The sequence below is a fragment of the Terrabacter sp. 2TAF16 genome (genome assembly GCF_052115065.1).
In the GTDB taxonomy this organism is placed as follows: domain Bacteria; phylum Actinomycetota; class Actinomycetes; order Actinomycetales; family Dermatophilaceae; genus Terrabacter.
In genome coordinates, this window is the sequence record NZ_JBFRFZ010000005.1 from 1 (window position 1) to 111413 (window position 111413).

The window sequence follows — 111413 nt, forward strand, 5'->3', positions numbered from 1 at the left end:
CAGCGATGGATGCCACGGACGAGCGGTTCGACGCCAAGACGACGGTGCTCATCGAGAACGTCGAGCACCACATGGCCGAGGAGGAGCAGGACTGGTTCCCGAAGGTCCGCGAGGGCCTCGGGCGCAAGCAGCTGCAGGAGCTCGGCGAGGAGCTGCTCGCTGCCCGGAAGAAGGCACCGCGCCGTCCCGAGCAGCCCAGCGCGATGAAGAAGGCCATCGACGCGGTTGTCTCCTGACCCAACCTGAGCGAACGTCGGAGAAGTCCCCCTTTGAGGAGAGTCCATGAGCGGCCAGATTCCCCCGGTCCCCATCGAGACCGAACCCAGCAGTCCCTGCGATTGCGACAACTGCCCTGCGGACTGCACGTGTGACTCGTGCTCATGTGAGGACTGCACGTGCTCAACATGTAGCCACGCCGCGTGACGATCTGTCGGGCCGGCTGACAACGCGTCAGTTTCCCCCCGGCGCCTTGGTTTCCGGTTGGTCCGCACCCGCAGGCTGCTCGCGACGCCCCTCGCACTCCCCGGGGAGTCGCCCGGCGACGCGCAGGACCTCGGCGACGTCGTGCAACTTGATGTTGCCGTCCTGCGAGAGCCGTCGAAGGTAGGCAAATGCCGCTTCAGGAGTCATCTGGTAGCGCTCCATGAGGATCCCGATCGCTTGCCCGATCTCCTGGCGGGTCACCATGGCCGTTTCGAGTTGAGCCACCTTCTGCGCCATCGCAATGGTGGCTCCGATGTGCACGGCAACACCCCGCGCCATGTCAATCTGTCGGTCCGAGGGACCAGTAGCCTCCTCGAAGCTCAGCGTGAGGACTCCCACCGGTCGGCCGTCCCACACGAGCCGAGAAGCCAGCACTGATGCCAACCCACTTCCGGGAAGCTCCTCGGCGAGCCGAGCCCACGGATGGGGGCGCTCGTCTGCCGACCGCAAGAGGGCCGTCCCGCACTTCCCGCGCAATGCGGACACGCTAGGGCCTTCACCCACGCGTTCTTCGAGATGAGCGAGGCAGCGCGCCTGCTCGGTCGTCGCCAACAGCAGGCTGCTCACGCCACCGCGCTGGACGAGACGGATCGAGGCGTGCTGTGCAACAGGAGATGCCTGGAGCCCGTCAGTGAGCACGGCGCAGAGTGTCAGACGCTCGCTCGTCGGATTGGTGCGGGCCGTGTCCGGAGACATGTGCAGCGACTTAACGCCCCTCACAAGGTTGTCTTGCGGGGGCATCGCGCGGTCGCGAGCGGTGTTCAACTCGGGAAAAATGGACATACAGATCACCGGAGTCGTCTTTGACGGCCATGGCTTCCCTCGCGCCTTGAAGGTGCCGTCATCGACCCAGACCGTCAGGCGTGGCGGTTCAGACCAACGTGTCCGTCATTGCACTGGATTTTACTCGGCAGATACTCAGTGCGGGGCGAGGCCTCACGGGGAGTCGTATGACCGTGCCGCGGTATCCCCGTTTCGAGCGAGCTTTGGGCACGTGCCCGCGTACGGCGGGAGGTTCATGATCCTTCGCTTCCTCGCTCTGGTCGATGGGGAGGGCGGCGGCGCCGTCGCCCCCATCGATGTCGCGGCTCCAGACCTACTCCAGCAATGCAATACCAAGGGGGCCCTGCCGGTGCAGGCTCATCACCTGCGGAGCGCCGGTCGTGATGCGGACGGGCCGCCGTCGTGGCTCATGCCTCACCGGTGAACGCACTGACGATCGCCCGAGCCAGTGCCACCACGCTCGTACCCGCCTGCGCGGCAGCCCGGTACAGACGTTCCTCTGCGACGTGGGCCTCGATCCCGCGCGAACTGACGAGCAGGCCCACGGCCTGGTCGACGTACGCCTGGCCCTTCAGCCTCTCCGGACTCCGGACTGCTTCGAGTCGGGTCGAGAACGAAAGGTCGGCGTTGGACACGACGCCCGGAGCCCAACCGCCAAAAAGCCTCGCGAGCTCACTCTCCTGTCCTCGGAAGGATGAGGCGTGGCCGCCATAGAGATTGACACCTCCCGTCACTATCCCCTCCTCCCCGAAGGGGATTGACAGGGTGCTGCGGACACCTGCCGCCGCGGTCGCCTGAGCGAAAAGCTGCCAGCGCCCCTCGTCGAGGAGGTCTTCGACATCGGTCCCCACGATCTCGTCGTCGACGACCGCCTCGACGCATGGCCCCCCGTCGACGTACTGAACCGCGTCCATCACGGCGACCTCCAGACCCGTGGCGACATACGTCAGTACGAGCTGCTCGGCCACCAGTGTCAGACTCAGACCGACCAGCGTCGGGATCTTCTCCTTGGCCGTCGCGGCCACCTCCGCCAGGTCCCCACGAAGGTCACTGTCTCCGAACCGTTCCAGCTCCGACAGGGCTTCATCCGTTTCGGGTATCGGCTCCATCGCCGTCCGTCACCTCCTGCGTCCTCGACGTCATCACCCGCGGCGCGCCTCACGCGCACCTGTGCGTCACGTGCCCATCGGCCGCCCATCCAAACCCGCACCAGTCGCGATCGTGACCGCCTGGCGCCGCAACGGAAACCAGGCGGCTACCGGCCGCCGCAGCATTTCTGGAGGACGCTGGGTACGTTCGAGTGCGCTCGTAGCCCTCCGGCAGAAGAGCGATCGCAAGGCTCACCAGGTCCTGCCGGACCTCGGCGAGACGTGCGGCCTCGAGGTGATGTCGACGTGGGAGCACCGAGAACTACCCACGGTCCCGCGCGTGGGGCACTGGCTCGGCTGCGCTTCGCACGACCTCGGGCCAGAGTGTTTGACGATGGTGAGATCGGGTATCGAGCCCATGTGGTTTCTGACGAGTACCGCCCCGTGAATGAACTCAGCATTCGGGAGCTTGTAGCCGAGCTGGCCCGCGTTGAGGACCGGCTCCGGGATCAGGCGCATCACGCTGGGCCGCACCCCCTTCCGGGCCAAGTAAGCCGCGAGGCCGCTCTCAGGCGGCGTGAGCGTGCGTTGCTCGCGGAGCTGAGAGTCCGCCGCAGCGGTCCCTCCGCCCAGACGGCCGCACAGGGCCAGGGTGTGGCTCCAGTGGCCGCCGACGTCCACGGATCCGCGACACAGTAAGGGGGTGGCTCGGCCCCCAGCATGAGATCTACCGAATTGCGGTCCCCGCCCCTTGAAGGTCGACACGGGAAGGCCGCAGGCGACGAGCCTGCACGCCGGCCACAGTCGGCTCCCAACGTTCACATGTGGGTAGCCCGTCAGCAACCGGACCGGGCGCGCAATCGCCGGCAGACCAGTAGGCGTACACGCAGATCACACAGAAACGGAGAGGTCAGAGACGTTCTTGTCCGACGTTGATGACCACGGATGCGCATGACTGATCCAACAGAGCAAGCACATTCGCCTACGTGCTCCTTCTGTGGCGCGAGCCGTTCATCCACGGCAGTCCCGTACCACGACGCGGACAACGACTTCGCCGTCTACACGTGCGCTTCCTGCGGCCAGCAGTTCGAGAGCTGGTCGTCGCAGTCGGCGGCCGATCAACCCGCGCACACTCTCGGTCACGACACCGACTAGGTCGTCACACGAGCACACGGTCCTGACCCACCGAACCGACGTCGACTACGCCCCGTCGGTCCAAGGGGTCCGTGCGTGGGCGAGCCGGAGCCGCCGCTGGCCTTGCTGCACAGGTGCAGGGGGCGACCGATGGTCACGGCCGCCCCCTGCACGCTGACAGTTCTGGAGATCACCCCTGCGGTGGGTTCTTGACGGCGTCGGCGGACTCGGAGGCGCTCTCCCGCACGTCGGCGGCGGCGTGCGCGCCCTCGTCCTTGACGTCCTGGGCGGCCGATTGAGCCGTCTCCTTGACCGACTGCACGGCGTCCTGTGCCGGCTGCTTGAGGTGCTCTGCCGACTCGCTCGCCACGTCCTTGGCCACCGCCTGTGCCTGCTGCACCACGGGCTCGGCCTTCTCCTTGACCGTCTCAGAGAGGCGGCGCTCCTTCTCGGACGCCGGGAGCAGGGACCCCAGGAGCCATCCGGCGCCGAGCGCAATGACCCCGGCTGCGAGGGGGTTGCCCCGCGCCTTGCGCTGCACGGTATTGCCAGCATCGCTCGCTGCCTCACCGACACCGTGGGCCAGACCCGAAGTCCTGTCCCCGGCGTCGGTCGCGGTCCCCATGACCCGCTCTCGCAGGGCCGCGGCACTTCCCTTGACCTTCTCGGCCTGGCGGTGGGCGACCTGTCCCGGGCTGACGGACTCACCCAGAGCGTTGACGTCGCGGCTCAGGTTCTCCCGCGTGCGCTCGATGTCCGCCCGGATCGCGTCCGGGTCGTTGTTGGTCGGGTAGTTCGTGCTCATCGTTCCTCGTTTCCCTTCAGCGCGTCCGGCACCCGCTTGGCGGTCTCCGTCGTGCGCGGTAGTCCTTGGATCTCCTTGGTCGTGCGCCTGCCCATCGCCGCGAGAACCGCGCCGAGGACGGCCCACACGGCCATGACGATGACCGCAGCCCAGCCTCGGTCGTCGAGGGCCCTCGAGAGCCACTCCCACACGGCCAGCGACAGGAAGAGGAGCGCCATCCAGCCGGAGATGGCAGCGCCACCGAACATGCCGGCGGCCTTGCCTGCTCGCGAGGTGGACTCACGCACCTCGGCCTTGGCCAACTCCACCTCCTGGCGGAGGAGCGTGCTGAGCCCTTGGCTGATGTCAGCCACGAGCTCGCCGATGGAGGCGTGCTCGGCCTTCTCGTGCGAGCTCTCGTAGGCGGCGCCGGAGGTCGCGTATGCGGTGTCGCCGGGGGCACTGGTGAACGACGGGTCCGTCGTGGTCACCGATGGGTCCGCGCCGGCGTACGGGGCAGCTGCGGACGCGCCGGACGGGCCCGCATCCCTCCCCGAGCCGCCTTCCGGCCACGTGCTCATCAGCGCACCCCGCTCTGGCCTTCGGTGTAGCTCTCGTCGAGCGGGTCGGACGTCACGCCCCCCGTCGCCGAGGTCACCGCGTGCGTGTCGCTGTCGCGTACACCAACGGTGTAGGGCTCGCGCCGCACTGGCGATTCGGAAAGCGAGGCCGCCGCCGTCGAGGACACGCCAGACGAGAGCCGCGGAGTCCCGGGGCTCGCGCCAGTGGTCGACCGCGTCGGGGTCTCGGTGCCGGATCCGCCACCGCTCTCGGCGGTGAGTCCCCGCGTCAGACGTCCGCCAACGACTCCAAGGACAGCGGCACCGAGCAGGAAGGCGCCAGGTCGCCGACGCGCCAGGGAACGCAACTCCTCCAACATGTCACCCGGCTGGCGGTTCTCGAGCCAGTCGGCGGCCGACGCAGCACGGTCCGCGGCTTGCCCGGCCGCCTCCCCCGCCACGCCCTTCTGCGAGGAACTCGAGGCCATCTCCCGCAGCTCGTCCGCGAGGGAACGCAGCCCACTCGCCGCTCGCTCACCCTGCACGGAGGCCTGGTCGTCGAGCTCACCGCGAAGCTGGGTGAAGAGCTGGCGCAGCTGTGTGGCCGCCTCCGATGCGACGTCCTTGGCGCCCGATGCCGCTGTGTCGGCGACGTGACGGCTGCTGTCCGCAGCGTCTGCGGCCACGGACTTGGCCTCGGTCTTGACACTCGTGTCTCCGCCGGTGAAGCCCCCGGACGCTGACGTCGCGCCGGAGTGTTGGCCGCCATCAGCGGTGGAGGGCGACGTGGTGCCGACGGTCAGGTCGTCCGGCACGGTCGTCTCGTACGGTCGTTCAGTCATGGGTCTGGTTTCCTTCCATGGTCGCGCGACTGGGCAGGCCCCTTGCTCGAGCTGCCCGGTCGAGCCGGTGTTGCTAGTCACCGGATACCCAGCCCAAGGCCTCCCAAGCACGTTCGGACACGTGGGTGCGAACTGGTCTGGAACGGGTATGTCAGGCGGTTCACCGGCAGTACCGCCGGGCAGGGATTCGACGTCTGGCGCGTCATGCGAGCGACCTCGCGCTGTCGCGAGAACGACGGGGGCACAAAGGATCCCGAACGCTCCGGGGGCCGCTGGGCCATGAACATGCGTTGGAGGATGACGGCGTAGACGAGCCGTCCGGACTGTGCAAAGGCGATCCCGGGCCATGCCTGCTAGACCTAGAGCTGTTTGCGCACCCCAGCCATTTTCGGCGGTCGCTCACCCCGCGTTGGAGGCCTGAGTCGGCGACCCGCCTGATCAGAGGTCTTGGGCAGACTGGGACGGGAGGCGCTCGATCAGCCCATCCGCGACGGCCTGCGCCAGCTGCGCCGGACCCTCGAATACGTGGGCCGCTCCGGCATCGAGCAGCTCAGCCTCACTGAAGCCACCCGTGAGAAGGCCGACCGACGGCATGCCCGCGGATTGCGCAGCCTGAGCATCCCAGGTGGCGTCACCGACCATGAGTCCGGCCGAACCGCCGACCCTCGACAGTGCCACCTGCAGCAGGTCGGCGGCCGGCTTGCTCTCGTCGGCGTCGTCCGCGGTCGTCCATGCGTCCGCCAGGGACTGGCCGTCAAAAAGACGCAGGAGCGTCTCGACGTGCTGCCGCTGTCCAGAGCTGACCAAGACGAGATGGTGGCCGCGATTCTTCACCGCCTCGAGGAGCGCGCGCGTCCCATCGAAGGGCCGGACCTCCCCGATGAGCCTGTCGAACTCCTGTGTCCACCGATCACGCAACGCGTCACCGAGCCGCTGCTCTGCTTCGGCACCGGCAACGTGTGCGACGAGCTTGTCGCCCCCCATTCCCACCGCACGGTGGATCCGCCACACAGGCGGGAACAGCTCGACGTGCGCGAACGCCCGTGTCCATGCGAGCGCGTGGTGGTAGTTGCTGTCGACGAGTGTGCCGTCGACGTCGAGGATCACGTGTCCGTCAGGCAGTCGACGTACCCATGGCCGTCGCACTTCCCCGTGGCGCCCGCCAATGTGTCCGCCACCCGTGTCGTGCCCGCCGAAGGCATGGGTGGGCGTCATGCCTCGTCCCATCATCGCGGGCACGAACACGGCACGAGAGGGTCGGGACTGGCCGCCTCTCCGCCGCCCCGGCACCGAAGAGGTCGAGAAGTCCAGCCCCGACGTGAGAGGAATCGGTCAGACCCATAGAGGTTGTCGCCGGGCTTCACGGGTCAGGCCTGGAGGTCCCGGCGTAGTTCTCGCACGCTGATGGGTATAGACGTCTTGGTTCGGCAGCTGCCGTTCGATCCCGGTGGCCACTGTCGTCAGTGGCTCTCCGGCGATCCCGTCCCTACGTCTCTCGCTCGCGCTCAACGCGGTCGGGACCGGAGCTACTCATGAGTGACACCACCACCGACCAGAACCTCCCCCAGCACCTGCGCGCCGTGGCCGAGGACTTCGAACGCCTTGGACAACAGCTCGGCCGAACCGACGCCAAGAACGCCTTTGCCGCACTGACCCGACTCGCGGCCGAGCGGGTGTCCGGAGCGCGAGCCGTGAGCATCACCACGCTCAGCCATGACCGGTTCGTCACGGCTGCCGCATCCGACGATGTGGCGAGACAAGCGGACGCAATCCAGTACGAGCTCAACTCGGGACCGTGCGTGGACGCCATCGTCGAGCACACCATCTACCAGCCTCGAGACCTCGCGACGGACGAACGGTGGCCTGCCTACGGTCGGCGCGTGTCCTCCGAGCTGGGTCTCCGCAGCATGCTGTCCTTCCGGATGAACCTCGAAATGGCCGGGATTGTCGCGGGGCTCAACTTCTATGCCGATGAGCCAGATGCATTCGACGACCACGATCTCGCCGAGGGGCTCCTGCTCACCACCCACGGAGCACAAGCCGTCACGGCGGCGCACCTACGCGACAGAGTTGCGAACCTTGAGCGAGCCCTGAACTCGAACCGGGACATCGGGACTGCCGTGGGCGTCCTCGTCGCTCAGCACAGGCTGACCCGCGACCAAGCCTTCGACCTGCTGCGCATCGCCAGTCAGAACACGAACCGCAAGCTGCACGACGTGGCCCTCGACGTCATCGACACCGGCGCTGTCGACGTGACGCCCCACGGCCACCCGTAGGCCGCCCAGGGCGACCCGATTCCGTCACCTCACCGTGGGAAGGGAGCCATGCCCTTCGCCAACCGGCACTTCGTCATCCCTGCCGACGCTCGAAGCGGTCGAGCACGGCCGTCACGGCGCGGACCACGTCACGCCCGAGGAAGCCCGCCTGCTCGTCCTGGAGCGAGGCGCCCGACCGAGGCCGGTCAGAGGCTTGAAAGTGGATGAGTCGGCCGATGCCGCTCCGTCCGTCGCACCCATATGTGGCCCGGAGGACGTTCGCCCAGTGAGGCACCGGCGCAGATCAGGACAGGTCGCCGCCGACGATCAGCGCCGGGCCACCATTCTTTTCCACCTCGCGTTCGAGCGAGAGGCCGATCTTGAGTGCCACTCGTTAAGAGGCGAGATGGTCCGGACGAATGATTGCGATCAGATGCTCAACCCCGGAGTCCCGAGCAGCATCCCGCACTGCCGAGGCCGCTGCCGCGGCATACCCCTGATGGCGCAGTTCGGCCAATCCCTCCGATCGGCCGGGACCTCTATGGTCCAAAGATGGAAGAGATCACGATCCCTTGCCCGACCGACGGCTGCGACGGTGAGGTGACGGTCACGGCCGAGCCGATCATGTCCGGAACCGAGTGGGCCATCCAGCTCGTCGGTCTGGAGCCTGCCGTTCGGTGCTCCAGACGCTGCAAGCCACCGCGCGAGCTCGAGGATGCGGTGAGGGCAACGCTTCAAGCCGGCTGAGTGCCAGCCCCGGCGCCAGCCTTGCTGCCCTCGTGGGCCGGCAAGCGCAGTGTCCCGTGCTCGCCGCTGGGTGACGATCGCGTACAGCTGGCATCCATGACAGTGAGCCTCGCCCGTCGTTCGGGCGAGGCTCACTGTCCGCGCCTCACGACTCAGGGCTTCAGCTGCACCTTGATGTACCCGTCCCGCTTCTCCTGGAACGCCCTGTAGGCGTCTGGTGCTTCCTCGAGCGGTAGGCGATGGGTTGCAAAGTCGTCCACGCCGAGCGGGTCGTCGTCCGAGAGCAGCGGCATGATCTCGTCGACCCACCGCTTGACGTTGCACTGGCCCATACGGAGCTGGATCTGCTTGTCGAAGAGCGTCAGCATCGGCATGGGGTCCGCTGCTCCCCCATAGACGCCACTCAGTGAGATGGTGCCGCCACGGCGGACGATGTCGATCGCCGAATAGAGCGCTCCGAGCCGATCCACCCCCGCCACCTGCTGGATAGGGGCAGCGATGAAGCGTGGGAGGAGACCGGCGGCCTTCTGAACGGCCTTGGTCGCAGGTGAGCCGTGAGCTTCCATGCCCACGGCATCGATGACCGCGTCGGGGCCACGGCCCTGCGTGAGGTCCCGGATGACGTCGCCGAGATCGTCACCGTGGTGCTCCAGGTCGACCACCTCGACCCCGCGCGCCGCCACCCGGGCCAAGCGGTCCACCACCAGGTCGACGCCGATGACGCGGTATCCCTTGTGCACAGCGATGCGACAGGCGAAATCACCGACAGGGCCCAGGCCCAGGACCACCACCGTGCCACCGTCGGGAACCGCGGCATACTCCACCGCCTGCCAGGCGGTGGGCAAGATGTCGGAGAGGTAGGCGAAGCGGTCGTCCGGCGGTCCCTCGGGCAGCTTGATGTGGGTGAACTGAGCCTGCGGCACGCGCAGGTACTCAGCCTGCGCGCCGGGGACCTGACCGTAGAGCTTCGTGTAGCCGAACAGCGCGGCTCCGGTGCCCTGCTCACGGACCTGAGTGGTCTCGCACTGGGTGTAGAGCTGCGCGGAGCACATCCAACAGTGCCCACACGACATCTGGAACGGGATGGCGACGCGGTCGCCCACTTTCAAGTCCCCGGTCGCGCCGCCCACCTCCTCGACGATCCCCATGGGCTCGTGACCGATGATGTCGCCCGGCGTCATGAACGCTGCCAGCGGCTCGTAGAGGTGCAGATCAGATCCACAGATGTTGGTGGTGGTCATGCGCACGATCGCGTCAGTCGGCTCCTGGATCCGTGGATCCGGCACCTCTTCGACGCGGACGTCCTTCTTGCCTTGCCAGGTGACTGCTCGCATGTGTCTGCTCCAGTGGTGTCGGGGTCGTGCCAGTCCCCTTCCCATTGAGCACCCGACGTAACGCACCGGCCTGTTGCGGGCCCGGCCGACAGCGAGAGATCGATTGAGATCGTCCAGAGGCCCGATGGCGGTGCGGCCTGCCAAACTGCCGACTCGGCGGCTCTCGTTGGTGACAGCGACGCCTCTACCGTGATGTCCCAGAGCGGCTGAGCCGGGTACGGAGCCACATGCCCCTCGTCCCGACCATCTTGGAGGAGAAGTCGTGAGCTCTCCTACGCCTAGCACCTCCACGTTCGAGACCACATTGACCGCGAGCGGCCACAACACCGGCAGCCGGACTGGCCGGTGAGGACGCGATCCGAGTGACGCTCACCGTCGCCAGTTCTCCCCGTACTGTCGAGGTGCCCACCGACTTCGCGGCCGCCCTGGACGCTAACGAAGGATCACGTCAGTTCTTCGACGCCCTGTCCAACAGCCTCCAGCGCTACCACGTGGACACCTTCAACGCGGCGAAGTCGTCCGACACCCGGCAGCGGCGCATTGACAAGTCAGTCGCCCTGTTCCTCGAGGGCACGCGCCGATAGCAAGCCCGCCCGGTCGAAGGAGTGCGTGTCCGTCGGACCGGGCATGAGGGCCGTGACCGTGACGCCGGTGTCGCGCAGCTCATGGCGGACGGCTTAGGCGAAGGAGGGCAAAGGCCTTGGATAGGGCATACGTCGCGTACCAGGGGCCTGGCATGGTGGCCGCGACGGAGGTCGTCGTCCAGAGGGGTGTCCACGAACGGTCCTGCCACGCCGACACCGGCGATGAGCGCGAGGACGTCGACGGGACGACCGAGGGACCGCACCTGCGTCACGCGGGTCTCGACTCCCTCCGCGGTGGCCAGGTCGGCTCGCACGGGGACGATGCGGCGCCGGCCCGTGTCGTCGCCCGACACCAGATTCTCTGCGGCCGGCCAGGTGCAGGCCGATGCCGCTCGAGGTCCCGGTCACGACGGCGAGGGGTGCCGTCCCTCCCGGTGCGTCCCTGCCTCCGTCGTAGGGTCGGTGTCGGTCATGGCGGTTCCTCCTCGGTCTCGGACCCGGCCCGTACCCATCCCGTGAGGAGCCACGCCTCAGCGTCACGTTCTCGGGTCCCGGGTACGTGTGGTTCATGGAAGACACCGAGAACGTCATGGGCCCGCACACCACCACGGCGACGGCGCTCGTCGAGAGGATCGTCGAGGGACGGCCGTCGCTCGACGGCGTCGCTCGGCTCCTGCAACCGGTGGCCGCAGCAGCCCGAGGGCGTGACACGTGGAGGAGCCTGGTGACAGGTGAGGTCGTGGGGCATGCCGCCCACCCGTTCCTGACCGACCTGCCCATCGGCTTCTTCAGCTCGGCGACGTTGCTCGACCTCGTGGGAGGTCCCGGAGCCGAGACGCGGCCCGCCGACTCGTCGGGGCTGGCCTCATCTCCGCGCCGGCCGCTGCCCTGACCGGCCTCGCGGAGTACGCATCACTGACCGAGCGTCCCCGTCGCGTAGCGGCCGTCCACGCGGCCCTCAACGTCGCCTCGTTGGGGTTGTATGCCGTCTCGTGGGCGGTGCGGCCGCGGCGCCGGTCCGCGGGAGTGGCGTTGGGCCTGGCCGGCCTCTCGGTCTCCGGTGTGTCGGCCTACCTCGGCGGGCACCTCGCGATCGGCGAGAAGATCGGCACGACAACGGTATCCGGTGATTCGCCGGGGTCGGGCGAGCGTGCCTGACCGTCGTGGCCCCGCAGGCGTTCAGGGCTCTTGACGGCTTCCAGCTGGGACTGGAACGAGAGGTCCGCGTTGGCCACGGCACCGGGTGCCCAGGCGCCGAAGAAGTCGGTGTTCTCGTCGCCCAGCACACGCTGGCACGTGACCAGGCGTTCGACCTGCTGCGGATCACCAGCCAGAACACGAACCGGAAGCTGCACGACCTCGCCCTCGACGTGATCGACACGGGCGCCCTGGACGTCACCCCGCACGGCCGGCCGTAGGACGAGCCCTCCCGGCATACCCGCACCCCCGGCGGCCACCCGATCCCACCGTGCGCTCGCTAACCGGTCTCGAAGCGCTGCAGCACCGTCGGCACGGCGCCGACCACGTCTCGCGCCAGGAAGCCCGGCCGTTCGCCCTCCAGCGTCTCGCCGGCGCGCCCGTGCAGCCACGCCACCCAGACCGCCGCCTGCTCGGGTGTCGCCCCCCTGGCGAGCAGCCCGGCGGCCACGCCGGCCTTGACGTCGCCCGACCCTGCCGTCGCCAGTCCGGAGGGCCCCGAGTCGCAGGACCACGACTCGCCCCGCGGACGCGCGACGTACGAGATCTCTCCCCCGCCGAGGACGACTGCGTCGGTGCCGTCGGCCACCGCGCGGACCGCTCCGAGCAGGTCGTCCGACACGGCCTCCTCGGGTCGGTCCAGAAGGGCCGCCAGCTCCGTGACGTTCGGGGTGAGCAGCGCCCTGCCTGTCAGATGACGTATGCCGTCGAGCCGACCTGTGAGGTACGCCGTGCCCAGGGCGTCGAGGACGAGCTGGGTGTCGAGGTAGGGAATGATCTGCGCCGCAAAGAGATTCGCACTCTGCGGATGTCCCAGACCTGGGCCCAGAAGGACCACGTCGGCGTCGGACGCCAGCTCGAGCACCCGGTCGGCCCCGGCGACGGCCAGCTCGCCGTCATGCAGCACCGGCAGCCCCACGACGAAGGACTCGGGAAGCGCCACGGCCAGGGTCGTGGCGCTGTCGGCGGCGGTGGCCACCTGCACCTTGCCGGCGCCGACGCGCAGTGCGGCCTCGGCAGCGAGCAGCACAGCCCCCGGCGTCTGCCGAGCCCCGCCCACGACCAGCACCGTGCCGCGTTCGGACTTGTCACCTCCGGGATCCGGCAGCCGCCAGCCTCGCAGGAGCCCGTCATCCACCCGGACGGGATGTTCCTCAGCCACCGGCCCGCCTCCTCTCCGGGGCAGCCGTCGGTTCGGTGGCGGTCGGCTCGTGGGTCTCCTCGACGGCAGCGTCCTCGAGATGGCCGACGTCGGCGAAGGACTCCAGCTCCAGACCTCCGCCCGAGCGCCCCCGGTAGCGGGTCAGGGAGCAGTTGGCGAGAGGTTGCGACCGGTCCAGGTCGAGCAGCGTCGTCTCGTCGAGGCCCTCGAGGGCGAGGCGGAAGCTCATGATGACGGCCTGGTGGGTGAAGACCCAGACACTGCGGCCTGCCTGCGTCAGGGCAAGGTCAAGGAGGAGGTGACGCACCCGGAGGGCGACGTCGGTCCAGCTCTCGCCGCCGGGCGGACGGTAGTAGAACTTGCCGAGCCGGGACCGTCGCTCGGCCTCCTCGGGATGGCTCGACCGGATCCCCGCGCCGGTGAGCCCGTCGAAGACCCCGAGGTCACGCTCGCGCAGCCGTTCGTCCCAGGTCGGCTCCATCCCGATGGCCTGGGCGACGATGCGTGCCGTGCTGGCCGCCCGGAGGTACGGCGAGCTGAGCACGACGTCGGGGCGGCGCGTCTCGGTCGCGGCGACGTGCTGCGCCAGCACCGTGGCCTGTCGTTCGCCGCGCTCGGAGAGCGGCGTGTCGGGGTCTCGGGTATCGAGGTCGAGATGGCCCGCACCGGCCTCCCGGGCCCGGGCATCGGCGACGTTGCCGACGCTCTCACCGTGGCGGACCAGGACGAGCGCGTCCATCGTGCCGGCGAGCGGCCCGGCGGCTGCCCGGCCCAGACTCATGCCGTGCCCCCTTCGGCTCGGGGCAGGACTTCAGGCGCAACGTCGGGAGAGGGAGTCTGCATGCCAGACAGGTACCCGCGGTCACAGCCGCAAAACGTTCGCGTGCCCGACCCGACCGTGACGGTCGTGTGAACGTTCGACAGATGGCTTTCGGCTCCGGGTGCCCGGTGGCAGGTTCAGGATGGCGGAGCCGGTCTGAAAGCACAGGGCCGGCTCCGCCTGAGCGGCAAGGGACGCCACGCACCTCGGCCGGGCTCCGGCTTCACACCTACGTGCTCCGGCGCGGTGAGCTCGGGCGCGCCGACGTCCTGCCGGCTCAGAGGTCGTGCGGATGCCGATGTCGAGCCGACGCGCTCATTCGCAGCTCACCGCTGACCGCGTCGAGCCCTCGAACCTGATCGACCCCGACCGCGCGGTCGTGACGCTGCCACAGACGAACGAGACGTCGCACCAGGGCGGGTCCCTGGTCCTGGTGGACGGAGTAGCCGAGCGCGGAACCGGCCGGATGTGGCGTGTAGAGGACGAGGACGACACGCATCGGCTCCTGTCGCTCGTCATGAGGAGCGCCGAGGCACCGCAGCTCGCTGACGCGTCCCGCTCGCACGCCGTCAGCCGACAGCACATCGCGTCCGATGACGGTGCTGACCCCACCCATGTCGCAGGCCAGCGTCCGAGTCGTCCCGTTGCCGACGGTCGTCGCCAATGCCCTCCGGGCGCACCTCGAGGCCTACCCCTCGACCACCCTCGTCTTCACGAACAACGTCGGCGCCCCACTGCGCCGGTCAGCCTTCGGGACGGGATGGAACCGAGCCCTCAAGCAGGCCGGCGTCCCAGCCATCCGCCTCCACGAGCTGAGGAACTACTACGCCTCGCTGCTCATCCGTCACGGAGAGTCGGTCAAGACCGTTCAGGCCCGTCTGGGCCAGGCCAGCGCCAGCGAGACGCTCGACACCTACAGCCACCTCTGGCCCGACAAGGACGAGCGCACTGGGCCGCTGTCGACGGAGTCCTCCGAAATTCTGCGGACTTGTTGCGGACTTCCGGGGATGACCAAACACATCACCGCAGGTCAGAGGCCTGTAAGTGGATGAGTCGGCCGATACGCCGGGTTCTGTTCCGCGTCCCCGTTACCGGTGACGTGGCGACGGCCATCCATCTAGGCCGACCATTGCTGGCCGGCTCGAGCGTCCTACCCGCGCACTCGACCGGGCCGGTCTCCTCGGCGCCCGAGGGCGCCATGCATACGCTGTCTGGACTTGCTCCGGGTGGGGTTTACCGAGCCGCTCCAGTCACCTGGAGCGCTGGTGGTCTCTTACACCACCGTTTCACCCTTACCGGCCGCCGAAGCGGCCGGCGGTCTGTTCTCTGTGGCACTGTCCCGCGGGTCACCCCGGGTGGCTGTTGGCCACCACCCTGCCCTGTGGAGCCCGGACGTTCCTCGGCAGGGCCGAGGCCCTGACGCGACCGTCTGGCCGACTCATCCGCGCACCAGCATAGGGGCGTATGCCGTCCGCTGCGTCCGCGCCCACCGGCGAGCCACTCCCGGGGGCCGGCATCTCGAACCGGCCACTCCCCCGGCGCCGACGCGGACCGCCGGTCCGCTCAGATGACGCGGCGAAACGCCAGGACGGCAACGTCGTCGTGCCGGTCCGGGTCGGAGACCGCCTCCGTCAGCTCGTCGAGGACCTCGTCGAGGTCGGTGTCGTCGTCGGCGCCGGTGAGCAGCTCCTCGGCGGCAGCCTGCAGGCGCTTGAGCCCGATGTCGATGCTTTCTCCGCGGCGCTCGACGAGGCCGTCGGTGTAGAGCAGGAGCAGGTCCCCGACGGCGAAGGGCACCCGGGCCGAGGCTCGGGGGACCTCACCGAGGCCGTGGACCGGCGAGCCGTCCTCGCTGACGAACCGGGTGCGACCGCCCTGGACGAGCAGCGGCGGCGGGTGCCCGGCGACGACGACGGCGAGGTCGTCCCGCTCCGGCTCGAAGAGCAGGTAGACGGACGACGCCATCTGGGTCGGCGGCTCGGTCGCCATGAAGCGGTCCATCGCACCGGCGAGCGCCTCCGGCTCCGGATCCTGGGTCGCCAGCACCCTTGCAGCAGAACGCATCTTCGAGCCCGCGACAGCCGCGTCGACGCCACGGCCCATGACATCGCCGAGGACCACCGTGACCCGGCCGCCGTCGAGCCCGCTGACGTCGTAGTAGTCACCACCCACGTCGGTGCGCCCCGCCTGTCGGTAGACCGTCCCGATCTGCCAACCGGGGATCTCGGGCAGGTCCTGGGGCAGCAGCGTCGCCTGGAGCACGGACGCGACACGGCGCGTCTGGGAGTAGAGGTCGGCGTTGTCGATGGCCAGACCGGCCCGTCGGGCCAGGTCCTCGGCGAAGGCGACGTCGTCGCGCGTGTAGCGACGACCGGACTCGGCCGCCACGAAGGTCAGCACCCCGAGCACCCGGTCCTTGGCCATGAGCGGCACCGTCATGGCGCTTCGCAGTCCGAGCTCCCGCGCCACCCGGAGGTGCTCCTCGTCGCGGGCCGCGGCGACGAGCATCTCGTCGGTGACGTTGTCGATGAGCAGGCTCTTCCCGGTGCGCGCCACCTGGGCCGCCCCTCCCGGCCGCTCGGGGTCGGAGGGCCATCGGGTCTCGAGCTCCTTGGCGAGCTGCACCTTGTCGGGGTCGACGTGCGCGACGGCGAGGGTCCGCAGGACACCGTCGTCGACCATCTGGACCGAGCACCAGTCCGCGTGCGTCGGCACGGCGAGCGAGGCGACCTGGCGCAGCGTCTGCCGGTAGTCGAGGGTGGTGGCGAGCGCCTGCGAAGCATCGGCCAGGAACTCCAGCTGGGCCGCTCGGGTCGCGCTCTGCGCCTCGGCGCGAAGGCGAAGCATCGTCTGCGCGCACATGTCCGCCAGCACGCCCAGCACCCACACCAGATCCGGGTCGACCGGTCCGACGAGCCCGTCGAAGCGGAAACCCACGGCCCCGATGGGCGAGCCGTCGGCTCGGGAGATGAGCGGCAGCGTCACCGACGACCGCTCCGCGCCGTCATCGAGCTCCGGGTAGCGCTCGAGGAGCTCTGCCCGGCCCGTGACCGACACGATCTGGGTGGTCCGGACGGCGTCGGTGAGCGGCGATCGGGCGTCGAGCTCGAGGCTGGCCCACTGCCGGGCCTCGGACGCGGTGAGGCCGTGGGTGGCGATGGTGCGCAGACGCGTCGGGCCGTCCTGGACCGCCAGGACGGCGCGCGAGGCGCCCACGACGGACGACGCACGCTCGGTGATGGTCTCGGTGAGCTCCTCCAGCGTCGTGGCAGCCGCGACCTGGGCCGCGATGCCCGCCAACGCCGCCAGCCTCGGGGCGACCGACGCACGGCTCGCCGCCGGGCTCTGCCATGGCGCGTTCATGGGGTCATCCTGACAGCCGAAGGGCTTGGGCAACCACAGATGCCGCAGAAGTGGGAGCATGCAGAGGTGAGGGGTCAAGGGGTGGCCAGGGGACGCGAGCTCCGTCGTGTCGAGTTCGGCCCTGACGACCTGCGTCGCGTGCGTGAGATCGTGCGGGCGATCGCGGGCGAACGCATCCCGGACCGGGCCGACAACGCCGTGCTGGCCGTGCACGAGATCGCGGTCAACAGCATCGTCCACGGCGGCGGTCACGGCGTCCTCCTCATCGACGAGACGGCTGACTCGCTCGTCTTCACGGTCGAGGACGACGACGGCACTGGGTCGGTGCCGGAGGTCCTCGCGCTCGACGACGAGTCGACGAGCGGCCGCGGGCTGTGGATCGCGCAGCGGCTGAGCGATCGGTTGACCATCGAGGCCCGCCCCACGCGTACACGCATCGGCGTGCACCTGAGACTGGCGTCCTGAGCCGACCGGGTCCCGGGAGGGCGGACCGTCAGGTCAGGATCGGTCCGCGTCGACCCGGTCCGGATCCACGCCGTCCGCTGTCTCGGCGGGAGCAACCTCGACGGGCGCGACGTCGACGTCGGGTGCCTCGACGACGTCGAGGACCTGGTCGAGGTGCATCAGCCTGACGAGCCGCAGGGTGATGTCGCCGCAGACGAGCTGGAGGCGGGCGTCCGCCGCCACGACGCGGTGGTAGAGCCCGATGATCGCCCCGAGACCCGAGGAGTCGAGGAAGGTGACGGCGCGCAGGTCGACGACCACCGCGGCGCCCTGTGTCACGGCGATCTCCTCGAACGCTGCCCGCACGTCCGGCACGGTGTACGTGTCGATCTCGCCCGCGAGCCGGGCAGTCGTGACGGCGCCGTTGACCGAGACCGTGACGCTCATCGAACCTCCTGGGACGTCGGTGTCCTAGCCCATACGTTAGGACGACTTCGGCTGGTGTGGGAGCAGATGTGGCTCAACCGGTGGTCTGGCGCTCGACCGCACTGGTCGCCACGTAGACGCTGTTGGACGAGGTGCCTCCCGTGAGGGGGTTCGCGAAGGACACCTCGTGCGCGGCGACGTCGGCGAAGACCTCTGCCAGCAGGGCCGTGAAGGCGTCGTCGGGCGGGTCGTCGGACCACAGCGCGAAGACCCCACCGGGGTGCAGCGTCGCCGCCAGACGCGAGAGGCCGTCCCGGGTGTAGAGGTCCGCGTGGCTGGGGTGGAGCACGTGGTGGGGCGTGTGGTCCACGTCGAGCAGCACGGCATGCAGCAGGGTCGGCGCGTCCCCGAAGCCCTGGCCCTGACGCGCCAGGGCGAAGAAGTCGCCCTCGAGCAGCGAGGTCCTCGGGTCGTCGATGAGGGACGCGGTGTCGGGGAGCAGCTGCCGCTCGTGCCACGAGATGACGGGTCCGAGCGCCTCGACGACGGTCAGGGAACGCACCCGGGCGTCCTCGAGCGCCGCCAGGGCCGTGTAGCCGAGACCGAGCCCGCCGACGACGACGTCGAGGCTCTCGTCGTCGCCACCCCCCTCCCCCACGGCGGCGAGCCCGAGGCGGGCCAGCTCGACCTCCGCGACCGTGAAGAGGCTCGACATGAGGAACTCCTCGCCGAGCTTCACCTCGTAGACGTCGACGAGCAGCGACGGCTCGAGCCGGCGACGGAGGCTGATCTCGCCCATCGGCGTCTGCTGCCAGTCGATCTCCTCGAAGCGCCGGCTCACGACGTCAGCCGAAGATCGGGGTGAGTGAGCCGGCCGGCAGGTCCTTCTCGACGGACGCGAGGCGCCACTTGTCGGCGAAGACGGCGACGTGCAACCCGTCCTCGCGCGTCAGCGACTCGGCCCCGGGCCGGCTGTCGACGATCGGCATCGCGGCCGCCGTGACGGCACGCGCCACGGAGTAGCCGAGGGGCTCGAGGCGGATCGGCGAGCCGAACTCGTGCTCCATCCGGTGCTTGGCGACGTCGAACTGCATCGGACCGACGGCCGCGAGCACCGGCGCCTGCGCACCGCGCCGGTCGGAGTGCAGCACCTGGACGACGCCCTCCTCGCCCAGCTGCTCGATGCCCTTGCGGAACTGCTTCTGCTTGCCGGTGACCGCCGCGCGGGCGACGGCGAAGTGCTCCGGAGCGAAGAGCGGGATGCGGGGGAAGGCGACCTTCTCGTCGGCGAACAGGGTGTCGCCGACCCGGAGGGCGTTGGCGTTGACGAGGCCGATGACGTCGCCCGGGAAGGCCTCGTCGAGCGTCGACCGGTCGCGGCCGAAGACGCTCTGCGCGTACTTCGTCGCGAAGGGACGGCCCGTGTCGGCATGCGTCACGACCATCCCGCGCGTGAAGCGGCCCGAGCACACCCGGACGAACGCGAGCCGGTCGCGGTGCGCCTTGTCCATGCCCGCCTGGATCTTGAAGACGAAGCCCGAGAAGGGAGCCGACACCGCCCGGGGGTCGCCGGAGCGGTCGGGTCGGGCCCCCGGGGCGGGGGCGAGCGTCACGAGGGTGTCGAGCAGCTGGCGTACGCCGAAGTTGAGGACGGCCGAGCCGAAGAGCACGGGCGAGGCCGCGCCCGAGAGGAACAGCTCGAGGTCGAGGTCGTGGCCCGAGGAGCGGAGCAGGTCGTACTCCTCGACCGCGTCGGTCCAGACCGAGCCCAGCAGCTGCTCGGCCTCCTCGGCGGGCATCCGCGTCGTGATGGCCTCGGTGGCGCCGCCGGGCGTACGCGTGAACTGGACGAAGTCGCCCGTCGCGCAGTCGAGCACGCCGTGGAAGTCGCCCGCGACGCCGACCGGCCAGGTGAGCGGCATCGGGTGCAGGTCGATCCGGTTCGTCAGCTCGTCCATGATCGCGAGCGCGTCCAGACCGGGCCGGTCCCACTTGTTGACGACCGTGATGACGGGCACGCCACGCGCCCGGCAGACCTCGAAGAGCTTGAACGTCTGGGGCTCGATGCCCTTGGCGGCGTCGACGAGCATGACGGCGGCGTCGACGGCTGCGAGCACCCGGTAGGTGTCCTCGGAGAAGTCCGCGTGACCGGGGGTGTCGAGCAGGTTGATGACCGTGCCGTCGTAGGCGAACTGGAGCACGGCGGAGGTGATCGAGATGCCTCGGTCCTTCTCCATCTCCATCCAGTCGGAGACGACGCCGCGCCGGTTGCCCTTGCCGTGCACCGCGCCAGCCTCGCCGATGGCGCGCGCGTGCAGCGCGAGCGCCTCGGTCAGGGTCGACTTGCCGGCGTCGGGGTGCGAGATGACGGCGAAGGTGCGGCGTCGGGCCGCCTCCTCGGCGACGGCTCCCCCGTGGTGTTCCGCACCGTCGGGGTCTCGGCGGTCCGCGAGCTCGCGGTCGTGCAGGGCGGTGGCGTCCATGGTCCTCCAGTGATCGCCCCGAGTCTGTCACCGTCGGGCCCGATCGCCCGAATCGGCACCGGCCGCCAGACCGCCGGCGCGAGGTGACCCGAGTCACACCTCGCCGATCCCGTCAACGATCCGGGGCCGTCGTTCGTCGTGCATGGGAGATGACGATCGCAACCGACCCCAGGACCATGACGCAACCGCTGACCGACGACCAGCCCGACACCCGACCCGGCTCCGTGCCAGACGCGGAGCCCGACGCACGGCCCGGAGCGAAGCTGCTCGACCTCTCCCTGACCCAGCTGCTCGGCGGCTCGATGGCCGCTGCCACGGCTGCCGCCCTCGGTTCGCGCCTCGGCGTCGTCGGCACCATCGCCGGCGCCGCGGTGCTGAGCATCATCTCGGCGATCGCAGCCAGCCTCTACACGAACTCGATGGCCCGCGCCAGGGAGGCCGTCGTGCTCGTCCGCTCGCGCCGCGGACCGGACGGCGTGGACGTCGAGGTCGTGCGGGAGACGTGGTGGCGCCGTCCCGATCGGGTGACCACGCGACGGGTCCTCGTCACGACCGGTGCCGTCTTCGCCATCGCCGCGGCCTTCCTCACCGGCCTCCAGCTCGCCACCGGCGCCCAGGTCACCGGCACGGACCTCGGAGGCCGCACCAGCGCGGGCGCCGTGGTCGACAGCCCGGCCGGCACCTCGGGTGACACCGCGCGCGACGGCACCTCCACCGACGGCGGCGCGCTCGACACGACGCCCACCGCACCCGCGACGCCCACCGCACCCGCGACTCCGACCGGCACGGCGACTGCGCCCGCCGGGTCCACGGCTGGTCAAGCGACCTCCACCGGGACACCGTCCGCGACGACCCCCGCGACGCCGGCCACCCCGGCCGCTCCCGGCGGGGCGACAGGGTCGACCGACCCGGCCGCGCCCACGACCCCGGCCACGCCCGACTCGGGCGCGAGCACCCCGAGCGCCCCCGTCACCGCTCCCTGAGCATCCGAGCCACCTGCTGACGTATGCCGTCCGCCCCTCCGGGCGTGACGGCATACGTCGTCTCTGGCCGGTCGGCGTGTGCAGGCAGAGGGGTCCTGACGCCGCTGGCTGCACACGAGGCTGCCCGGCCGTTCAGCGTCGCTCGGGCCAGGGCCAGTCGACGTCGACGGACCCGCCGACGGCGAGCCCGCACCACTGCTCCGAGAGCCGGTCGAGGTCGGCGAACACCGAGGCGAGCTCGCGGGCGCCGAGGTCGGTGGCTGCTCCCCCGGCCCGCTCGTGGTGGAGGTCGGGCGTCATCCCGCGCTGCCGGAGCCACGCCGGGTAGACGGCGGCCGCGAGCTGCTCCGACCGGCCGATCTGCGTGCCGCGCGCCTTGTTCCGTCGCTCGACCCGGCGCGCCCACGCCTTGGTGCGCGTCTCCTGTGTGGGCACGAAGGTGCCCGCGTTTCCGCCTGCGGCGAGCTGGCCGAAGATGCCGTCGCGCAGGCCGAACCGGTGCTCGACGACGAGGTGGACGAGGTCGTGCGGCGCGAGGTCGCTCCACCCCGGCGCCGGGCTCATGACGAGGTCGGTCGCGAGGTCACGCTCCACGCGCACCTCGTAGCGCCGTTCACCGGTCCTCACGAAGCGCACCCGCATGCCGACGAGGCTAGGAGCGCTGAGCATCCCCGGCCAGTGGATTTCCGCCGACGGGGTGTCCTCAGGCGACCGAGAGCGTGATCGTGCCGGTCCCGACGTCGGCGGCGTCGACCCGCAGGGTCACCGTCTCGCCGGCCTTCGCCGACCCGCTCGCCTTGGCCACGACGGCGAGGTCGATGAGCTGGACGATGACGCCCTTGTCGTTCTCGTCGACGACGACGCCCTGCACGGTGCTCCCGACGAGCGGGTGCAGCTCGGCGGCCTCGACGGCGTCGGTGCAGGCACGCTCGACCCCGTTGGTGCGCCGGTCGGACATCGACATGATCTCGGGGAGGGTGGGCAGCGCCTCACGGACCCAGCCCGGCACCTCCTCCCCCGCCGAGAGCGCCTCGCACACCACGAGCCCGAAGCGGTCGACGAGGCGCCGCAGCGGAGCCGTCACGTGCGCGTACGGGTTGGCGACGGCCGCGTGCGTCGGCTGCGCGGGCACCTCGCCGTCGAAGGGGGTGTAACCGGCGCCGCGGAAGAGTGACGTCGCCTCGTGGATGAGCGCGAGGTGCCGCGGGTTGCTGCGGTCCAGCGTGCGCAGCAGCTCGCCGTAGGACAGGTCCTTCGGCCAGTCGACACCGGCGGCCCTGACCTGCCGGTGGAAGCGCGCCAGGTCGCGCGGGTCCGGCGGCGGCATGGTGCGCAGGATGCCGATCTTGCCCCGGAGCATGAGGTCGGCCCCGCCCATGCCGGTGAGCAGCGAGATCTGAGCGTTCCAGTCCTCCGCGGCGAGCAGCGGCCGGAACGAGATCCGGAAGCCGCCGTGCTCGTCCTCCTCGACCTCCTGCTCGGGCATCGGCAGGGTCGCCCCGCCCCGCTGGCGCTCGAGCAGGACGCGCTTCTCGCCGACCTCCTTGAGCAGGACGAGGCACTCCTCGGCGGTGCCGGCGTCGACCTCCTTCTGCACCTGCTCGTAGTCGTAGCGCCGGACGCTGCGCACCATCGCGCGGAAGACCTCGACCGCCGTGCCCTCGCCGTCGGCGGCGAGCGTCATGTCCCAGACGAAGGCAGGACGCACCTGGTCGGGCAGCAGGCTCGCGGCGCCCTCGCTCAGCTCCGAGGGGTGCAGCTGGACCCGCTCGTCGGGGCAGTAGACCGTCTGGCCGCGGCGGCGCGACTCTGCGTCGACGGCGCCACCGGCGCGGACGAAGGCAGGCACGTCGGCGATGGCGTAGCGCACCCGGTAGCCGTCGCCGCTGCGCTCGATCGACATGGCCTGGTCGAGGTCCATCGACGTCGGCGGGTCGATGGTGATGAACGGGACGGCTGTCTCGTCCCGCTCCGGCAGGGTTGCGGCGCCGGCGGCTGCGGCGGCCTCGGCCAGCACCTCCGGCGGGAACCGGTCCGGCACCTCGAACTCGCGACGCACCGCCTCGAAGCGCGCCGTGAGCTGCCGTGCCACGTCGCCGGGCTTCGTCGCCGGGCGGAAGACGATGTGTCGCTGGGCCATGGCGTCACCCTACGCATCACGACGTGCTCCCCGGAGGTTGAGCACCCGCGGCACTCCGCGGCGACCCGGGCGATCGTTCGTCGCCCGCGACACGCGCGGGGATGAGACATCACTGTCCCGTTTGCCTAGGCTGACCCCCGTGCTCATCCTGCTTCCCCCGTCCGAGGGCAAGACCTCACCCCGGCGGGGGCGGTCGCTCGACCTCGGCAGCCTCTCGTTCCCCGAGCTGACGCCCCTGCGCGAGTCGGTCGTCGAGACGGTGGAGCGGCTGAGCGGCGAGCCCGACGCAGCGCGCGTCCTCGAGATCAACCCGAACCTCGTCGCCGACCTCGAGCGCAACACGGTCCTGCGCAGCGCTCCCACGGCGACCGCCTCGCACGTCTACACCGGCGTGCTCTACCAGGCGCTCGACGTCGACTCGCTCGACGCGGCCTCCAAGCGCCGCGCCAACCGCTGGGTCGTCGTCGTGTCGGCCCTCTTCGGTGCGCTGCGGCTCGGTGACCGCGTGCCGGCCTACCGCGTCAACATCTGCAGCACCCTCCCCGGCATCGGCTACCTGTCGCACGAGTGGCGCAAGGAGCTGCCGTCGGCGCTCGACGCCGCGGTGAAGCCGCGCGAGCTCGTCGTCGACTGCCGGTCGAGCACGTATGCCGCCGTCTGGCGTCCCACGGGCGAGCGCGCCGAGCGCTGGGTGCACGTCACCGTCCCCGGCGCCTCGCACATGGCCAAGCACACCCGCGGTCTCGTGACGCGCGAGCTCGTGCAGGCCGAGGCGCCGCGCACGCCGCAGGCCCTGGCCGAGCGGCTCTCGGAGCGCTTCGAGGTCGAGCTGACGCCCCCACCGCGTCCGGGCCGTCCGTGGCAGCTCGCCACGACCCCGAAGGCCTGACGTGCTCGACCTCAGCCTGCTCGTCGAGCGCGTGGCGCCGATCCTCGTCTTCCTCGTCGCGATCACCCTCGTCGCCGAGATCTGCGACCTGTCTGGTCTTTTCGACGTCATGGCGCACCACGCCGCGCGCGTCGCCAAGGGACGTGTGCTCGTGCTCTGGCTGCTCATCGTCGGGCTCGCGGTGGTGTGCACCGTCGTGCTCAGCCTCGACACGACCGCGGTGCTGCTGACCCCGGTGGCCATCACGGTGGCCCGTCAGGTCGGCGCCCCACCACTGCCGTTCGCCATGACGACGCTCTGGCTGGCCAACACGGCCTCCCTGCTCCTTCCCGTGTCCAACCTCACGAACCTGCTGGCCCTGCACCCGTTCGCGGCGCTCGGCGTCGGGACCCTGGGCTACATCAGGCTGATGGCCGTGCCGGCCGTCGTCGCGATCGTCGCGACCGTCGTGGTGCTGTGGCTGCTGCACCGGCGCGACCTCGGCAGCACCTACGACACTCCACCGGCCGCCGAGCCGCACGACCGGGTGCTCATGCAGGTCGCCGGCGGGGTCTGCGTGCTGCTCGCCCCGGCGTTCGTCCTCGGCGTCCAGCCGGCCCTGGCGTCCGTGCCGGCCGCCCTCGTCCTGCTCGCCGCGACCTACTGGCGCGCGCCCGAGCTGCTGCGCCGGATCAAGATGCCGTGGCTCACGGTCATGGGCATCTGCATCCTCTTCCTCGTCATCGACGCCGCGCTGCGCCTGGGGCTCGAGGCGTGGCTGCGCACCATCGTCGGGCACGGCACCGGCATCGGCGACCTCTTCAGGGTCAGCGGTCTCGGCGTGCTGACCTCCAACGGCATCAACAACCTGCCGGCCTACCTCGCGCTCGAGCCGACGGTGGCGGACGCACCCTCCCGCCTGGCCGCCCTGCTCATCGGGGTCAACGCCGGGCCCATCATCACGATGTGGGGCTCGGTCGCGACGCTGCTCTGGGCCTCACGCTGCCGGTCCGCCGAACTCTCCGTCGACGTCGGTCGCATCGCGCGCACGGGCGCCCTGTGCGCCGTCACGGTCGTGACCGCCGCGACCCTGGCCCTCGCCGCCACCACCTGACCGGCTGACCGGGCCGACGGCATACGCCATGTCGTCGACCACGCACCCTCGGGCCGGACGCACGCCGTACGCGGGGTGCGGCTGACCGCGGGGTGGGTCGATGCTGGACTCAGCCGAGAGCGCGCCGGAGGTCGTCGACGAGGTCCCGGACGTCCTCGAGACCGACAGAGACCCGCAGCACGCCGTCCGTGATGCCCACCGCGGCTCGCGCCTCGGGCGTCAGGCGGCGGTGCGTCGTCGTCGCGGGGTGCGTGATGAGCGACTTGGAGTCACCGAGGTTGTTGGAGATGTCGATGACCTGCAGGGCGTTCATGAGGGCGAACGCCTCGTCCTTGCCCCCGTCGAGCTCGAAGGTGACGACGGTGCCTCCGGCGAGCATCTGGCGCTTGGCCAGGTCGTGCTGGGGGTGCGACTCGAGGAACGGGTGCACGACGCGGCGGACACTCGGGTGCGCCTCGAGGAAACGCGCCACTTCGAGGGCGCTGTCGGCCATCCGCTCGACGCGCAGCGACATCGTCTCGAGCCCCTTGACGAGGACCCACGCGTTGAAGGGCGACATCGACGGCCCCGTGTGCCGCATGAGGTTCTGGACCGGCCCGTCGATGAACTCCTTGGGCCCGAGCACCGCGCCGCCCAGGGTGCGGCCCTGGCCGTCGATGTGCTTCGTCGCGGAGTAGACGATGATGTCGGCCCCGAGGTCGAGCGGCTTGGAGAAGACCGGCGTGCCGAAGACGTTGTCGACGACGACCTTCGCGCCGGCGGCATGGGCCAGCTCGGTCACGGCGGCGATGTCGACGAGCTCCTGCATCGGGTTGCTCGGCGTCTCGAAGAAGACGGCGGTCGTGGGCTCGGCGAGAGCCTCGCGCCACTGGTCGAGGTCGGCGCCGTCGACGAAGACCGTCTCGACGCCCCAGCGCGGCAGGATCTCGTCGAGGATGACGAAGCACGATCCGAAGAGGGCCCGCGACGAGACGACGCGGTCGCCCTGCCCGAGGAGCGCCGCGAGCGCGACGAAGACGGCGGACATGCCCGACCCGGTGGCAAAGCACGCCTCCGCGCCCTCGATCTGGCGCAGCCGCTCCTCGAACATCGCCACCGTCGGGTTGCCGTAGCGTGAGTAGACGAAGCGGTCGACGTCACCCTTGAAGGCCGCCTCGGCGTCCTCCGCGGTGTCGTAGACGAAGCCGGACGTCAGGTAGAGAGCCTCCGAGGTCTCCTCGAAACCACTGCGGGACAGGCCTCCCCGCACGGCGAGGGTGTCGGGGCGCCACTGCTGGCTCGCGTCGCTCATCCCTGCACCCACGGCAGGCCCGCAACCTTCCACCCGGAGACTGCGCGGTGGCGCTGCTCGTCGTGCGGTCCCTCGAAGCCCTCGAGGACGTTGTGCGACCGGGACCACCCGTTGCGGGTGGCCGCCTCGGCCGCGGCGACGGAGCGCACCCCGGAGCGGCAGAGGAAGTAGACGGGAGCGTCCTTGGGCACCCCGGCGGCCTCGAGGTCGGCGGTGAACCGCTCGTTGACCGTGCCCTCGGGATAGGTCTGCCACTCGACGAGGACGACGTCCTTGCCGATCCCGCCGAGGTCGGGCAGTCCGACGTAGGACCACTCCGCCCTCGTGCGCACGTCGACGAGCGCCGCACCGGGCTCGTCGCGCAGGACCGTCCAGGCCTGCTCGGGGGTCACGTCACCGGCATAGCTCATGTCCCGAATATCGCACAGCGTCCGTCAGGCGAGATGGTCGGTCCGATTGGTGAAAGCCACCGACGCGGACCCGTCCTCCCAGACCTCCACGGCGGTGAGGCTGCCGGCCGCCGTGGCCAGGGCCCAGAAGCGTCCGACGGGCGTGCCGAGCACGTCGCTGAGCACCGAGAGCACGCCTCGCCTGCTCGTCACCGCGACGACGGTGCCGCCGGCCGCGGCGAGCGAGTGGTATGCCGTCCGCACCCTCTCGTCGGCACCCTCGCCGGGCGCCTGGCCGGACCAGTCCCCCGACGTGTCCGCCTCGGCGTCGAGCGCCAGGGCGAGGTCGGCCACCACGCGCGTCGCGAGGTCGTCGTCGGCGCCGACGACCCGCGTGCCGGGGCCGACGAGGCGACGCACCGCCGCGACGATGCGAGGCGCGGCGCCTGCGTCGTGCGGCTCCTGGACGAGCAGGAGGCGCAGCGGGCGGACTCCTGGCTGAGGAGTGGACACGTCGGAGATGCCCTGAGCCGCAGGCGATTCCGCATCGGTCATCGAGTCAGTCTCGCCGTCACCCTCGGCGGTGAGGACCCGGTGGACGCTCTTGCCGTCCATCGCGTCGTTGCTCAGGGCGTCGGCGTCCTTGTTCTTCTCCCGCGGGATCCACTCGAAGTCGACGCTGCCGCCGGCGTCGACGATCTCGGCGCACAGGTCCCGGGCCTCGAGCGCGAGACGACGCATGTCCTCGTGCTTGATCTTCCACCGCCCCGACATCTGCTCGACGACGAGCTTGGAGTCCATCTTGACGCGGACCGACGCACCGGGTTCGAGGTCGAGCACGGCGCGCAGGCCGGCGAGCAGGCCGGAGTACTCGGCGACGTTGTTGCTCGCCTTGCCGAGCGGCTCGGCGAGCTCGACGAGGACCCGGCCGGTCGCGGGGTCACGGACGAGGGCGCCGTAGCCGGCGACCCCCGGGTTGCCCCGGGACCCGCCGTCGGCCTCGATGACGAGCCGGCGTCCCGACCCGCGAGACGCAGCGGTCACAGACCGGACTCGCCCGTGCGGATCATGATGCGGCGGCACTCCTCGCAGCGCACGACCTCGTCCTCGGGGGCGTTGCGGATGCGGGAGAGGTCGACGTTGCCGAGCTCGAGCCGGCACCCGCCGCACCGGCGGTGGCGCAGCTCGGCGGCGGCCATGCCACCGCTGCTGGCGCGGATCTTCTCGTAGAGGGCGATCAGCTCGTCACCGACACCCGCGACGATGTCGGCTCGTCCGGAGCCGACCTTCTCGGCCTCGGCGTCGAGCGTCGTCAGGGCAGCGGTGCGCTCGGACTCGAGGGTCTCGACGCGCGCGGCGAGCTCGACCCGGGCGGCCTCGAGCTCGGTGACCCGTGCGCTGAGCGACTCGGACCGCTCCATGACCTCGAGCTCGACGTCCTCGAGCTCGGCCTGACGGCGCGCCAGCGACGTCAGCTCGTGCTGGAGCGCCTGGAGATCCTTGGCGCTGCCCTGGCCGGCGTCGAGCCGCGCCTGGTTGCGCGCGGCGCGGTCACGCACGAGCTGGACGTCCTGGTCGGACTTCGTCAGCTCGCGCTGCACGTCGCCGGCAGCCGTGCGGGCGTTGACGATCTCCGTCTCCAGCGCAGCGAGCTCGCCCCGGGCCGCCTCGACCGCAGGGGTCTGCGGCAGCGTCGCCTTCGCGTGGGTGATCTGGTCGAGACGCGTGTCGATGGCCTGCAGGTCGAGCAGGCGCCACTGGCGGGACGGGTCGGCTTTCAGGACACACCTCCGGTTTCGGGAGCCGCCCGGTCGACCCGGGCGGCGTTCGCACCGACGACGAACGTCCACGGCTCGGTGCGGATGGCTGAGACTCTGGACTCGACCCTAGTCGTTCCGGCGACCTGTTCCAGCGCCGTCATCAGCCGCTCGCGGCCGCTGGCGAGCCACAGCGACTCCGTCGCCCAGTGACCCGCATCGATGAGGTAGGGCGTGCCGCCCCGCGCCTCCTCGCGCGCCTCGAGCACCGGGTGGTGGCGCAGGTCGGCCGTGACGTAGACGTCGGCGCCGCTCGCACGCACCTCGTCGAAGCGGTCGTCGCCCGAGCCGCCCATCACCGCAACGGTCCTCACGACCCCGTCGGGGTCGCCGCTGACGCGGATCCCCCCGGCCGTGTCGGGCAGGGCGGCAGCAACGACCTCGGCGAACTCGACCAGCGTCATGGGCGACGCGAGCACGCCCACCCGACCGATCGCGTTCGCGCCCTCGGTCGACAGGGGGCGCTGGTCGGCGAGGCCGACGGCGTCGGCGAGCACCGTCGAGATGCCGGGGTCGGCGACGTCGGCGTTCGTGTGACCCACCCACAGCGCGACACCGGCGCGGACCAGCGCCGTGACCGAGGCGCCCTTGGCCGACGACGTCGCGACGGAGTGCACTCCGCGCAGCAGCAGCGGGTGGTGGGTCACGAGCAGGTCGGCGCCCCACTCCAGTGCCTCGTCGATGACCGCGAGTGTCGGGTCGAGGGCGAAGAGGACGCGGCGTACCGGCTGGTCGAGGTCGCCGACCACGAGGCCGACGCGGTCCCAGTCGGCCGCGCTCTCGAGGGGGTAGAGCGACTCGAGCGCCGCGACGACGTCACGGAGGCTGAGGGTCGGGGCGAGGTCGTCCACGTGGGCCCGGCCGGGCTCGAACCGACGACACCCGCGGTGTAAACGCGGTGCTCTACCAACTGAGCTACAGGCCCTCACGCGCCGACAGGTGACACGCGGGGCTCACCGGCAGGCGGCGGTCAGCCTACGGCATCGCGCGCAGCCGCGCGGAGCGTCGCGAGCGCCTCGCGGTAGGCCACGAAGTCGCGTCCCTGACCGATGCCGCGGACCTCGGTCCAGACGATGTGTCCCGTGCGGTCGACGAGGAAGGTGCCGCGCAGCGCGAAGCCGTCCTCGTCGTTCAGGATCCCGTAGCGCCGCGCCACCTCGCCGTGTGGCCAGAAGTCGGACAGGAGCGGGAAGAAGTGCCCCTCGGCGTCGGCCCACGCGCGCAGTGTGTACATCGAGTCGCACGAGATGGCGAAGACCTGGATGTCGTCGTCCTGGAAGTCCTCGAGCCCGTCGCGGATCTCGCGCAGCTCGCCGCGGCAGATGCCCGAGAACGCAGCCGGGTAGAAGACGACGACGGCGTTCTTGACGTCGCGCACGGCCGACAGGCTGACGTCGACGCCGTACTGGTCGACGAGGGTGAAGTCGGGCGCCAGCGCGCCGACGCCCAGCGGGGCGGACGCCTGGACCGGGGACTCGGTCGGGTGCGCGTTCGTCATGGCGGCAAGTGTGACACCACTGCCCGGGAGTCGCCGCCACCCTCGACAGCGGGCCGGGCCCCGGCCCGTCGCGGCGGTCCCGGGCCGGAGGTCAGGCGTGGGTCAGCGGCGCGGACCCTTCGGGGGCATGAGCCGGGTGGCCGCCCAGTCGGCGGCGACGTTGACCTGCCCACCGGTCGTGAGGCCCGCCGTGGACGCGGCCTCCTCGACCTCGCTCGCGTCGACGTGGCCCGGCCGTCCGGCCTTCGGCGTCAGCAGCACGATGAAGCCCTGGTCGAAGAGCTTCGTCAGCCCGTCGACCATGAGGTCGACGAGGTCGTCGTCGCCGTCGCGGTACCAGAGCAGCACCCCGTCCGCGCCGTCGTTGAAGTCCTCGTCCTCGAGCTCGGTCCCGATGGCGTCCTCGAGCTCGAACCGCAGGTCGTCGTCGACGTCGTCGTCATAGCCGAACTCCTGGACGATCTGCCCCTTGGCAAATCCGAGCTTGCTCAAGGACGCCGCTCCCGCGGTCTCGCTCACTGTCACCGGTCCTCTCGATCGTTGGCGCGTCGTGTCATGGCGTGGGTGCCACGAGATCAGTGCACTGACTCCGACGCTATCGCGCAAGCCCGACCCGGTGGGTGCGCAACGCGCACGCCGCGCCAGAGGGAGCACACGGCATACCAGCGGGTGGGACGGCGGAGACGCCGCAGTGGCCGTCCCGGGGCTGGACCCGAGTGTGACGGCCACCACGGTTTGGTAGAGGATGGGTGGGTGCAGCGCCGTGGCCGACCGGCCGCGGGCGCCGCCTCGCGACGAGAAAGGACCCACGACGTGGCATCCGAGGCCGGACCGATCCTCAACGGCATCCCCAGTCAGCTCCCGGACATCGACCCGGACGAGACGCAGGAGTGGATCGACTCGCTCGACGCCGTCCTCGACGAGAAGGGCCGGACGCGGGCGCGCTACATCATGCTCAAGCTCATCGAGCGCGCGCGCCAGCAGCAGGTCGGCGTCCCCTCCCTGACGGCGACCGACTACATCAACACGATCCCGCCGGAGCGCGAGCCGTGGTTCCCCGGCGACGAGGACGTCGAGCGCGAGATGCGCCGCTACATCCGCTGGAACGCCGCGATCATGGTGCACCGCGCCCAGCGCCCCGGCATCGGCGTCGGCGGGCACATCTCGACGTACGCGTCCGCCGCGACGCTCTACGAGGTGGGCATGAACCACTTCTTCCGCGGCAAGGACCACCCCGGCGGCGGCGACCAGATCTACTTCCAGGGCCACGCCTCCCCCGGCATGTACGCCCGCAGCTTCCTCGAGGGCCACCTCACCGAGGCTCAGCTCGACGGCTTCCGCCAGGAGAAGAGCCACCGTGTCGACGGCACCGTCGAGGCCGTCCCGTCCTACCCGCACCCGCGGCTGCTCCCCAACTACTGGGAGTTCCCGACGGTGTCGATGGGCATCGGCCCGATGAACGCGATCTACCAGGCGCAGTTCAACAAGTACCTACACAACCGCGGCATCAAGGACACCAGCCAGCAGGACGTCTGGGCCTTCCTCGGTGACGGCGAGATGGACGAGCCCGAGTCGCGTGGCCTGCTCCAGCTCGCGGCCAACGAGGAGCTCGACAACCTCAACTTCGTCATCAACTGCAACCTGCAGCGCCTCGACGGACCGGTCCGCGGCAACGGCAAGATCATCCAGGAGCTCGAGGCGTTCTTCCGCGGCGCCGGCTGGAACGTCATCAAGGTCGTCTGGGGCCGCGGGTGGGACCCGCTGCTCGCCGCCGACCGCGACGGCGCGCTCGTGCACATCATGAACCAGACGAGCGACGGCGACTACCAGACCTTCCGCGCCAACGACGGCAAGTACGTCCGTGACCACTTCTTCGGTCGCGACCCGCGCACGGCCAAGATGGTCGAGGACTGGTCCGACGACCAGGTGTGGTGGGACCTCAAGCGCGGCGGCCACGACTACCGCAAGGTCTTCGCGGCCTACCAGGCGGCGCGCCAGCACACCGGCCAGCCGACGGTCATCCTCGCCAAGACGATCAAGGGCTACGGCCTCGGTTCGCACTTCGCCGGCCGCAACGCCACGCACCAGATGAAGAAGATGACGCTGGACGACCTCAAGGCCTTCCGCGACAGCCTCCGCATCCCGATCACCGACGAGCAGCTCGAGGCCAACCCCTACCAGCCGCCGTACTACCACCCGGGTGCCGACAGCGAGGTCATCAAGTACTCGATCGACCGTCGCCAGAAGCTCGGGGGCACGCTGCCGAGCCGGCGCGTCGACGTCGAGCCGGTCAAGCTGCCCGGCGACGAGGCGTACGCCCAGGTCAAGAAGGGCTCGGGCAAGCAGGAGGTCGCCACGACGATGGCGTTCGTCCGCCTGCTCAAGGACCTGTTGCGCGACAAGGAGTTCGGCCCGCGCATCGTGCCGATCATCCCCGACGAGGCGCGCACGTTCGGCATGGACGCGTTCTTCCCGACGATCAAGATCTACAACCCCAACGGGCAGAACTACACGCCGGTCGACGCCGAGCTGATGCTCGCCTACCGCGAGAATGTCAGCGGCCAGATCCTGCACCTCGGCATCAACGAGGCGGGCTCGCTCGCCGCGTTCACGGCGGCCGGCACGTCCTACGCGACGCACGGCAAGCCGATGATCCCGATCTACGTCTTCTACTCGATGTTCGGCTTCCAGCGCACGGGTGACTCGATCTGGGCAGCAGCCGACCAGATGACGCGCGGCTTCCTCATCGGCGCGACGGCCGGCCGCACCACCCTGACGGGTGAGGGCCTCCAGCACGCCGACGGCCACAGCCCGCTCCTGGCCGCGACCAACCCGGCCGTCGTGCACTACGACCCGGCCTACGCCTACGAGATCGCGCACATCATGCAGGCCGGCCTCAAGCGGATGTACGGCGAGGGCAACACGCCCGAGGAGTCGAACGTCATCTACTACCTCACGGTCTACAACGAGCCGATCCAGCAGCCGAAGGAGCCCGAGGCCGTCGACGTCGAGGGCATCCTGCGCGGCATGCACCGCATCTCGGTCGCCGACACCGAGGGCTGGACGCACGAGGCGCCGCGGGCGCAGCTGCTCGGGTCCGGCGTCGGTGTGCCGTGGGCGCTCGAGGCGCAGCAGCTGCTCGCCGACGACTGGGGTGTGGCCGCCGACGTCTGGTCGGTCACCTCGTGGAACGAGCTCCGTCGTGACGGCCTGGCGGCCGACGAGCAGGAGTTCCTCTCCCCGGACGGCCCGCCGATCAAGCCGTGGGTCACCCAGTGCCTCGAGGGCACCGAGGGCCCGGTCGTGGGCGTCTCCGACTACATGCGGGCCGTCCAGGACCAGATCCGCGAGTGGGTCCCGGGCACGTACGCCACGCTCGGCGCCGACGGCTTCGGCTTCTCCGACACCCGCGCCGCGGCCCGCCGCTTCTTCCACATCGACGGCCCGTCGGTCGCCGTGCGGACGCTGCAGCTGCTCGCCAAGGAGGGCAAGGTCGACGCCGACGTCCCCCGTCGCGCCGCCGAGAAGTACCAGCTCGACGACGTCACCGCCGGCACCTCCGGCAACGCGGGTGGCGAGAGCTGACGCTCCCCCGCTGACGTATGCCGTGTGGCCCGGTCCCTGCCCAGGGGCCGGGCCGCACGACATACCGGCCACCCGCCCCCACCCCAGCGACACCGGTCGCTCTCACCCGCGCGGGTCGCTCTCACTGGCACCGCAGGCCTCCGGCGTCGCTGAGCCCGAATGCGGCCGCTGAGCGCCGACCCGTCACGCGGCCAGGGCCAGGGCTGCCGCCAACCGCCGCGCGACCCGCCTCGGGTCGTCCAGGTCGCTCCAGACCACCCGGACCACGACCCAACCGGCCCGCCTCAGGGCATCCTCGCGCTGCTTCTCCTCGAACAGTGCGCGGCGGTCCTCGTACTTGACCGCACCGTCGAACTCGACGAGCACCCGTGTGCCGACGATCCGGAAGTCCGCGCGGTAACGCCGGCCCTCAGCCACGACCTCGACTTGCGGTTCCACCGAGTGACCCAGAGCCGCCAGCAGGAAGGCAGCGCGCGACTCACCCGGCGACTCGTGCCGCGCATCCGCGAGGGGCAGCGCAGCTCGGACCGGGCCGATGCCGGTGTGGGTCGCGAAGACCTCAACCGCGCGGGACAGCGCATCCGGGGTGGCCGCCCCCGCGTGCAGAGCGCCGTCAGCCGACACCATGAACGCCTCGGGCCCGGCTGTCATGCCGGCTTGGACGGCTGCCCACGCCGTCGGTACGAGCCGCGGCCGGTCCGGTGCGAGCAGGTCCGGTGCAGGTATACGGAGGTTGCCGACGCGCCGGTGCACGGTGACGCCGCGTCGGGTGACCGACACGCCACCTCGCGTCTCGACGAGCGAGGTGAGGTGCACGGTCGTGAGATCGGCCGCGAACGTCGGAAGCCCTGCCACGACGAGACATGAGTGGTGACTCAGGGCGGCGCGTCCGCGCAGCGCCCTCCCGACGGCAACGGCAGTGAGCCGGTGCAGTGCTTCACGGGCCGGCGGGTCTCCGTCGACGACGGCATACCAACCGGTCGTGAGGCGCAGGCAGCGCCCCTGACGGACGAGGCGGGCCAGCGCGTTGCGGTCCAGTCCGAGGCGGGCCGCGTCCGAGGTCGAGAAGACGCCGTCACGCGCGATGAGGTGGAGGTCCATGCGCTCGAGCGTCCATTGAGCGCGCACCCAGGGCGACGGTCCCCCGACGGGTTGTGGACGACGTGGGCCGGTCCCAGGAGGATGTGGACGGCTCACCAGCGCCGCAGTCCTCCACCCCCGCTGAGCGCGACCGGCGCTGCTGAGCGGGAGCCCGCCGCCCGGCCTACGCGAGGCCCGCGGCGACCCCGACGCGATTGGATAGGTATGCGCTGCTGTGCATATACTTACATCCATGTCCAAGGTCCTGACCTCGCTCCCCGTCGGTGAACGTGTCGGCATCGCCTTCTCCGGCGGCCTCGACACCTCTGTGGCTGTTGCCTGGATGCGTGAGAAGGGCGCGGTCCCGTGCACCTACACGGCCGACCTCGGGCAGTACGACGAGCCCGACATCGACTCCGTCCCCGGCCGCGCCGGCCAGTACGGCGCCGAGATCAGCCGTCTCGTCGACTGCAAGACCGCGCTCGTGGAGGAGGGGCTGTCCGCCATCGCGTGCGGCGCCTTCCACATCCGCAGCGGCGGCAAGACGTACTTCAACACGACTCCGCTCGGCCGCGTCGTCACCGGCACCCTGCTCGTCCGCGCCATGCAGGACGACGGCGTCTCGATCTGGGGCGACGGGTCGACCTTCAAGGGCAACGACATCGAGCGGTTCTACCGCTACGGCCTCATGGCCAACCCCAGCCTGCGCATCTACAAGCCGTGGCTCGACGCCGACTTCGTCACCGAGCTCGGCGGCCGGCACGAGATGTCCGAGTGGCTGACCGCACGCGAGCTGCCCTACCGGGCGTCCGCCGAGAAGGCGTACTCCACCGACGCGAACATCTGGGGCGCGACGCACGAGGCGAAGACCCTCGAGTTCCTCGACGAGTCGATCGAGGTCGTCGAGCCGATCATGGGCGTCAAGTTCTGGGACCCGTCGGTCGCCATCGAGACCGAGGACGTCACGGTGCGCTGGGAGCGCGGTCGCCCCGTCGCCGTCAACGGCACGGAGTATGCCGACCCCGTCGCCCTCGTCGACGCGGCCAACCGCATCGGCGGCCGCCACGGCCTCGGCATGAGCGACCAGATCGAGAACCGCATCATCGAGGCGAAGTCGCGCGGCATCTACGAGGCCCCCGCCATGGCGCTGATCCACATCACCTACGAGCGCCTCGTCGCGGCGATCCACAACGAGGACACGATCGCCAACTACCACGCAGAGGGCCGCAAGCTGGGCCGCCTTCTCTACGAAGGCCGCTGGCTCGACCCGCAGGCGCTCATGGTTCGTGAGTCCATCCAGCGCTGGATCGCCTCGGCCGTCACGGGTGAGGTCACGATCCGCCTCCGCCGAGGTGACGACTGGTCGATCGTGGGCACCGCCGGGCCGGCCTTCAGCTACCACCCCGAGAAGCTCTCGATGGAGCGCACCGAGGACGCCGCCTTCGGTCCCGTCGACCGCATCGGCCAGCTGACGATGCGCAACCTCGACATCGCCGACTCCCGCGCCAAGCTCGAGCTGTATGCCGCCCAGGGCCTTCTCGGCGCCGATGCCCGCGAGCTCGTGGGCGAGCTGACGCCGGGTGGCGCGGCCGCGATCTCGGCCAACCCGGCCGCCGTGGGCGTCGACAACGAGGACGACGCGCTCGACCGCGCCGCCATGGAGTTCGGCACCGACTGAGGGTCCCGTACACCGTCGTTCGAGGTGATCCCGGTGGCCGGCTGGCTGCCGGGATCACCTCGATCCGATGAGGAGGCGGTCCTGCGAGCACTCGGATCGGGTAGGGGCCCTGTATGAGCGACAACGGAAGAATCACCGTCCAGCGCACCATCGACGCCCCGGCTGCCGAGATCTTCGACGTGCTCAGCAACCCGAAGCGCCACCCCCAGCTCGACGGGTCCGGCTTCGTGCGGTCCGACGAGAAGGCCGAGCGCATCCAGCACGTCGGCGACGTGTTCCGGATGAACATGGCCGGTGACCACATGGGTGGCGAGTACCAAACCGACAACACGGTCTCGGGCTACTCGCACAACTCCCTGCTCGCGTGGAAGACGGCGCCGGCCGACACCCCGCCGCCCGGGTGGGAGTGGATGTGGGAGCTGTCGCCGGAGGGCCCGAACGCCACCCTCGTGACGCTGACCTACGACTGGAGCCACGTCACCGACAAGGAGATCCTGTCCAAGGTCAGCTTCCCGCTCGTCGCGAAGAGCCAGCTCGAGGACAGCCTCGGCAACCTCGCGTCAGCCGTCGCGAGCTGACCGACGCACCCGTCGGCGGTCATGGGGTCTCCCCGTGGCCGCCGCTAGGGTGGCCGGTCATGGACTCGACCACCCATCTCACCGCGAGCGACCACGTCGCCCGCCAGTACGCCTCCACGGACAACCTCCGCACGCGGCGTGACGTGTGGGGCCCGGGCCCCGAGGGCGTGTCCCCGGTGGACGTGCTGCGGACGCTCGTCGTCTCGTCCCAGCCAAGGCGTGTGATCGAGATCGGCTGCGGCACCGGAGCATTCGCTCGCTCCGTCCTCGCCGAGGCCCCTGACGTCGACTACGTCGCGACCGATCTCTCCCCCGCGATGGTCGAGGCGACCCGAGCCTTGGGCGTGACCGCGGAGGTGGCGTCCTCCGACGCCCTGCCCTTCGGTGACGGCTCGTGCGACGCCGCCGTCGCGGCCTGGATGCTCTACCACGTGCCCGACCTCGACGGCACCCTCCGCGAGGTGCGCCGCGTCCTGCGCGACGGGGGCACGCTCTACGTCGCGACCAACGGCCGCGAGCACCTCGCCGGGCTGCTTCTCGAGGCGGGCGGTGACGCGCTCGTCACCCAGTTCATGTCGGAGAACGCCGCCGAGGTGCTCGGTCGACACTTCGAACACGTCGTCCAGCGCGACCTCGAGACCCGCGCGACGTTCGCCGACCACGCGGCCGCGAGCGCCTACCTCGCTACCTTCTCCCCCGACCTCGCGGCCTCTCTCCCCCACTTCGAGGGTCCGCGGACGTATGCCGGCCACACCGCCGTCCTGTCGGCCCGCTGACCCGCGCCCGCCGGCGACGCACCACCGGCCGCGACCGTCAGGTGCGCAGGAGCGTTTGTGAGCGGCATACAAAGTCGGGGCAGCCGGACACCTAGGCTGGGCCCGTGAGCGGACCGCGGCAGCACCCGAGCGAGGCGACGTCGCGCGCCGTCGAGCGCAGCGCCGGCGAGCTCTCGACGCTCGCTGCCCAGCGCATGGAGGAGCACCTGCGGTGGTACCGCGACCTCTCGGCCGAGGAGCGCTCGCAGGTCGGGCTCGTCGCCCAGGCCGGCATCTCGCAGTTCATCGCGTGGTTCCACCAGGAGGAGAGCCACCCACCGTCCGCCATCTCGATCTTCGCGAACGCGCCGCAGGAGCTGACCCGATCGGTCAGCCTGCGCCAGACGCTCGACCTCGTGCGGACCGTCGTCGACGTCGTCGAGTCGCGGGTCGAGGGCTTGGCCGCCCCCGGCGACGAGCAGCTGCTGCGCGAGTCGGTGCTGCGCTTCTCCCGCGAGATCGCCTTCGCCGCCGCGGAGGTCTACGCCGGCGCGGCGGAGGCCCGTGGTGCGTGGGACGCCCGGCTCGAGGCGCTCGTCGTCGACGCCGTCCTGCGCGGCGAGGCCGACGACTCCATGCAGTCGCGGGCCAGCGCGCTCGGGTGGGGGGAGCTCGCAGACGTGACGTTCGTCGTCGGCAGCACCCCCACCGCGAGCGGCGGAGCGGTACCGGCCGTCGACGACCTGCGCCGGGCGGTCCGGCAGCACGGGGTCGAGGCGCTCGCCATCGTCCAGCGCTCGCGGCTCATCGCGATCCTCGGCGGCACCCGTGAGGCGCCTCGGATCGTCGAGGCCGTCGCGGACTGCTTCGGGCCCGGACCGATCGTGCTCGGGCCGACCGTCCCGCACCTCTTCGCGGCCGGACGCTCGGCACGCGCCGCCCTGAGCGGGCTCGCGGCCGCGCCCGCCTGGCCCGATGCGCCGCGCGTGCTCGAGTCGGACGCCGTGCTGCCCGAACGAGCCCTCGCCGGCGACCCCCCGGCCCGCCGCATCCTCGTCGACCGCATCCACCGACCGCTGTCCGCGGCCGGTCACGCACCACTCCTCCAGACGGCGACCGCCTACCTCGAGCACGGTGGGTCGCTCGAGGCGACGGCGCGGGTCCTCTTCGTGCACCCCAACACCGTGCGCTACCGACTGGGGCGCATCTCCGACGTCACGGGCTACGACCTCACGACTCCGCGCGAGGGCTGGGCGGTGCGCATCGCCCTCGCCCTCGGGCGCCTCACGACGACCCCGGCCACTGGCGCAGCCGGATCCGCCGGGTCGGCCGGGTCGGCCGTCGTCGGTGCTGCGGGCAGCGCGGGCGACGGAGTCGCGGCCACGGCCTCGCGGGTGCCCCGGCTCCGGCCGCGCACGACCGATCGTTCTCCCTTGGAGGAAACCTCCAAACTATCCCCGACGACTTCGTGACATTCGGTGGCGAGGTCCTCACCGGTAACCGGGAAAGGTTGAGCACGTGCTAGCGATCGTCTGCCCTGGACAGGGCTCCCAGACTCCCGGTTTCCTCGCCCCGTGGCTCGAGCTCGACGGCGTGCGCGAGCAGCTGTCCTCCCTCGGCCGCGCCGCCGGGCACGACCTCGTGGCCCACGGCACCGAGTCCGACGCCGAGACGATCAAGGACACCGCCGTCGCGCAGCCGCTCATCGTCGCGGCCGGCCTCGTGACGGCCTCCGCGCTCTTCCCCTCACGCGCCGAGCTCGCCGCCACGGGCGCCGTCCTGGCCGGACACTCCGTCGGCGAGCTCACCGCGACCGCCCTCGCGGGCGTCATCACCGACGACCAGGCGATCGCCCTCGTCGCGACCCGCGGCCGCGCCATGGCCGAGGCCAGCGCGGTCACCCCGACCGGCATGGCGGCCGTGCTCGGCGGCGACCCCGAGGAGGTCCTCGCGGCCCTCGAGACCCACGGACTGACGCCGGCCAACATCAACGGCGCCGGCCAGGTCGTCGCCGCGGGCACCCTCGAGCAGGTCGAGGCGCTCCGCGCGGCGGCGCCGGCCAAGGCTCGGGTCATCCCGCTCCAGGTCGCCGGGGCGTTCCACACCCACCACATGTCCCCTGCCGTCGACGCGCTGACCGCCGCCGCGGCTGACGTGACGCCGTCGGCGCCGACCGTCCGCCTGCTGTCGAACGCCGACGGCGCCACCGTGGCCGACGGACCCGACGCCCTCGACCGGCTCGTGCACCAGGTCAGCAACCCCGTGCGCTGGGACCGCTGCATGGAGACGATGCTCGCGCTCAGCGTCACGGGCCTGCTCGAGCTCGCTCCGGCTGGCACCCTCGTCGGTCTCGCCAAGAGGGCCATGCCCGGAGTGGAGACCTTGGCCGTCAAGACGCCCGACGACCTCGAGGCGGCGCGTACCCTCGTCGCCGCTCACGCGTCCACCTGACGACACCGACGTCCCATGACTGGCGCACCGACCCCGACAGGGGCACGCTCGTGGAGAGGTCCCCGTCCGGCGGCGACCCCGCCTCACCAGGACCTCCCCCGCGCCGCACCACGACCCACCTGAACCCTCACCCTCGAGAAGGCCTCACGTGACATCCACCAGCGCCACCGCGCCGACGCCCAAGGGCACCGGCACCCTCGTCGACACCGGCGCCGCGCGCCACTCGCGGATCCTGGGTGTGGGCGCCTACCGCCCCGCCCGCGTCGTCATGAACTCCGAGATCGTCGACAAGATCGACTCGAGCGACGAGTGGATCCGGGAGCGGTCCGGCATCATCAGCCGCCACTACGCCGCCGCCGACGAGAGCGTCATCGACATGGCCGAGGCCGCCTCCCGCCAGGCCCTCGAGCACGCCGGCGTCACGCCGGAGCAGATCGGCTTCGTCCTCGTGGCCACCGTCACGCACCCCTACCAGACGCCGGCCGCGGCGCCCGAGCTCGCCTCTCGGCTCGGCTCGACGGCCCCGGCCCTCGACATCTCGGCCGCGTGCGCCGGCTACTGCTACGGGGTCGCGCTGGCGAGCGACATGGTCAAGGGCGGCTCGGCCGACTACGTCCTCGTCGTCGGCGTCGAGAAGCTCAGCGACTTCACCGACCCCTACGACCGCGGGAGCGCGTTCATCTTCGGCGACGGCGCCGGCGCGTGCGTCATCGGCCCGAGCGACACCCCTGGCATCGGCCCGACGGTCTGGGGCTCCGACGGCACCCAGCGTGACGCCATCACCCAGAGGCAGGCCTGGACCGACGTCCGCGAGTCGTGGCAGTCCGCGCAGGCCGACAAGAACGTCTGGCCCGCGATCGGCATGGCCGGTCAGACCGTCTTCCGCTGGGCCGTCTGGGGCATGGCCCCGGTGGCGCAGCAGGCCATCGACAAGGCGGGCATCAAGGCCGACGACCTCGACGCCTTCATCCCGCACCAGGCGAACATCCGCATCATCGACGCCATGGTCAAGCAGCTCAAGCTGCCGGCCGACATCCCCGTGGCCCGCGACATCGTCACCACGGCCAACACGTCCGCCGCCTCGGTGCCGCTCGCGATGACCCGCATGCTCGCCGAGAAGGAGATCCCCAGCGGCGGCCTCGCGCTCCAGATCGGCTTCGGTGCCGGTCTGGTGTATGCCGCGCAGGTCGTCGTGCTGCCCTGAGCACTCCCAGCACGGGCAGTCACAGCACTCCCGCCGGTCCCGACGGGTCATTCGGGCCACGGATTGCCATCCACCACGGATGACAGCCCCGAGCACCACCGCAAGCACGAACCGCCAACACGAACAAGGAGCAGACAGATGGCTCAGTCCGAGCAGGAGATCCTCGAGGGTCTTGCCGAGATCGTCAACGAGGAGACCGGCCTCGACACCGCGTCCGTCGAGATGGACAAGTCCTTCACCGAGGACCTCGACATCGACTCCCTCTCGATGATGACGATCGTCGTCAACGCCGAGGAGAAGTTCGGCGTGCGCATCCCGGACAGCGAGGTCAAGAACCTCAAGACCGTCCGCGACGCCGTCACCTTCATCGCCGGCGCGCAGTCCTGATGCACCCGGTCGGCGCCCGGCACCACCGGGCGCCGGCCGAGCCGCACCGGCGGCTCTCGCCACCCACGCAGCACCACAGCAGCCTCGTCAGACCCAGCACCACTCGCACCACCCCACCCCACTCGACTCAGAGGAGCACGTCACCATGACGTCCAATCGCGACCGACGCGTCGTGGTCACCGGTCTCGGAGCCACCACGCCCCTGGGCGGTACCGCCACGGAGACGTGGGAGGCCCTGCTCGCCGGCCGGTCCGGCGCCCGTACGATGGACTTCGACTGGGTCGCCAAGTACGAGCTCCCCGTCACGTTCGCCGCGACGATAGCGACCCAGCCGATCGACGTGCTCGCCAAGGTCGAGACGCGCCGTCTCGACCCGTCGAGCCAGTACGCCCTCATCGCCGCACGTGAGGCGTGGGCCGACGCCGGCGCCCCTGAGGTCGACCCCGAGCGACTCGGAGCCGCGATCGGCTCCGGCATCGGCGGCGTGTGGACCCTCCTCGACCAGTGGGACGTGCTCAAGGAGAAGGGCCCGCGCCGCGTCTACCCGCTCGCGGTCCCGATGCTCATGCCCAACGGGCCTGCCGCAGCCGTGTCGCTCGACCTCGGCGCCCGCGCCGGGGCCCACACGACGGTCAGCGCGTGCGCGTCCGGCGCCGAGAGCATGGGCTACGCCATCGACATGATCCGCACCGGCCGCGCCGACGTCGTCGTCGCCGGCGGCACGGAAGCCGCCGTCCACCCGCTGCCCATCTCGGGGTTCGCCGCGATGCAGGCACTCTCGACGCGCAACGACGACCCGGCCGGAGCCTCGCGTCCCTACGACACCGGCCGTGACGGCTTCGTCCTCGGTGAGGGCGCCGCCGTCATCGTCCTCGAGTCGGAGGAGCACGCCCGCGCCCGCGGCGCCCGCATCTACGCCGAGCTCGCGAGCGTCGGCATGTCCGCCGACGCCCACCACATCACCGCCCCCGAGCCCAACGGCTCCGGTGCGGCACGGGCGATGCTGTTTGCGGTCGAGCGGGCCGACCTGTCACCGACCGACATCATCCACATCAACGCGCACGCCACCTCCACCCCCGTCGGTGACGTGGCCGAGTACAACGCCATCAAGCGGGCTTTCGGCGACCACACCGAGAACATGTCGGTGACGGCCACGAAGTCGATGACCGGGCACCTGCTCGGCGCGGCGGGTGCGCTCGAGGCGGTCATCACGATCCAGTCGATCTACCACCGCCTCGTGCCGGCGACGATCAACCTCGACGACCAGGACCCCGAGATCCCCCTCAACGTCGTCACGGGTGAGCACCAGAAGCTGCCCGACGGCGACATCGCCGCCCTGAACAACTCGTTCGGCTTCGGCGGCCACAACGTCGCCCTGGCGATCCGCAGCATCTGACGCACCTGCCTCACGGAGTGCCCACCCGACGTGCTCGTCGGGTGGGCACTCCGGGTTCCGGCGCCCGCGCGTCCGCGTGTCAGCCCTTGACGCAGAGCAGGGTGTTCAGCCTCGCGACGACCTCCACGAGAGGGCTCGGCCCGGTCGCCTGTGCCGCGATGACTGACTCGAGATCCTTGTAGGCAGAAGGGATCTCGTCGATGACCCCAGCGTCCTTACGGCACTCCACCCCAGCCGTCTCGGCCCGGAGGTCCTCGACGGTGAACTGCCGCTTCGCGGCGTTGCGCGACATCCGGCGGCCCGCCCCGTGGCTCGCCGAGTTGAAGGACGCCGTGTTGCCGAGCCCGCGCACGACGTATGACCCGGTGCCCATGGATCCCGGGATCAGCCCCAGGTCGCCCGCTCCGGCTCGGATCGCGCCCTTGCGGGTCACGACGACGTCCACCCCGTCATACGTCTCCTCCGAGACGTAGTTGTGGTGGCAGCGCACCGGCTCGTCGAACACGACGTGCGGGAAGTGCCTCGCCACGACCTCGCGCGTCGTCGCCATCATCACCTCACGGTTGAGCAGGGCGTACTCCTGGGCCCAGTAGAGGTCGTGGAGGTATGCCGTCATCTCGTCCGTGTCGGAGAGGAACACCGCAAGGTCACGGTCGGGCAGCCCGAGGTTGTGCTCGAGCGTCTTGGCCGTGGCGATGTGCCGCTCCGCGAGCTCCTTTCCGATGTTGCGCGACCCCGAGTGCAGCATGAGCCACAGGTGCCCGTCGTCGCCCTCGCACAGCTCCCAGAAGTGATTGCCCGATCCCAGCGAACCGCACTGCGCCGCAGCCCGACCAGCACGGTCAGCGACCCGCGGGGCCCGGAGCTGGACGAAGCGGCCCATCAGCCCGTCGAACCGCCTCGCGAGGCCCGCGTCGCGCGAGAGCACCGGGGCCGCGCCGTCGTGCGCGTGCCAGCCGACGGGGAGAACGGCCTCGATGGCCGACCGCAGCGGGCCGAGGTCGTCCGGAAGGTCTGCAGCGGTGAGGTTCGTGCGCACCCCGGTCATGCCGCAGCCGATGTCGACGCCGACCGCAGCCGGGGAGACGGCGTCGCGCATGGCGATGACCGAGCCGACCGTGGCGCCCTTGCCGAGGTGGACGTCGGGCATGACGCGCAGGCCGTGGACCCACGGCAGACGGCTGATGGTGCGCAGCTGCTCGAGGGCCGCGGGCTCGACCTGAGCGGGGTCGGCCCACATCAGGGTGGATGCCTGCGCGCCCGGGAGCGCGACAGGGAAGGTGGTCATGGTCGTCATCCTCTCGTGGTGCCGGGCGGTCGCCCGGTCTCGTGTAACCCGTGGGGTGGTCAGTCGGGTGAGGGCGTATGCCGGGTGGCGGCGTCCGTCGCGAGCGCGCCACCCGGCATACGTCCTCGGTGTCAGGCGCTGCGCGCCGTGTCGTGCGCCGACGGGCGCACGTTGCCGGGGAGCTCGGTCGTCGGGCGCCCCTTGGCGAGCAGCTGCCCGCCCCAGACGCCCCACTCGAGGCGCTGCTGCGCCACGGCCAGGCAGGCCTCGGCGAGCGGGCACGCCCGGCACACCGTCCTGGCCTGATCGGCCTCGGCCTCGGTGGCCGGCCAGAAGAGGTCCGGATCCTCCGCCGCGCAGAGCGGCAGGGCGCCGCCCAGCTCGAAGGGATGCTCCGACGCTGCGCGGAAGATCCACGCGTCGAGCGCCTGGCCGCCCCGGGTAGCCGGGCGGAGACCGACCTGTCCGAGGGACTGGGTGCGAAGGGTCGTACGGTTCCTCGTCATCTGGCGGGCTCCTTCCCGAGCTCGGTGACGTGCGTCGCGGTCGATGTGGTCGTCCGGGCGAAGTGCAGCTGCACCCGGGTCGGGACGTAGGGCTCCCAGCGCAACGGCATCCGCGCCTCGTCCGGGGTGCGGTCACCCTTGCGGAGGTTGCACGGCTCGCAGGCCGCCACCGCGTTGGTCCACGACGTCGCACCGCCGCGCGATCGCGGCAGGACGTGGTCCATGGTCGTGGCCGTGAAGCGGCCGCAGTAGGCGCACTGGTGCCGGTCGCGAAGCAGCACACCCTCACGCGAGTAGGCGGCCCGGGTGCGCGAGTAGAGCCACTTCTGCTCGACGTAGCGCAACAGCCGTACGACGACCGGCACCTGGTAGGGGCCGAAACGCTCTGTCGCGTGGACCTCGACGGGGGTCGCGACGCCACGCCAGATCATCCGCACGGCGTGCCGCACCGAGACGCGGTGCAGCAGCGTCTCGTCGGCGTTCCACACCTCGACCTGGGTCATGGTCGGTCCTCCTCTCCGTGGTGTCGTCGGGGTCGTCGTGGGTCGTCAGGTCGACGGGCGGCACGAGAAGAGCCGCCCGTCCGGGTCATCCCGGGGGCGGCTCGACGATGGGAGCGGGTGAGGCTCGTCGCGTCAGCGAGGTCGCAGGCAGGGACGTCGTGGCTGGGGGTGCCGGATGCCGCACTCCCCGACGAACGGGTAGGCCACATCGGCGAGGCACAGGCTGCGCTTCGCTTTCATGGTGAGTCCCGTTGCCATGACAGGCCTTTCGTCCGCGGACGGTGAGAAGTGTTGGGGCACAGCGGTCGTCGCGCCCCGGTCGATGATGACAGACCGCAGCACCCGTCGGCCAGCGGTTTTCCGAGGACCGTTCACTGCACCAGACATGACGAGGGCCCGGGAGCACGAACCGCCCGGGCCCTCGTCACCTCGTGCACCGCGCTGGAGGCCGCGGCGGGCGAGGCGTCTGGTGGTCAGCCCACCTGGTGCAGCCAGCGCACGGCGGCGCCGTCACCGGCGTAGCGGAAGACCTCCAGCTCCTCGTCCCAGGGGACTCCGAGCAACAGGTCGATCTCGTCCTGGAGCGCCTCGACGTCGCCGCGCGTGCGCAGGATCGCCTCCCTGAGTCGGTCCTCCTGGACGACGGCGTCTCCGGACGCCGACGTCATGGCGTGGTGGATGCCGAGCCGCGGCGTGTAGGACCATCGAGCCCCGTCGCAGCCGGGCGACGGCTCCTCCGTCACCTCGTAGCGCAGCCCGTCCCAGCCGCGCAGCGCGCTGGCCAGCTCGGCCCCGGTGCCGGGGGCGCCGGTCCAGGACAGCTCGGTCCGCACCATGCGAGGCGCGGCCGGCTGGGGGATCCAGTCGAACGTCAGCGGCTGGTCGAGCACGGCCTCGATCGCCCAGGTGATGTGCGGGCAGAGCGCGGCCGGGGCTCCGTGTACGAACAGAACCCCGCGTGTCGTGGTGCGCGGCATCGCGACAGCCATCCGAACCTCCTGAAGTTGCAGGGACGTCTTCCCCAACGCCTGCTGCTTCACGTGCCGGTGGACTGACTCGGTGGTGCCGGATGAACGTGCTCGACGGCGAGCACTTGCCCATTGTGCACCACGAGACACATCGGCACCAGCAGTCTCAGGAACCGATATGTGGCTTTCGCTCCGCTCAGGTACCGGCGGCCACGCCCGGGAAGAGGTGGACCTCGTCGCCCCGGACCTCCACCCTGTGGGTGCGCACCGGCTTCGTCGCCGGCAGGCACATCGGCTTGCCGTCGCTCAGGCAGAAGCGGGTGGCATGGAGCGGGCACTCGACCTCGCCGGCCTCGATCCACCCGTCGGCCAGGGAGGCGTCCTCGTGCGAGCACGTGTCGTCAAGGGCGTAGTACGTGCCGTCGTCGTCGCGGAAGAGCGAGATCGGCTCGTCCGTGCCGGTGACCGCCGTGTCGAGGACGAGCGCCTCACCGGGCTCGACGTCGTCGACCGCTGCCACGCGGATGCCGTCACTCATGCTCGTCGTTTCCTCACGTGCCCGGGGTCGGTGGTCAACGGCGAGCCTAGAGGTTGGGTGCCCGGCGACCGCGCCCGCCCCGTGCCCGCCCGTGCCCGCCCCGTGCCCGCCCAACGCGCGCCTCCACGACGGTCGCCGACCGGTCGCTAGACTCCGACCGATCTCAGCGGCCGAGCTGCTGACGGTCCCGGGGCAGTAGCTCAGCCGGTCAGAGCAGCGGACTCATAATCCGTCGGTCCAGGGTTCAAGCCCCTGCTGCCCCACCGGACACGGGTGGCGCCGGCGCGCCGCCACCGTGGGGGCTGGCCGGCGGGGTGCGACCACCGCCGGCCAGTCCTGCACCGAGTGGCCCGCTCGCAGACCGGTCGGCACCCGGACGGTGTTGAGGGGAGAGCACGGACCCGGGGGTGGGAGTCGCGCCCGGTGCTCGTCGACCACGAGGGCCGCGCCGTCCGCCGGGGCGCGCCGACCCTTCTCCCGAGAAGGGGCCTGCGGGCCCTGCCCCCAGTGTCCACCCGCGCCGGCACGTCCCGTGAGGAAACCGCACAGATCGGGGCAGTCAGGACACCGACCCGCCACGGGCCACGACGTCGCCGGACAGCGGTCGGGGCGGGTCCCGCCGACTCCCCCGGCAGAACCCGCCCCGTCCTCACCCCCCAGCCGGCTCCCCCGCCGGTCCTACCCCGACCCGTCCCCCCACGGTGCTGTCGGGCTTCCTCCCCCACGACGACCACTGTGCCGTGCGGACTGCAAGATCGAAACCCCCCAAAAGCCGTGGTTTCCGCAAGATTGCCGCAAGCCGGGCGACGGGATCCGTCGTGTCACAGGGCTCGGGCCGACCGTTCCGCCCGGTCAAACTTCGTGACCGGCCAAGGCCCCGTGGAGACCCCGGCGCGGAGTAGGTTCCGAGAACTGCACGCCGGGGCCACCACAGGGGAGATCACGTATGCCACGCAAGCCCGCCCTCCGCTGGATGGCCGTCACCGCCGCCGCGTTCAGCGTCGTCGCCGCCGGGTCGTCCGGCGCGACGGTCAGCGCCGCTCCGACCGGTGCCACCCACGCCCCCACGGAGGCCTCGCCCGGTGCGGCCGCGTGCGAGACGGCGCCCGACGTGGCGCGCGTCCGTGCCGGCAGCACCGCCAAGGAGCCGGAGCTCTACTCCACGAACGAGGCGAACGCATACGGCGTCGTCAAGGACGCGCCACGGATGTCCAACGGCAGCGTCCACGTCCCGACGGTCTTCCACGTCGTCTCCGACCACGCGCTCTCGGTCACCGAGAAGGCACGCTGGCAGCGACTCATCACCGCGCAGATGACGGTGCTCAACAACTCGTACAGCGGCAGGACCGCCCCGGGTGCGGCCGACTCACCGTTCCGCTTCTCGCTGGCGAAGATCGACTACACCGTCAACGCGCAGTGGTACACCGTCACGCCGGGCAAGACCGAGCGCGACATGAAGAAGGCGCTCTACACGGGCAACTCCGAGACGCTCAACGTCTACTCCGCGAACATCGGCGGGGGTCTGCTCGGCTGGGCCTACTTCCCCAAGGGCTACAACAACGGCCGCGACTTCATCGACGGCGTCGTCATGCTCGACGAGTCGATGCCCGGCGGCACGGCCGGCAAGTACGCCGAAGGTGACACGCTGACCCACGAGGTCGGCCACTGGCTCATGCTCGAGCACACCTTCAAGGGTGCCTGCTCCGCCAGCGGCGACTTCGTGGCCGACACCCCGCGGGAGGCCGTCCCGCAGTTCGACTGCCCCACGGGGGCCGACACGTGCAGCGCGCCCGGACTCGACCCGATCCACAACTTCATGGACTACACGCAGGACTCGTGCATGAACATGTTCACCCACGGCCAGGTCGAGCGGATGAACGACGCCTGGGTCGCCTTCCGCAAGGTCCGGACGACCTGACGGTCGCTGCGCCGCAGGGCAGATGGCGTATGCCATGTGCTGCGGACGTCGGAGCCCGCCGGCCCCGKGGCCGGCGGGCTCCGACGCGTTCGGGTCGGGTCAGAAGCCCGGGAAGACCGCCCGCAGCGCCGGCAGGTGCTCGGCGCCGGTGACGTCGTCGGGCGTGTGCTCGTCGTCGAGGCGGCCGTAGACGAGGCGAACGAGCGACTCCGCAGGCAGCACCACGTCGATGGTGTCGGCCGAGGGCCCTCCGCCGGACGTCGTCGCGGCGGCCTCGTCGACGGGCTCGAGGCGGATCGCGTCCGCGTCGACGTCGAGCCGGAAGCGCCGCTCGGTCCCCTGCGTGCCGACGACGACCGAGGTGGGGCCGACGTCCGCCGACGGCCGGCCGGCGAAGGCGACCGTGCCCGGCAGCCGGTCGACGAGCAGGTCCACGGCCTCGGGCCCCACGGTGGCGGCGGGGTCGAGGACCACCTCGACGTCCCACGTGTGCACGGCGTGCTCGGCCAGCCGGGCGGCGGCGACCCCCGAGAGGTCGGACGGGCCGCCGAAGAGCTCGACCTCGAACGGCGCTCCGGACGAGGCGACCTCCTCGAGCCGCGCGACGAAGCGGTCGTTGGCCACGACGCTCTCGCTGACCTGGTCGGCCGGCGCCATGGCGTCCCACCGCGCCCACACGGCCTTGAAGGCGTCGCCGTCCGGGGCGGCGCCGTCGGCGAGGCCCGCGTCGAGGAAGAGGCCGAAGATCTCGGCCTGGCTCCCGAGGTGGGACGCGACCTGGGCGATGCTCCAGTCGGCGGGGTAGGCCCTGCTCTCGTACTGCTGCGGCTCGACGCGGTCGAGGACGCCGCGGAGCCTTTCGTGAGACGTGCGGACGGCATCGATCCAGGCTGCCTGCGGGGTCATTGCTGGCTCCAACTGCTCTACGGGATACGGTCTCAAGCGCCAACCGCCCGACGGCGTCCCCGATTCCCGACCGGCCGAGAGACGGACATTGTCCCCATCAGTCACATACGTCACCGATTCCCGACGCATTTTCGCGGGAACCGCCCCCTGCACATCGGCCCGACCTATGGTGGTCGTGACCGGCCGGTCAGGACGTGGGGGCGTTCGTGGGGGCCTTCCGGTTGCGGCGGCGCGACCGCCGGGAGAGTGTCGATGGTGACAGTGGGTGTGCCTCGAGGGGGTGGCTTGACGGTGACAGATGCCAATGAGCGCAGCGGTCCGTTCGTCCTGAACATCAGGATGAGCGGTCGACTCGTGCCTTTCGCGACGATGCTGCTCCTCTTCGCCCTGCTGCCGTTCCTCGGGGGCAGCACCCCCCAGACCCCGACCGCCTCGGTCGTGCTCGCGGCCGGCTCACCGGCCGCGGTCCAGGACGCCATCGCCGTCGTCGGCCAGGCCCGCAAGGAGCTGACCGGATCGGTCACCGGCTCGCCGACGGTCGCCCTCGCCCCGGTCGACTCCGCGTTCAGCGCCGCCATCGGAGGCGGCCTCTTCATGTTCCCGGCCATCAGCCTGGCACCCGCCACGGCCCAGGCCATCGCGGCCCCGATCATCGGCCGCCCTCTGTTCATCCACCCGGTCCCCGGCGGCGAGACCTCGCCCTTCGGGCCGCGCATCCACCCGCTCCTCGGCCGCCCGATGTTCCACACGGGCATCGACCTCGCCGCGGCCTGCGGGACCCCGATCCACGCGGCCGCCGACGGCACGGTCATCTACGCCCGCGTCTCCGCGTCCTGGGGTGGACGCACGATCATCGAGCACACCCCGACGCTCAAGACGGCCTACGGCCACCAGTCGAAGTTCCTCGTCACCGAGGGTCAGCACGTCAAGCAGGGCCAGGTCATCGGCCTGAGCGGCACGACCGGATGGTCGACCGGGTGCCACCTGCACTTCGACGTCATCGTCAACGACCGCTACGTCGACCCTGCGCCGTACCTCGGCTTCGCGCCGTCAGCCACGGCCTCCGTGCCGTATGCCGTCGTCCCGCACCTCGTGCTCGACCCGGGCGGCCGCGTCATCCGGACCGTCGCCGACGGCGACGTGCCGATCCCCCAGGCGACGCAGGCCCCGAGCGACACGACGAGCACGGGCGGTCGGCCGCCGACCTCGACCCCGACCACGTCGCAGCCCGGGACCACGACGGTCATTCCGACGACGGTCATTCCGACGACGCGTCCCTCGACGACGACGAGCGCCCCGAGCCCGACGACCACGTCGAAGCCCACGACCACCAAGCCGTCGCCCACCACGACGACGAGCGCGCCGTCCACGACGGTCCCGCCGCCGACGACCCCCGCCCCGGCCACGAGCACGACGACGACCGCCCCGCCGAGCACGACCACGGCCGACCCGCCTCCCGTGACCACGAGCGACCCGCCGCCCCCGCCCCCGCCGCCGTCGTCGTCGGTGGCTCCGAGTGCTCCTGCGGCCGCCCCGGTCGCGGCAGACCCCACGCCGACGGCCACCGTGACGGAGACGGCGACCCAGGTCCTGAAGACCGCCACGGAGGTCGCGACCGCGATCGCCACGGCCATCGACACCTCGACGAGCCAGCCCACCGACTCGTCGACGACGGCCGCGGTCGGTCCCTGAGCGGGACGCCCAGTGGCCCCGGCCCTGCGGGCCGGGTGACGGCTGACCGGTCCGTTTTCGGTCTCGGACCGGGTGCGCGTGCTTCGACGGCACTCCTCACGATTCGAGCACGCTCGGCGCGGAGGGTGCTCGACGGTCCCCGGAGCCGATAGGTTTCCGGCATGGACGACGTGAACCCCGACACCGCGGCGCCGAGCGATCGCACCCCGGACACGCCTCGTGACCCCATGGTCGTCATCGACGGCGTCAACAAGCACTTCGGCGACCTGCATGTGCTGCGCGACATCAACCTCACGGTCGGCAAGGGCGAGGTGGTCGTCGTCCTCGGACCGTCCGGCTCCGGCAAGTCGACGCTGTGCCGCGCCATCAACCGGCTCGAGACCATCGAGTCGGGCACCATCTCGATCGACGGCAAGGCCCTGCCCGAGGAGGGCAAGCCGCTCGCGCAGCTGCGCGCCGACGTCGGCATGGTCTTCCAGTCCTTCAACCTCTTCGCGCACAAGACGATCCGCGACAACGTGACGCTCGGACCGATCAAGGTCCGCAAGAAGTCCAAGTCCGACGCGGACAAGCAGGCGACCGACCTGCTCAAGCGCGTCGGCGTCGAGGCCCAGGCCGACAAGTACCCCGCGCAGCTCTCTGGCGGACAGCAGCAGCGTGTCGCCATCGCGCGCTCCCTCGCCATGGGGCCCAAGGTCATGCTCTTCGACGAGCCCACCTCAGCCCTCGACCCGGAGATGGTCAACGAGGTCCTCGACGTCATGGTCGGCCTCGCCAAGGAGGGCATGACGATGATCGTCGTCACCCATGAGATGGGCTTCGCCCGCAAGGCGGCCGACCGGGTCGTCTTCATGGCCGACGGCCAGATCGTCGAGACCGGCACGCCGCAGGAGTTCTTCACCCACCCGAAGAGCGACCGTGCCAAGGACTTCCTCGGCAAGATCCTCACCCACTGACCCACCCACCGAACCCGCTCACCCCACGGGACCTAGCGACAGGGAGCGGCACGCAGCACCGCGTGCCGCGAGCAACCACTCAGGGAGGAACCCAGATGAAGGCACGACGAATCGGAGCAGTAGCTGCGGCTGCGACACTGGCTCTCACGCTCGCCGCGTGTGGCTCCGGCACCAGCGGGGGCGACGCCGGCAGCGGCGACGCGCTCAAGATCGGCATCAAGTTCGACCAGCCCGGCCTCGGCCTCAAGAAGGGCACCGAGTACACCGGCATGGACATCGACGTCGCCAAGTACGTCGCCAAGGAGCTCGGCACCTCCGAGGACAAGATCACCTGGGTGCAGGCGCCCAGCGCCCAGCGCGAGGACCTCATCTCCACCGGTCAGGTGAAGTTCATCGTGGCGACGTACTCCATCACCGACGCGCGCAAGGAGAAGGTCTCCTTCGCCGGCCCCTACTTCGTCGCAGGACAGGACCTCCTCGTCCGCGCCGACGACACGTCGATCACCGGTCCGGACAGCCTCAACGGCAAGAAGCTCTGCTCGGTCAAGGGCTCGACCTCCGCCCAGAAGGTCAAGGACAAGTTCGCCCAGACGGTGCAGCTGCAGGAGTTCGGGACGTACTCCGAGTGTCTGCCCGCTCTCGCCACCGGCGGCGTCGACGCTCTGACGACCGACGACGCCATTCTCGCCGGCTTCGCGGCCCAGCCCGAGAACAAGGGCAAGTTCAAGCTCGTCGGCAAGCCGTTCTCGACAGAGAACTACGGGATCGGCCTGAAGAAGGGCGACACGGCCCTCTGCCAGAAGATCACGGACGCGATCAAGAAGATGCAGAGCGACGGCTCCCTGCAGAAGGCCATCGACGCCAACCTCGGCCCGGCCAACTACAAGCCCGGCCCGGGCAACCCGCCCACGCCGGCTGCGTGCTCCTGACCGACTCCCACCTCGAGGGCGGGTCGCTCACCACACGGTGCGCGGCCCGTCCTCGGCGGGGGCCGGCACTCCGACCCGTGAACCCCTGACCCACTGACTCGACAGCGGAAAGGAGCGTCGTGCTCGACATCCTCGAGAAGTACGACATCCTCGGCGCGTTCTGGATGACCATCAGGCTCGCCTTCTTCTCGGCGATCGGCGCTCTCGTGATCGGCACCGTGCTCGCGGTGATGCGGGTGTCGCCGGTGGCGATCCTGCGCCGTCTGGGCGCGTTCTACGTCAACACGGTGCGCAACACCCCGCTGACGTTGCTCATCTTCTTCTCCATCGCCGGCCCGTACTACATCCTGCAGATCAGCCTCACCGATAAGAACTCACCGACAGCGCTCGTGGACAACGGCATCCGGTGGGCCATCGTCGCGCTCGCCGTCTACCACGCGGCCTTCGTCTGCGAGGCATTGCGCAGCGGCGTCAACACCGTTCCGCTCGGTCAGGCCGAGGCCGCCCGCTCGATCGGTCTCACCTTCGGCCAGAGCCTGCGCGAGGTCATCCTCCCGCAGGCCTTCCGCGGGGCAGTCGCCCCACTGGGTTCGGTGCTCATCGCGCTGACCAAGAACACGACCGTCGCCTCCGTCATCGGCGTCGCGGAGGCCTCGCTACTCATGAGCGAGATCATCGAGAACGAGACGGCGAGCGTCACGGTCTTCCTCGTCTTCGCGCTCGGCTTCGTCGTCCTCACGCTTCCCGTCGGCGTGTTCTTCACCTCGCTCTCGCGTCGTCTGGCGGTGAAGCGATGAGCGCCGAGTCCGTTCTGTTCGACGCCCCCGGGCCCCGGGCCCGGCGGCGGCACGCGATCCTCACCGTCTTCGGCGTGGTGCTCGCCGTCGCCACCATCGGCGCCGTGCTGTGGAAGTTCAAGGCCCAGGGCCAGCTGGAACCCGAGATGTGGACCGTGCTGTTCAGCGCCGACGTGTGGACGCAGTACATCGTCCCGGGACTGATCAAGACGCTCGAGGCCGCCGCGATCTCCATCGTCCTCGCCCTGGCCTTCGGGCTCATCTTCGGCATGGGCCGGCTGTCGCAGCACCGGGCGCTGCGCTGGGTGTGCGGCGTCATCGTGGAGTTCTTCCGGTCCGTGCCCGTGCTGCTGATGATGTACTTCACGTACTCGTACTTCTCGAGCAACGGCGTCTTCACGAGCGAGATCAACCCACTCGCTGCCGTCGTGACCGCCCTGACGCTCTACAACGGCTCGGTGATCGCCGAGCTGGTCCGGTCGGGTGTGTTCAGCCTGCCGAAGGGCCAGGCCGAAGCGGGCGTGTCGATCGGCCTCACGCCTCCTCAAGTGATGCGGTCGATCCAGCTGCCGCAAGCCCTCACCGCGATGCTGCCGGCACTCGTCGGGCAGCTCGTCGTGATCCTCAAGGACACCGCGCTGGGCACGGCGGTGCTCTACCCCGAGCTGCTCCAGGCGGCGCGCGACATCGGCACCGGCTACAGCAACACGATCCCGGCCTACATCTTCGTCGCGATCATCTTCATCCTGATCAACTACAGCCTGACGGTGGTTGCCGGCCGGGTGGAGCGCCGCCTCAGCCGCCGCGGACGCGGGCCCCGCAAGGGCGCACAGGCAACAGGCGTGGTCGGTGCCGACGCGGCGGGGACCCCGACCCGCTGACGCGACCCGACGACACGGCATACGAGAAGGGCCCCSACACCAGCGGTGTCGGGGCCCTTCTGCTCGGTGCTCCCCCGATTGGACTCGAACCAATAACCTGCCGGTTAACAGCCGGCTGCTCTGCCAATTGAGCTACAGGGGAATGCTGCTGCGCAACCATAGCAAAGCATCAGCGCCGTCGAGAAATCGGGTTCGGCGGGTCGCCGACGACGTCCGGACGAGCCTGCGGGACGCCGTGCGGGCACCCGTCAGAGCCCCACCTCGGAGCGCAGCCGGGCCATCCGCTCGGCGGCTTCACGAGCAACCTGCGGGTCGCTGAGGTCGGCGCCCTTGCCCGGGATCGTCTGCTCGAGCAGGGCGCCGCTGGCCAGGTCCTGGCGGATCACGACGCGCACCGTGCGGCGCCCGGCGGTGCGGAACTCGTCGGCGAGCACCACGCTCGCCTGCAGCCGCTCACGCAGGGTCTGCTGGAGGAGCGAGGGCTCCGTCAGGTGCCAGCCCGCCGGGACGCCCTGGTCGACCCACGTGACCGTGAGTCGGGACGACTCGCCCTGCCACGTGCCGGACTCGGCCTCGTGCCAGGCGCGGCGCCAGACGAGCCCGCCGTCGGCGTCGACGAGGACCAGGTGGTAGGTCGTCGCGACGACGTGCGCTCCGCTCGTCTCGTCACGGGACCAGGCGAGCACCAGCTCGCCCGGGTCGAGCGGGACCACCGCGCGGACGTCCGCGGGCAGCGCCGGTCGACGCCGCCGCTCGAAGAGGGCCATCAGCCCATCCCCGCCTTGATCGCCGCGAGCTCGCGCTGGAGCGTCTGCAGCTGGATGCCGAGCTCACGGGTGCGCTCGGGTGACGGTGTCTCGGCGTGGTCGAGCCGGCGCATCTCGCTCATCGAGTCGGCGATCTGGCGCGTCAGGGCGATGGTGCGCACCCGGTCGAAGAGCTCGTCGACGTAGCGCGACGTGGGCAGTCCGGTCGAGGCGTCCATCCGCGTCGGCAGGGTGTCGACGGCGAGCTCGCTGACGAGTCCGGCGACGGGCGACGGGGCGGCCTCGGTGACGGCCGAGGTCCAGGCGCGGGCGTTGCCCTTGTCGCCGCTGTGGTGGGCGATGCGGATGCCGTCGAAGACTGCTCGGTGTGCCGGCGCCGAGAAGGCGTCGGGGGTCAGCAGGTCGATGGCCCCCGGCTTGAAGACGGTCGGGAACTGGAGCAGCACCTGGAGCAGCTGCCGCTCGGCGTGGACGACGGGGTCGCGACGGTCGGGCACCGGCATGCCTCCACCGTCGGCCACGTGCGGTTCGGCGTCGTCGCGGCGCTCGCCTCGGTCGGTGCCGTTCCGCTCGCTCCGTTCGCTCCGCGCGTCCTCGTCGACCTTGATCTTTCCCGCGCGCGAGACCTCGGTGGCGACCTGCTCGACGTCGAGCCCGAGCATCCCGGACACCTCGCGGGTGTATTCGGGCCGCAGCGACTGGTCACGGATCGAGGCGATGATCGGCGCCACCGCGCGGACGGCCTGGATGCGGCCCTCCGCCGTCGCGACGTCGAAGCGCTTGATCGTCGTGCGCACCGCGAACTCGAACATCGGGACGGCGTCCTCGATGAGCGCCTGCACGGCGGGGTCTCCTCCGGCCTGGCGCAGCTCGCACGGGTCCTTGCCCGACTTCTCGACGGCGACGAACGACTGCGAGGTCCACTTCTCGTCGTCGGCGAAGGCGCGCATGGCCGCCTTCTGGCCGGCGGCGTCACCGTCGAAGGTGAAGATCACCTTGGCGGGCGCGAGGCCGGCCTCGTCACGCATGAGGCGACGCAGGGTCTTGATGTGGTCCGCGCCGAAGGCCGTGCCACACGTGGCGACGGCCGTCTCGACGCCGGCGAGGTGGCAGGCCATGACGTCGGTGTAGCCCTCGACGACGACGGCCTGACGGCCCTGCGAGATCTTCTTCTTGGCGAGGTCGAGGCCGTAGAGCACGGTCGACTTCTTGTAGATCGGCGTCTCGGACGTGTTGAGGTACTTCGCCTCGACGCGGTCGTCGTCGAAGATCCGGCGCGCGCCGAAGCCGACGGTGTCGCCCGTGATGTCCCGGATCGGCCAGACAAGACGCCCGCGAAAGCGGTCGTAGAGTCCGCGCGCACCGCGTCCGGCGATGCCGCCCGTGACGAGCTCGTCGTCGGTGAAGCCCTTGGCGCGCAGGTGGCGCACCAGGTCCTCTCCGCCGCGCGGCGCGAAGCCGATGCCGAACTGCTTGACGTGCTCGCTGTTGAAGTCACGGGCGCGGAGGAAGTCACGGGCCTGCCGAGCCTGGCCACCGGGCGCGAGGAGCAGCCCGGTGTAGTACTCCTCGGCGACGCGGTGGGCCTCGACGAGCCGGCTGCGGCGGCCGAGCCCCTCCTCGCGCGGCCGGTCGCCGTTCTCGTAGCGCAGCTCCATGCCGAGCTTCTGCGCGAGCCGCTCGACGGCCTCGGAGAAGCTGAGGTGGTCGACCTTCTGGATGAAGGAGATGACGTCGCCGCCCTCGCCGCAGCCGAAGCAGTGCCACGCACCGACGGCCGGGCGGATGTTGAACGACGGCGACTTCTCGTCGTGGAAGGGACACAGGCCCTTGAGCGACCCCGGACCGGCGGAGCGAAGCGTCACGTGCTCGCGCACGACGTCCTCGATGGACGACCGCGCCTTGACCGCCGCGATGTCCTCGCTGTTGATCAGCCCCGCCATCTGCCTCCTGTCGCCATCCGTGATTCTAGGTGCTCGCCCGGGTGCGGCCGGTCACCGGCACCACCGGCTGTGGAGGGAGAGCGCCCGGACGTCGGTGAGCGAGGCCACCTGGTCGACGACGACGCGCAGCCGCTCCCCGTCGTCGGCGGCCGCCTCGTGGTCGAGCCGGAAGGCCACGTCGAGGCGCTCCTCGGGCGCGGCGACATACGCCTCGACGACGGCGCGCACGACGTCGCGCTGGCCCGACATGATCGCCAGGCGCTCGTCGGTGGTCATGACGAAGTGGTTCGCGATCGCCTTGAGCACGGAGCACTCGGCGCGCGTGTCGTCGGGCACGACGAGGTCGGCCTCGAAGCGGCACAGCTCGCCCGGCCCGTGCCGCTCGCGCGTGGCCTGCTCGACGACGAGCACGAAGTGGCCGATGAGCCGGCTCGTCATGTCCTTGAGGCGCGCGAGGTCACCCCGCGAGCCGTCATATGCCGTCGGTACCGCTCCCGAGGCGAGGATGCGTTCCAGCGCGTCCCCGAGCGCGTCGGCGCCGAGGTCGGGCGCGTAGGTGCGGCCCGCGACGTCGATGACGTCGGCCATGTCGCGCGAGTGGAGCAGCCGGGGGTCGATCCAGCCCGAGGCGATCGCGTCCTCGACGTCGTGGACGGAGTAGGCGACGTCGTCGGACCAGTCCATGACCTCGGCCTCGAGGCATCGACGCTGCGGCTGCGCGCCGTCGCGGATCCACTCGAAGACGGGCAGGTCGGACGGGTAGACGCCGAACTTGTGGGTCTCGTAGGGGCCGTCACCGCGCACCCACGGGTACTTCGTCGTCGCGTCGAGGCTCGCCCGCGTCAGGTTCAGCCCGGCGGACGTGCCGTCGGGGTGCGCCCGTTTGGCCTCGAGCCTCGTCAGCAGGCGCAGCGTCTGCGCGTTGCCCTCGAAGCCGCCGATCCCCGAGGCGATCTCGTCGAGGACCGTCTCTCCGTTGTGCCCGAAGGGCGGGTGGCCGAGGTCGTGGGCCAGGCACGCGGTGTCGACGACATCGGCGTTGCAGCCGAGGGCGGCCCCGAACTCACGGCCGATCTGCGCGACCTCGAGCGAGTGGGTCAGCCGGTTGCGGACGAAGTCGTCGTGGCCGGGGGCGAGCACCTGGGTCTTGGCGGCGAGCCGCCGCAGCGACGACGAGTGCACGACCCGCGCCCGGTCGCGGGCGAAGTCGTCACGGTCGGCGCGCTTCTGGGCAGGGTCCTCCGCGACCCAACGCTCCCGGTCCCGACCCTCGTAGCCCACACCGGAACTCTATGCGGCGCGGCGCGGCCGACCACGGCGCCGCTCCCGGGGCGCATACTTCAGGGATGGAGCCGCTCAGGCTTCCAAACTCAGGAGCGCGCCATGGGCGACAAGTCACCGAAGTCCCACATGTCCACGAAGGCCAGATCGCTCAAGGAGAAGCGTGCCGACAAGCACGCGAAGTCCGCCGCCAAGGACCACACCGAGATCATCCCGCCCAAGGCCAAGCGCTGACCACGGTCTGACGCGGGCACGGACCCGGTCCCACCTCGGCGCGGCTCAACCGAGCTCGGCCTGCATGCGTCGCACCCAGGCCGGCTCGGTGCCGTAGCGCTGCGTCTTGATGAGGCGCAGGTGGGAGCAGTCGTCGACGAGCTCGGCCATGCGCTTGTCGCGGGTGGCCTCCTGCTTGGCCGTGAGCACCCAGTTCGTGGCGAGCTTGCGGTAGGACGGTGTCGCGCCGTCCCAGAAGGCCGAGGCGCGGGGATCGGCGCGCAGCATCGCCTCGTAGTCGTCGGACCAGGTGAGCTCGCGGTTCTCGTAGGCGTAGACGCCGGAGCGGTCCTCGCGTCGCTTCGCGAAGGCGGCGAGCCCGGCCGGACGCATGCGCCCGGCGGCGGTGAGCTCGGCGACGGCGTTGATGTTGATGGCGCTCCAGTTGCTGCCCGACTTGCGCGGGGTCCACCGCTGGCGCACCGCGTCCTCGTCGATGCGCTGGGCCATCGAGTCGATCCAGCCGAAGCAGAGGGCCTCGCGCACGGCGTCGGCCCACTGCAGCCCGCGGGGCTCGACGTGCTTCTTGTTGAGGCCCATCCACAGCTCGCTGGCGCTCTCGTGGTGCGCCTCGAGCCAGGCCCGGAAGTCCTCCGCGTCGTCGAAGAAGGTCGCGGGCCGCTCGCCCGATCCGCCCTGTCGCATGCCCCGATCCTGCCACCGGCCACCGACGCTGGGAGGATCGTCGGCGTGACCGACCGGATCCTGCTCGCCGCCCGCAACAACGCCCTCTGGTGCGACGCCGTCGCTCGCTCGCACGGTGTCGCGTGCACCGTCGACGACGTGGCGTGGACGGCGTCCACGCGCACGCCGCCCTACTACCCCGACGCCGTGACGCTGTCGCCGGACGCCGGGGAGTACGACGTGCTCGCGCGCGTCGACGACTCGGACGGCTGCTCGGTCAAGGACTCGTGGTCGCGTCTGGACCTGTCGATGGAGGACTTCGCCCGGCTCGTCGTGGGTGAGTGGGTCTGGCTCGACCTCTTCGGACCGGCGCGGCCCGCTCCCCCCGGCCGCTGGCAGCGCGTCACGACGCCCGACGCGATGGCGGCCTGGGTGCGCGCGTGGGCGAGCGACCCCGACGCCGAGGCGATCCTGCGCCCGTCACTCCTCGACGAGCCCGGCGTCACGTTCCTCGCGCAGCGCGCGTCCGACGACCGGCAGGCCCCTGTCGTCGCGGGTGCGATCGTCAACGTGACGGGTGACGTCGCCGGTCTGGGCAACGTCTTCGCGCTCGACGGCGACGTGGAGCGGGCCTGGGGCGCGGCCGCTGCTGCGGCACGTGACGTCGTGGGCGGCATACCCCTGGTCGGCTGGGAGGCCGGCGCAAGCGTCGACGCAGCGGTCGCGGCCGGCTGTGAGCGGATCGGCCCGCTCAGCGTCTGGCTGAAGTGAGGCTCAGCCGCCGCTGACCGACAGCTCGGCCTCGGCGATGGTGCGCCGGTGCTCCTCGGAGAGCTCGCGCGACTCGAGCCAGCGGTCGGGCAGCGCGACGGTGCGCGACGACCCCGCCCGCCCGCGCTGGCCTTCGGCGGCCTCGCCCGGCCACGACACGTCGGGGTCGAGCGTCGCGAGCAGGCGGTCGAGCGCCGCCATCGAGTCGACGAGCGCGAGCGAGTTGCGGATCGTCGAGCCGGCCGGGAATCCCTTGAGGTACCAAGCGATGTGCTTGCGGATGTCACGGCAGGCGCGCTCCTCCTCGCCGTAGAAGTCGCACAGGTAGGCCGTGTGCGTCCGGAGCGTCTCGGCGACCTCCCCGAGCGTCGGCGTCACCCGCGCAGAGGTGCCGGCGAAGGCGGCCGCGAGATCAGTGAAGAGCCACGGGCGCCCGAGGCAGCCGCGCCCGACGACGACGCCGTCGCAGCCGGTCTCGCGCACCATGCGCAGGGCGTCCTCGGCCGACCAGATGTCGCCGTTGCCGAGCACGGGGATGCTCGTCACGGTCTCCTTGAGCATCCGGATGGCGCTCCAGTCAGCAGTGCCCGAGTACGCCTGTGCGGCGGTGCGGCCGTGCAGGGCGACGGCCGCGACGCCCTCGGCCTCGGCGGTCAGGCCCGCGTCGAGGAAGGTGAGATGGACGTCGTCGATCCCCTTGCGCATCTTGACGGTGACCGGGATGTCGCGCTTGGCGCCCTCCTCGACGACGGCCCCGACGATGGCCTTGAAGAGGTCCTTCTTCCACGGCAGGGCGGAGCCGCCGCCCTTGCGGGTGACCTTCGGGACGGGGCAGCCGAAGTTGAGGTCGATGTGGTCGGCCCGGTCCTCGCTGACGAGCATCCGGGCGGCGGCGCGCGCGGTGGCGGGGTCGACGCTGTAGAGCTGGATGGAGCGGGGGTTCTCGTCGGGGTCGTGCTCGATGAGGCGCATCGACTCGGGGGTGCGCTCGACGAGGGCGCGGGAGGTGATCATCTCGCTGACGTAGAGGCTCGTCGCGCCGCTCGCACCTCCGATCGCGCGGCCCTCGTTGCCGTACTCCCGGCACAGTCGGCGGAAGGCACGGTTCGTGATGCCGGCCATCGGCGCGAGCACGACGGGTGACTCGATGACGTGGCGGCCGATGCGCAGCGGGGGCAGCACGGCACCCGTCGCGTCTGCGGGGGCGGCCTCACCGGCCTGCGTCACGGGGGTCATCACGTCGGTCACGGGCTCGATTGTCCCCGATCAGGCGCGCCCGGCCGAATCGGTGACCCTGCGGGCGAAGCGCAGCAGGGCATCGGCAAAGGCCACGGGCTGGTCGAGGCCGGACAGGTGCCCGGCCCGGCGGACGATCTCCTCGCGCGCGCTCGGGCACGCGCGCAGGTAGGCCCCGGCCCCGATCCGCAGCTGGTCGAACTGGCCGTTGAGGAGCAGCACCGGGCACTGCACGTGCTCGAGCATCGACGGTCGGCAGAGCGCCATGACCTCCCGCCAGGCTGTCGCTGTCGGGGCGAAGAAGTAGCCGCCGGCGATGACGGGGTCGATGCGCTCGGGCGGGTAGAGCCGGTGCAGGACGCGGTCGTTGACGCGTGTCATCCGCTCGGCGCCGAGTCGGTCCGTCAGCGCCGCGACACCCCGGTAGACGGCGGCCCCCGGACCGGTCGGGACCGCGCTGGACCCGGCGAGGACGAGCCCGTCGAGCGTGTCGGGGCGGGCCGCGGCATACGCCATCGCGGCGTAGCCGCCGAGCGAGTGACCGACGAGCACGACGGGGCTGCCGGCGGGGACGGCCGCCACCGCCTCGCCGATGACGTCCGCGCACCGCGCGAGCGTGAAGTCCTCGTCTGCGCGGGCGCCGTGCCCGGGCAGGTCGACGAGAGTCAGGTCGACGTGGTCGCGCAGGAGCGGCACCTGGGGCGCCCACTGGGTGCTCGACAGGCGCGACCCGTGCACGAGGACCAGGTGAGCACGCACACGGCGAGGATGCCACGATGGCCCGGTGACCCACCTCATCACCGCCACCGAGCTCGCCCACGAGATCGAGGACGTCGTCATGCTCGACGTCCGCTGGGCACTGACGACGGCCAACACGTCTGCGGGGCGGACCGACTACGACGCGGGCCACGTCCCCGGCGCCTACTTCGTCGACCTCGACGCCGAGCTCGCCGCACGCCCGGGTGACGGCGGGCGCCACCCCCTCCCGGACCCCGCCGTCGTCGAGGCGCTGCTCCGCCGCGCCGGCATCACCGCGCACACCCGTGTCGTCACGTACGACGGCAAGGAGTCGTATGCCGCCGCGCGGGCCTGGTGGGTGCTGCGCTGGGTGGGCATCGCCGACGTCCGGGTGCTCGACGGGGGGTATGCCGCGTGGCTGGCGGCCGGACTTCCCGTCTCGACCGAGGAGCCCGCCGACCGGCACGGCGACGTCGAGGTGCGGCCGGGTCACCTGCCGACGCTCGACGCCGCCGGTGCGGCCGCCCTGGCCCGCGACGGGCTCCTCCTCGACGCTCGGGCGGCTGAGCGCTACGCCGGCGAGACCGAGCCGATCGACCCCGTGGCCGGACACGTCCCGGGAGCGCTCAACAGCCCCACGGCCGCGTGGATCACCGCCGACGGCACCTTCCGCCGGGACCTGGCCGAGCACTGGGGGCGGGTGCGCGCCGGTCACGACGTCGGAGGCGGCGCCGTCGGCGTCTACTGCGGGTCGGGGGTGACCGCAGCCCACGAGATGCTCGCACTGGCCGAGCTCGCCGTCGACGCCGTGCTCTACCCCGGCTCGTGGAGCGAGTGGATCCGCGATCCTGCGCGGCCGGTCGCGACCGGCCACTCCCCCGGCTGAGCTCCCCGACTGTCGGAACCTGCTCCGCTTTCCGGAGCAGGATCCGAGTCCCCGCCGGATTGGTCCGGCAGCTCGCCTATCGGAACCTGCTCCGCTTTCCGGAGCAGGATGCGACGGGTGACTGGCATGGCACATCCCTCTGGTGGTTCAGAGATCGCGGTCGAGGCGTCGCTCGAGCCTGCTGAGTGCTCGCGCGGCCGCGGCGCGGACGGTCTCGTACGGGTCGTCCAACGCCTTGTGCAGGGCGGCGGCGTGCTCTCCCTCGCCGGTGACCGCGAGGACACGAGCGGCGGCAGCCCTGACCCTGGGTACGGCATCCGTCGTGACGAGGTCGGCGCAGGTCTCGGCCGCGGGACCCACCTCCCAGCGGGCCGCGACCTTCGCGCACATCTCGCGGACCCGCCAGGCCGGATCACCCAGTGCCGCAACGACATCCGGTCCAGAAGGCTCGGTCCAGACGTAGAGCAGGGTGCGGGCGGCCCACACCCGGGACCAGTAGCGGGTGGCATCGTCGAGGTGGTCCGGCGAGCCCCAACCGGACGCGACCTGACCGCCGACCCAGCCGATGTCGGGCAGGTCGGGGTCGCCCCACGCCGCGCGCCCGGCGAGCAGGTCGGCGCACCATGACGTCAGCACCTCGTCGCCAAGCGCGTCGGCGGCCGCTCGCGCCCGGTCGCCGGGCGTGGCGCGCAGCACCTCGGGATCGACCATGCCGGCAGTATGCCGTCGATCCCGGACGTCCTGCGCCCGGGACGGACCGGACCGCGGCGACCTGACCGACCGACCCGCGGCTGGCACGGCACCCCGGACGGACGTATGCCGCCCACCCGGATGGGCGGACGGCATACGTCAGCGGTGCGGTGTCGGTGCGTCAGCAGCCGATGAGTCGCTGCGCGAGGTAGCCCTCGACCTGGTCGAGGGCGACGCGCTCCTGGGCCATCGAGTCACGCTCGCGGATCGTCACGGCGTGGTCCTCGAGCGTGTCGAAGTCGACGGTGATGCAGAACGGCGTGCCGATCTCGTCGTGACGGCGGTAGCGCTTGCCGATGGCGCCGGCGTCGTCGAAGTCGATGTTCCAGTGCTTGCGCAGGGTGGCCGCGAGGTCACGGGCCTTGGGCGAGAGGTCGGCGTTGCGCGAGAGCGGCAGCACCGCGGCCTTGACCGGCGCCAGTCGCGGGTCGAGGCGCAGCACGACGCGCTTGTCGACGCCACCCTTGGTGTTGGGGGCCTCGTCCTCGTGGTACGCGTCGACGAGGAAGGTCATGAGCGAGCGCGACAGACCTGCTGCGGGCTCGATGACGTAGGGGGTGTACTTCTCGCCCGTCTGCTGGTCGAAGTAGACGAGGTCGGTGCCCGAGTGCAAACTGTGCGTCGACAGGTCGAAGTCCGTGCGGTTGGCGATGCCCTCGAGCTCGCCCCACTCCGAGCCGGCGAAGTTGAAGCGGTACTCGATGTCGACGGTGCGCTTCGAGTAGTGCGAGAGCTTCTCGGGTGCGTGCTCGTAGTGGCGCAGGTTGTCGGGGTTGATGCCGAGGTCGACGTACCAGCGGGTGCGCTCCTCGAGCCAGTACTGGAGCCACTCGTCGTCCTCGCCCGGCTTGACGAAGAACTCCATCTCCATCTGCTCGAACTCGCGGGTGCGGAAGATGAAGTTGCCCGGCGTGATCTCGTTGCGGAAGCTCTTGCCGGTCTGGGCGATGCCGAACGGCGGCTTCTTGCGCGAGGCCTGCATGACGTTGTTGAAGTTGACGAAGATGCCCTGGGCGGTCTCGGGGCGCAGGTAGTGCAGGCCCGACTCGTCCTCGATGACGCCGAGGTAGGTCTTCAGCATCATGTTGAACTCGCGCGGCGCGGTCCACTGGCCCTTGGTGCCACAGTCGGGGCACACGATGTCGGACATCGGGATCGAGTCGGGGTCCTCGATGCCCTTCTTCTCGGCGAGCGCCTCCTGAAGGTGGTCCTGGCGGCGGCGCTTGTGGCAGCTGAGGCACTCGACGAGGGGGTCGGTGAAGGTGCCGACGTGGCCCGAGGCGACCCACGTCTCGCGCGGGAGGATGATCGAGGAGTCGAGGCCGACGACGTCGTCGCGGCTCGTCACCATCGACTTCCACCACTGACGGCGGATGTTCTCCTTGAGCTCGACGCCGAGGGGGCCGTAGTCCCAGGCAGACCGGGTGCCTCCGTAGATGTCACCGCTCGGGAAGACGAAGCCCCTGCGCTTGCAGAGGCTGACGACGGTGTCCACGATGGAAGTCTGCTTGGCCATGCGGGACAGGTTATCGGGCCGCCGCCACTGCTTTGCCACGCGTCCGGGGTATGCCGTCGCGTCCCCTAGGCTCGTCGCGTGGCCCTGAGCTTCCGTTCCCGTCTCGAGCACGCCTCCTACCCGTGGGTGGAGCGCCTCAACGCCGTCCCGCGTCCCGTCGCGCTCGGGGGCCTCGTCGTCCTGCTGGCGGTCGGCATCCTCGCGCCACGCCCGTGGGGTGGCATCGCCTTCCTCGTCGTCGCGGCCTTCGTCGGCTGGCTGCTCTTCCTCACGTGGCATCGACTGACCCTGCCCGAGCGGCTGATGCGCACGGCGGTGCTCGTGCTCGCGGTGGCCGTCGCCGTGGTGAGGATCGTCCCGGCCGGCTGACTGCCGCACCGAACGCGAGAACGGTTTTGACAATCATTCTCACTTTGAGTGATGATTGGTGTCATGCCCCCCGCTCCCCCACGCCGCGCCCTGTCCGCGATCGTCGCCGCGACGGCACTGGCGCTCACGACGGCGGCCTGCCAGAGCGGTCCTGACACCGGATCCGGCGCCGGCCCCGCGGACGGCTCGATCGTCACGTCCTTCTACCCCATCCAGTTCGCGACGCAGCAGATCACCGGCGGCCGGCTCCCGGTGACCGTCCTTACGAAGCCCGGCGCCGAGCCGCACGACCTCGAGCTGGCGCCGCAGGACATCGGTGGCATGACGAAGGCACGCCTCGTCGTCTACGCCGACGGCTTCCAGCCGGCGGTCGACGAGGCCGTCGGGCTCGTCGACGCGGCGAAGGTGCTCGACGTCGCCGATGTCGCGAAGCTCGTACCCGCGTCGACCGACGACAGCGACCACGCCGACGAGTCCGGCACCGAGACCGAGCCGCACGACACGACCGGCGCCGGTGACGGGCACGACGGCCACGACCACGGGGCGGACGACCCCCACTTCTGGCTCGACCCGTCGCGCTACGCCGCCGTGGCCGAGGCCATCAGCGCGCGCCTGTCGCAGGACGACCCGGAGAACGCCGCGACCTACGCGAAGAACACCGCGGTCTTCGTCGAGAAGCTCTCCGAGCTCGACGACGAGATGCGGACAGGCCTGCGCCAGTGCACGGTCAAGGAGCTCGTCACGAGCCACGCCGCCTTCGGCTACCTCGCGGCGCGCTACGGCTTCCACCAGCGCGGCATCACCGGCGTCTCGCCCGAGGCCGATCCGAGCGCGGCAGCCCTCAAGGCCGTCGGTGACCTCGTGAGGTCTGCCGGGGTGACCACGATCTACCAGGAGACGCTCGTCGAGCCGCACTTCGCCCAGACGGTCGCGGAGTCGACGGGTGCGGAGGTCGCGACGCTCGACCCCATCGAGGGGATCACGAGCGCATCGGTCGGCACCGACTACTTCGAGGTCATGCGGAGCAACCTCGTGGCCCTGCGCGACGGTCAGGAGTGCTCATGAGGTCGGCACCGCTCGTCCCCCGGGATGCCGCGCCGTCGGACGCGGTCGTCACCCTGCGCGGCGCGAGCTTCGGCTACGGCGACGGCGACGGCACCGTCCTCAGCGACGTCGACCTGTCCATCCGCAAGGGTGAGATCGTGGCGATCGTCGGACCGAACGGGTCGGGCAAGTCGACGCTCATGAAGGGCGTCCTCGGCCTCAACGAAAAGGTCGCCGGCACGGTGACGCTCTTCGGCATCGACAGCACCGAGTTCCACGACCGCGCCCGCCTCGGCTACGTGCCCCAACGGCATACGCTCTCGGCGTCCGTCCGGGCCACCGCCGAGGAGATCGTCGCCACGGGGCGACTCCCCCGCATCGGCTGGCTCGGCCGGCTCCGCGCCACCGACCGGCAGATCGTGGCCCGTTCGCTCGACGTCGTCGGTCTCGCCGACCGCGCCGCGACCGAGGTGAGCACGCTTTCGGGGGGCCAGCAGCGCCGGGTCCTCATCGCCCGCGCCCTCGCCGGGCAGCCCGACGTCCTCATCATGGACGAGCCCACCGCCGGGGTCGACGCCGCGAACCAGCACGTGCTCGCCGACGTCCTCGACCGCCTCGTCGAGCGCGACGTCACCATGGTCATCGTCACGCACGAGCTCGGAGCGCTCGAGCGGCTGCTGACCCGCATCGTCGTCATCGACGGCGGACGCATCCGCTTCGACGGGACACCCCGTGCGTATGCCACTGCGCGCGACAGCGTCCACCACGACCACGACAGCCACCACCACGACCTCGAGCTCGAGGGCCACCACCCGTCGCTGGCCCACGGCCCGCTCGACGTCGACCGCACCGACAGGAGCCGACCGTGATCGACCTGCTCTCCGTCGACTTCATGCAGCGGGCGCTCATCGCCGCCCTGCTCGTGGGCACCGTTGCGCCGATGGTGGGGATCTTTCTCGTCCAGCGCCGGCTCTCGCTCATCGGCGACGGCATGGGCCACGTGGCCCTCGCCGGGGTCGCGATCGGCCTCGTGTCCGGGGCCGCGCCGGTGCTGACGGCGCTCCTGGCCGCGGTGATCGCCGCCGTCGTCATCGAGCTGCTCCGCGCCCGCGGCCGCACCAATGGTGACGTGGCCCTCGCGGTCATCTTCTACGGCGGCATCGCCGGCGGCGTCGTCATCATCAGCAAGTCTCCCAGCGGCACTCCCGCGAACCTCATGAAGTACCTCTTCGGGTCGATCCTCACGACCCAGCGCACCGACCTCTACGTCTTCGCCGGGCTCGCGCTGCTCATCTCCGTCACGACGTGGGCGCTGCGCCCGCGCCTCTTCGCGGTGGCCAACGACGAGGAGTACGCCCGCGCCGTCGGCCTGCCCGTGCTGCCGCTCAACATCGTGCTGGCCGTGCTCACCGCGACCACGGTGGTCGTCGCCATGCGCGTCGTCGGGCTCCTGCTCATCAGCGCGCTCATGATCGTGCCCAACGCCGCGAGCCAGCTCGTCGCACGGTCCTTCAGCGGCGGCGTCCGGTGGGCCATCGCCTTCGGTCTCGTCTCCTCGGTCGGCGGCGTGGCGCTCTCCTACCCGCTCGACACACCGTCCGGTGGCACCATCGTCCTGCTCGCCGTCGCGCTCTTCGTCGTCACCGCCGTCGTCACCAGCGTGCTGGCCAGGGTCGGCGGGAGGAGGCACGACGTCGCGGAGACCCACGCACACGAGCACGGCGCCGAGTGCGGTCACCCTGCGGTGACGCACGGCGACCACGTCGACTACGTCCACGACGGGCACCTGCACGCCGCCCACGAGGGCCACTACGACGAGCACGGCGTCCATCACGACCACCCCGCCCCGCCCGGCCCCGAGACGGCGGGCGCCGGCCCGGCCGGCACGACCTCCGACCCGACGACAGGATCGAGATCATGACGAGCAGCACCAACACCTCGGGCTCCGCGGCGACCTCACGCAAGCCGACCCGGCAGCAGGTGGCCGTCGCCGAGCTGCTCGAGCGCTCCGACGACTTCACCTCCGCCCAGACGGTGCACGCCCGGCTCCGCGACGCGGGAGCCGGCGTCGGGCTGGCGACGGTCTACCGGACGCTCCAGTCGATGGTCGAGGCCGGCACCGTCGACGTGCTGCGCACCGACGACGGGGAGGCCGTCTACCGGGCCTGCTCGACCCACCACCACCACCATCTCGTGTGCCGGGCCTGCGGTCGCACGGTCGAGGTGGAGGGCCCGGCCGTCGAGAAGTGGGCCGACAAGATCGCGAGCGACCACGGCTTCAGCGGCGTGACGCACACCCTGGAGATCTTCGGCACCTGCGCCGACTGCACCGCCACCGCCGACTGACCCCAGCAGCTCTCCGCACCGAACGCCGCGTTCGGTCTCGAAAGCCGTGTTCTACCGAGGTTTTCGACACCGAACGCGGCGTTCGATTCGAGAAGGCTGCGTGCCGCTGCCGTCAGGAGCTGGCTGTCGGGGTGTCGACGGCTCCGCCGTAGCGGCGGTCGCGGTCGACGTACTCCTCGATCGCGGCCCAGAGATCGCGACGGTCGTAGTCGGGCCACAGCCGGTTTTGGAAGACCATCTCGGCGTAGGCCGACTGCCACAGCAGGAAGTTGCTCGTGCGCTGCTCTCCGGAGCTGCGCACGAAGAGGTCGACGTCCGGCATCGTCGGCTCGTCGAGGTAGCGCTTGATCGTCTTCTCGTCGACCGAGCCCGGCCGGAGCCGACCGTCCTTGACGTCGTGGGCGATCCGCTGCACGGCGTCGGCGATCTCGGCACGGCCGCCGTAGTTGACGCAGAAGTAGAGGGTGAGCCCGGTGTTGTGCTGCGTCAGCTCCTGGGCGATCTCCAGCTCCTTGATGACCGAGCGCCACAGGCGCGGCGCCCGGCCCACCCAGCGCATCCGCACGCCCCACTCGTGGAGCTGGTCGCGTCGTCGACGGATGACGTCGCGGTTGAAGCCCATGAGGAAGCGCACCTCGTCGGGAGAGCGCCGCCAGTTCTCGGTCGAGAAGGCGTAGGCCGACAGGTGGGTGACGCCGATGTCGATGGCTCCGGCCACGACGTCGAGCAGCGACGCCTCCCCAGCCTCGTGGCCCTTGGTCCGCGGGAGCCCTCGCGCGTTGGCCCACCGGCCGTTGCCGTCCATGACGATCGCGACGTGCTTGGGCAGCAGGGCAGGCGCGATGACGGGCGGGGTGGCGCCGGACGGGTGCGGGAAGGGCTTGGCGTACATGGGGCTCCGGTCGGTCGGGATCGGGTTCGCTGCTGGCTCAGGCGCGCTCGACGAGGCGCAGCGACCGCAGCCCTCGCTCGATGTGCCACTGGAGGAAGGCGGAGACGAGGCCGTTGCCCTGCCGACGGCAGCGCTCGTCGCTTGCGTCGGCGACGTCCCAGTCGCCGGTCAGCAGTGACGCGAGCAGCTCGAAGGTCTCGGGGGCGGGGGCGCTCGAGCCGGGCGGACGGCATACGGAGCACACGGCGCCGCCGGCCTGCACGTTGAAGGCCCGGTGCGGGCCCGGGGCGCCGCACTTCGCGCAGTCGACGAAGCTCGGTGCCCAGCCGGCGACGGCGAGCGAGCGCAGCAGGTAGGCGTCGAGGACGAGCCCGGCGTCGTGGGTGCGCTCGGCGAGGGAGCGCAGCGCGCCGGCGAGCAGGAGGTACTGCTGCGTCTGCGGCTCGTGCTCTTCGGTGAGCTGCAGCGCCGTCTCGAGCATCGAGGTGGCGCACGTGTAGGCGATGTAGTCACGGGCGATCGCGTCGCCGTAGGGCGCCAGGGTCTCGACCTGCGTGACGGTGTCGAGGTTGCGACCCTCGTAGCACTGCACGTCGATGACCATGCCGGGCTCGAGGCGCGACCCGAAGCGCGACTTCGTGCGGCGCACTCCCTTGGCGACGGCGCGGACCCGACCCCGCGTGCGGGTCAGCATCGTGATGATGCGGTCGGCCTCGCCCAGCTTGTGGGTGCGCAGGACGATCGCCTCGTCACGGTAGAGGGGCATGGGTCCATTGTCTCCCCCGCCGAGGCGTCGGTGGCACCGCACGCGCCGGTCTCCACGAGGTCGCCGCGAAACACCGCAACGAGTCGAACACCCGTTCGACCCGTGGGCTATCGTGGGGCCATGGACCTCTCTCTCCAGGGTTCGCTCCTCGACCTCACCGACGCGATGACGCTGCGCGACGTCGGCACCGGGAAGACCCGCCACCACCTGGCCCACGGCGCGTGGGTCGACGTCCGTCCCGGCTGGCTCGCGGCCGGCGACGAGCTCTTCACGGCCCTGCTGCGTGACGTGCCGTGGCACGCCGAGCGCCGGCAGATGTACGACTCCGTCGTCGACGTCCCCCGGCTGACGAAGTTCTACGCCGGCGACGAGAGGCTGCCCCACCCGATGCTCGTCGAGGCCCGCGACGCCCTGAGCCGTCACTACGCGCCCGAGCTCGGCGAACCGTTCGTCACGGCCGGCCTGTGCCTCTACCGCGACGGTCGCGACAGCGTCGCCTGGCACGGCGACCGCATCGGGCGCTCGCGCGACAGCGACACGATGATCGCGATCCTGTCGCTCGGTTCCGCACGCACACTCGCCCTCCGCCCTCGTGACGGCGGACCGATCCCCGGCTCGACGACAAAGAGCTTGCGCTATCCCCTGGGACATGGTGACCTCGTCGTGATGGGCGGCTCGTGCCAGCGGACATGGGACCACTCGGTGCCGAAGACGTCCGAGCCGATGGGGCCGCGCATCTCGGTGCAGTTCCGTGTAGCCGGTGTTCGCTGACAGGAGACCCACGTATGCCGTCCAGCCGCTCAGGTGGCCCCCTTCCCTTCCTCGACCACCTCGCGGCCGACTCGGCCCGCTTCCGGACCGTGCTCGCGACGGCCCCAGCGGACGCCCGCGTGCCGACGTGTCCCGACTGGGACGCCGACGACCTGCTGTGGCACCTCGGCGAGGTGCAGTGGTTCTGGGGCGAGATCGCCGAGCGCAGGCTCACCGATCCGGCCGACCTCGACGCGATGAACGCGAGCCGCGAGGAGCGTCCGGGCGACCGCGGCGGGCTGCTCGCCTTCTTCGACCGCTCGAGCGAGCGGCTTCAGCGGGTGCTCGGCGAGCTGGCGCCCGAGACGCCGCTGTGGATGTGGTACGACGAGGACCAGACCGCCGGCTACATCCGCCGTCGCCAGGCCCACGAGGCGATGGTGCACCGCGTCGACGCCGAGGTCACGGTGGGTGAGCGGACCCCGCTCGACTGTCGGCTGGCCGCCGACGGCATCGACGAGGCCCTGCGGATCATGCGCGGCCACGAGCCCGAGCCGGACCTGACGCACGTACCGGTCTCGGCGCCGGTGACGATCGCGACGGTCGATGCCATGCACGCGTGGACGGTCACTCCCGTGCGCATCACCGGCACGTGGAACGGCGACGAGATCGACGTGCAGCGCTTCCTCGTCAGCGACGGACCGGACGACGCCGCGGCGGCCGAGATCAGCGGGTCCGCAGCCGACATCGACTGCTGGCTCTGGAACCGTCCGGTGGAGGGCGAGATCACGCGCGACGGCGACGCGGCAGCGCTGGCCGCGGTCGATGCTGTGCTCACCGACTCGATCGACTGACCCGGACGGCTCAGTCGGTGCGGCGCCCGAGGCGACCTGCTCGCCTCGGGCGAGGGAGCCACGCGTGGACCATCGCGGCCAGGACGACGACGAGAGGGACGAACGCGAAGAGGTAGCGCGAGCGTCCCTGGAGCACGAGCGTGAAGGCCGCGATGCCGAGCACCGAGCCAGCGACGAGCAGCGTCTCCCGCCGGTAAGGCGCGCGCAGCAGCCCGACGCCGGCCACGAGCAGCACGGCCAGCCACACTGCCTGGGTCACGTCGGCGCGCAGCTGGTAGCCCGACCCGTGGAAGCCGTTGAGGTCGTGGACGATCCCGGTCACGCCTGTCGCCGGCGCGAGCGTGCCGGGCAGCGAGTCGGGGCCCTCGCCCCACGCCCAGAACATCCCGTCGCCCCAGTTCCAGGCCGCCTTGCTGCCGTAGAAGGCGAGCGTGCCACCGAGACCTCGCTCAGCCCACCGGTCTGCGAGGACGTCCACTGCATACGTCTTCATCTCGCCCTGGCTGCGGCCGGTCACCGCGTCGACCATCTCCCGTGAGTACGCGCCGTAGCTGACCACGCCGGTGGGCGAGCGCTGCTCGTCGGAACCGAGCGCGACCCACCAGAGGATCGGGGGTGAGACCGCGGTGTCGATGCGCGCGGAGTCGACCCCGGAGGCCGCGGAGGCCGCGGCGCCGAGGCCCACGCCGAGGACGACGAACGCGAGGGCGGAGGCCGCGCAGGCGGCGATGACGCCCGCGCGCCGGGCCGGGAGGAGGTCGTGGTCGAAGATCGCCACGACGGCCGTCAGGACCGCCGCGATGGCGATGACGACCGGGGTGGTCTTGATGGAGTAGGCCACCGTGACCGACACGATCGCGAGCAGCCACAGGACGACTCGTCCCGTGCGCGGCCGCGGGGTCATGGCCCGGACGGCCAGGGCCACTCCCCCGACGACGAACGGCATCGCGTAGAAGTCGGTGTAGGGCACCGCCAGCCACGGGCTCGTGCCGACGAGGACGAGCGTCGCGAGCTGGGCGCCGAGGGAAGGACCGCGACCCGCCACGCGCCCGACGAGGTCGTGGACGGCATACAGCGTCAGGCCCACGCAGATCCCGTTGAGCGGGATGAGGACTGCGTCGGGTGCGAGCGAGAACGCCTGTCCCACAGCGACGCCCATTTTGTCGATGGCGAGCAGCGGCAGGTTGTTGGGGTAGAGGGAGAGGTAGTCGTACTCGCCCTGGCTGAGCGGTCTCCCTGCTTGGAGGCCGCGCGCCATGTCCATGACGATCCGCGCGTCCCAGCCGTAGCGGTAGCGCGTCATGAGACCGACGAGCGTCGCGACGACGCCTCCGCCGACCGCGATCGCCACCGGCACCCAGCGCCGCTTCGCCCACCCGGGGACGCGGACGACCGCGGCGAACAGCACCAGCCCGAGGGTGACGGGCACGACCACCTGCCAGCGGTGCTCGACGTTGACCGGTCGGGGCGCGACGAGTCCCACGACCGCGACCGTGACGAGCGAGACCCCGGCCAGTCGAAGCAGCGCTCGACCGACCGGGGACTCCATGGCGCCAGACGCTACCCCACGCGGGTGGTCGTCAGATCAGGCGTCCGACGAGGGGCTCGGAACGGCGTCGCGGTGGGCGCGGTTGACCGCCGAGACGATCGCCTTGATGGACGCCGTGACGATCGACGGGTCGACCCCGACACCCCAGAGCACGCGGTCGCCGACGGCGCACTCGACGTAGGCCGCGGCGCGGGCGTCGCCACCCGCGGAGAGGGCGTGCTCGGCGTAGTCGAGGACCCGGACGTCCGGGGTGCCCTCGACGGTCGAGAGCGCATCGACGAAGGCCGCGATGGGACCGTTGCCCGTGCCGGTGACGGTCAAGGACTCGCCACCGTCGCGGACGGTCGCCTCGATCGTGCTCGCCCCGTCGACGGTCGAGTCGGTGACGACGTTGACGAGCTCGAAGCGGCCCCAGGCCCGGCTCGGGTCGGGGAGGTACTCGTCCTGGAACTTGGCCCACAGGTCGGCTGGAGCGACCTCGCCGCCGTCCTGGTCGACACCGCGCTGGACGACACCGGAGAACTCGATCTGCAGCCGACGCGGCAGGTCCATCTGGTGCTCGGTCTTCATGATGTACGCGACGCCGCCCTTGCCGGACTGGCTGTTGACGCGGACGACGGCCTCGTAGGAGCGGCCGAGGTCGTGCGGGTCGATGGGGAGGTAGGGGACGCCCCAGACGAGGTCGTCGATCCCCGTGCCCTTCGCCTCGGCCTCGGACGCCATGGCCTCGAAGCCCTTCTTGATGGCGTCCTGGTGCGATCCGGAGAAGGCCGTGAAGACGAGGTCGCCGCCGTAGGGGTGGCGCTCGCCCACGGGCAGCTGGTTGCAGTACTCGACGGTGCGGCGCACCTCGTCGATGTCGCTGAAGTCGATCTGCGGATCGACGCCCTGGCTGAAGAGGTTCATCCCGAGGGTGACGAGGCAGACGTTGCCGGTGCGCTCACCGTTGCCGAACAGGCAGCCCTCGATGCGGTCGGCGCCGGCGAGGTAGCCGAGCTCGGCCGCGGCCACGCCGGTGCCGCGGTCGTTGTGGGGGTGCAGGCTCACGACGATCGACTCTCGCCGCTCGAGGTGGCGGACCATCCACTCGATCGAGTCGGCGTAGACGTTGGGCGTCGCCATCTCGACGGTCGCCGGCAGGTTGACGATGATCTTGTGGTCGGGCGTCGGGTCGATGACGTCGACGACGGCGTTGCAGATCCGCATCGCGAAGTCGAGCTCGGTGCCGGTGTAGGACTCCGGCGAGTACTCGTAGTAGATCGTCGTGTCGGGGATCGTCTCCTCGAGCTTCTTGCACAGGCGCGCGGCCTGAACGGCGATGTCGATGATGCCGTCCTGGTCGAGGCCGAAGACGACCTTGCGCTGCAGCGCCGACGTCGAGTTGTAGAAGTGGACGATGGCCTGCTTGCTGCCCCGGATCGCATCGTAGGTGCGCTCGATGAGGTGGTCGCGACACTGCGTCAGCACCTGGATCGTCACGTCATCGGGGATGTGTCCGCCCTCGATGAGCTCACGGCAGAAGTCGAAGTCGGTCTGGCTCGCCGACGGGAAGCCGACCTCGATCTCCTTGTAACCCATCTTCACGAGCAGCTGGAACATCCGGAGCTTCCGCTCGGAGTTCATCGGGTCGATGAGCGCCTGGTTGCCGTCGCGCAGGTCGACGGCGCACCAGCGCGGGGCCGCCGCGATGCGTTTCGTCGGCCACGTGCGGTCCGGGAGCTCGAACGGGATCTGCTCGTGGAAGGGGACGTACTTCTGGAACGGCATTCCCGACGTCTGCTGGGGGTGGATCATCGCGTCACTCTCTCGTCTGCGTTTCGCTCGGTGTCCGGCCGGACACGGGAAACTCCGCGACGAGGAGGGCCGGGGTCAGGCCTCGTCGCGGCAGAGAAGAAGGAGGCTCACCGCTCGCACCCGTTCACCGTATGCCGGTCGCTCCGCTCGCGTCCACCCCTCGGGACCGCTGCCCGGATCCTGAGACGTTCGCGCGGGGTCCTGGACGTCAGGAGTGCTGCCCCCCTCGGGGAAAGCGCCACGGCGTCCTCGACGGACGTGAGCGGCACCGGGGTCGCGGCGAGCTCGGCGACGTGCGCCCGGTGGGCGTCGGGCGGGCTGCCCCAGAACCACGAGACGAAGGCGAAGGTCGTGCCGTCTGCTGACAGCTGGACCGTCGCGACGTCGGGCACGTGGGCGGCGAACTCCGACCTGGCCGGTTCGGCGTAGCCGGCGAGGAGCCGCTCCGTGACCCTCGGCGGGAACTCCGTCGCGCAGCGCCCGAGGGTGCGCCAGCCGAGCCGCTCGAGGGCGCCGACGACCTCGGGATAGGGCGAGACGAGGTCAGCCCGGTCTGTCACGTCCACGTACTCGTAGCGCACGGAACTCCCTGTCGACGCGGAGGGCAGTCGCCGTCTGAGGCGAAGACGTCAGGGCGCGGACCGCGGACCGCCAGGCAGATCGGCGGAGGCCGTCGGCTCGTCGGATCCGGGCACGGCCGGAGACTCCGCCGCCTGGGAGTCCTCGCGGGCGTCGGCGATCTGCTCCTCCGGACGCGGCGGCACCGTCTGGTCCTCCTCGAGGACCTCGAGCTCGTGGTCGTGCGCTGGCTGCTCGGACATGTCTGCCTCCTTGCCCGGAGTGTAGGGCGAGGCGCTGACCTCAGGCGCGCTGGCAGACCATGAGCGCGTTGCCGTCAGGGTCCTCGAACTGCACGAAGACGACGCTGCCGATGTCCTCGACGTCCGAGGTGATCCTCACGCCGAGCGCCCGCAGGTGCTCGACCGTCGCCGTCATGTCGTCGGTCCAGAGGAAGAACCGCGGTGGCCCGGACGCCACGAAGTCCTGGCGGTTGGCGTCGAGCGCCTGCCGGGTCTGCCCGTCCGTCGGGATGTCGTAGATCGTGGCGTCGTGGGAGGCCACGTCGGTCTCGAAACCGAGCACGGCGGCATACCACCGGATGGCAGCGGCCATGTCGCGGACCGGGACGAAGACCTGACCGACGCGGCGAAGGATGGGGCTGCTCATCGCGGCAGGCTGGAGGACCCGGCCACGAACGAGAAGCCCGTTGCGTTGCAGTGCCCGTCGCAGGTCAGAAGCCGAGGCGCTGGAGCTGCTTGGGGTCGCGTTGCCAGTCCTTGGCCACCTTGACGTGGAGGTCGAGGTAGACCTTCTGCCCGAGGAGCGCCTCGATACCCTTGCGGGCGTTCGTGCCGACCTCGCGCAGCCGGGAGCCGCCGCGTCCGATGACGATGGCCTTCTGGCTGGGGCGCTCGACGAAGACGTTGACGCGCACGTCGAGCAGCGGCTTGTCGTCGGGCCGCCCCTCGCGCTGCACCATCTCCTCGACGACGACGGCGAGCGAGTGCGGCAGCTCGTCGCGCACGCCCTCGAGCGCCGCCTCGCGCACGAGCTCGGCGATCATGACCATCTCGGGCTCGTCGGTGAGCATCCCGTCGGGGTAGAGCTGCGGCGAGCGCGGCAGGAAGGACGCGAGGACGTCGCGCACCTCCTCGACCTGGCTCCCGGAGACGGCCGAGCACGGGATGATCGCGTCCCACTCCCCCAGCTGGTCGATGGCGATGAGGTGCTCCGCGAGCCGCTCGCGGTCGACGGCGTCGGCCTTCGTGGCGATGGCGACGACCGGACGGCGCCGGACCGAACGCAGCTCGGCGAGCTCGTGGGCGATGAAGGTGTCGCCGGGGCCGATGCGCTGGTCGGCCGGCAGGCAGAAGCCGATGACGTCGACCTCGAGCAGGGTCTCGCGGACGAGGTCGTTGAGGCGCTGGCCGAGGAGGGTCCGCGGCTTGTGGAGACCCGGGGTGTCGACGAGGATCAGCTGGGCCGTCGCGGTCGTCGTGACGCCCCGGATCGTGTGCCGGGTCGTCTGGGGTTTCGAGCTCGTGATCGCGACCTTCTGGCCCACGAGCGCGTTGGTCAGCGTCGACTTGCCCGCGTTGGGCCGCCCCACGAGGCAGGCGAAGCCCGCCCGGTAGTCGGCCGATCTGTCGGTCGTCCCCGAGGCCGAGGTGTCGCCGTGCGTCGGGTCAGCGTCCTGGGTGCCCATGGGCGTCCTCCGTCTCGGTGTACGCCGCGTCGTCCTCCGGCACCGAGGCCCGGTGCACGATGACCGACGCGACGCGGTGGCGGCGTCCGGCCATGCGTTCGGCCGTCAGCTCCAGCCCAGCGACCGTACCGGACGACCCGACGATCGGGACCCGGCCGATCACCTTGGTGAGGAGTCCGCCGACGGTGTCGACGTCCTCCTCGTCGATGGTGACGTCGAAGAGCTCGGCGAGGTCGTCGATGTCCATCGAGGCCGGCACCCGCAGGGTGCCGTCCTCGAGCTGCTCGATGCCGGGCGCCTCACGGTCGTGCTCGTCGGCGATCTCGCCGACGATCTCCTCGATGATGTCCTCGATCGTGATGAGACCGGCGGTGCCGCCGTACTCGTCGACGACGATGGCGAAGTGGTTCTGGTCGCGCTGCATCTCGCGCAGCAGGTCGTCGACGGGCTTGCTCTCGGGCACGAAGTGCATGGGCCGCATGACCTCGGTGGCGGGGTGGCGGCCGTCCTCGGGGGCGGCGTTGAGCCGGCGGGCGACGTCCTTGAAGTAGAGCAGACCACGGACGTCGTCGCTGTCCTCGCCGACGACCGGGATCCGGGAGAAGCCCGAACGGAGGAAGAGCGACATCGCGCTGCGCAGCGTCTTGTCCGCGTCGAGGACGACCATGTCGGTGCGCGGCACCATCACCGCGCGGGCGAGGGTGTCGCCGAGCTCGAAGACCGAGTGGATCATCTCGCGCTCGTCGGCCTCGATGACGTCGGAGTCACCGGCCATGTCGACGAGGTCGCGCAGCTCGGACTCGGTCTGGAAGGGGCCGTCGGTGTAGCCCTTGCCGGGCGTGACCGCGTTGCCGAGGACGACGAGGAGCTTGGCCACCGGCCCGAGCACGCGGCGCAGGCCGACGGCGAAGGGGGCGCTCCACAGCGCGACGGTGTCGTAGTTCTGCCGTCCGAGGGTGCGCGGCGAGACGCCGACGACGACGAACGACACGACGGCCATGATCGTGATGCTGATGAGGGCGCGGCTCCACGTCGACTCGAACCGCCCGGCGACGGCCAGGGTGACGAGCACCGCCGCGGTGGCCTCGGCGACGACGCGCAGGAACGCGATGACCGAGAGGTATGCCGGTGAGTCGCCGACCACGGTCATCAGCGACTTGGCGCCCGACCGACCTTCGTCGAACAGCTCCTGGGCGCGCACGCGGGACATGCGGAAGATGGCGGCCTCGGCGGCCGACAGCAGGAACGCCACGACGATGCTGATGAGGGCCGGGAGCGCGAACTGCGGGAACATCTCGGTCTCTCGTCCGCGGTCAGGCGCTCGGGCGGTTGCGCGTGGCGAGGAAGGTGAGCAGCAGCTGACGTTGCAGCTCGAACATCTCGCGTTCCTCGTCCGGCTCGGCGTGGTCGTAGCCGAGCAGGTGGAGGATGCCGTGCGTCGTGAGCAGCAGCATCTCCTCCATCGGCGCGTGACCGGCATCGAGCGCCTGCTTCGTCGCCACGGACGGGCAGAGCACGATGTCGCCGAGGGTGCCCTCCTCGGGCTCCTGGCCCTCGCGACCCGGTCGCAGCTCGTCCATCGGGAAGCTCATGACGTCGGTGGGCCCGGGCAGGTCCATCCACTGCACGTGGAGGACCTCCATGGCGTCCTCGTCGACGAGCTTGATGCAGAGGTCGGCCTGCGCGTGGACCCGCATCTGCTCCATGACGTAGGCGGCGCAGGCCAGCAGCTCGAGCTCGTCGACGTCGTGGTCGGTCTCGTTGAGGACGTCGATGCTCACGCGCCGGCCTCCGTGGCGTCACGGCGTCCGCCGTGGCCGTCGCGGTCGTCGCGGTGGTCGCGCCCGTGGTCGTCGCGGCCGGCTCCCCGGTCCGGGGAACGGTCGGAGGTCCGCCGCGACCCGCGGTGGTCACGGTGGTCGGCCGATGCGGCCCGGGACCGGGCCCGACGCTCGGCACGCACCTCGTCGCGCTCGTAGGCGTCGACGATGGCGCTGACGAGGCGGTGGCGCACGACGTCGTGGGAGGTCAGCTCGGCGAAGTGGACGTCCTCGACGCCCTCGAGGATGTCGCGCACGACGCGCAGGCCCGAGCGGGTGCCACCGGGGAGGTCGACCTGGGTGATGTCGCCCGTCACGACCATCTTCGAGCCGAAGCCGAGACGCGTGAGGAACATCTTCATCTGCTCGCTCGAGGTGTTCTGGGCCTCGTCGAGGATGATGAACGCGTCGTTGAGCGTGCGACCGCGCATGTACGCGAGCGGGGCCACCTCGATCGTGCCGGACGCCATGAGCCGCGGGATCGTCTCGGGCGAGACCATGTCGTGCAGCGCGTCGTAGAGCGGGCGCAGGTAGGGGTCGATCTTGTCGTTGAGCGTGCCCGGCAGGAAGCCGAGACGCTCGCCGGCCTCGACGGCGGGGCGGGTCAGGATGATGCGGTTGACCTGCTTGGCCTGCAGCGCCGCGACCGCCTTGGCCATCGCGAGGTAGGTCTTGCCGGTGCCGGCGGGGCCGATGCCGAAGACGACGGTGTGCTCGTCGATCGCGTCGACGTAGCGCTTCTGGTTCAGCGTCTTCGGACGGATCGTGCGACCGCGGCTGCTGACGATGTTCATCGTCAGCACGTCGGCCGGGCGCTCGGCCGTCTGCCCGCGCAGCATCGAGATCGAACGCTCGACGGCGTCGCGGTTGAGCGGCTGGCCGGTCGAGACGATCGTCAGCAGCTCGTCGACGAGGGTGTCGATGATCTCGAGCTCACCGGCGGGTCCCGCGAAGGTCATCTCGTTGCCGCGCACGTGGGTGTCGACGAGCGGGAACTGGCGCTCCATGGTGCGCAGCAGCTCGTCGCGGGGACCGAGGAGAGTCACCATCTCGATCGGCGGCGGGATCTGGCGGGTCAGCACCGGCGTGTCACTGCCGCTCTCGGCTCCCACGGGGAGGTGCGTGCCGTCAGGGGCGTCAGGGCCGTCGCTGTCGGATGGTCGAGGTTGCGCGTCATTCATCGTGGTCACGAGTCTACGTGTCGCGGCCCGAGCTCCTCACCACGAATTCCGCGAGGTCCTTGCTCTGCTGCACGCGTGACGGCTCGTGGACGTACATCATGTGGCCGGCCTCGTAGTAGGCGTGCTCGACGTTCGCGAGCCGGTCGGCAGGAAGCTGCAGGTGGGCCACGACGTCCTCCGCTGCGAAGTGCGGCGTGGCGCCGTCGTAGTAGCCGTAGGCGATGTGGACCTTGAGGTGCGGGTTCTGGCGCATCGCGCGCTCGAGCTTCGGGGACACGTCGATGGGCCGCCCCTCGAAGTCCTTGAACGACCACGGGTGCACGAGGCGCGAGATCTGCTCGTAGTGCAGGTCGCTGACGTAGCCGAGCTCGTCGCGGACGTAGTGGTTCCAGGCCGCGGCGTAGGGGCCGGCGATGGCGTCGTGAGACGGGTCGGCGTCCATGTTCTCGGCGATCGCGGCGGCGGCCGGTCCCGTGAACCGGGCGTCGAGCCGACCCACGGAGAGGCGCTCGTCGCGCAGCAGCTCGGTGAAGTAGCGCCAGTGCTCAATGCGCAGGTCGGCGCGGTCGACGTAGTCTTCGGTCAGCCCCGAGAGCCGGGCCAGGGTCGAGACCGCCTCGGCGCGCTCGGCCTTCGTCAGCCGATGGCCACGAGAGAGCACCCACGGGTAGTCGCGGGCGGCATACGCCTCGGCCTCGTCGAGGACGGACCGCAGCGAGCGGCGGCCGTGCTTGCCGTGGAAGTGGGCCACGGCGGCATACGTCGGCAGGTAGAGCGCGTGCGCGCGGTCGTTGCGCTGGTTCTCGAAGTCGACCGAGCTGAGGTCGAGGACGCTGCTGATGAGGACGAGCCCGTTGAGGTACATGCCGTAGCGGGACTGGAGGTGCTCGGCGAGCGCCGCGCCGCGGAGGGTGCCGTAGGACTCCCCCGCGACGAACTTGGGCGACATCCAGCGGCCGTTGCGCGAGGTCCAGAGCCGGATCAGCTCGCCGACGGACTCGATGTCCTTCTGGTAGCCGTGGTAGTCCCCCGGCTTGCCGCCCTCGACCGCGCGTGAGTAGCCGGTCGACATGGGGTCGATGAAGACGAGGTCGCTGACCGCGAGGAGCGACTCGGGGTTGTCGACGAGGTCGTACGGGGGCGGCTGGAGGGCGCCCACGTCGCCGCTGACGACGCGGCGCGGACCGAGCAGGCCGAGGTGCAGCCAGACGCTCGAGCTGCCGGGACCACCGTTGAAGGCGAAGGTGACCGGACGCGTGCGCGCATCGGCGTCGTCGAGGACGTAGCTCGTCATCGACAGCTCCGCGCGCGCCTTGTGGCCGCCGAAGGTGCCGTCCTTGTGCTCCTCCTCGCGGAGCACGACCCGCCCTGTCGTCGCGGTGTAGCGCAGCCGGCGCCGGCCGATCTTGAGGGTGTGGTGGGTCGTCACGAGGTCGTCGACGGGGTCGACGGGCTTCGCCTCGGCGGCATCGGTCTTCGGTTTCTCGGCCGCCGATCCCGTTGTCGCGTCGGGCTTCTCGTCGATGGTGGAGGTCTCGTCGCTCACACCATCCTCCCCTCGGTGAAGGCCGCGCCGGCGAGCAGGTGGACGTGTGCGTGGAAGACGGTCTGGCCGGCGCCGCTGCCGGTGTTGACGATCATCCGGTGGGCGTCGGTCACGCCCTCCTGCTCCGCGACGCGGGCCGCGAGCCGGAAGACGTCGGTGAGGTCGTCACCGGACGCCGCCGCCAGGGCACCCACCGTCGGCTCGTGGCGCCTCGGCACGACGAGGACGTGGATCGGCGCGGCGGGGCTGATGTCGCGGAAGGCGATCGACCGCTCGCTCTCGGCGACCCGGTCGGACGGGATCTCACCGGCGACGATCTTGCAGAAGAGGCAGTCACTGGGGGTCTGCGAGGTCATGACTGCACCCTAGGCACGACGTGGTCGGCGCGCACCCGTGCGGCTCGGCGCGGCGCTGCTCGCCCGCACGACGAGCTGCGTCGGCACGAGGGTCGTGCCGGTGGTCGGCCCCGTGCCCCGCACCTGGCCGAGCACCTGCTCGACGCAGAGCCGGCCGATCTGCTCGAAGTCCTGGCGCACTGTGGTGAGCGGGGGGATGTAAGACGCCGCCTCGGGCACGTCGTCGAACCCGACGACGCTCACCTGCTCAGGGACCCGCAGGCCGCGGTCGTGGAAGGCTCGGAGGAGCCCGAGTGCCATCTGGTCATTGGCGGCGAAAACCGCTGTGCAGGAGGGCTCGTCGGCCAGCCGAAGACCGATCTCGTAGCCGGACTCGGGCGTCCAGTCACCGTGCAGCACCCGAGGCACCTCGAGCCCCCTGGCCACGAGCCGCGCCCGCCAGGCATCGCGACGCCGCTGGGCGGCATACGAGCTCTCGGGGCCGGCCACGTGCCACACGGTGCGGTGCCCCAGGTCGAGCAGGTGGTCGGTCGCCGAGGCGGCGCCCGCCGCCTGGTCGGTGTCGACGACGGGGTGACGGTCGCCGGCGTCGTCGGAGTCGGCGACGACGACCTTGAAACCGGGCGGGTAGGGCGCGGGGGCGTCGCTCGCGAGGTGGGTCTCCATGATGGCGACCACGGCATCGACGGCGAGCTCACCGGCCCGCGTGAAGGCTCCGCGGACGGCGTCCTGGGAGGGGGCGTTGACCGGGATGAGGGTCACCGCGTAGTCGTGGACGGCGGCCGCCGCGACGATGCCCTCCAGCGTGCGCACGTTTCCGGTCGTCGACAGGGTGAACGTCATGACCCCGATGGCGCGGAACGCTCCACGCTTGAGGGCTCGCGCCGCACTGTTGGGACGGTAGCCGAGCTCCTCCATGGCGCGGAGCACCGTCTGGCGCGTGCTATCGACGACGCTCGTCTCGCCGTTCGCCACGCGGGACACCGTCTGCGACGAGACGTTGGCGAGGCGCGCCACGTCGGCCATCGACACCGCTCGTCGCTCCCCCACCGTTCCTCCTGCTCGTCCCATTCGTCCTGCTCGCGCATGCCGTCCGCTTCCGACGCCATCCTGCCAGCCGCCGCGAGACGCCCCCTTGACACCCGTCCAGCCCGGCTGGGACCGTGTCGGCGGCCGATGTTTGCGCAAACATACGCCCATTCCGGGCGTTGGGTGCGCATTCACCCCGGACCGCCACCGCCGTCGCTCCAGGAAGGCACCAACCCATGAGACCCCGTCCCACCCGCGTCGCCTCGGGCGCGCTGGCGACCGTCACGGTCGCCGTCGGCTCGCTGCTCGCCGGTTCCGTCGCCGTTGCGGCGCCCGCACCGGCCGCTGCTCCCACGACCTCCGCCACGGCCGCCTCCCCCAGCGGCGACGGTGTCCCCGTCGTGCGCCTCACGCCCGACCCGTCCTACCAGCAGCCCGCCTTCGAGGGCTGGGGCACGAGCCTCGTGTGGTTCGCCAACGCGACAGGCGACTACCCCGACGCCGTCCGCAACAAGCTCGCCGACCTCGTCTTCGGCAAGGACGGGCTGGCGCTCAACATCGCGCGCTACAACATCGGCGGCGGCAACGCGCCGGACGTCGAGGACTACCTGCGTCCCGGCGGCGCCGTGCAGGGCTGGTGGAAGGCACCGGAGGGCACGACGCGGACCGACGTCGACTGGTGGTCGCCGGACGACGCGGCCGACTGGAACTGGGATGCCGACCAGACCCAGCGCTGGTGGGTCGACCGCATCAAGGGCGGCATCACGAAGTGGGAGACCTTCAGCAACTCCCCGCCATGGTTCATGACCGAGAGCGGCTACGCCTCGGGGAACTACAACGCCGGCCAGGACCAGCTCAAGCGCACGAGCATCGGCGACTTCACGGCATACCTCGTCAAGGTGACCGAGCACCTGGAGGCGGCGCACGGCATCAAGGTCGACACCATCGACCCCTTCAACGAGCCGAACACGAGCTACTGGGGCACCCAGCTCGGCGCGGACGGCCGGCCCACCGGCGGCCGCCAGGAGGGCGCCCACATCGGACCACAGCTGCAGCAGGACGTCGTGCGCTCGCTCGACCAGCGCCTCGCGGGCTCAGGGACCGACGCGAAGATCGCGGCGATGGACGAGACCAACCCCGGGACCTTCGTCACCAACTGGATGAGCTACCCGGCCGACGTCAAGGCCGCCGTGTCGCGGATGAACGTCCACACCTACGGCACCGCCCAGCGGACGGCCGTGCGTGACCTCAGCAAGTCCGACGACAAGCCTCTGTGGATGTCCGAGGTCGAGGGCAGCTGGGGCAACGGCCAGAGCTTCACCTCCATGGAGCCCGGTATCGGCATGGCGCAGCGGATGACCGACGACCTGCGCGAGCTCGAGCCGTCGGCGTGGGTCTTCTGGCAGCCCGTCGAGGACTACGACAACATGAAGCCCGGCGGGGAGAGCGCGGCGGGCGCCAACTGGGGCAGCATCCAGATGCGCTTCGACTGCACGGCCAAGGACACGCTGGCCACCTGCCCCATCTTCACGAACCAGAAGTTCAACACCGTGCGCAACTTCACGCACTACATCCGTCCCGGCGACCACGTCGTCAAGGTCGACGACACGAGCACGATCGCCGCGATCCGCCCGGACGCGCGCACCGCGACCCTCGTGCACACGAACGGCTCGACGACAGCGCAGGACCTCGCGATCGACCTCTCGAAGTTCGGCAAGATCGGCCCCAAGGCCAGCGTGACCGCCGTCGTCACCGACGCCGACGGCGCACTCCGGTCGCAGACCCCGGTGGCGGTCGACGGCACCTCGGCCACGGTGCGAGTGCCGGCCCAGTCCGTCACGACCCTCGTCGTCTCCGACGTCCGTGGCGTCGCCACGGACGCGCCGACCTTCCAGGAGGGCCACGCGTACCGCTTCGTCGGCGTCCAGAGCGGGCGCTCCCTCGACGCCGAGCAGACCGGTATCGCGATCCGCACGACGGACACCGCGAGCGCCGACCAGCTCTGGACCGCGACGAAGCTCACGGGCGGCGACACGAACCGTGAGCGCTACCAGCTGCGAGCACTCGACGGTCGTCAGGTCGCCCTGCGATCCGGCGCTCTCGTCCTCGAGGCGGCACAGACCACGCCGGACGCATCGGCACAGTGGTACCTCTCGACCACGGGCGACGGCATGTGGACGATCTCGAGCGCGACCGGTCCCGGCAACGTCGAGGTGGGCGGACAGGCCACGGCCGACGGCTCGTCCGTGGGGGTCTGGCAGCCGAACGCCGCCGCGAACCAGCGGTGGCGACTCGTCGACGAGACCGTGCGCGGCGTCGCCGACGTCGCGGTCTTCACGATGCCCGGAGTTGCTCCGACCCTTCCCACGGCGGTGGCGCCCGACCGCGTCGGCGCCGCGACGGCCGCCCTGCCCGTGACGTGGCGCCCCGTGCCCGCGGTGCGGTGGGCCCGCCCGGGCCAGGTCTTCGTCTTCGGCACCGCCACCGACCCCGCCACCGGGCGGGAGTACGCGGCACGGGCCGTCGTCACCGTTGACGCCATCTCGTCGACCACGCCGGCCGCGGCACGCACGTACGTCGGCGGCACGCCGGACCTGCCGGCAACCGTCACGGCGACGTCGGACCGCTACGACGTGACGGTCACCCTGCCGGTGGCGTGGGACACGACCGGCGCGGCGTACGACTCGGTCGGCACGGTCACGCTGCCCGGCCGAGCCACCCTGCCCGACGGGTCCACCGCACCGGCCACGGCGGTCGTCACGGTGACCGAGCCGGTCGAGGCCAATGCGGCCCTCGCCCCCGGCACGACGGCCTCGGCCACCTTCACGGAGCCGGGCTACTCCGTGCAGGGCATCGTCAACGGCGTGCTGACCGACAAGGCCTGGTCGAACTGGCGCTCGGGCACCCAGCGTCCCGGCGACACCCTGACGGTCACACTGCCCGGCGCTCGGGACGTCACCCGGGTGACGACCCGCTTCTACCAGGACGGCGGGAACGTCAGCTACGCCCGGACGCTCCACGTCGAGGCGCTCGTGGGCAGCACCTGGACCCCCGTGTCGAGCGAGGTGACGGTGGCTGCGAGCGGACCAGCCGCACCGGTGGTGACGGTGCCGATCACCCCCACACGTACCTCGGCAGTGCGGGTCGTCATGACGGCGGCGAGCTACATGACCGTCAGCGAGGTCGAGGTCCTGGCCAAGGCGGCCGGCTGACCCGACCGGTCGCTCGAACCGCAGGTCCACGGCAGCCCCCGGGCAGCCGTGGACCTGCGGCGCATTCCGGACCCTCACGCCTCCGACGTGTCAACCCTGTGCTCCCGTTGCGCGTCATCTGTCCGTGAGAACGTTGGGTATGCCGGCCGGCCAGCTCAGCGACCCCGCGGCCTCCGGGGCCGCTGGTCTTCCCGCCACGGGCGGTGGTGGGGCTCCCGCCCCGGACGCCGGAGGAGTGGTCACCCCCGGCGGGTCCGAGCTGCCGACCGACCCCGACGTCGCCATCACCGAGCTCTACCACGCGCACTGGCAGCGGCTCGTCCGCCTGGCCTGGCTGCTGCTGCGCGACCAGCTGGCAGCGGAGGACGTCGTGCAGGACGCGTTCGTCGCGACGCACCGCAGCTGGTCGGCCATCCGGGACGGCGGCCGCGTCGTCGGCTACCTCCAGACCGCCGTCGTCAACGGGTGCCGGTCGGTGCAGCGGCACACCGTCGTCGTCGACCGCCAGAACGTCCGCGACGCGGGCGCTGCCGACGCCCCGGGTCGAGGCACCCACGGCAGCGCCGAGACCCAGGTGCTCCACACGGCCGACCGCGACGCCGTCCTGGACGCGCTGCGCACCCTGCCCTCCCGGCAGCGGGAGGTGCTCGTGCTGCGCTACTACTCCGACCTCTCCGAGGCCCAGATCGCCCACACCCTCGAGATCTCCCCCGGCGCCGTGAAGACCCACGCCCACCGCGGCCTGACGGCCCTGCGACGCACCATCGACCCCCTGGAGCTGTCATGAACACCGAGCCGACGCGACCGGGCGAGACGCCCGGCGAGGAGCCGACCCTCATCGGTGCCGGGCTGCGCCCCGTCGAGGACCGGGTGCGCCGCGCCCTCGATGCCGAGGCGCGGTCGATCACCCCCACCGACCGACTCGGCGCGATCCTCGCCGACGCCCATGCGTCGGACGAGTCGTCCTGGGGGGCCGGCACCGGCGCCGGCTCCGGGTCCCGGCGCCACCGGTGGCTCGTCCCTGCGGTGGCGGCGGCCGCCGCCGTCCTCGTCGCCGGCACCGTCTGGGCCGTGAACCGGCCGTCCGCGCCGACACCACCGGTCGCCGGGACTCCGACCGACGTGGCCACCTCGACCGCGCGGGCGTCGACCCCGACGTCGTCCGGCGCACCGTCGAGCGTCCCGACGCAGACCGCGCAGCGGCCGACCTCCCCGGCGACGACCGCGCTCCCGCCCCCGGCCACGACGACCGCGAGCGTGCCGGTCTACTACCTCGGCCCGGTCGTGGCCGGCAGCGACCAGCTCCGTCTCTTCCGCGAGTTCGTGTCGACCGGTGTCACGACGCCGGTGATCGGTGAGGCCCGGGCCCTGGCCGCGCTCCGCCTCGCGACGGGCACACCGCCGAAGGGCTCCTCCTACGCGTTCGCGTGGTCGGGGGTGAGCGTGCAGTCGGTGACGATCGGTCCGGGCGCGATCACCGTCCGCCTCTCGTCGGGCACGACCAGCACGGACTCCCTCGCCGCGGAGCAGCTCGGCTGGACCGCACAGGCCGCGGCGGGCACGGCACGGCCCGTCCGCTTCGAGCTCGCCGACGGCGGCAGCGAGGTCTCACCGGGCCACCCGGTCTCGGCGTCCTTCACGCGGCCCACCGACCCGATGACGGTCCTCGACCAGGTCGCACCCGTCTGGGTCGACGAGCCGGCCCGGGGCTCCGCCGTCAAGGCCGGCGCACGGCTCACCGTCAAGGGCGTCGCCAGCACGTTCGAGGCCACCGTCGAGTGGGAGCTCCTCCGCGACGGCCAACGCGTCGACCACGGCTTCACGACGGCGTCGGTGGGTGCCCCGGACCGCGGCACGTACCGGTTCACCACGAAGTCGTCGCTGGCGCCCGGCGACTATGTCGTCCGCGTCTTCGCCAGCAGCGCGAAGGACGGGTCGCCGCTCGCGGAGCAGCTCGTCCCTGTGACCGCTCGCTGACCGGACCCGCTCCACCCCGTTCGAGGTGAGCGCGGCACCCACCCCCGTGACGAGATCACCTCGAACCAGAGGGCGTATGCCGTCAGGTCCAGCGGGTGCGTGCGCTGAGGACGGCGAGGGCGGCGGGACCGGCGGACGACGCCCGCAGGATCGTCGACCCGAGCCGGACCGGTCGCGCTCCCGCGGCGCTGAGGGCGTCGATCTCGCGGTCGGTGATGCCACCCTCCGGACCGACGACAACGAGCACGTCGCCCGAAGCGGGCAGCTCGACGGACGCGAGCGGCTCGGTGGCGTCCTCGTGGAGCACGAGCGTGAGTGAGGCCTCCCCGACACGGGCCACGAGCGGAGCGAGCCCGACCGCGGGGGACGTCACCGGCACACGCGACCGGCGTGACTGCTTGGTCGCCCGGGCCACGACCGCGGCCCACTTGGCCAGGGACTTGGCGGCGCGGTCTCCGCGCCAGACGACGACGGAGCGCTCCGCCTGCCAGGGCACGACCTCGTCGACACCGAGCTCGGTGGCGGCCTCGACGGCCTGCTCGTCACGGTCGCCCTTGGCGAGGGCCTGGACGAGGACGAGGCGTGGGGCCGGCTCGGCCTCGTCGCTGACCTCGATCACGCGGCCCCGCACCCATGCCCGGTCGACGTCGGTGGCCTCGAGCAGGGCGCGCCGGCCCGCACCGTCGGCGACGAAGTAGCGCTCACCCGGTCGGATGCGCACGACCGTCGCGGCGTGACGCCCCTCGTCACCGTCGAGGAGCAGGGACGCCCCGACGACGGCCCCGGCGACCGCGGACGGCTCGCCGAGGAAGAGCTGGTGGGTCACCGGGCACTCACGTGGGGGTCACTTCTCCTTGAAGGCGTCGCGCAGCTTGCCGAACAGCCCCTTGTTGGCGGGGGTGAGGCGACCCTCGTGTCGCTCCTCGCCGCGCAGGGTCGCGAACTGGTGCAGCAGCTCCCGCTGCTCCTCGGTCAGGCGGGTCGGCGTCTGCACCGTGGCGTGCACGAGCAGGTCGCCGCGACCCCCGTGGCGCAGGTGGGTGACGCCGAGGCCGCGCAGGGTCAGCACGTCGCCGCTCTGCGTGCCGGGCTTGATCTCGAGGTCCTGCATGCCGTCGAAGGTGGACAGCTTGAAGCTCGTGCCGAGTGCGGCCGCGGCCATGGGCAGCTCGACGTTGCAGTGCAGGTCGTCACCGCGACGGGTGTAGGTGTCGTGGTTGACGACGCGGATCTCGACGTAGAGGTCGGCCTTGGGCCCGTTGCCGGGGCCGACCTCGCCCTCTCCGGTCAGCTGGATGCGGGTGCCGGTGTCGACGCCCGCGGGCACCTTGAGCTTGAGCGAGCGACGGGTGCGCACGCGGCCGTCACCCGAGCAGTCGTGGCACGGGTCGGTGAGGGTCGAGCCGTAGCCCTGGCAGTTGACGCACGGGCGCGAGGTCATGACCTGGCCGAGGAAGCTCCGCTGGATCTGCTGCACCTCACCGGCGCCCTTGCAGATCTGGCAGGTCTGGCGACCGGTGCCGGGCTCGGCGCCGTCGCCGTCGCAGCGCTTGCAGCCGACCGCGGTGTCGAGCGTCAGCTCCTCCTCGGAGCCGAAGACGGCCTTCGACAGGTCGATGTCGAGGCGCACGAGGGCGTCCTGGCCGCGCTGCACGCGGGCCCGGGGTCCGCGCGTGCCGGCCTGGGCGCCCGCGCCGAAGAAGGCGTCCATGACGTCGCTGAACGAGAAGCCCTGTCCCGCACCGAAACCGGCGCCACCACCCGAGGCGAAGGGGTCGGCGCCCATGTCGAAGGACTGGCGCTTCTGCGGGTCGGAGAGCACGTCGTAGGCCTGCGAGACCCGCTTGAACTCCTCCTCGGCCTCGGCGCCGGGATTCACGTCCGGGTGCAGCTTGCGGGCGAGCCGACGGTAGGCCTTCTTGATCTCCTCCTGGCTCGCGTCGCGCGAGACCCCGAGGACGGCGTAGTAGTCGTTCAAGCTGAGATTCCTTTTGGTACGTGGTGCTTTCGGTTCCGGCGCGGCGCTGCGCCGGCGGACTGGCCGCTGTGCTGCAGGTGGGTCAGGTGGCCTGGTTCTCGTCGAGGATCTCGGAGACGTAGCGCGCGACGGCGCGGACCGAGGCCATCGTCGTGGGGTAGTCCATGCGGGTCGGGCCCAGCACTCCAAGGCTCGCGACGCGCTCGGCACCGGAGCCGTAGCCCATCGACACGAGGGACGTCGACTGGAGCCCGGTCACGGGGTTCTCGGACCCGATGCGCACGGAGACGAGGTCGGGGTCGTCGCCGAGCTGGCCGAGCAGGCGCAGCAGCGTCACGTGCTCCTCGAGTGCCTCGAGGATCGGGCCGATGGTGCGGGGGAAGTCGGTGCCGGCGCGTGCGAGATTGGCCTGACCGGCGAGGACGACGCGCTCCTCACGCTCCTCGACGAGGGCGTCGCCGAGGGCGGACACCACGGCCTCCATGGCGGCACGGTCGGCCTCGTCGGCCTCGTCGACGAGGCGCCGGAGGCGGGTCGCGGCCACGGTGAACGGCACGCCGGCCGCCACCTCGTTGATGCGCGCGCGGATCGTGGCGACGAGCGCCTCGCCCGTGCCGTCGGAGAGCACGCGGCCCGTGTCGACGACGCGCTGCTCGACGCGCCCGGTGTTGACGATGAGCACGATCATCAGGTGCGAGGACCCCATCGGCACGAGCTCGATGTGGCGCACCGTCGACCGCGTGAGCGAGGGGTACTGCACGACGGCGACCTGACGGGTCAGGCTCGCGAGCAGGCGCACGGTGCGGTCGACGACGTCGTCGAGGTCGACGGCGCCCTCGAGGAACTGGCCGATGGCCCGGCGCTCGCCCGACCCGAGGGGCTTGACGGCGCTCAGGCGGTCGACGAAGACGCGGTAGCCGGCGTCGGTGGGCACGCGCCCGGCCGACGTGTGCGGCGCGTGGATCAGGCCCTCCTCCTCGAGCAGGGCCATGTCGTTGCGCACGGTCGCGGCGCTGACGCCGAGGTGGTGGCGCTCGACGAGGGCCCGGCTCCCCACCGGCTCGGAGGTCTGGACGTAGTCCTGCACGATCGCGCGCAGCACCATCAGCCTGCGGTCCTCGCTCATCGCGTCCCCTCCTTCACGGGTCTGGCACTCTCGATCGACGAGTGCCAAGTCTACGTCGTGCCTCGCGGATCTCCGATTTCATCCAACCGTATGCCGTCGGGGCAGCTCCGACCCCGCCCGCGTGGCGGCTGCGTCCGGGTCCACCAAGCGGCATACCCTCCCTAGTCGTGTCCCCCAACGATCGCTACGGATCCGACGTGCTCAGCGGCGACTGGCGTGCCCCGCGCCGCGGCCGGTCGACCCCGACCCCGGCCGAGCCCGACCTCGTCGTCGAGGAGGTCGAGACCGGCTGGGTCGGCGCCGTCGTGCGGGTCGAGAAGGCCGGCGGGATGCACGTCGTCCACCTCGAGGACCGCCGCGGGCGCACCAAGGCCTTCCCCCTCGGCCCGGGCTTCCTCGTCGACGGCGCCCCGGTGACGCTCACTCCCCCGCAGGCCGCCGCCGGCGCCGCCCTCGCCGACGCCCGCCGGGCCGCGTCCCGGACCGCGAGCGGCTCGGTCGCCGTCGAGGGAGCGCGAGCGCGCGTCGCGAGCGGGTCGCGGATCTACGTCGAGGGTCGTCACGACGCCGAGCTCGTCGAGAAGGTCTGGGGCGACGACCTGCGCGTCGAGGGCGTCGTCGTCGAGCTCATGGACGGCGTCGACGACCTCGCCGGCATCATCGCCGAGTTCCAGCAGGGACCTGGTCGGCGCCTCGGCGTGCTCGTCGACCACCTCGTCCCCGGCACCAAGGAGGCCCGCATCGTCGCGCAGGCCCAGGCGCTTCCCGGCCTGTCCCAGCACGTGCGCATCCTCGGACACCCCTACGTCGACGTCTGGCAGTCCGTGCGACCGGAACGGCTCGGCTGGCAGCAGTGGCCGGTCATCCCGCGCGGGACGTCGTGGAAGCACGGCATCTGCGCCGAGCTCGGCTGGGCCCACGCCAGCCAGGCCGACATCGCCAACGCGTGGAAGCGGATCCTCGGCACGGTGCGCACCTACGCCGACCTCGAGCCGACGCTGCTCGCGAGCGTCGAGGAGCTCATCGACTTCGTCACGGAGCCCGGCGCCTGAGCGGCGACGGGCGCCCGGGACGCCGTGGCCTTGGGCACCCAGGTCGCCCAGGTCCCCCAGGTCCCCCAGGTCACTTCTTGAGGTAGCCCTGGACGTCGACGACGAGGTAGGACGCCGCGCTCGTGTGCACCGTGATCGCCCCGTCGGCGCCGACCGGGACGACGACAGCGTTGACCCGGGCGCGGCCCGAGGCCACGGTGACGTTCGCGGGGGTCGGTCGGGTCGTGCCCGAGGCGTACGCCGTCACGGTGGTCGTCGCCGTCGGCGCGATGGGCGTCAGGGTGATCGACACGGCCGCCACCCCGACGGTGGGCACCCCGGCCCGGCCGAGGACGGGCACCGAGACGGTCGAGCCCGCCGCGACGCGCCCCGTCGGGGCACCGAGCCCGATGCGCGTGTCGAGCACCCGTGACGGGGCGAGCGCGACGTGGTCACCGCCCGTCCTGAACCAGCCGACCACGTCGACGAGCAGGTCGGTCTCGGCCGTGGACTGGATGGTCACCTTGCCGCCGGTGCCGATCCGCGACACGACGACGCCCGTCATGGGGGCGTCCGCGTCGTAGCGCACGTGCGCGGTCGTCGGCCGGGTCGTCCCCGTCGGGTATGCCGTCAGCCAGCCGCCCGCGCTGGGCGCGGCCGCCGAGACGGCGAGGACCACGGCCGACGCCCCCGTGCTCGGGACGATGCCGGCGCCGGCCACCGGCAGGTCGACGCTGCCGTTCGCGGGCACGCGCACCCGGGCGGTGCCGAGACCGGTGCGGGTGTCGAGGACACGGGTCGGCGTGACGGAGACGAGGTGCCCCGTCGTGGGGTACCACCCGACGACCTCCGCGACGAGGTGCGCCGCCGCCGAGGTGTAGAGCCGGACCTTGCCGTCGGTGCCGAGCCGGGCCGGGACGAGCTCGCTGATCGTGCCGGCGGCCGGGTAGGTGACGCTGCGGGAGCCGGGGCGGGTCGCACCGGACGGGTAGCTCGTGAGGTAGCCGGCCGCGGTGGGGGCGGTGACCGTCACGTTGAGGAACGCGGTGCCGACCCCGCCGCTCGGGACGCCGCCTCGGCCGCTGACCTGCAGGCCGATCGACGTGCCGGCCGCGACCTTGGCGGCCGGAGCCCCGAGGCCGGTGCGGGTGTCGAGCAGCCGGGTGGGGGTCACGGGGCGGTAGACGTCGGTGTCGACGACCGTCGCGCCCTGGTCCTTGAGGTGGATGAAGCCGTTGGGCCACTTGCCGCCGGCCCGGGTGACCCTGCGCCACTTGAAGTCGCCACCCCAGTTGTCCTCGGACACGAGGATCTCGTCGGCCGACACCACCCTCTCGACGTAGGCGACGTGTCCCGTCGAGGAGAAGGAGGTGTTCCACCAGGCGACCGACCCGACGGCAGGGTCGTCGTTGGTCTGGCTCGGGAAGGCCGGACCCCAGTTGTAGGCGTTGCCGGACAAGGTGGCGGGCTTGGTGTTGGGCAGGCCGTTCTTGACGAGGCGGTAGGCGACGTAGTTCGTGCAGTTGTGCCCCGTCGACTGGCGCCAGTAGCTCGTGGCGCTGTTGTCCTTGTAGCCCGAGTTCGGGTAGCCGGCCGCCTGGCACGGGTCGTAGCCGGTGCACAGCACGATCCACTCGGCTGAGCGGGCCGGTCCCGCCAGACCGACCGTCCCGACGGCGCCGAGCAGGAGCGCGACCACCGCGACGAGAACGGCGCCGGTGCGCGTCCGTGCGGGACGGGGGCCCCGAGCGGAGGCGGTGCCGGGCCCGGAGAGACGGGGGTCGGCCATGAGGTCGCGCTCGAGTGGCATCGGTGTCTCCCGTGGTCGCCGTGGGTGCTCTCGGCAATCTAGGACAATCGGGCCACACGATCACTGGTTTCCCAGAAATCCCATGCGACACGCGAGAGATCTACGTGATCCCGGACCACTCCTGTGTTAATGACACGGCTGTCATTGGTGCTGCTGCGGCTCCGAGCGGTCCCCGCGTCGCCGGCGGCCGGGGACGGCGAGGCGGGCGATGACCTGCTCCTTGAGCGAGGTGAAGGGCGGTCGCACCCAGACCGTGGTGTCGGGCCTGGTGGGCAGCGTGAGCACGGCCTTGTCGTGCGAGAACACTGCGACGGACCGCTCGCCGTGGTACGCGCCCATGCCGCTGGGCCCCACCCCACCGAAGGGCAGGCCGGGGACGGCGAGGTGCGCGAGGGGGATGTTGAAGCCGAGCGCGCCGGACGAGGTGTCGCGCACGAAGCGCTGACGCACCTCGTCCGAGCCCGTGAAGACGTAGAGCGCCAGCGGCTTGTCACGTCGGTTGACGACGTCGATCGCCGCGTCGAGCCCGTCGACGGCGACGAGGGGCAGGACGGGTCCGAAGATCTCCTCACGCATGACGAGCTCACGCGGGTCGTCCGCGTCGTCGACCTCGACGAGAGTCGGCTCGAGGTAGCGCGTGGACGCGTCGGACCGACCGCCGGCAACGACCCTGGCCGGGTCGACGAGAGCGGTGAGCCGCTCGAAGTGGCGCGCGTTGACGATCCGGCCGTAGTCGGCCGATGCCGACGGGTCGTCACCGAACGCCTCTCGGATCGCTTGCCCGAGAAGGGGTTTGAGGGCGTCGAGCGTCGAACGGCTCGCGAGCACGTAGTCGGGCGCCACGCACGTCTGGCCGGCATTGGTGAACTTGCCCCAGACGAGCCGCCGGGCGGTCACCTCGAGGTCGGCATCGTCGGCCACGTAGGCCGGGGACTTGCCCCCGAGCTCGAGCGTCACCGGCGTCAGGTGCCGGGCGGCGGCCTCGAGGACGACCCGGCCGACGACTCCGTTGCCGGTGTAGAAGATGTGGTCGAACCGCTCGGCGAGCAGCGCGGTCGTCTCCGGGACCGCACCCTCGACGACGTGGACGGCCGCGGCGTCGAGCTTCAGGGGCAACAGGCGTGCGAGCGCCCGTGAGGTGGCCGGGGCGATCTCGCTCGGCTTGAGGACGACGGCGTTGCCGGCGGCGAGCGCGCCCACGAGGGGGGCGAGGCACAGCTGGACCGGGTAGTTCCACGGCGCGATGACGAGGACGACACCGAGCGGCTCCCGCACGACCTTGGCCCGGCCGGGTGCGAGCGAGAGCGGCACCGGCACACGGCGCGGGGCGGTCCACGACCGAAGGTGTCGCAGCGTGTGGTCGATCTCGCGGACGACGAAGCCGGTCTCGGTGACCCAGGCCTCGGTGGCGCTCTTGCCGAGGTCGGCGTGCAGCGCCTCGGCGAGCTCGTCCTCGTGGTCGACGAGCAGCGAGCGCAGGGCCCGCAGCTGGGCGACCCGCCACTCCCGGGGCTTGGTGACCCCGTCGTCGAAGGCGCGTCGGGCCGCGGCGACGACCTCCGCGGCGTGGGACACCGCTCCGCGGCTCGCGTGGGAGTCCGCCGCGTCACCGGTGGTCGTCGACAGGGTCTCGCTCATCGGGGGCCTTCCTCGTCGAGGGCTCCTCAGGAGGCGAGGAGCCGGTGCACCACCGTGTCCGCGAGCAGGCGCCCGCGCCGGGTCAGGACGAGACGCGAGTCCCGCAGGACGGCCGTGCCGTCGAGCAGGCCGTCGGCGATGAGGCCGGCCACGGCGGTGCGACCCGATCCTCGCAGATCGGAGACCGGCAGTCCCTCGACGAGGCGTGTGCCGAGCAGCACACGCTCGTCGTAGCGCTGGTCGTCGGTGAGCATCTCGCGCGCCTGGGCGGGGGACTCCCCCGCACCCAGCCGGGCGGCATACGCACTGGGGTGCTTGACGTTCCACCAGCGGAGGCCGCCGACGTGGCTGTGGGCACCCGGTCCGACGCCCCACCAGTTCGTCCCCGACCAGTAGGCGACGTTGTGGCGGCACCGGGTCTGCTCCGAGCGCGCCCAGTTGCTCACCTCATACCACCCGAACCCGGCGGCGGAGAGCAGGTCGTCGGCGAGCTCGTACTTGTCGGCCTCGTCGTCGTCCTCCGGCGCCGGCACGAGCCCGCGGCGCACCTGGGCCGCGAGCTTGGTGCCGTCCTCGACGACGAGCGCGTAGGCCGAGATGTGGTCGGGCTCGAGGGCGACGGCGGTCTCGAGGCTGCGTCGCCAGTCCTCGAGCGACTCCCCCGGCGTGCCGTAGATGAGATCGACGCTGACCTGCATCCCGGCCGCCTTGGTGGCGGCGACGGCTCGCGCGACGTTGTCGGGGTCGTGGGTGCGCTCGAGCGTGTGGAGCACGTGGGGCACCGCCGACTGCATCCCGACGGAGACGCGCGTGAATCCGCCCTCGGCGAGCTCCCGGAGCGAGTCGGGCGTCACGGAGTCGGGGTTGGCCTCGGTGGTGACCTCCGCGTCGGGGGTCAGCCCGAACCGCGTGCGTATGCCGTCCAGCACCGTCACGAGGTCGGCGGACCTCAGCATCGTGGGGGTGCCACCACCGACGAACACCGTTGACACCATGGGCGCTTCGTCGACCAGGACCGAACGGGCGAGGTCGAGCTCGCGCAGGGCCGCGTCGGCGTACGTGTCGATGCCGATGCTCGCGCCCGGGCCGCCGAGCTCGGTCAGCGTGTAGGTGTTGAAGTCGCAGTAGCCGCAGCGGACCGTGCAGAACGGCACGTGCACGTAGATGCCGAGGTCGGTGCCCGGGAGGTCGGTCAGGGCCGCGGCGGGCAGCTCACCCGTGCGGGGAGCGGGGTCGCCGTCGGGGAGGGCGGAGGGCGGCATACGTCCATTGTCCCAGCCCGGAAGGCATGTCCCGTCCACTCCCCCGGTCGTACGCTGCCCCCATGCCCGAGGCGCCGTCGTCGCGACGCAGGAACGTGTGGTTCCTCGCGACGGCCGCGCTGGTCGTCGCCGCACTGGCGGTCGCGCTGTACGTCGCCGTCGTCGCACTGCGCGGCGGGGAGCCGGCATCCGCGCCCGCCGCGGGCGACGTCTCGTGCACGGCTCCCCCGCTACCACCCACGGCGTTCCCGACCTTCACGGCAGCTCCGGACGCGTCCGTGGCAGCGGGCTCGAGCTGGATCGCCGACGTGCGCTCGACGTGTGGGGACCTGACGTTCCGCCTCGACGGGAGGCGCGCCCCCAGGAGCGTCGCATCGTTCGTCACGCTGGCCCGCGCGGGCTACTGGACCGACAGCGTCTGCCACCGGCTCACCACGGACCCGGCGCCGACCGCCTTTCTCCAGTGCGGTGACCCATCAGGACGCAGCACGGCCGAGCCCGGCTACGACCTGCCCCTCGAGAACGTGCCCGCGGACCGGACCTACCGGGTCGGCGACGTCGGGCTGGCCCGGGGGGACGGCTTCCCCGGGACCGCCGGTGAGTTCTTCGTCGTCCACCGCGACTTCACGGTGCCGGCCGGGGCACCGGTCTACTCCCTCATCGGCAGGGTGACGTCGGGGCAGGAGGTCGTGCAGCACATCGCGGGGCTCGGCGGCGAGGACTTCCGGTCGGACGGGCCCCCCTTCACCTCGATCAGCGTGCTCTCCGTCGGAGTGCACGCCGGCTGACCGCCCTCAGCCGCGCCGTCGGGACAGCGGTCCGAGGGCGTCTGCGCGGTCGAGCCGCTCGGCGAGGAAGCGACCCTCGTCGTCGAGGTCGAAGGTGAAGCTCGACGCGAACGCCTGCTGGGTCCATGAGCCCTCGGGGTGCTCGAGGTCCGACCGGCTGCGCACCGCCGTGAGGTCGTGACCGCGCAGGGCCGAGATGAGGTACTCGTTGCGGGCCGTGTAGGCATCGGGTCCGAGCGCGAAGACGCGCTTGGGCGTCCGGCAGAAGGCCAGCGAGAAGAGGCCGCTGCCGGCGAAGCCTGCGATCGTCTCGGCGGCGCGGAAGAAGGCCACCTGCTCGGCGAGCGGGTGGTCCTCGGGGTGGACGACCTCGAAGCCTCGATCGACGAAGAACGCCTCGACCTCGGCGACGTTGTGGCACGAGCGCTTGAGGGAGGGCCGACGGGAGACGAAGATCCGGCGAGGGCGCTCGCGCTTCTCGGCCGAAGCGACGACGTGGTCCCCGACACGGTTCCAGATGGCCGCCATGGAGGGGTGGACGAAGCGCGGCAGCGAGAACATGCCCGTCGAGGTGTAGAGCCGCTCGGGTCGGCAGGGGGCCGTGAAGACGTGGATGTCCTCGGGCGTGATCCCGAACGCACCGAGGATGTCGATCTCGAAGGGCGCGAGGACGGCCGGCTCCCGGTCGTGCTGGAGCGTCAGGAGCACCTTGACGTCGGGTTCGAGCTCGCGGACCCGCTCCCAGGCCCACATCCGGCTCACCTGCTCGGTCACGAGGTGGCCGAAGTGCCCCGGCCACTCGGAGTCGAGGTGGAACCAGGCACCAGGCAGCCCATCGGGGGCGCTGATGTCCCGCCGCACGGTCCCGAACCGGGGCGCGCGCTCGACGACGTAGACGTTGGCGATCCGTTCCATCCAGCTCTGGCGGAACGTCTCGGGGAAGAGGATGTCGTCGCGCGTCACGATCTGCCCGCGCGAGCACGTCGGGGCGTCGTAGCGCCGTAGGACCATCTCGGGCACGGCGAGGCGGGACTGGACGTAGGGGTCGGCCTCCCGGTTGACGTCGTAGGCGCACGTCGCGGTCCACGTCACCGGGGGCAGGGCATCGAGCCGCTCCCCGAGTTCCGGCCGCCCCGCGAGGACGGCGTCGACCTCCTCCTCGCGCAGCTTCGGGGCGACGCGCACGCCGTTGACGACCCGGAGCACCTTGCTGTGGACATGGACCTGCTCGAGCGAGCGCCCGAGCCCCTCGACGTCCCGGTAGGCAGGCGCCTCGACCCGGTCGTCGTGGAAGTCGCGGGTGCGTGCCTCCTGCGCTGTGGCCACGAGGCCCCACAGGTCGCCGGCATAGGCAGCCTCGGGAGGCAGGTTCTCGTTGGGCAGGGCGTCGTCGACAGCGATCCGGGTGCCGCCGTCCGATGCCGTCAGCGACGCGGAGAGACGCTGCAGGAGCGGAGCCTCCGGGCCCGGGGTGGCGGCGGAGTCCTCGAGCGGATGCGGGACGAGCCGGCGGGCGACGTACTCGCCGCCCCGGCGCAGGTGCATGAAGACCCGCTGGAAGAGCAGGGCCTGGTCGTTGCCGTCCTCGTCGGACGCGTCGACGACGAGGTCGAAGGGTCCTTCGACGGTGAGCCGCGCATGCGTCGTCGAGGCGTCGTCGGGCAGCTGCACCGTCGACACGCGCAGGCCGGGCCACTGGCCCGCGAGGATGGTCGACCACGGCGCGGCGTCGGGGCCGCCCACGACGAGCACGGCACCGTCCGTGCGCCCCTGCAGGGCGGCGACGACGACCTCCATGGCGGCGAGGTGCGGCCGCACGTCGGCCCACCGCTGCTGGTCGGCGCGGAGGACCAGCTCGCTCGCCGGGTGCACCGCCGGCTCCCCCACGACAGGGTCGACGGCATCACCGTCCGTGGGTCGCGTGGCTGGCACAGGGGACATCCAAGCACGCCCTCGCCACCGGGAGCGTCAGGACGGGATGGTTGCCGGAGAGCTCACAGGCCGCGCTCAGCCCGAGTGCGTCGTGACGCCGTAGCGGCCCCGGGAGGCCAGCGCCCAGCGGGCCGCGGGCACCGACACGAATGCGATGACGACCATGAAGACCGCGAGGACCAGCCAGCCGGTCTCGCCGAGGTCGACGCAGACGTAGGTGACGACCGGTGGCGCACCGACCGCGAGGACGCTGAACCCGAGGCCGGCGAAGCCTTGGTACTGCCCCTGCCGCTCGTGCGGCGGCTCCATGACGAAGACGTGGAGGGAGAAGAGCCCGGTGACGACGGTGATGACGACGTAGGGCCAGTCGCGGATGACCGCGAGCCGCGGCTCGCCGACGGCCCGCGCGTGCAGGGCGATGTCGGGCAGCCGCGTCGAGTTCCAGGCGGCGAACCCCGTGAGGACGGCGTTGAGGACGAAGACGAGCGCCAGCATCCACGGGGTCGTGGCCAGGACCGGCGGCTCGCTGAAGACGGCCGCGCCGACCATGAACGCCGTGAGCACCCGGCGCGGGCCGCGCGTGTCGCCGAGGTGCCCAGCCGGCACCTGGACGACGATGCCGACCACCGCCGACACCGACATCGCGAGCGCCACCTCGGTGGCACTGAAGCCGACCTGGCGGGTGAAGTAGAGGGCGCTCGTCGTGAGGACGGCGCCGGCGCCGAACCGGTTGGCGAACGACCCCAGCGCGAGGATGCGCAGGTCGCGGTCCACCGGGATGTCCCGCCGGGTCAGTGGTTGGGTCGTCGTTGACGTCATGACACTCTCCTGGTCCCGCATTTCTCTCGACGTCAAGATATCTGGCGGTGGGCACATCGGTGCAGATCGTTTTCGACCGTCGCATATGGTGCTGGGGTGTACAGCCCCAACTGGATCGAGCTCGACGGTGTCGTCAACATGCGTGACCTGGGAGGCATGGTGACAGCCGGTGGCGACACCGTCCGACCGCGCCGGCTGCTGCGCTCCGACAACCTCCAGGACCTCACCCCCGGCTCCGTCGACGTCCTCGTCAACCGCTACGGCGTCAGTGACGTCGTGGATCTGCGCACCGACGTCGAGGTCGCCAAGGAGGGCGACGGCCCGCTCCGCGCGCTGGACGGCATGCGACACCACCACCACACGCTCTACCGCGAGGACACGACCGAGTCGGGCATCCCGGCCGCGGAGCGCGCTCTTCCCTGGGAGACCGACGAGCGCCGCGACGCTGCCGCCGCTGCGGCTGCCGAGAGGAACGGTGGCCACCGCCCGAGCCACGACCAGTTCTGGTCGGAGCACTACCTCAGCTACCTCGCGAGCCGTCCCGACTCGGTCGTGGCGGCTCTGCACGCCATCGCTGCGAGCGAGGGCGCCACGGTCGTGCACTGTGCCGCCGGCAAGGACCGCACCGGCACGGTCGTGGGACTCGCGCTCAAGGTCGTGGGCGTGCCCGACGACCTCGTCGTGGCCGACTACGCGGCGTCGGCCGAGCGCGTCGCCGCGATCATGGACCGGCTGCGCGCCAAGGAGGCGTACGCCGCGAACCTCAAGGACAAGACGGTGGCGCAGCAGTCGCCGACCACCGACACGATGCGCCTGCTGCTCGCCGCGCTCGACGAGCGCTACGGCGGCCCGCTGGGCTGGCTCGACTCCCAGGGCTGGACGGCGGCCGACACGGAGCGCCTCCGCCGCAAGCTCCTCGAGGCCTGAGCCGCCACGGCCCCTGGCGTTGGGAGCGTCAGCCCCGACGACACCACAGAGGCTGCGGCTGTGACTACTTCTTCTTGTCGCCCTTGTCGCCGTCGCTCGACAGAGCAGCGACGAAGGCCTCCTGCGGCACCTCGACCCGTCCGACCATCTTCATCCGCTTCTTGCCCTCCTTCTGCTTCTCGAGGAGCTTGCGCTTGCGGCTGATGTCGCCGCCGTAGCACTTGGCAAGCACGTCCTTGCGGATGGCGCGGATGTTCTCTCGGGCGATGATCCGCGAGCCGATGGCGGCCTGGATCGGGACCTCGAACTGCTGACGCGGGATGAGGTCCTTGAGCTTGCTCGCCATCATGACGCCGTAGGCGTAGGCCTTGTCCTTGTGGACGATGGCCGAGAAGGCGTCGACGGTCTCGCCCTGGAGCAGGATCTCGACCTTGACGAGGTCGGCGACCTGCTCGCCGTCGGGCTCGTAGTCGAGCGAGGCGTAACCGCGGGTGCGCGACTTCAGCTGGTCGAAGAAGTCGAAGACGATCTCGGCGAGCGGCAGCGTGTAGCGCATCTCGACGCGGTCCTCGGAGAGGTAGTCCATGCCGCGCAGGTTGCCTCGCTTCTGCTGGCACAGCTCCATGATCGCGCCGACGAACTCCGACGGCGCGAGGATCGTGGCGCGCACGACCGGCTCGCTCACCTCGCGGATCTTGCCGTCGGGGTACTCGCTCGGGTTGGTCACGTGCACGGCCTTGCCGTCGTCCATCGTGACGTCGTAGACGACGTTGGGCTGGGTCGAGATGAGGTCGAGGTCGAACTCGCGCTCGAGCCGCTCCCGGACGATCTCGAGGTGCAGCAGCCCGAGGAAGCCGACGCGGAAGCCGAACCCGAGAGCCGCGGACGTCTCGGGCTCGTAGACGAGCGCGGCGTCGTTGAGCTTGAGCTTGTCGAGGGCGTCGCGCAGGTCGGGGTAGTCGGACCCGTCGATGGGATAGAGACCGGAGAAGACCATCGGCTTCGGGTCGCGGTAGCCGCCGAGGTCTTTCGTCGCCGGCTTGCTGGCGTTGGTCACGGTGTCACCGACGCGCGACTGGCGCACGTCCTTGACGCCGGTGATGAGGTAGCCGACCTCGCCGACGCCGAGACCCTTGCCGGGGACCGGCTCGGGGCTGATGACGCCGATCTCGAGCAGCTCGTGGGTCGCCCGGGTCGACATCATGACGATCTTCTCGCGCGGGCTGAGGTTGCCGTCGACGACGCGGACGTAGGTCACGACACCGCGGTAGGTGTCGTAGACCGAGTCGAAGATCATGGCGCGCGCCGGGGCGTCGGGGTCGCCGACGGGGGCGGGCAGCGTGCGGACGATCTTGTCGAGCAGCGGCTCGACGCCCGCGCCGGTCTTGCCCGAGACCCGGAGGCAGTCCTCGGGCTCGCAGCCGATGAGCTTGGCCAGCTCCTCGGCGTACTTCTCGGGCTGGGCCGCCGGCAGGTCGATCTTGTTGAGGACCGGGATGATCGAGAGGTCGTTCTCCATCGCGAGGTAGAGGTTCGCGAGGGTCTGCGCCTCGATGCCCTGGGCGGCGTCCACGAGGAGCACCGCACCCTCGCAGGCGGCCAGCGACCGGGACACCTCATAGGTGAAGTCGACGTGCCCCGGGGTGTCGATCATGTTGAGGGCGTACGTCGTGCCGTCGAGCTCCCACGGCATGCGCACGGCCTGGCTCTTGATCGTGATGCCGCGCTCGCGCTCGATGTCCATCCGGTCGAGGTACTGCGCGCGCATCGCGCGCGCGTCGACGACGCCGGTCAGCTGCAGCATGCGGTCGGCCAGCGTGGACTTGCCGTGGTCGATGTGCGCGATGATGCAGAAGTTGCGGATCAGGTCCGGCGGCGTTGCGTTGGGTGCCAACGCGGATCGGGCCATGGGCGACACGTGGGACGAACCTCGCAGAGTCAGGGTGACGGGGATGGTGCTGGTCGGTGGGCGGGCGGCGCTCGAGTCGCTCGAGCCGCTCGGAGTGCCCCCGCAGCCCCCACAGTCTCCCATGCTTTGGGGATCCGCCGCTCACGCCCTCGTGGCCCGCGCCCACCACCGACCCGAGTCGTGACGCACAATGGCGGCCATGCGCGCCCAACCCATGCAGGTCCTGCCCGTGGCCCCCGGGTCGCACGTGCCGCTGCGCCGTCACGTGCGGCACCCGCGGGAGATCCTGACGCTCGTCGTCGCGATCATCGCCTCGCTGCTCCTGCTCCTGGCCGCCTTCGCGGAGGTGTCGGCCGCCATCGACGAGCAGCGCACGCCGGACGTCTACGCGCTGGCGCTCGTGTTCGCCCCGCTGCTCGTCTGGTTCGCGCGCGGGCAGCTGTGGGCGCAGCAGCGGCTCACCGGCATCAAGCTGACCCCCGAGCAGTTCCCCGAGGCGTACGCGATGCTCGTCGACGCCGCGGGGCGCTCTGGCCTCTCCTACGTGCCCGACGCGTACGTCGTGCTCGGCAACGGTGTCATCAACGCGGCGGCGTCCGGCCACGGCTTCCGACGGTTCGTGTTCGTCAACAGCGACCTCCTCGAGGTCGGTGGAGCAGCACGCGAGCCCGACGCGCTCCGGTTCGTCATCGCCCACGAGGTCGGGCACATCGCCGCGGGTCACGTCAGCTACTGGCGCATCCTCGGCACGTTCGCCTCCCAGTGGATCCCGATCGTCGGGTCGACGCTGAGCCGGGCCCAGGAGTACACCGCGGACAACTACGGCCACGCTCTCGCACCGCAGGGTGCCCGGTCGGCGATGGCGACCCTCGCCGGAGGCAAGTACCTCGGCCGGTCGGTCGACGTCGACGCGATGGCCGACCGCGCCGTCACCGAGCCCGGCTTCTTCGTGTGGGTGACCAACGCCGCGGCGAGCCACCCGGTGCTGCTGTGGCGCATGCACGCCCTGCGCGACCGACGCCGTCCGGGGCGGCTGCTCTGGCGCCCGAGGGAGCCGTGGCTGTGGGGCACTCCCGCGGCGCCGGGCGCCTACGCCCTGCCCGCCATGGTCGGCTTCTCGCCGACGCCGCTGCCCGAGGTGCTGTCCACCCGGCAGGTGGCCGATCGCGTCCCCGTCGACGCCGTGGCCAACAGCGCGTCAGGTGCCCCGTCGAGCGCCGTGCCGTATGCCGTGCCCGCCGTCGTGAGTGAGGGCGCGGACGCCGCCCCGGAACCTCGTCGCGACCCGACCGGCCAGCCGGAGCCGGTCCGTGACGACGACCGCTGGCGCCCCTGACCCGTCGGGCGAGCGCCCCCGCCGCAGTCGAGCTGGGCGCCCCGTCCCAGTCGAGTGAGCGCCCCGTCCCAGTCGAGTGAGCGCCCCGTCCCGGCGTCAGGCGTTCGTCGTGGCCGACACGGCGGCAGCGTGCTCGACCTGACGCCCGGAGCCGGTGGCAGCAGCTCGCGCGCGGCGCTCGAGCACCGCTGACAGCACCGCCACGCCGACACCGAGCACGGCGAGACCGGCACCGACGAGGCTCGGCGCGCCGTAGCCCCAGCCCGCCGCGAGCACGATCGAGCCGAGCCAGGCCCCGAGGGCGTTCGCGGTGTTGAGCGTCGAGTGGTTGAGCGCTGCCGCGAGCGACTGCCCCTCGTGCGCGACGTCCATGAGGCGCGTCTGGAGCAGCGGCACGACGATCGAGGGCAGCAGGCCCAGGACGAAGACCATGACGACCGCGAGCCAGAGGATCTGGGCGGCCCACCCGAAGAGGGCGAGGAGCACGGCGATGGCTGCGAGCGCCCCGATGATCCCCTTGAGCACGCCGACCCGGTTGGCGACCCGGCCGCTGAGCACCATGCCGACGACCATCCCGACCCCGTAGGCCGCGAGCACCCACGGGATGTAGCGCTCGTCGAGCCCGGCGAGCTCGGTCATGGTCGGGGTGATGAAGGAGTACATCGCGAACATGCCGCCGAAGCCGACGACGCCGATGAGGAGGGCGAGCCAGACCTGGGGCCGGCGCAGCGCCTGCATCTCGGCCCGCATCGACTCCTCGCCGCTCGGCGGCTGGTGCGGCAGGAAGACCGCGATGGCCGCGACGGTCAGGACGGCGATGACGCCGACGAGGACGTAGGGCAGGTGCCACGAGAAGCGCTGTCCGAGCAGGGTCGCGAGCGGAACGCCGACGACGTTGGCGACGCCGAGGCCACCGAGGATGGCGGCGACGGCCGCCGTGCGGCGCCGGTGCGACACGAGGGACGCGGCGACGACCGAGCCGATGCCGAAGAAGGCACCGTGCGGCATACCCGCGAGGAAACGGGCAGCCATGACGGTCGGGTACGTGTTCGCCGCGAGGACGGCGAGGTGCGCGACGGCGAAGAAGGCCATGAGCCCCATGAGCAGACCCTTGCGCGGCGCCTTGGCGAACGCGATGGCGATGAGCGGCGCACCGACCACGACGCCGAGGGCGTAGGCCGAGACGTAGTGACCGGCGGTGGCGATGCCGACCCCCGTCCCGTCGGCGATCTGCGGCAGCAGGCCCATCGTCACGAACTCCGTCGTGCCGATGGCGAACCCACCGACGGCGATGGCGAGGATGGCGAGGGTCGTGCGGCGTGCTGCGGGACTCACAGGGCTCTCCGGGTTCGGTCGTTCATCGGCATCCACGATGGTGGCGGCGGGCATGAGTGGTGCGGATCGCCGTCGACCCGGTCTCGGACCCCAACGGTAACGGTGCCGCGGCTACGGTGATTCCCATGCCCAGCACCTTCGAACGCCTGGTCGGTCGCCTGCGCGGCCTCGTGCGAGCCTCGCCCTCAACGACGCGCCCCCGTTCGTCCGCGCCCAGCGCGCCGCAGCGTCCGGCTGCCACCTCGACACCGTCCGCCACCGCGAGGCCCTACCCCGGTGACGCGACGACCCTGCCGGACACGACGTATGCGCCGCGACCCGACGGCCGCCCCGATCCCGGCGAGATCGTCTGGACCTGGGTGCCCTACGAGGAGGACCACAGCCAGGGCAAGGACCGGCCGGTGCTCGTCATCGGACGCGAGGGCGACTGGCTCGTCGCACTGCCCCTGACGAGCAAGGACCACGACCGCGACGAGCAGCAGGAGCGTCGCTCGGGCCGCGAGTGGGTCGACATCGGCACCGGCGCGTGGGACGGCCGAGGGCGCCCGAGCGAGGTCCGGGTCAACCGGCTCGTCCGGGTCGACCCCGACGGGGTGCGGCGCGAGGGTGCTGTGCTCCCCCGCGACCGCTACGAGGAGGTCGTGGCCGCCGCGCGCGCCCACCACGGCTGAGACGCAGATCGGGCCCGTCACCACGAGGTGACGGGCCCGTTCAGACGAGAGGGTGGTGCGTCAGAGCGACGCGACCTTCTTCGCCAGCGCCGACTTCTTGTTGGCAGCCTGGTTCTGGTGGATGACACCCTTGCTGACAGCCTTGTCGAGCTTCTTCGAGGCGGTCTTGAGGGCCTCGGCAGCAGCGTCCTTGTCGCCGGAGGCCGTGGCCTCGCGGACCTTGCGGACCCACGTGCGAAGCTCGCTCTTGACGGCCTTGTTGCGCTCGGTGCGCGTCGCGTTCGTCTTGATGCGCTTGAGCTGCGACTTGATGTTTGCCACGTTGATGGTTTCTTTCGTTCGGTCGGATGGTTGCCGTTAGAGGGCGGCAAAGCTGCTCGGGACCGGGCGTGGGGACACCCTGCGTGAGCGGCTCTGGATGGTGCATGCATGCGCGCACGACCTGAGCGCGCACGCAAGGGTCAAAGTTACCAGCGGGCGGGGCGCTCGACCAAACCGGAGGTATGCCGTCCGGCGCGGTCCGCGCGGTCGTCCGGTGAGCTCGACCTCAGCGGGCCGCTCGCGCCCGGGAGATGGTCAGGATCGCCCGCTCGACGGCGTACACGGGGTCGCGGCCGCCGCCCTTGACCTCGAAGTCCGCGGCCGCCACCGCCTGCACGGCGACGGCGAGCCCGTCGGCGGTCCAGTGGCCGACGGCGCGGCGGGCCTTGTCGATCTGCCACGGAGCCATGCCGAGGCTCTTGGCGAGCTGGGCCGAGCTGCCCCGGCCAGCCGCGCCGACCTTGATGAGCTGGCGCAGCTGCGAGGCGATGACGGCGACGATCGGGACCGGGTCGACCCCGGTGGCGATGGCGTGTCGGAGCAGGCGCAGCGCCTCCCCGGAGTGCCCGGCGATCGTCGCGTCGGCAACCCGGAAGCCCGTGGCCTCGACCTTGCCCCCGTGGTAGGTGTCGACGACGGCGTCGTCGATCGTGCCCTCGGTGTCGGAGACGAGCTGCGAGCAGGCGGCGGCGAGCTCGCGGACGTCCTTGCCCACGGCCTCGATGAGGGCCCGCACGCCCTCGCTCGTGATCTTGCGCCGGGCCGCCGAGAACTCCTTCGTGACGAAGTCGGTCTTGTCGCGGTCGGTCTTGATGGCAGGGCACTCGATGACGCGGGCCCCGGCCTTCTTCATCGTGTCGAGGACCTTCTTGCCCTTCATCCCTCCGCCGTGCGCGACGACGAGGCCGACGTCGGGGTCGGGCGCCGCGAGGAGCGCGAGCAGGTCGAGCTGGAGCTCGTCGGGTGACTCGTGGAGGTCGCGCACGACGATCGTCTTGGCGCCGCCGAAGAGCGAGGGACTGGCGTGCATCTGGAGGGCGCCGGACTCGTAGGTCGCGGCCTCGATGCGGATGACCTCGACGTCGGCCTCCTTGGCGCCGGCGAGGACGCCGGCGACGGCCCGCTCGACGAGGACGCCCTCGGGGCCGGTCACGAGCACGAAGGGAAGGATGGCCGGGTCGGTCATGGCGGCAACTCTGCCATGCGACGCCGACACCGCGGGACGCCCGGGATCCCGGGAAGCCCGCTGAGGCGTGTCAGTCGAAGAGGGCGCCCGACGCGATGGTCAGCCCGAGCTGCTCGACGCGAGCGGCGATCGTCTCCTCGGGCAGCTCGAAGTGGTCGACGAGCTCGTCGAGCTGCATGCCGGTCTCTGCTGCGTCGCGCAGCTCCTCGTCCTGCTCGTCGGTCCACGCGTGCCCGGACGTCACCGCGCTGCGCGAGGAGACCGGAGCAGGCGGGGCCACCGCGACCGGCCTCGGGTGCTCCGTGCCGTCGGCGTCGGACCGGGCCCCGGTGAGCGACCGCAGGGCCGGCTCCTCGACGGGGACGGGCGGCGGCGCCATGGCGTCGAGCCGGGCCAGCGCGGAGAGCACCATCTTCCTGTCGGTCGTCGGGTAGAAGGGCGGCAGCGAGCGCTGGAGGAAGCCGGCATACCTCGCCGTCATCATCCGGGAGTCGAGGAAAGCCACGACGCCGCGGTCGTCGGCACGGCGCACGAGACGTCCGGCGCCCTGGGCCAGGCGCAGCGCGGCGTGGGTGGCCGAGACGGCCATGAAGCCGTTGCCGCCCATCCGCGCGATCGCCTGCGACCGGGCGGAGGCGAGCGGGTCGTCGGGTCGTGGGAACGGGATGCGGTCGATGATGACGAGCTGGCACGACGAGCCCGGCACGTCGACGCCCTGCCACAGGGTGAGCGTGCCGAAGAGACAGGTGCGAGGGTCGCGCGCGAACTGGCGCACGAGGGTCGTGATCTGGTCCTCCCCCTGGCAGAGGACCGGGATGTCGTCGCCGAACCGCGCGCGCATGACCTCGGCGGCCGTCTGGGCCGCCCGCATCGACGAGAAGAGACCGAGGGTGCGGCCTCCGGCGGCACGCACGAGCTCCTCGATCTCGTCCAGCGTGTCGTCGCCGGCGCCGTCACGGCCGGGCGGCGGCAGGTGGGCGGCGACGTAGGCGATGGCCTGCTTGGGGTAGTCGAAGGGGCTGCCGACGTCGAGGCCCTGCCACGTGGGAGCGCCCTCGCCGCGCAGCCCGATCGTGCCGGCCACCGCGTCGAACGTGCCGCCGAGCTCGAGCGTCGCGGACGTGAGGACGACGGTGCGCTCCTCGAAGATGTTGTCGCGCACGAGCATGGCGACGCTCATCGGCGCGACGCGCAGGACCGGCCCGCGGCGCTGGTCGCGATTG

General features: G+C 71.2%; 108 protein-coding genes, 3 tRNA genes, 1 other RNA gene and 1 pseudogene (1 of these 113 running past the window's edge). 46 read left to right on the forward strand and 67 right to left on the reverse strand.

What is annotated here, in order from left to right; translation table 11 throughout:
* Positions 1 to 236 (forward strand): annotated as a pseudogene (locus AB4Z14_RS07190) (hemerythrin domain-containing protein); the annotation flags it as partial.
* Positions 237 to 450: 214 nt separating this feature from the next.
* Here AB4Z14_RS07190 and AB4Z14_RS07195 read toward each other — a convergent pair.
* From AB4Z14_RS07195 to AB4Z14_RS07220, 6 genes are all read right to left on the reverse strand, one after another.
* Positions 451 to 1266, reverse strand: a complete 816-nt coding sequence (locus AB4Z14_RS07195; RefSeq protein ID WP_442274622.1) for a GAF and ANTAR domain-containing protein — start codon at positions 1264 to 1266, stop codon at positions 451 to 453.
* Between the two features lie 407 nt (positions 1267 to 1673).
* Positions 1674 to 2375 (reverse strand): ANTAR domain-containing protein, encoded by a 702-nt coding sequence (locus AB4Z14_RS07200; RefSeq protein ID WP_442274623.1) that lies wholly within the window; start codon positions 2373 to 2375, stop codon positions 1674 to 1676.
* A 1303-nt stretch (positions 2376 to 3678) separates the two neighbouring features.
* Positions 3679 to 4293: a DUF3618 domain-containing protein gene (locus tag AB4Z14_RS07205; RefSeq protein ID WP_442274624.1), complete on the reverse strand. Its 615-nt coding sequence runs from the start codon at positions 4291 to 4293 to the stop codon at positions 3679 to 3681.
* Complete coding sequence (locus AB4Z14_RS07210; RefSeq protein WP_442274625.1) at positions 4290 to 4763, reverse strand: phage holin family protein; 474 nt, start codon at positions 4761 to 4763, stop codon at positions 4290 to 4292. Before AB4Z14_RS07210 ends, AB4Z14_RS07205 begins: the two co-directional genes overlap by 4 nt.
* An 89-nt stretch (positions 4764 to 4852) precedes the next feature.
* A complete protein-coding gene (locus AB4Z14_RS07215) occupies positions 4853 to 5674 on the reverse strand; it encodes a hypothetical protein (protein ID WP_442274626.1) in 822 nt (273 codons plus the stop codon).
* 438 nt (positions 5675 to 6112) lie between these two features.
* Positions 6113 to 6781, reverse strand: coding sequence for an HAD family hydrolase (locus AB4Z14_RS07220; RefSeq protein ID WP_442274627.1), 669 nt, complete (start codon positions 6779 to 6781; stop codon positions 6113 to 6115).
* Positions 6782 to 7206: 425 nt separating this feature from the next.
* On the opposite strand from AB4Z14_RS07220, the gene AB4Z14_RS07225 reads away from it, so the two are divergent.
* A complete protein-coding gene (locus AB4Z14_RS07225) occupies positions 7207 to 7950 on the forward strand; it encodes an ANTAR domain-containing protein (RefSeq protein WP_442274628.1) in 744 nt (247 codons plus the stop codon).
* A gap of 531 nt (positions 7951 to 8481) precedes the next feature.
* The gene (locus AB4Z14_RS07230) at positions 8482 to 8676 is read left to right on the forward strand and encodes a hypothetical protein (protein ID WP_442274629.1); all 195 of its coding nucleotides are present in this window, start codon (positions 8482 to 8484) and stop codon (positions 8674 to 8676) included.
* A 152-nt stretch (positions 8677 to 8828) separates the two neighbouring features.
* On the opposite strand, the gene AB4Z14_RS07235 is transcribed toward AB4Z14_RS07230, so the two are convergent.
* The gene (locus tag AB4Z14_RS07235; RefSeq protein WP_442274630.1) at positions 8829 to 10010 is read right to left on the reverse strand and encodes a zinc-dependent alcohol dehydrogenase; all 1182 of its coding nucleotides are present in this window, start codon (positions 10008 to 10010) and stop codon (positions 8829 to 8831) included.
* A gap of 362 nt (positions 10011 to 10372) precedes the next feature.
* Here AB4Z14_RS07235 and AB4Z14_RS07240 point away from each other — a divergent pair, with 362 nt between their 5' ends.
* The 4 genes from AB4Z14_RS07240 (at position 10373) to AB4Z14_RS07255 (ending at position 12012) form a co-directional block, all read left to right on the forward strand.
* Positions 10373 to 10594, forward strand: a complete 222-nt coding sequence (locus AB4Z14_RS07240; RefSeq protein WP_442274631.1) for a YdeI/OmpD-associated family protein — start codon at positions 10373 to 10375, stop codon at positions 10592 to 10594.
* A 568-nt stretch (positions 10595 to 11162) separates the two neighbouring features.
* The gene (locus AB4Z14_RS07245; protein ID WP_442274632.1) at positions 11163 to 11486 is read left to right on the forward strand and encodes a hypothetical protein; all 324 of its coding nucleotides are present in this window, start codon (positions 11163 to 11165) and stop codon (positions 11484 to 11486) included.
* Positions 11462 to 11752: a DUF2231 domain-containing protein gene (locus AB4Z14_RS07250; protein ID WP_442274874.1), complete on the forward strand. Its 291-nt coding sequence runs from the start codon at positions 11462 to 11464 to the stop codon at positions 11750 to 11752. Before AB4Z14_RS07245 ends, AB4Z14_RS07250 begins: the two co-directional genes overlap by 25 nt.
* Positions 11753 to 11757: 5 nt before the next feature.
* Complete coding sequence (locus AB4Z14_RS07255) at positions 11758 to 12012, forward strand: ANTAR domain-containing protein (protein WP_442274633.1); 255 nt, start codon at positions 11758 to 11760, stop codon at positions 12010 to 12012.
* A gap of 59 nt (positions 12013 to 12071) precedes the next feature.
* Here AB4Z14_RS07255 and AB4Z14_RS07260 read toward each other — a convergent pair whose 3' ends face one another.
* On the reverse strand, positions 12072 to 12953 hold the full coding sequence (locus AB4Z14_RS07260) for an NAD(P)H-hydrate dehydratase (protein WP_442274634.1): 882 nt from the start codon (positions 12951 to 12953) through the stop codon (positions 12072 to 12074).
* Entirely contained in the window at positions 12946 to 13734 is a 789-nt protein-coding gene (locus AB4Z14_RS07265; RefSeq protein WP_442274635.1) for a histidine phosphatase family protein, read from the reverse strand. The genes AB4Z14_RS07260 and AB4Z14_RS07265 overlap by 8 nt, the downstream gene beginning before the upstream one ends.
* 653 nt (positions 13735 to 14387) lie before the next feature.
* On the opposite strand from AB4Z14_RS07265, the gene AB4Z14_RS07270 reads away from it, so the two are divergent.
* Positions 14388 to 14825: a tyrosine-type recombinase/integrase gene (locus tag AB4Z14_RS07270; protein ID WP_442274636.1), complete on the forward strand. Its 438-nt coding sequence runs from the start codon at positions 14388 to 14390 to the stop codon at positions 14823 to 14825.
* On the opposite strand, the gene rnpB is transcribed toward AB4Z14_RS07270, so the two are convergent.
* Positions 14819 to 15214, reverse strand: an RNA gene (gene rnpB, locus AB4Z14_RS07275) — RNase P RNA component class A. The two genes, AB4Z14_RS07270 and rnpB, sit on opposite strands and share 7 nt — an antisense overlap.
* 122 nt (positions 15215 to 15336) lie before the next feature.
* Positions 15337 to 17136, reverse strand: a complete 1800-nt coding sequence (locus AB4Z14_RS07280) for a PP2C family protein-serine/threonine phosphatase (protein ID WP_442274637.1) — start codon at positions 17134 to 17136, stop codon at positions 15337 to 15339.
* Positions 17137 to 17217: 81 nt separating this feature from the next.
* On the opposite strand from AB4Z14_RS07280, the gene AB4Z14_RS07285 reads away from it, so the two are divergent.
* Positions 17218 to 17601 carry an ATP-binding protein gene (locus tag AB4Z14_RS07285; RefSeq protein WP_442274638.1) on the forward strand — a complete coding sequence of 128 codons (384 nt, stop codon included), beginning with the start codon at positions 17218 to 17220 and terminating at the stop codon, positions 17599 to 17601.
* A gap of 33 nt (positions 17602 to 17634) precedes the next feature.
* Here AB4Z14_RS07285 and AB4Z14_RS07290 read toward each other — a convergent pair whose 3' ends face one another.
* The 3 genes from AB4Z14_RS07290 to AB4Z14_RS07300 all read right to left on the reverse strand — a co-directional run bounded on the left by AB4Z14_RS07290 (position 17635) and on the right by AB4Z14_RS07300 (position 20489).
* A complete protein-coding gene (locus AB4Z14_RS07290) occupies positions 17635 to 18027 on the reverse strand; it encodes an STAS domain-containing protein (RefSeq protein ID WP_442274639.1) in 393 nt (130 codons plus the stop codon).
* Between the two features lie 73 nt (positions 18028 to 18100).
* Positions 18101 to 18847, reverse strand: a complete 747-nt coding sequence (locus AB4Z14_RS07295; RefSeq protein WP_442274640.1) for a spermidine synthase — start codon at positions 18845 to 18847, stop codon at positions 18101 to 18103.
* 4 nt (positions 18848 to 18851) lie between these two features.
* Positions 18852 to 20489, reverse strand: a complete 1638-nt coding sequence (locus AB4Z14_RS07300; protein WP_442274641.1) for a peptide chain release factor 3 — start codon at positions 20487 to 20489, stop codon at positions 18852 to 18854.
* 176 nt (positions 20490 to 20665) lie between these two features.
* On the opposite strand from AB4Z14_RS07300, the gene AB4Z14_RS07305 reads away from it, so the two are divergent.
* Complete coding sequence (locus AB4Z14_RS07305) at positions 20666 to 21472, forward strand: hypothetical protein (protein WP_442274642.1); 807 nt, start codon at positions 20666 to 20668, stop codon at positions 21470 to 21472.
* Between the two features lie 132 nt (positions 21473 to 21604).
* On the opposite strand, the gene AB4Z14_RS07310 is transcribed toward AB4Z14_RS07305, so the two are convergent.
* A complete protein-coding gene (locus tag AB4Z14_RS07310; protein WP_442274643.1) occupies positions 21605 to 22114 on the reverse strand; it encodes a hypothetical protein in 510 nt (169 codons plus the stop codon).
* A gap of 61 nt (positions 22115 to 22175) precedes the next feature.
* Positions 22176 to 23612 (reverse strand): RNB domain-containing ribonuclease, encoded by a 1437-nt coding sequence (locus AB4Z14_RS07315; RefSeq protein WP_442274644.1) that lies wholly within the window; start codon positions 23610 to 23612, stop codon positions 22176 to 22178.
* A gap of 139 nt (positions 23613 to 23751) precedes the next feature.
* Between AB4Z14_RS07315 and AB4Z14_RS07320 the strand changes: the two genes are divergently transcribed.
* Positions 23752 to 24501 carry a YaaA family protein gene (locus AB4Z14_RS07320; RefSeq protein ID WP_442274645.1) on the forward strand — a complete coding sequence of 250 codons (750 nt, stop codon included), beginning with the start codon at positions 23752 to 23754 and terminating at the stop codon, positions 24499 to 24501.
* Between the two features lies 1 nt (position 24502).
* Positions 24503 to 25594, forward strand: coding sequence for an SLC13 family permease (locus tag AB4Z14_RS07325; protein ID WP_442274646.1), 1092 nt, complete (start codon positions 24503 to 24505; stop codon positions 25592 to 25594).
* Positions 25595 to 25703: 109 nt separating this feature from the next.
* Here AB4Z14_RS07325 and AB4Z14_RS07330 read toward each other — a convergent pair whose 3' ends face one another.
* The 8 genes from AB4Z14_RS07330 to AB4Z14_RS07365 all read right to left on the reverse strand — a co-directional run bounded on the left by AB4Z14_RS07330 (position 25704) and on the right by AB4Z14_RS07365 (position 31108).
* Complete coding sequence (locus AB4Z14_RS07330; RefSeq protein ID WP_056824959.1) at positions 25704 to 26885, reverse strand: O-succinylhomoserine sulfhydrylase; 1182 nt, start codon at positions 26883 to 26885, stop codon at positions 25704 to 25706.
* Positions 26882 to 27295: a rhodanese-like domain-containing protein gene (locus tag AB4Z14_RS07335; protein ID WP_056824957.1), complete on the reverse strand. Its 414-nt coding sequence runs from the start codon at positions 27293 to 27295 to the stop codon at positions 26882 to 26884. Before AB4Z14_RS07335 ends, AB4Z14_RS07330 begins: the two co-directional genes overlap by 4 nt.
* A 24-nt stretch (positions 27296 to 27319) precedes the next feature.
* Positions 27320 to 28318 (reverse strand): reverse transcriptase-like protein, encoded by a 999-nt coding sequence (locus tag AB4Z14_RS07340; protein ID WP_442274647.1) that lies wholly within the window; start codon positions 28316 to 28318, stop codon positions 27320 to 27322.
* A complete protein-coding gene (locus AB4Z14_RS07345; protein WP_082620012.1) occupies positions 28315 to 29124 on the reverse strand; it encodes a zinc ribbon domain-containing protein in 810 nt (269 codons plus the stop codon). The genes AB4Z14_RS07340 and AB4Z14_RS07345 overlap by 4 nt, the downstream gene beginning before the upstream one ends.
* On the reverse strand, positions 29052 to 29942 hold the full coding sequence (locus AB4Z14_RS07350; protein WP_442274648.1) for a Nif3-like dinuclear metal center hexameric protein: 891 nt from the start codon (positions 29940 to 29942) through the stop codon (positions 29052 to 29054). The genes AB4Z14_RS07345 and AB4Z14_RS07350 overlap by 73 nt, the downstream gene beginning before the upstream one ends.
* Position 29943: 1 nt before the next feature.
* A tRNA-Val gene (locus tag AB4Z14_RS07355) sits at positions 29944 to 30016 on the reverse strand.
* Positions 30017 to 30061: 45 nt separating this feature from the next.
* On the reverse strand, positions 30062 to 30589 hold the full coding sequence (locus AB4Z14_RS07360; RefSeq protein WP_442274649.1) for a peroxiredoxin: 528 nt from the start codon (positions 30587 to 30589) through the stop codon (positions 30062 to 30064).
* Between the two features lie 102 nt (positions 30590 to 30691).
* Positions 30692 to 31108 (reverse strand): DUF3052 domain-containing protein, encoded by a 417-nt coding sequence (locus AB4Z14_RS07365; protein ID WP_056780006.1) that lies wholly within the window; start codon positions 31106 to 31108, stop codon positions 30692 to 30694.
* A 294-nt stretch (positions 31109 to 31402) separates the two neighbouring features.
* Here AB4Z14_RS07365 and aceE point away from each other — a divergent pair, with 294 nt between their 5' ends.
* Positions 31403 to 34174: a pyruvate dehydrogenase (acetyl-transferring), homodimeric type gene (gene aceE, locus AB4Z14_RS07370; RefSeq protein WP_442274650.1), complete on the forward strand. Its 2772-nt coding sequence runs from the start codon at positions 31403 to 31405 to the stop codon at positions 34172 to 34174.
* A gap of 183 nt (positions 34175 to 34357) precedes the next feature.
* On the opposite strand, the gene AB4Z14_RS07375 is transcribed toward aceE, so the two are convergent.
* Positions 34358 to 35275, reverse strand: coding sequence for a type IV toxin-antitoxin system AbiEi family antitoxin domain-containing protein (locus tag AB4Z14_RS07375; RefSeq protein WP_442274651.1), 918 nt, complete (start codon positions 35273 to 35275; stop codon positions 34358 to 34360).
* Positions 35276 to 35507: 232 nt separating this feature from the next.
* On the opposite strand from AB4Z14_RS07375, the gene argG reads away from it, so the two are divergent.
* From argG to fabF, 8 genes are all read left to right on the forward strand, one after another.
* Positions 35508 to 36932, forward strand: a complete 1425-nt coding sequence (argG, locus tag AB4Z14_RS07380) for an argininosuccinate synthase (RefSeq protein ID WP_442274652.1) — start codon at positions 35508 to 35510, stop codon at positions 36930 to 36932.
* 113 nt (positions 36933 to 37045) lie between these two features.
* Positions 37046 to 37510, forward strand: coding sequence for an SRPBCC family protein (locus AB4Z14_RS07385; RefSeq protein ID WP_442274653.1), 465 nt, complete (start codon positions 37046 to 37048; stop codon positions 37508 to 37510).
* A gap of 59 nt (positions 37511 to 37569) precedes the next feature.
* On the forward strand, positions 37570 to 38286 hold the full coding sequence (locus tag AB4Z14_RS07390; RefSeq protein WP_442274654.1) for a class I SAM-dependent methyltransferase: 717 nt from the start codon (positions 37570 to 37572) through the stop codon (positions 38284 to 38286).
* A gap of 104 nt (positions 38287 to 38390) precedes the next feature.
* Positions 38391 to 39737, forward strand: coding sequence for a PucR family transcriptional regulator (locus AB4Z14_RS07395; protein WP_442274655.1), 1347 nt, complete (start codon positions 38391 to 38393; stop codon positions 39735 to 39737).
* 46 nt (positions 39738 to 39783) lie between these two features.
* A complete protein-coding gene (locus tag AB4Z14_RS07400) occupies positions 39784 to 40716 on the forward strand; it encodes an ACP S-malonyltransferase (RefSeq protein ID WP_442274656.1) in 933 nt (310 codons plus the stop codon).
* Positions 40717 to 40864: 148 nt separating this feature from the next.
* Positions 40865 to 41920, forward strand: coding sequence for a beta-ketoacyl-ACP synthase III (locus AB4Z14_RS07405; protein WP_442274657.1), 1056 nt, complete (start codon positions 40865 to 40867; stop codon positions 41918 to 41920).
* A 138-nt stretch (positions 41921 to 42058) separates the two neighbouring features.
* Positions 42059 to 42307: an acyl carrier protein gene (locus tag AB4Z14_RS07410; RefSeq protein WP_020145270.1), complete on the forward strand. Its 249-nt coding sequence runs from the start codon at positions 42059 to 42061 to the stop codon at positions 42305 to 42307.
* 145 nt (positions 42308 to 42452) lie between these two features.
* The gene (fabF, locus tag AB4Z14_RS07415; protein ID WP_442274658.1) at positions 42453 to 43703 is read left to right on the forward strand and encodes a beta-ketoacyl-ACP synthase II; all 1251 of its coding nucleotides are present in this window, start codon (positions 42453 to 42455) and stop codon (positions 43701 to 43703) included.
* Between the two features lie 79 nt (positions 43704 to 43782).
* Here fabF and AB4Z14_RS07420 read toward each other — a convergent pair whose 3' ends face one another.
* From AB4Z14_RS07420 to AB4Z14_RS07440, 5 genes are all read right to left on the reverse strand, one after another.
* Entirely contained in the window at positions 43783 to 44991 is a 1209-nt protein-coding gene (locus tag AB4Z14_RS07420) for an RtcB family protein (protein WP_442274659.1), read from the reverse strand.
* Positions 44992 to 45122: 131 nt separating this feature from the next.
* The gene (locus AB4Z14_RS07425; protein WP_056780035.1) at positions 45123 to 45497 is read right to left on the reverse strand and encodes a WhiB family transcriptional regulator; all 375 of its coding nucleotides are present in this window, start codon (positions 45495 to 45497) and stop codon (positions 45123 to 45125) included.
* Positions 45494 to 46000 (reverse strand): HNH endonuclease, encoded by a 507-nt coding sequence (locus tag AB4Z14_RS07430; protein ID WP_442274660.1) that lies wholly within the window; start codon positions 45998 to 46000, stop codon positions 45494 to 45496. Before AB4Z14_RS07430 ends, AB4Z14_RS07425 begins: the two co-directional genes overlap by 4 nt.
* 473 nt (positions 46001 to 46473) lie before the next feature.
* Positions 46474 to 46989: a DUF3145 domain-containing protein gene (locus tag AB4Z14_RS07435; protein ID WP_082620014.1), complete on the reverse strand. Its 516-nt coding sequence runs from the start codon at positions 46987 to 46989 to the stop codon at positions 46474 to 46476.
* Between the two features lie 175 nt (positions 46990 to 47164).
* Positions 47165 to 47506 (reverse strand): bifunctional 3-phenylpropionate/cinnamic acid dioxygenase ferredoxin subunit, encoded by a 342-nt coding sequence (locus tag AB4Z14_RS07440; RefSeq protein ID WP_442274661.1) that lies wholly within the window; start codon positions 47504 to 47506, stop codon positions 47165 to 47167.
* A 189-nt stretch (positions 47507 to 47695) separates the two neighbouring features.
* On the opposite strand from AB4Z14_RS07440, the gene AB4Z14_RS07445 reads away from it, so the two are divergent.
* Positions 47696 to 47769 (forward strand) — tRNA-Ile (locus AB4Z14_RS07445).
* Between the two features lie 683 nt (positions 47770 to 48452).
* Complete coding sequence (locus tag AB4Z14_RS07450; RefSeq protein ID WP_442274662.1) at positions 48453 to 49424, forward strand: zinc metalloprotease; 972 nt, start codon at positions 48453 to 48455, stop codon at positions 49422 to 49424.
* Between the two features lie 99 nt (positions 49425 to 49523).
* Here the strand turns inward: AB4Z14_RS07450 and AB4Z14_RS07455 are convergent, their stop codons facing one another.
* The gene (locus AB4Z14_RS07455; RefSeq protein ID WP_442274663.1) at positions 49524 to 50330 is read right to left on the reverse strand and encodes a maleylpyruvate isomerase family mycothiol-dependent enzyme; all 807 of its coding nucleotides are present in this window, start codon (positions 50328 to 50330) and stop codon (positions 49524 to 49526) included.
* A gap of 339 nt (positions 50331 to 50669) precedes the next feature.
* Here AB4Z14_RS07455 and AB4Z14_RS07460 point away from each other — a divergent pair, with 339 nt between their 5' ends.
* From AB4Z14_RS07460 to AB4Z14_RS07480, 5 genes are all read left to right on the forward strand, one after another.
* Positions 50670 to 52022, forward strand: coding sequence for a M23 family metallopeptidase (locus AB4Z14_RS07460; protein ID WP_442274664.1), 1353 nt, complete (start codon positions 50670 to 50672; stop codon positions 52020 to 52022).
* A 227-nt stretch (positions 52023 to 52249) separates the two neighbouring features.
* Positions 52250 to 52978 (forward strand): amino acid ABC transporter ATP-binding protein, encoded by a 729-nt coding sequence (locus AB4Z14_RS07465; protein WP_442274875.1) that lies wholly within the window; start codon positions 52250 to 52252, stop codon positions 52976 to 52978.
* Positions 52979 to 53073: 95 nt separating this feature from the next.
* Positions 53074 to 53907, forward strand: a complete 834-nt coding sequence (locus AB4Z14_RS07470; RefSeq protein WP_056780055.1) for a glutamate ABC transporter substrate-binding protein — start codon at positions 53074 to 53076, stop codon at positions 53905 to 53907.
* Between the two features lie 119 nt (positions 53908 to 54026).
* Positions 54027 to 54704: an amino acid ABC transporter permease gene (locus AB4Z14_RS07475; protein ID WP_056780058.1), complete on the forward strand. Its 678-nt coding sequence runs from the start codon at positions 54027 to 54029 to the stop codon at positions 54702 to 54704.
* The gene (locus AB4Z14_RS07480; protein ID WP_442274665.1) at positions 54701 to 55585 is read left to right on the forward strand and encodes an amino acid ABC transporter permease; all 885 of its coding nucleotides are present in this window, start codon (positions 54701 to 54703) and stop codon (positions 55583 to 55585) included. Before AB4Z14_RS07475 ends, AB4Z14_RS07480 begins: the two co-directional genes overlap by 4 nt.
* Before the next feature lie 69 nt (positions 55586 to 55654).
* On the opposite strand, the gene AB4Z14_RS07485 is transcribed toward AB4Z14_RS07480, so the two are convergent.
* The 4 genes from AB4Z14_RS07485 to AB4Z14_RS07500 form a co-directional block, all read right to left on the reverse strand.
* Positions 55655 to 55727 (reverse strand) — tRNA-Asn (locus tag AB4Z14_RS07485).
* 106 nt (positions 55728 to 55833) lie between these two features.
* Complete coding sequence (locus AB4Z14_RS07490) at positions 55834 to 56352, reverse strand: hypothetical protein (protein WP_442274666.1); 519 nt, start codon at positions 56350 to 56352, stop codon at positions 55834 to 55836.
* Positions 56352 to 58295 carry a DNA primase gene (gene dnaG / locus AB4Z14_RS07495; protein WP_442274667.1) on the reverse strand — a complete coding sequence of 648 codons (1944 nt, stop codon included), beginning with the start codon at positions 58293 to 58295 and terminating at the stop codon, positions 56352 to 56354. The genes AB4Z14_RS07490 and dnaG overlap by 1 nt, the downstream gene beginning before the upstream one ends.
* Before the next feature lie 51 nt (positions 58296 to 58346).
* Positions 58347 to 59576 (reverse strand): deoxyguanosinetriphosphate triphosphohydrolase, encoded by a 1230-nt coding sequence (locus AB4Z14_RS07500; protein WP_442274668.1) that lies wholly within the window; start codon positions 59574 to 59576, stop codon positions 58347 to 58349.
* Between the two features lie 102 nt (positions 59577 to 59678).
* Between AB4Z14_RS07500 and AB4Z14_RS07505 the strand changes: the two genes are divergently transcribed.
* Positions 59679 to 59810, forward strand: coding sequence for a hypothetical protein (locus AB4Z14_RS07505; RefSeq protein WP_020142547.1), 132 nt, complete (start codon positions 59679 to 59681; stop codon positions 59808 to 59810).
* 45 nt (positions 59811 to 59855) lie between these two features.
* Here AB4Z14_RS07505 and AB4Z14_RS07510 read toward each other — a convergent pair whose 3' ends face one another.
* Positions 59856 to 60494, reverse strand: a complete 639-nt coding sequence (locus AB4Z14_RS07510; RefSeq protein ID WP_056780075.1) for a YdeI/OmpD-associated family protein — start codon at positions 60492 to 60494, stop codon at positions 59856 to 59858.
* 45 nt (positions 60495 to 60539) lie between these two features.
* Between AB4Z14_RS07510 and AB4Z14_RS07515 the strand changes: the two genes are divergently transcribed.
* Positions 60540 to 61244, forward strand: coding sequence for a hypothetical protein (locus tag AB4Z14_RS07515; RefSeq protein ID WP_442274669.1), 705 nt, complete (start codon positions 60540 to 60542; stop codon positions 61242 to 61244).
* A 3-nt stretch (positions 61245 to 61247) separates the two neighbouring features.
* On the opposite strand, the gene dusB is transcribed toward AB4Z14_RS07515, so the two are convergent.
* The gene (gene dusB, locus AB4Z14_RS07520) at positions 61248 to 62480 is read right to left on the reverse strand and encodes a tRNA dihydrouridine synthase DusB (RefSeq protein ID WP_442274876.1); all 1233 of its coding nucleotides are present in this window, start codon (positions 62478 to 62480) and stop codon (positions 61248 to 61250) included.
* 30 nt (positions 62481 to 62510) lie between these two features.
* Positions 62511 to 63239 (reverse strand): alpha/beta fold hydrolase, encoded by a 729-nt coding sequence (locus AB4Z14_RS07525; RefSeq protein WP_442274670.1) that lies wholly within the window; start codon positions 63237 to 63239, stop codon positions 62511 to 62513.
* 25 nt (positions 63240 to 63264) lie between these two features.
* On the opposite strand from AB4Z14_RS07525, the gene AB4Z14_RS07530 reads away from it, so the two are divergent.
* Positions 63265 to 64104: a sulfurtransferase gene (locus tag AB4Z14_RS07530; RefSeq protein WP_442274671.1), complete on the forward strand. Its 840-nt coding sequence runs from the start codon at positions 63265 to 63267 to the stop codon at positions 64102 to 64104.
* 147 nt (positions 64105 to 64251) lie between these two features.
* On the opposite strand, the gene AB4Z14_RS07535 is transcribed toward AB4Z14_RS07530, so the two are convergent.
* On the reverse strand, positions 64252 to 64815 hold the full coding sequence (locus tag AB4Z14_RS07535; protein ID WP_442274672.1) for a HEAT repeat domain-containing protein: 564 nt from the start codon (positions 64813 to 64815) through the stop codon (positions 64252 to 64254).
* 160 nt (positions 64816 to 64975) lie between these two features.
* Positions 64976 to 66370 (reverse strand): glycine--tRNA ligase, encoded by a 1395-nt coding sequence (locus AB4Z14_RS07540; RefSeq protein ID WP_442274673.1) that lies wholly within the window; start codon positions 66368 to 66370, stop codon positions 64976 to 64978.
* 78 nt (positions 66371 to 66448) lie between these two features.
* On the opposite strand from AB4Z14_RS07540, the gene AB4Z14_RS07545 reads away from it, so the two are divergent.
* The 5 genes from AB4Z14_RS07545 (at position 66449) to AB4Z14_RS07565 (ending at position 70129) form a co-directional block, all read left to right on the forward strand.
* Positions 66449 to 66739 (forward strand): DUF6703 family protein, encoded by a 291-nt coding sequence (locus tag AB4Z14_RS07545; protein ID WP_442274674.1) that lies wholly within the window; start codon positions 66449 to 66451, stop codon positions 66737 to 66739.
* 63 nt (positions 66740 to 66802) lie between these two features.
* A complete protein-coding gene (locus AB4Z14_RS07550; protein ID WP_442274675.1) occupies positions 66803 to 67804 on the forward strand; it encodes a metal ABC transporter substrate-binding protein in 1002 nt (333 codons plus the stop codon).
* Entirely contained in the window at positions 67801 to 68652 is an 852-nt protein-coding gene (locus tag AB4Z14_RS07555; RefSeq protein ID WP_442274676.1) for a metal ABC transporter ATP-binding protein, read from the forward strand. Before AB4Z14_RS07550 ends, AB4Z14_RS07555 begins: the two co-directional genes overlap by 4 nt.
* Positions 68649 to 69704: a metal ABC transporter permease gene (locus AB4Z14_RS07560; protein WP_442274677.1), complete on the forward strand. Its 1056-nt coding sequence runs from the start codon at positions 68649 to 68651 to the stop codon at positions 69702 to 69704. The genes AB4Z14_RS07555 and AB4Z14_RS07560 overlap by 4 nt, the downstream gene beginning before the upstream one ends.
* A complete protein-coding gene (locus AB4Z14_RS07565; RefSeq protein WP_056780097.1) occupies positions 69701 to 70129 on the forward strand; it encodes a Fur family transcriptional regulator in 429 nt (142 codons plus the stop codon). Before AB4Z14_RS07560 ends, AB4Z14_RS07565 begins: the two co-directional genes overlap by 4 nt.
* A gap of 112 nt (positions 70130 to 70241) precedes the next feature.
* On the opposite strand, the gene AB4Z14_RS07570 is transcribed toward AB4Z14_RS07565, so the two are convergent.
* On the reverse strand, positions 70242 to 71021 hold the full coding sequence (locus AB4Z14_RS07570; RefSeq protein WP_442274678.1) for an isoprenyl transferase: 780 nt from the start codon (positions 71019 to 71021) through the stop codon (positions 70242 to 70244).
* A gap of 37 nt (positions 71022 to 71058) precedes the next feature.
* Positions 71059 to 71787 carry a DNA repair protein RecO gene (recO, locus tag AB4Z14_RS07575; protein ID WP_256792284.1) on the reverse strand — a complete coding sequence of 243 codons (729 nt, stop codon included), beginning with the start codon at positions 71785 to 71787 and terminating at the stop codon, positions 71059 to 71061.
* 120 nt (positions 71788 to 71907) lie between these two features.
* Here recO and AB4Z14_RS07580 point away from each other — a divergent pair, with 120 nt between their 5' ends.
* Both AB4Z14_RS07580 and AB4Z14_RS07585 read left to right on the forward strand, forming a co-directional pair.
* Positions 71908 to 72558, forward strand: coding sequence for an alpha-ketoglutarate-dependent dioxygenase AlkB (locus tag AB4Z14_RS07580; protein WP_056780102.1), 651 nt, complete (start codon positions 71908 to 71910; stop codon positions 72556 to 72558).
* Between the two features lie 14 nt (positions 72559 to 72572).
* Positions 72573 to 73391, forward strand: a complete 819-nt coding sequence (locus AB4Z14_RS07585; protein ID WP_442274679.1) for a maleylpyruvate isomerase family mycothiol-dependent enzyme — start codon at positions 72573 to 72575, stop codon at positions 73389 to 73391.
* A 10-nt stretch (positions 73392 to 73401) separates the two neighbouring features.
* Here AB4Z14_RS07585 and AB4Z14_RS07590 read toward each other — a convergent pair whose 3' ends face one another.
* The 12 genes from AB4Z14_RS07590 to AB4Z14_RS07645 all read right to left on the reverse strand — a co-directional run bounded on the left by AB4Z14_RS07590 (position 73402) and on the right by AB4Z14_RS07645 (position 84953).
* A complete protein-coding gene (locus tag AB4Z14_RS07590) occupies positions 73402 to 74940 on the reverse strand; it encodes a hypothetical protein (protein ID WP_442274680.1) in 1539 nt (512 codons plus the stop codon).
* Between the two features lie 36 nt (positions 74941 to 74976).
* On the reverse strand, positions 74977 to 76734 hold the full coding sequence (leuA, locus tag AB4Z14_RS07595) for a 2-isopropylmalate synthase (protein ID WP_442274681.1): 1758 nt from the start codon (positions 76732 to 76734) through the stop codon (positions 74977 to 74979).
* A gap of 107 nt (positions 76735 to 76841) precedes the next feature.
* Positions 76842 to 77294, reverse strand: coding sequence for a hypothetical protein (locus AB4Z14_RS07600; protein WP_442274682.1), 453 nt, complete (start codon positions 77292 to 77294; stop codon positions 76842 to 76844).
* A gap of 69 nt (positions 77295 to 77363) precedes the next feature.
* A complete protein-coding gene (locus AB4Z14_RS07605; protein ID WP_442274683.1) occupies positions 77364 to 77555 on the reverse strand; it encodes a hypothetical protein in 192 nt (63 codons plus the stop codon).
* A 40-nt stretch (positions 77556 to 77595) separates the two neighbouring features.
* Complete coding sequence (locus AB4Z14_RS07610) at positions 77596 to 77961, reverse strand: VOC family protein (RefSeq protein ID WP_442274684.1); 366 nt, start codon at positions 77959 to 77961, stop codon at positions 77596 to 77598.
* 64 nt (positions 77962 to 78025) lie between these two features.
* A complete protein-coding gene (era, locus tag AB4Z14_RS07615; protein ID WP_256792291.1) occupies positions 78026 to 79000 on the reverse strand; it encodes a GTPase Era in 975 nt (324 codons plus the stop codon).
* Entirely contained in the window at positions 78981 to 80294 is a 1314-nt protein-coding gene (locus AB4Z14_RS07620; protein ID WP_442274685.1) for a hemolysin family protein, read from the reverse strand. The genes era and AB4Z14_RS07620 overlap by 20 nt, the downstream gene beginning before the upstream one ends.
* A 19-nt stretch (positions 80295 to 80313) precedes the next feature.
* Positions 80314 to 80781 (reverse strand): rRNA maturation RNase YbeY, encoded by a 468-nt coding sequence (gene ybeY / locus AB4Z14_RS07625; RefSeq protein WP_056824909.1) that lies wholly within the window; start codon positions 80779 to 80781, stop codon positions 80314 to 80316.
* Positions 80778 to 81869 (reverse strand): PhoH family protein, encoded by a 1092-nt coding sequence (locus tag AB4Z14_RS07630; RefSeq protein WP_442274877.1) that lies wholly within the window; start codon positions 81867 to 81869, stop codon positions 80778 to 80780. Before AB4Z14_RS07630 ends, ybeY begins: the two co-directional genes overlap by 4 nt.
* Positions 81870 to 82014: 145 nt before the next feature.
* The gene (locus AB4Z14_RS07635; protein WP_200961834.1) at positions 82015 to 83547 is read right to left on the reverse strand and encodes a S10 family peptidase; all 1533 of its coding nucleotides are present in this window, start codon (positions 83545 to 83547) and stop codon (positions 82015 to 82017) included.
* Positions 83544 to 83903, reverse strand: coding sequence for a histidine triad nucleotide-binding protein (locus AB4Z14_RS07640; protein ID WP_056780126.1), 360 nt, complete (start codon positions 83901 to 83903; stop codon positions 83544 to 83546). Before AB4Z14_RS07640 ends, AB4Z14_RS07635 begins: the two co-directional genes overlap by 4 nt.
* A 9-nt stretch (positions 83904 to 83912) precedes the next feature.
* The gene (locus AB4Z14_RS07645; protein WP_442274686.1) at positions 83913 to 84953 is read right to left on the reverse strand and encodes a LacI family DNA-binding transcriptional regulator; all 1041 of its coding nucleotides are present in this window, start codon (positions 84951 to 84953) and stop codon (positions 83913 to 83915) included.
* Positions 84954 to 85168: 215 nt separating this feature from the next.
* On the opposite strand from AB4Z14_RS07645, the gene AB4Z14_RS07650 reads away from it, so the two are divergent.
* From AB4Z14_RS07650 to AB4Z14_RS07660, 3 genes are all read left to right on the forward strand, one after another.
* The gene (locus tag AB4Z14_RS07650; protein ID WP_442274687.1) at positions 85169 to 88144 is read left to right on the forward strand and encodes a glycoside hydrolase; all 2976 of its coding nucleotides are present in this window, start codon (positions 85169 to 85171) and stop codon (positions 88142 to 88144) included.
* 139 nt (positions 88145 to 88283) lie between these two features.
* Positions 88284 to 88931 carry a SigE family RNA polymerase sigma factor gene (locus AB4Z14_RS07655; RefSeq protein WP_442274688.1) on the forward strand — a complete coding sequence of 216 codons (648 nt, stop codon included), beginning with the start codon at positions 88284 to 88286 and terminating at the stop codon, positions 88929 to 88931.
* Entirely contained in the window at positions 88928 to 90121 is a 1194-nt protein-coding gene (locus AB4Z14_RS07660; protein ID WP_442274689.1) for a Gmad2 immunoglobulin-like domain-containing protein, read from the forward strand. Before AB4Z14_RS07655 ends, AB4Z14_RS07660 begins: the two co-directional genes overlap by 4 nt.
* Positions 90122 to 90203: 82 nt before the next feature.
* Here the strand turns inward: AB4Z14_RS07660 and AB4Z14_RS07665 are convergent, their stop codons facing one another.
* From AB4Z14_RS07665 to hrcA, 3 genes are all read right to left on the reverse strand, one after another.
* Positions 90204 to 90947: a 16S rRNA (uracil(1498)-N(3))-methyltransferase gene (locus AB4Z14_RS07665; RefSeq protein WP_442274690.1), complete on the reverse strand. Its 744-nt coding sequence runs from the start codon at positions 90945 to 90947 to the stop codon at positions 90204 to 90206.
* An 18-nt stretch (positions 90948 to 90965) separates the two neighbouring features.
* Positions 90966 to 92099 (reverse strand): molecular chaperone DnaJ, encoded by a 1134-nt coding sequence (gene dnaJ, locus AB4Z14_RS07670; RefSeq protein WP_020142578.1) that lies wholly within the window; start codon positions 92097 to 92099, stop codon positions 90966 to 90968.
* Between the two features lie 82 nt (positions 92100 to 92181).
* Entirely contained in the window at positions 92182 to 93225 is a 1044-nt protein-coding gene (hrcA, locus tag AB4Z14_RS07675) for a heat-inducible transcriptional repressor HrcA (protein ID WP_056824900.1), read from the reverse strand.
* Between the two features lie 167 nt (positions 93226 to 93392).
* Here hrcA and AB4Z14_RS07680 point away from each other — a divergent pair, with 167 nt between their 5' ends.
* Entirely contained in the window at positions 93393 to 94277 is an 885-nt protein-coding gene (locus AB4Z14_RS07680) for a DUF3097 domain-containing protein (protein ID WP_442274691.1), read from the forward strand.
* 70 nt (positions 94278 to 94347) lie between these two features.
* Here AB4Z14_RS07680 and AB4Z14_RS07685 read toward each other — a convergent pair whose 3' ends face one another.
* The 3 genes from AB4Z14_RS07685 to hemW form a co-directional block, all read right to left on the reverse strand.
* Positions 94348 to 96066 carry a CHAP domain-containing protein gene (locus AB4Z14_RS07685; protein ID WP_442274692.1) on the reverse strand — a complete coding sequence of 573 codons (1719 nt, stop codon included), beginning with the start codon at positions 96064 to 96066 and terminating at the stop codon, positions 94348 to 94350.
* A 141-nt stretch (positions 96067 to 96207) separates the two neighbouring features.
* On the reverse strand, positions 96208 to 97704 hold the full coding sequence (locus AB4Z14_RS07690; RefSeq protein ID WP_442274693.1) for an aldehyde dehydrogenase family protein: 1497 nt from the start codon (positions 97702 to 97704) through the stop codon (positions 96208 to 96210).
* 26 nt (positions 97705 to 97730) lie between these two features.
* The gene (gene hemW / locus AB4Z14_RS07695; RefSeq protein WP_442274694.1) at positions 97731 to 98966 is read right to left on the reverse strand and encodes a radical SAM family heme chaperone HemW; all 1236 of its coding nucleotides are present in this window, start codon (positions 98964 to 98966) and stop codon (positions 97731 to 97733) included.
* Between the two features lie 62 nt (positions 98967 to 99028).
* Here hemW and AB4Z14_RS07700 point away from each other — a divergent pair, with 62 nt between their 5' ends.
* Positions 99029 to 99754 carry a peptidylprolyl isomerase gene (locus AB4Z14_RS07700; RefSeq protein WP_442274695.1) on the forward strand — a complete coding sequence of 242 codons (726 nt, stop codon included), beginning with the start codon at positions 99029 to 99031 and terminating at the stop codon, positions 99752 to 99754.
* A 6-nt stretch (positions 99755 to 99760) separates the two neighbouring features.
* Here AB4Z14_RS07700 and AB4Z14_RS07705 read toward each other — a convergent pair whose 3' ends face one another.
* Positions 99761 to 101695, reverse strand: a complete 1935-nt coding sequence (locus AB4Z14_RS07705) for a glycosyltransferase family 61 protein (RefSeq protein WP_442274696.1) — start codon at positions 101693 to 101695, stop codon at positions 99761 to 99763.
* Between the two features lie 66 nt (positions 101696 to 101761).
* Positions 101762 to 102505, reverse strand: a complete 744-nt coding sequence (locus AB4Z14_RS07710; protein ID WP_442274697.1) for an MFS transporter — start codon at positions 102503 to 102505, stop codon at positions 101762 to 101764.
* A 96-nt stretch (positions 102506 to 102601) separates the two neighbouring features.
* Here AB4Z14_RS07710 and AB4Z14_RS07715 point away from each other — a divergent pair, with 96 nt between their 5' ends.
* Positions 102602 to 103432 carry a tyrosine-protein phosphatase gene (locus AB4Z14_RS07715; RefSeq protein ID WP_442274698.1) on the forward strand — a complete coding sequence of 277 codons (831 nt, stop codon included), beginning with the start codon at positions 102602 to 102604 and terminating at the stop codon, positions 103430 to 103432.
* A gap of 64 nt (positions 103433 to 103496) precedes the next feature.
* Here AB4Z14_RS07715 and lepA read toward each other — a convergent pair whose 3' ends face one another.
* Entirely contained in the window at positions 103497 to 105341 is a 1845-nt protein-coding gene (gene lepA / locus AB4Z14_RS07720; RefSeq protein WP_442274699.1) for a translation elongation factor 4, read from the reverse strand.
* 199 nt (positions 105342 to 105540) lie between these two features.
* On the opposite strand from lepA, the gene AB4Z14_RS07725 reads away from it, so the two are divergent.
* Complete coding sequence (locus AB4Z14_RS07725; RefSeq protein ID WP_442274700.1) at positions 105541 to 106677, forward strand: M48 family metallopeptidase; 1137 nt, start codon at positions 105541 to 105543, stop codon at positions 106675 to 106677.
* Positions 106678 to 106773: 96 nt separating this feature from the next.
* On the opposite strand, the gene AB4Z14_RS07730 is transcribed toward AB4Z14_RS07725, so the two are convergent.
* Positions 106774 to 108012 (reverse strand): MFS transporter, encoded by a 1239-nt coding sequence (locus tag AB4Z14_RS07730; RefSeq protein ID WP_442274701.1) that lies wholly within the window; start codon positions 108010 to 108012, stop codon positions 106774 to 106776.
* Between the two features lie 125 nt (positions 108013 to 108137).
* Between AB4Z14_RS07730 and AB4Z14_RS07735 the strand changes: the two genes are divergently transcribed.
* The gene (locus AB4Z14_RS07735; RefSeq protein ID WP_442274702.1) at positions 108138 to 108683 is read left to right on the forward strand and encodes a type II toxin-antitoxin system PemK/MazF family toxin; all 546 of its coding nucleotides are present in this window, start codon (positions 108138 to 108140) and stop codon (positions 108681 to 108683) included.
* A 60-nt stretch (positions 108684 to 108743) separates the two neighbouring features.
* On the opposite strand, the gene rpsT is transcribed toward AB4Z14_RS07735, so the two are convergent.
* The 3 genes from rpsT to AB4Z14_RS07750 all read right to left on the reverse strand — a co-directional run.
* Positions 108744 to 109004 (reverse strand): 30S ribosomal protein S20, encoded by a 261-nt coding sequence (gene rpsT / locus AB4Z14_RS07740; RefSeq protein WP_020142594.1) that lies wholly within the window; start codon positions 109002 to 109004, stop codon positions 108744 to 108746.
* A gap of 226 nt (positions 109005 to 109230) precedes the next feature.
* Positions 109231 to 110190: a DNA polymerase III subunit delta gene (holA, locus tag AB4Z14_RS07745; protein WP_442274703.1), complete on the reverse strand. Its 960-nt coding sequence runs from the start codon at positions 110188 to 110190 to the stop codon at positions 109231 to 109233.
* 70 nt (positions 110191 to 110260) lie between these two features.
* Positions 110261 to 111413, reverse strand: partial view of an ATP-dependent DNA helicase gene (locus AB4Z14_RS07750; protein ID WP_442274704.1) — the 3' portion only. 1088 nt of this gene lie beyond the right edge of the window; the window shows 1153 of its 2241 coding nt (coding positions 1089-2241); its start codon lies off the right edge, out of view — the gene reads right to left on this strand; the stop codon is at positions 110261 to 110263.

Excerpts from the sequence above, each read along its gene's own strand:
- AB4Z14_RS07195 (WP_442274622.1), bottom strand. The coding sequence starts at position 1,266 with ATGTCCATTTTTCCCGAGTTGAACACCGCTCGCGACCGCGCGATGCCC.
- AB4Z14_RS07200 (WP_442274623.1), bottom strand. The coding sequence starts at position 2,375 with ATGGAGCCGATACCCGAAACGGATGAAGCCCTGTCGGAGCTGGAACGG.
- AB4Z14_RS07205 (WP_442274624.1), bottom strand. The coding sequence starts at position 4,293 with ATGAGCACGAACTACCCGACCAACAACGACCCGGACGCGATCCGGGCG.
- AB4Z14_RS07215 (WP_442274626.1), bottom strand. The coding sequence starts at position 5,674 with ATGACTGAACGACCGTACGAGACGACCGTGCCGGACGACCTGACCGTC.
- AB4Z14_RS07225 (WP_442274628.1), top strand. The coding sequence starts at position 7,207 with ATGAGTGACACCACCACCGACCAGAACCTCCCCCAGCACCTGCGCGCC.
- AB4Z14_RS07230 (WP_442274629.1), top strand. The coding sequence starts at position 8,482 with ATGGAAGAGATCACGATCCCTTGCCCGACCGACGGCTGCGACGGTGAG.
- AB4Z14_RS07235 (WP_442274630.1), bottom strand. The coding sequence starts at position 10,010 with ATGCGAGCAGTCACCTGGCAAGGCAAGAAGGACGTCCGCGTCGAAGAG.
- AB4Z14_RS07245 (WP_442274632.1), top strand. The coding sequence starts at position 11,163 with ATGGAAGACACCGAGAACGTCATGGGCCCGCACACCACCACGGCGACG.
- AB4Z14_RS07265 (WP_442274635.1), bottom strand. The coding sequence starts at position 13,734 with ATGAGTCTGGGCCGGGCAGCCGCCGGGCCGCTCGCCGGCACGATGGAC.
- AB4Z14_RS07270 (WP_442274636.1), top strand. The coding sequence starts at position 14,388 with ATGTCGCAGGCCAGCGTCCGAGTCGTCCCGTTGCCGACGGTCGTCGCC.
- AB4Z14_RS07280 (WP_442274637.1), bottom strand. The coding sequence starts at position 17,136 with ATGAACGCGCCATGGCAGAGCCCGGCGGCGAGCCGTGCGTCGGTCGCC.
- AB4Z14_RS07290 (WP_442274639.1), bottom strand. The coding sequence starts at position 18,027 with ATGAGCGTCACGGTCTCGGTCAACGGCGCCGTCACGACTGCCCGGCTC.
- AB4Z14_RS07300 (WP_442274641.1), bottom strand. The coding sequence starts at position 20,489 with ATGGACGCCACCGCCCTGCACGACCGCGAGCTCGCGGACCGCCGAGAC.
- AB4Z14_RS07305 (WP_442274642.1), top strand. The coding sequence starts at position 20,666 with ATGACGCAACCGCTGACCGACGACCAGCCCGACACCCGACCCGGCTCC.
- AB4Z14_RS07310 (WP_442274643.1), bottom strand. The coding sequence starts at position 22,114 with ATGCGGGTGCGCTTCGTGAGGACCGGTGAACGGCGCTACGAGGTGCGC.
- AB4Z14_RS07315 (WP_442274644.1), bottom strand. The coding sequence starts at position 23,612 with ATGGCCCAGCGACACATCGTCTTCCGCCCGGCGACGAAGCCCGGCGAC.
- AB4Z14_RS07330 (WP_056824959.1), bottom strand. The coding sequence starts at position 26,885 with ATGAGCGACGCGAGCCAGCAGTGGCGCCCCGACACCCTCGCCGTGCGG.
- AB4Z14_RS07335 (WP_056824957.1), bottom strand. The coding sequence starts at position 27,295 with ATGAGCTATGCCGGTGACGTGACCCCCGAGCAGGCCTGGACGGTCCTG.
- AB4Z14_RS07360 (WP_442274649.1), bottom strand. The coding sequence starts at position 30,589 with ATGACGAACGCGCACCCGACCGAGTCCCCGGTCCAGGCGTCCGCCCCG.
- AB4Z14_RS07375 (WP_442274651.1), bottom strand. The coding sequence starts at position 35,275 with ATGGACCTCCACCTCATCGCGCGTGACGGCGTCTTCTCGACCTCGGAC.
- argG (WP_442274652.1), top strand. The coding sequence starts at position 35,508 with ATGTCCAAGGTCCTGACCTCGCTCCCCGTCGGTGAACGTGTCGGCATC.
- AB4Z14_RS07385 (WP_442274653.1), top strand. The coding sequence starts at position 37,046 with ATGAGCGACAACGGAAGAATCACCGTCCAGCGCACCATCGACGCCCCG.
- AB4Z14_RS07390 (WP_442274654.1), top strand. The coding sequence starts at position 37,570 with ATGGACTCGACCACCCATCTCACCGCGAGCGACCACGTCGCCCGCCAG.
- AB4Z14_RS07410 (WP_020145270.1), top strand. The coding sequence starts at position 42,059 with ATGGCTCAGTCCGAGCAGGAGATCCTCGAGGGTCTTGCCGAGATCGTC.
- fabF (WP_442274658.1), top strand. The coding sequence starts at position 42,453 with ATGACGTCCAATCGCGACCGACGCGTCGTGGTCACCGGTCTCGGAGCC.
- AB4Z14_RS07420 (WP_442274659.1), bottom strand. The coding sequence starts at position 44,991 with ATGACCACCTTCCCTGTCGCGCTCCCGGGCGCGCAGGCATCCACCCTG.
- AB4Z14_RS07425 (WP_056780035.1), bottom strand. The coding sequence starts at position 45,497 with ATGACGAGGAACCGTACGACCCTTCGCACCCAGTCCCTCGGACAGGTC.
- AB4Z14_RS07430 (WP_442274660.1), bottom strand. The coding sequence starts at position 46,000 with ATGACCCAGGTCGAGGTGTGGAACGCCGACGAGACGCTGCTGCACCGC.
- AB4Z14_RS07435 (WP_082620014.1), bottom strand. The coding sequence starts at position 46,989 with ATGGCTGTCGCGATGCCGCGCACCACGACACGCGGGGTTCTGTTCGTA.
- AB4Z14_RS07440 (WP_442274661.1), bottom strand. The coding sequence starts at position 47,506 with ATGAGTGACGGCATCCGCGTGGCAGCGGTCGACGACGTCGAGCCCGGT.
- AB4Z14_RS07450 (WP_442274662.1), top strand. The coding sequence starts at position 48,453 with ATGCCACGCAAGCCCGCCCTCCGCTGGATGGCCGTCACCGCCGCCGCG.
- AB4Z14_RS07455 (WP_442274663.1), bottom strand. The coding sequence starts at position 50,330 with ATGACCCCGCAGGCAGCCTGGATCGATGCCGTCCGCACGTCTCACGAA.
- AB4Z14_RS07460 (WP_442274664.1), top strand. The coding sequence starts at position 50,670 with ATGAGCGGTCGACTCGTGCCTTTCGCGACGATGCTGCTCCTCTTCGCC.
- AB4Z14_RS07465 (WP_442274875.1), top strand. The coding sequence starts at position 52,250 with ATGGTCGTCATCGACGGCGTCAACAAGCACTTCGGCGACCTGCATGTG.
- AB4Z14_RS07470 (WP_056780055.1), top strand. The coding sequence starts at position 53,074 with ATGAAGGCACGACGAATCGGAGCAGTAGCTGCGGCTGCGACACTGGCT.
- AB4Z14_RS07480 (WP_442274665.1), top strand. The coding sequence starts at position 54,701 with ATGAGCGCCGAGTCCGTTCTGTTCGACGCCCCCGGGCCCCGGGCCCGG.
- AB4Z14_RS07490 (WP_442274666.1), bottom strand. The coding sequence starts at position 56,352 with ATGGCCCTCTTCGAGCGGCGGCGTCGACCGGCGCTGCCCGCGGACGTC.
- dnaG (WP_442274667.1), bottom strand. The coding sequence starts at position 58,295 with ATGGCGGGGCTGATCAACAGCGAGGACATCGCGGCGGTCAAGGCGCGG.
- AB4Z14_RS07505 (WP_020142547.1), top strand. The coding sequence starts at position 59,679 with ATGGGCGACAAGTCACCGAAGTCCCACATGTCCACGAAGGCCAGATCG.
- AB4Z14_RS07510 (WP_056780075.1), bottom strand. The coding sequence starts at position 60,494 with ATGCGACAGGGCGGATCGGGCGAGCGGCCCGCGACCTTCTTCGACGAC.
- dusB (WP_442274876.1), bottom strand. The coding sequence starts at position 62,480 with ATGACCCCCGTGACGCAGGCCGGTGAGGCCGCCCCCGCAGACGCGACG.
- AB4Z14_RS07535 (WP_442274672.1), bottom strand. The coding sequence starts at position 64,815 with ATGGTCGATCCCGAGGTGCTGCGCGCCACGCCCGGCGACCGGGCGCGA.
- AB4Z14_RS07540 (WP_442274673.1), bottom strand. The coding sequence starts at position 66,370 with ATGGCCAAGCAGACTTCCATCGTGGACACCGTCGTCAGCCTCTGCAAG.
- AB4Z14_RS07550 (WP_442274675.1), top strand. The coding sequence starts at position 66,803 with ATGCCCCCCGCTCCCCCACGCCGCGCCCTGTCCGCGATCGTCGCCGCG.
- AB4Z14_RS07555 (WP_442274676.1), top strand. The coding sequence starts at position 67,801 with ATGAGGTCGGCACCGCTCGTCCCCCGGGATGCCGCGCCGTCGGACGCG.
- AB4Z14_RS07565 (WP_056780097.1), top strand. The coding sequence starts at position 69,701 with ATGACGAGCAGCACCAACACCTCGGGCTCCGCGGCGACCTCACGCAAG.
- AB4Z14_RS07570 (WP_442274678.1), bottom strand. The coding sequence starts at position 71,021 with ATGTACGCCAAGCCCTTCCCGCACCCGTCCGGCGCCACCCCGCCCGTC.
- recO (WP_256792284.1), bottom strand. The coding sequence starts at position 71,787 with ATGCCCCTCTACCGTGACGAGGCGATCGTCCTGCGCACCCACAAGCTG.
- AB4Z14_RS07580 (WP_056780102.1), top strand. The coding sequence starts at position 71,908 with ATGGACCTCTCTCTCCAGGGTTCGCTCCTCGACCTCACCGACGCGATG.
- AB4Z14_RS07585 (WP_442274679.1), top strand. The coding sequence starts at position 72,573 with ATGCCGTCCAGCCGCTCAGGTGGCCCCCTTCCCTTCCTCGACCACCTC.
- AB4Z14_RS07590 (WP_442274680.1), bottom strand. The coding sequence starts at position 74,940 with ATGGAGTCCCCGGTCGGTCGAGCGCTGCTTCGACTGGCCGGGGTCTCG.
- leuA (WP_442274681.1), bottom strand. The coding sequence starts at position 76,734 with ATGATCCACCCCCAGCAGACGTCGGGAATGCCGTTCCAGAAGTACGTC.
- AB4Z14_RS07605 (WP_442274683.1), bottom strand. The coding sequence starts at position 77,555 with ATGTCCGAGCAGCCAGCGCACGACCACGAGCTCGAGGTCCTCGAGGAG.
- AB4Z14_RS07610 (WP_442274684.1), bottom strand. The coding sequence starts at position 77,961 with ATGAGCAGCCCCATCCTTCGCCGCGTCGGTCAGGTCTTCGTCCCGGTC.
- era (WP_256792291.1), bottom strand. The coding sequence starts at position 79,000 with ATGGGCACCCAGGACGCTGACCCGACGCACGGCGACACCTCGGCCTCG.
- AB4Z14_RS07620 (WP_442274685.1), bottom strand. The coding sequence starts at position 80,294 with ATGTTCCCGCAGTTCGCGCTCCCGGCCCTCATCAGCATCGTCGTGGCG.
- AB4Z14_RS07630 (WP_442274877.1), bottom strand. The coding sequence starts at position 81,869 with ATGGTGACTCTCCTCGGTCCCCGCGACGAGCTGCTGCGCACCATGGAG.
- AB4Z14_RS07640 (WP_056780126.1), bottom strand. The coding sequence starts at position 83,903 with ATGACCTCGCAGACCCCCAGTGACTGCCTCTTCTGCAAGATCGTCGCC.
- AB4Z14_RS07650 (WP_442274687.1), top strand. The coding sequence starts at position 85,169 with ATGAGACCCCGTCCCACCCGCGTCGCCTCGGGCGCGCTGGCGACCGTC.
- AB4Z14_RS07655 (WP_442274688.1), top strand. The coding sequence starts at position 88,284 with ATGCCGGCCGGCCAGCTCAGCGACCCCGCGGCCTCCGGGGCCGCTGGT.
- AB4Z14_RS07660 (WP_442274689.1), top strand. The coding sequence starts at position 88,928 with ATGAACACCGAGCCGACGCGACCGGGCGAGACGCCCGGCGAGGAGCCG.
- hrcA (WP_056824900.1), bottom strand. The coding sequence starts at position 93,225 with ATGAGCGAGGACCGCAGGCTGATGGTGCTGCGCGCGATCGTGCAGGAC.
- AB4Z14_RS07685 (WP_442274692.1), bottom strand. The coding sequence starts at position 96,066 with ATGCCACTCGAGCGCGACCTCATGGCCGACCCCCGTCTCTCCGGGCCC.
- AB4Z14_RS07690 (WP_442274693.1), bottom strand. The coding sequence starts at position 97,704 with ATGAGCGAGACCCTGTCGACGACCACCGGTGACGCGGCGGACTCCCAC.
- hemW (WP_442274694.1), bottom strand. The coding sequence starts at position 98,966 with ATGCCGCCCTCCGCCCTCCCCGACGGCGACCCCGCTCCCCGCACGGGT.
- AB4Z14_RS07700 (WP_442274695.1), top strand. The coding sequence starts at position 99,029 with ATGCCCGAGGCGCCGTCGTCGCGACGCAGGAACGTGTGGTTCCTCGCG.
- AB4Z14_RS07705 (WP_442274696.1), bottom strand. The coding sequence starts at position 101,695 with ATGTCCCCTGTGCCAGCCACGCGACCCACGGACGGTGATGCCGTCGAC.
- AB4Z14_RS07710 (WP_442274697.1), bottom strand. The coding sequence starts at position 102,505 with ATGACGTCAACGACGACCCAACCACTGACCCGGCGGGACATCCCGGTG.
- lepA (WP_442274699.1), bottom strand. The coding sequence starts at position 105,341 with ATGGCCCGATCCGCGTTGGCACCCAACGCAACGCCGCCGGACCTGATC.
- AB4Z14_RS07725 (WP_442274700.1), top strand. The coding sequence starts at position 105,541 with ATGCGCGCCCAACCCATGCAGGTCCTGCCCGTGGCCCCCGGGTCGCAC.
- AB4Z14_RS07735 (WP_442274702.1), top strand. The coding sequence starts at position 108,138 with ATGCCCAGCACCTTCGAACGCCTGGTCGGTCGCCTGCGCGGCCTCGTG.
- holA (WP_442274703.1), bottom strand. The coding sequence starts at position 110,190 with ATGACCGACCCGGCCATCCTTCCCTTCGTGCTCGTGACCGGCCCCGAG.